Consider the following 115,343-nt stretch of genomic DNA (forward strand, 5'->3'; position numbering starts at 1 on the left):
GGCGGCCAGTGCCTGCTCGAACAGCTCGCGTAGCTGTCCGGCGTCCTCGGCGGTGAGCAGCGCCGGCGCCCAGAGCCAGCGGGTGACCAGGGCGGGCCCACCGACCCGCTCCACCACGAGGGCCTCCAGCTCCAGCACGTGGTGCAGGGGCATCGCCGGGTCCGTGTGCCCGGCTCCGCCCGCGCCGAGCGGCCGCAGCCCGCTGCCGGGACGCGCGGTGTCGGCCCGGCCCAGGTAGTTGAAGCCGATCTCCGGCTCGGGCAGCTCCGCCATCCGGGCCGCCGTCTCCGGGTCGGCGTAGCGCAGCATGCCGTACCCGATCCCGTGGTCCGCCGCGTGCCGCATCTGGTACGCGACCCGGGCGATCAGCTCGGCCGCCGTTTCCGGAGCGGAACCGGCGAGCAGGGCCGCCAGGTCCAGACCGGCCAGATCGAACCGTGCCGGCCACTCGGTGGTGAACCAACCGACGGTTCCGGACAGGTCGACGCCCGCCGCGATGTCCTCGCGGCCGTGGCCCTCGACGCGCAACAGCACGTCGGCGGTGGCGTCTCGGCGCTGCCGCCAGGCGGCGAGCGCGACGACGTACCCGGCGAGCAGGACGTGCGAGATCTCGGTGCCGTCCGCCGCGAGCAGGGCGCGGGTGATCTGCGGGGGGACGTCGTGCGCGGCGCGGCGCGCCGAGCCGAAGACGTCGCGGTCCTGGTCGAGCGGTGCACCGCCGAGCGGCCCGGGGGCCGCCCGCAACCGGGAGAGCCACGCGTCCAGCTCGCCCCGCCGCTCGGGTGAGGCGGCCTGGTCCTGGACGATGCCCGCCCAGCGCCGGTACGCCGTACCGCCCGGGACCGGGTCCGGTCCGAAGCCGCCGCGCAGTTCCTCGCCGAGACCGTCGAGCAGGATCCGCCACGACACCCCGTCCACGACGAGGTGGTGCACCTGAAGCCCGACGAGCGCGGTGCTGCCGGGCGCGTCCTCCCAGAGGACGGCCCGCACCATCCGGCCGGCCCACGGGTCGAGGCGAGCCACCGGCCAGGTCTCGACGTCCGCCATGCTCGCGTCGTCGCCGGTGGCCGGTGACGACGCCATGGCCGGGCCCGATCCGGTGCCGGGCGGCGGCACCCGCAGCCCGTCGTCGGTGAGCGACGCGGAGAGCATCGGGTGACGGGCGGCGAGGCGATGCAGGGCCGCTCGGACGGTCTCCGTCGCCGCCGGGGCGTCGAGCCGGACCAGCACCGACTGGCTGAACTCGCCGATCGCCGTGGTGCGGCCGAGCAGCCACCTGGCGACCGGCAACGGCGCGAACGTCCCCGCGTGCTCGGCAGGGGCGTCCGCCGGGACCGCGACGCTCGCCGTGGCGGCGAGCGCGGCGGGCGTCCGAAGTTCGAGGACCTGCCGCGCGGTGACGGTCAGCCCCCGCTCGCGGGCCCTGGCGACTGCCGTGACCGCCAGGATGCTGTCGCCGCCGAGCAGCAGGAAGTCACCGTCCGCGCCGACCGCGTCGAGCCCAAGCACGTCGGCGAGGACCTCGCCAAGCGCCTGGGCGACCGGGTCGCCACCGGCACGGGCGGGCGCCTCCGCGTCGTAGCGGGGGGCGGGGAGGCGGGACGTGTCGAGCTTGCCGTTGAGGGTGCGCGGGAACTCCCGCACCTCCACGACGGCCTGCGGCACCAGGTGGGCCGGAAGGTCCACGGCGAGCCGGGACCGCACCTCGGCCGTACTGATCCGCAGGCCCGCCTCCGGGATCACGTAACCGACCAGGCGGCGGTCGCCCGGACGGTCCTCGCGGACCACGACGACGGCGTCGGCGATGCCGGGCACCCCCAGGATCGCGGCGCGCACCTCACCGGGCTCGATCCGGAAGCCCCGGATCTTCACCTGGTCGTCCGTACGGCCGAGGTAGTCGAGCTGGCCGTCGGCGGTCCACCGGACCCGGTCGCCGGTCCGATACATCCGTCGACCGGGCTCGTACGGGTCGGCGACGAACCGGGTCGCGGTCAGGTCCGGACGGCCCACGTACTCGCGGGCCACCAGGGGACCGGAGACGTAGAGCTCACCCGGGACTCCCGGGCCGACCAGGCTCAGGTCGTCGTCGAGGACGCGGAGCCGGGCTCCGCTGATCGGCCGCCCGATCGTCGGCTCCGTCCCGGGCGTCAGCGCGCCGGTCATCGACGCGCAGACGGAGGTCTCCGTCGGGCCGTACGCGTTGATCATGTGATGGTCCGGCGCCCAGCGCTCGGTGAGCTCACGTGTGCAGCGCTCCCCCGCCGCCACCACGTACATGCCGGGGGTGAGCACCGTGCCGGCCGGGAACGCGGTCAGCACTGTCGGCGGCACGCAGAGCAGCGTCGCCCGGTGCCGCCGCACGAACTCGGCGAGCGGTTCGCCAGCCGTACGCTCCTCGGCGTCGGGCACCAGCAGCAGCCCGGCACACGCCAGCGCGGTGAGGGACTCCCAGGTCGCGGCGTCGAAGCCGATGGAAGCGAACTGCACCACGCGCAGCCCGGCGCCGACGCCGAAGACCTCGCGCTGGTTGTCGAGCAGTGTCCGCAGGCCGCGGTGCGGCACGAGCACGCCCTTGGGGCGACCCGTCGATCCCGAGGTGAAGATGACGTACGCCGGGTGCTCCGGGAGCAGCGGGCGGCGGCGCTCGTCGTCGCGGACGGGATCAGCGGGCTGCGCCGCGGCGAATCCGCGGAACGGCTCCTCGTCGAGGACCACGACGCCCGGCCGGTCGCCGGGCAGATCCGCGCTCGCCCGGGTTACCAGGCAGGCGGCGGCCCCCGCGTCCGCGCAGAGCACGCGCACCCGCTCCGCCGGGTTGTCCGTGTCGATCGGCAGGTACGCCGCGCCGGCCTTGAGTACCGCCAACAGCGCGACGATGGTCTCCGCCGAGCGGGGCACGACGACCGCCACCGTGTCGTCCGGCCCGAGACCGCGTCCGATCAGGACACGCGCCCAGCGGGAGGTGATGTCGTCCAACTCCCGATGGGTGAGCACGGTGTCGCCGAAGAGCAGGGCCGGCGCGTCCGGGTGGGCCGCCACGACCTCGGCGAGCAGATCCAGCACCGTGCCGTTCGGGCCCGTGGCCACGCCGCCCCGGCCCAGCGTCAGCAGGGCTTCCAGCTCGGTACCGACAGGGCCGGCCGCAGCGCGTCGGTCCGGGTCGGCGGTGAGCGCGGTCAGGGCGCGCCGGAGACCGGCGACGATCTGATCCACCCGTTCCGCCGAGAGCGCCGCGGTCGCGTACTCGACGCGGCAGCGCAGCTCCGGCTCGCCGTCGGCCCCCGCGGCGTCGTCGAACTCCAGCGCGAGGTCGAACCGGGCCTGCCCGGTCGGCAGCACCTCGACCGTCGCGCCGGGCCAGGTGCGCGGCACCCGGTCCTGGTACGCCAGCACCACCTTGATCAGGTCGGGGCCGGCGTCCGAGACCCGGCGGGAGATGGCGTTCACCACCTCGTACGGCAGGTCGCCGTGTTCCAGAGCGCGCAGGTCCGCCTGGCGCACCCGGGAGAGCAGCTCCCGCCAGCTCGGCCGCCCGGAGAGGTCCGTGCGCAGCACGACCGTGTTGGTGAAGAACCCGACGACCTGCTCCCAGACCGGGTCGGGCCGCCCGTGCACGGCGGTGCCGATCACCTGGTCGCGGTTGCCGGTCAGCTCGGCGAGCACCACGCCGAGGGCGGCGTGCAGCACCATGAACGGGGTGACGACCTGGTCCCGGCAGACCCGGTGCAGGGCGGTACGCAGCTCGGCGGGCAGCCGGAAGTCGACGGTCCCGGCGGCGCGCGGCCCGGCGGGGGCGGGTCCGCTCGCTGCTCGGTCCCAGCCCGGCGAGGGCGCCAGCCCCGCCAGCGTCCGCTCCCAGTAGGCGGTCCGGGCGCTCAGCCAGTCCCCCGGCTCCTGCGTCACCGTCTTCTGCCACATGGCGAAGTCGCGGTACGTGGGTTCGACGATGGCCCAGCTCGGTGCCCGCCCGTCCCGGCGGGCCTCCAACGCGGTGCGCAGGTCGTCGAAGAGCATCCGCAGGGACCAGCCGTCGCAGGCGGCGTGGTGCAGTGTGACGAGCAGCGCGTCGGCACCGGCCTGACGCAGCAGCACCGCGTCGATCGGCAGGTCCCGGTCGAGCCGGATGGGTCGCGCGACGCGCCGCCGCACCACCTCGTCCAGCCGGCCCTCCGGGACGGTCTCCTGCGTGAGCAGCGGCCCGTCGATCGGCACGACCCGCTGACGCAGGCCGTCGCCGTCCATCAGGAGCCGGGTGCGCAGCACGTCGTGCCGCTCGACCAGGTCACGCAGCGCGGCGTCGAGCGACACCGGGTCCACCGGCTCGGCGAACCGCAGGAGCACCGGGATCTGGTAGGCGACCTCGTCGGGGTCGAGCTGCTCGAGCGTCCACAGCCGGCGCTGGCCGGAGGACGCCACGGCATCGTCGCCGGCGGGCACCGCCGGCGGCGGAGGTGGTTCGATCGCGCCCGCCGGCCCGGCCGCGGCGAGCGCGGCGGGTGTCGGGTCGTCGAAGAGCTGCTCCAGCGTCACCGCCAGGCCGAGCCGGCCCTGTAGCCGGGTCACCAGCCGGGTGGCCAGCAGCGAGTTTCCGCCGAGCTCGAAGAAGCTCTGCCGCGGACTGACCCGATCGAGGCCGAGGATGTCCGCCATGACCGCGGCGACCAGGCCGACGGCCTCGGAGTCGGACCGCTCCTCGTCGTCTACGGCGTACTCCGGCTCGGGCAACGCCCGGCGGTCGACCTTGCCGTTGCGGGTGAGCGGCAGCGCGTCGAGCCGGACCCATGCCTCCGGGACCATGTACTCGGGCAACTGCCGGGCCACCTCGTCGCGGACCAGCGCCGGATCCGCGACACCCACCAGGTAACCGCAGAGCCGCCGGACGGCTCCGCTGCCGGTCACCGCGACCGCGCAGTCCGTGATCCCGGGTACGCGGCGCAGCGCCGACTCGATCTCGCCAAGCTCGATCCGGTGCCCCCGGACCTTGACCTGCGCGTCGAGCCGGTGGAGGAACTCCAGGGCGCCGTCGGCGCGGCGCAGCACCAGGTCACCGGTGCGGTACATGCGCTCCCCCGACCGCGCCGCGAACGGGTCGGGCAGGAAGGTCGCGGCGGTGCGGGCACCCAGGCCGAGGTAGCCGGGGCCGACGCCGACGCCACCGACGTACAGCTCGCCGCGTCCGCCGGGAGAGACTGGTCGCAGGAACTCGTCGAGGACGTAGAGGCGGGTGTTGCGCAGGGCGCGACCGATCGGCGCGCGGCAATCGTCAAGCGGGCCGTCGATGAACGCGTGGGTCACGTCGTCGGAGCACTCGGTCGGCCCGTACGCGTTGACGAGCGGGACCGACGGCACCGACGCGAGCCAACGCCCGCAGAGGTCGGCGGGAAGCTCCTCGCCGGTCGCGACCATCCAGCGCAGCCCGTGTGGCACCGGCAGGTCCGCGCCGTCGGCCCACTCGTCGAGGATGGCGCGCAGCAGCGACGGCACCACCTCCAGGACGGTGACCGCCTCCCGGGTGACGACGTCGAGCAGCGCGTCCGGACGGGTTGCCACCGCGCGCGGGACCATCCGGACGGTGCCTCCGGAGAGCAGTGGGGCCATCATCTGCCACACCGAGATGTCGAAGGTCATCGGCGCGTTCAGGACCGTGACGTCCACCGGGCCGAGGCCCAGGTCTTCGACCTTGGCCAGCAGGTGGTTGTGCATGCCCACCCAGTCGACCATCGCCGCCTTGGGCCGGCCGGTCGAGCCGGAGGTGTAGATGACGTAGGCGAGGCTCCGGCCGTGCCGGGGCTGCGCGATGTCGACGATCGGCGTCGTGCTGTCCAACTCCCCGAAGCCGTGCACGGGCACGGTCGCGGCGACAGTGGCGGCCAGCGCGCCGCCGATCAGCTCCGCGGGGACCAGGAGGCAAGCCGGTGCGGCGTCGAGGACCAGCCCCACGTTGCGCTCGGCCGGAGCGCTCTCGTCGATTGGCAGGTAGGCCGCGCCTCGGGCCCAGACCGCGAGAATCGCGACGAGGGTCTCCACGGACGGACGGGCGACCACGGCGACGAGGTCACCGGCGCCGATTCCGTGGTCGCGCAGGCCACCCGCCGCGGCGGCGACGGCGGCCGCGAGGGCCCCGTAGTCGTGGGCGGTCACCCCGTCGCTGACCGCCGGCCGGTCCGGGGCCCCGACGGCGGTGTCGCGCAGGGCGGTCAGCAGGTCCCTGCCGCCGGTCGGCCGCTCCGGCCCGACCAACGCGGCGGCGGTACCCGCGGCGAGGTCGCGGGGGCCGTCATCGGTACGCAGCGCGTCGAGCACGGCCAGCAGGGCGTGCACCTGGGCCTGCGCCTGCTGGCGGTCGTACATCCGGGGGTTGACGTTCCAGTGCACGTCGATCGAACCGTCGGCCCGGTCGTGAAAGGCGACCTGGACGTCGTCCACAGGTCCGGTGGAGACGTCGCGGATCTCGGCTGTCGCACCCTCCATGAGCAGGTCACCGCCGTAACCGAGCACGTTCACCACCGGGCCGAGCGGACGCCGGTCGGCGGACGACAGGTTCAACGCCCGCCGGACGCCGCCGACGGGGAAGCGCTGGTGACGCAGCAGCGCCTTGACATCCGCGGAGATCCGGCGGACCAGGGTCGCGGTGTCCTCCCACGGGTTCAGGCGGACGGCCAACGGCAGGAAGTTGGCATACATCGCCGGGGAGTTGCGGACCGCGTCGCCGGCCCGGCGGGCCACCGCCATGGTCAGCAGGAACTCCCGGCGTCCGGTCGCGCGGGCGGTGTGCAGGGCCATGGCCGCCACGGCGAGCGCCGGCCAGGTGATCTTCAGCTCTCGGGCCCGGAGCCGGAGCGCGGCCGCCGCCTCCGCGCCGATGCTGCGGGTGATCCGCAGCTCACCGTCGGGCGCCTCCCATTCGGCGTCGCCGAAGAGGGTCAGCGCCGGGGCGTCGGCGGCCATCTCCGCCCAGAACGCGGCGTCCCGGTCGTGCCGCTCCGAGTTCAGGTACTCCTCGTCGTAGGCGACCACCCCGGCGAGCGGGGTGTACGCCGGCTTCGGCTCCGCACCGCCGAGCTCGTTGTAGATCTCGACGATCCGGCGGCCGATGAGCCCACCGGAGTAACCGTCGAATGCGGCGTGGTGCGCCTCGAAGTAGAAGTGGTGGTGGTCCGGGCCGAGCCTCGCGATGCTCGCCCGGAACGTCTGCCGGTCCAGCTCCATCCCGGTACGCAGCCGCTCGTGGTGCCACGCGTCCGGTTCCTCGTCGGTACGCCCCGAGAGGTCGAACTCCTCGAGTACCCAGTCGTCCCGCGAGTGCGGCACCTGCACGGGAACGCCGTCGCGCAGCTCGAACCCGACGTGCAGCGCGTCGGCCTCGTGGATGGTGCGGTGCACAGCGGCGCGCAGCCGGTCGAGATCGATCGCGCCATGCATCTCGACGAGGCCGCCGACGATCATCGCGGGGTTGCCCGGCGCGGCTCGCTCGGCCAGCCACATGCCGTACTGGGTGCTGGTCAACGGTAGTGCGGTGGGTGTGGTCATCCGGCCATCTCCTCGACGACTTGCACGGGCTGGTCCAGGGCCGGGAACGTGGTGGCCACCCACGTCTGGTCGTACACAGTGGACAGATAATGCAGGCCCATGTCGGGGGCGAGCGCGACGCTCGTGAGCCGGCCCTCCGGGTCGTGCTCGGCGAGCCAGCGGTCGGCGCCGGCCACCACGGTTCCGGTGGAGCCGCCGAAGAGGAAGCCCCGCGCGGCGAGCCGGCGGCAGGCGCGGACGGCCTCCTCCTCGGCCACCATCACGGTGTCCGAGAGCAGTGACCGGTCCAGCATCTGCGGGTCCAGGCTGGAGCCGAGACCCGGGATGAACCGGGTGCCGGGAGGTCCGCCGAAGTTCACCGAGCCGTAGCTGTCGATGCCGACGACCCGGGTACGCGGATGGTGGTCCGCGGCATACCGGGCGACACCGGCGATGGTGCCGGTGGTGCCCGCCCCGATGAACAGGACGTCGACGTCGGGGAACTCGGTGAAGATCTCCGGGCCGGTGGTCTGGTGGTGGGCCTGCCAGTTCCGCGGGTTGGCGTACTGGTTGAGCCACAGGTAGCTGCTGTCGTCGGCGCACAGCTCACGGATGTGGTCGATCCGCGCGCCGAGGAAGCCGCCGTGCGGGGTGGGCTCGTCGATGATGTGCACCTCGGCGCCCATGGACCGCATGAACGCCAGGGTGGAGGGGTTGCACCGGGCGTCGGTCACGCAGGTGAACCGGTACCCGGAGCTCGCCGCGATGACGGAGAGGGCGACGCCGAGGTTGCCCGACGAGGACTCGATAAGGTGTCGGCCGGCGTGCAGCTCACCGCTGCGCTCCAGCTCCTCAACCATGTAGCGGGCGGTTTTCAGCTTGATCGACCCAGCGAAGTTGAGGCCCTCGCACTTGAGGAGAACGGTACGTCCAAGGACCGCGGTGAGGTCAACGAAGAGCGAGTCGACGTTGAACTCGACGGGATTGTCGATGATGGTCACAGTGGGGCCTTCCGAGAAGGATGGAGTTGGCCTACCAGCGCTGCTCTTCGCCGAAGAAACCGGCGATCCTGATGCTCGTGCCACTCGCGACCGCGGTTCCGTGCACCCAGTGGCCGACGGCCAGGTCCAGCACGCCCAGCCCGAACGGTGAGATCACGACGCCGCGTGCCGGGTCGAGGCGGAACTCGCCCGCGAGCAGACCCGGGATGGTCCCGGTGATGAACTCCCGATGCCCGAGCCGCTGTTCGGCCAGGTGCGGGGAGGTGTTCGCCTTGAGACAGTGGTCCACGTCGTCCACGACGTTCTGCGCCGCGATGATCACCTCGGGGGTGAAGTCCCGTAGTGAGACGTTGAGGTAGACCTGGCCGGGCTCCGGGGCGCGGTCCAGGTGCGGAGTCCCGGTGTTGGTCGCGGTCACGACAGTGCCCGCCGCCAGTGCCTCCGCCGCCGGCACGGCCCGACCGGCCATCCCCAGGCTTTCCGCGTACGCGACAAGCGACGCCGCCGAGCCCGGGTGCGGGTCACAGACGAGGACGTTCCGCACGTCGACTCCGGCTTCGGCCAGGTAGACGAGGATCGTCCGCGCGATCACGCCCGCCCCGAAGAAACCGACGGTGCCGTCGCCGGGGTGGGTGGCCTGCGCCGCGGCAGCCGCCAGCGCGATGCTCGCCGCGGTCCGAGCCGCGCTGATCCCGGCGGCTTCGAGCAGCGCGTACGGGTAGCCGTTGGCCATGTCGTTGAGCACCAGCACCGCCGACGCCCGCGGCAGCCCCTGCTCGACGTTCTCCGGAAAGCTGGCGATCCACTTGATGCCGGCGATGTCCGCGTCGGCGACGGCGGTTCGGGCAGGCAGCGCGATGATGCGGTCGGCGGGCTTGTCGTCGAAGCGCAGGAAGTAGGAATCCGGGTTGTTGGTCCGCCCGGCGCCGTGCGCGAGGTACGCCTCACGCACGATCTCCAGCACCGTCTTACGCTCGGCCAGGATGTCGCGCACCGCGCGGCCCGGCACCACGTCGAAGTTCAGCATGTCAGTCTGCTTCTTTCTGAGGTGGCGCCGGTTCAGGTGGAGACCGGCGCGGGTTCGTCGGCGGTGTCGGCGGCCGGCGCGAGCGGCGGCACGCCGGTGTCGTTCCGGCGGCGTGAGAGTGGTCCCGGCCACCACGCGGCCCGGCCGAGCACCAGCAGCGTCGACGGCAGCAGGAACGCGCGGATGACGAACGCGTCCAACAGGACGGCGACTCCGAGGCCGATCGCGAGCTGCTTGAACTCGTTGAAGCTCAGCGTGGCGAAGACGGAGAAGACCGCGGCCATGGCGAGCGCGGCGGCGGTGACGACGCCCGCCGAGTGCACGATGCCCGTGACGACCGCGTCGCGGAGCGGGACGCGGTTTCGCGCCTCCTCGTAGACGCGGTGCAGCACGAACACGTGGTAGTCCATCGAGAGCCCCACGAGGATCACGAAGAGGAACAGCGGAACCCAGGAGATGATCGTTCCGGTCGACCGGTAGTCGAGGAGCGAGTCGGCCCAGGAGTTCTGGAAGACCAGCACCAGCACACCGAACGCCGCGGCCGTCGACATCAGGTTCATCACGAGCGTCACCACGCCGATCACGAGTGAGCGGAACGTGATCGCCATGACGATCAGGCTGAAGAGCAGCACGAAACCGACGACCATCGGCAGCTTGTCCTGCATGTTGCGGTCGTAGTCGTGGTCCGCCGCGGTCTGGCCACCCACGACGGCCGTCACGCCGTCGTGCTGCGCGGTCAGCGCCGGCACGTACCTGCCCCGCAGCGCCGTCAGCGCGTCCCTGGCCGCCGTGCTGCCATCCGCGTGGTTGACGGTCAGCGCGATCACCGAGGTGCGCCCGTCGGCCGAGGTCCGCACCTCGGAGACCGCGTCGTCGCCGCTGACCAGGCCGGCCGTCCGGGCCTTCTCGGCCAGGCCGCGCAGCCCGTCGGCGACCCAGTCGGCCCGCCCGGCGGTCCGCACCACGACCTCGAACTGGGCGCCCACCGAGGGGAATCCGGCGGAGAGCTTCTCGTACGCCGCGACGGCCGGGATGCCGGCGGGAAGGTCCTCGACGCGCTGGGCGGCGAGCGACAGCTGCAGGCCGGGCAGGCCGAGCGCGATCAGGCCGAGCGTCACGACGATCAGCGTGCTGAGCGGTCGCCGGAGACTCGGCTTGAGCACGGCGGGCCAGAGCCTCGGCGCGGCCTCGGTCCGCTTGTTCGTGATCCGCCAGATGAACGGCACCCGGGGACGGTCCAGCACGCGGCGGAGAATCACCAGCAGCGCCGGGAGCACGGTCAGCGAGCCGCCGACGGCGACCGCGACGACGATGACCGCCGCCGAGGCAAGCGAGTTGAAGGACGGGTCGCCGACCAGGTAGAGCCCGCACATGGAGACGATGACGGCGATGCCGGAGAAGACCACGGCGTGTCCGGAGGTCGCGGCCGCGATCTCCACCGAGTCTCCGCCGTCCGGCCGGGCGTGCCGCTCCTCGCGCTCGCGCTTCACGTAGAACAGCGAGTAGTCGACGCCGACCGCCATACCGACAAGCAGGATGACGTTCGAGGTGGTGCCCGAGTCCGGGATCAGGTGCGAGACGAGCGCGCTGAGCCCGACCGAGCCGGCCACGAAGGTCAGCGCGAGCACAAGTGGGATGACCGCCGCCACGAACGCGCCGAAGACCAGCAGCAGCACCAGCAGCGTCACCGGGATGCTGAGGATCTCGGCGGACGCGAAGTCGTTGGCGAGCTGCTCGTTGAGGCCGGCGCTGATCGATGCCGAGCCGGTCTGCTCGACGGAGAGGGCGGGGAACTCCTTCGCCACCCGCTCGACGGCGGACCGGGTGGACTCCACCCGCTCGTACGCCGTCTGCGGGTCACCCCTGAGCACGACCGGCACCATCAGCAGGTCCGTACGCTGTTGCGACGGCACGGCACCGGCGACCGCTGCCACGTCCGCGATCCCGCCCAGTTCGGCGGTGACCCGGGTGGCGGCGCTCGTCCGGTCGGCCGCGGCGCCGCCGGCGATGAGAACGTACTCGGTCGCGGGCTCCTCCAGGCCGGCCTCCTGCATCAGCCGAGCCGCCTGGCCGGCGTCGCCGACGGCGAGTTCGGCCGAGGTGGCGCTCCGCATGCCGGTCGCCGCCGACGCGCCGACGCAGGCCCCGATGACGAGGACCCAGACGAGGATGGCGAGAACAGGATGCCGCGCGCTGACGCGAGCGATACGCGTGCTGATGTTGTCAGGTTTCATTGCCCGTTCCTGGGTCCGGTGGGGCGGGGAGTGGTCGTACTCATCGGGCGGCCCGGCGCAGGATCCGCGCGCCGAGGCCGAGACAGACGACGATGAGCCCGGTGCTGATGAGCAGCGACAGCGAGAGGGAGTGCTCCATCGGGAAGGACCCGTCGGAAGGGACGGCGGTACCCCAGAGCCGACGGCAGGTCGTCGCGACCATGCTCACCGGGTTCCACTCCGCGATCACGCGGATCGGTCCCGGCATGACGTCCGGGCTGAGGAACGCGTTCGAGACGAAGGAGAAGATGACAAGCGACACCGCCCCGATCGGCTCGATCGTCTCCGGGTCCGAGAAGACCAGCCCCAGCACGATGCCGACCGCGATGGTCGCCGCGTAGAAGAGGATCAACTGGAGGTACGCGAGCGCGATGTCACCGAGGCTGCCCGAGGGCCGCCAGCCGAGCAGAACGCCGATCAGACTGACCAGGATCAGCGCCGCGACAGCCGCCGCCAGATCCGCGATCTTCTGTGCGATCAGGGGCGACATGGCCGGCGGTGGCATCGTCCGCAGCCGCCGTACCATCCCGGAACGCTGGTCGAGCGCCACACTGATCGCGGTCGGTCCGATGCAGGAGAGCCCGACCTGGACGGCGACGCCCGCGACGATGTAGGCCCGGTAGTCGACACCCTCGGGCACCCTGATCGCCTTCACGAAGATCAGGCCGAGCGCCAGGATCATGACGACCGGGTTCATGGCGATACCGATGAACTTGCCGGGCGAGCGCATCGTGCGGAGCGCCTGCCGACCGGTCAACGCCCCGATGTCCGCGAGGACCACCCGGAGGCCGTCCCTGCGCTCAACCGGCGATGCGAGTGCCATTCCGCGCCCTTTCCTCGTTCCTGCCGGTGAGCGCCAGAAAGACCTCATCCATTGTGGGTTGCCGCAGTGCGAGACCACCGACCGTCACCTGCGCGCGGTGCAGCACCTCGGCGACCAGCAGCAGTCCGGCGGCGCCGCCGTCCACCCGTACCGAGATGAGGGCCTCGTGCTCGTCCAGCGCGACGTCGCGGCATCCGGCCGCACGCAGCGCCGCGGTCGCGGCGGGGACCGCCGGCCGCTCCACCTGGACCTCCACCCGCTCGTCGCCAACCTGCTGCTTGAGCTGGCGGGGGTTGCCGGACGCCACCACCACACCGCGATTGATGATCACGATCTGGTCGGCGAGCGCATCGGCCTCCTCCAGGTACTGGGTGGAGAGCACGATCGTGGTCCCGGCAGCGGCCAGCTCGTTGACCGCGGCCCAGAGCTTGGCCCGACTCGACGTGTCGAGCCCGGTCGTCGGCTCGTCCAAGAAGATCACCTTGGGTGACGCCGGCAGACACATCGCCAGATCCAACCGGCGCCGCATGCCGCCCGAATACTCCCCGGCCGGCCGGCGCGCCGCCTCGGCCAGACCGAACTGGGTGAGCAGCTCGTCGGCGCGCCGAAGCGCGTCGGCCTTGCCGAGACGCATCATCCGGCCACAGAGGACCAGGTTCTCCCGGCCGGTCAGGAACGTGTCGACCGCCGCCTCCTGCTGCGCCACCGCGATGTCCCGGACGACGGCGTCCCGCTCACGCACCACGTCCCGACCGAGCATGCGCACCGTGCCCGAATCCGGTAGCCGCCGTGTGGTGAGGATGTCGATTGTCGTTGTCTTGCCCGCCCCGTTCGGCCCGAGGATGCAGAGCACGGAGCCCGCATCCGCGGTGAAGCTCACGCCGCGCAGAACGCTATGGGTGCCATAACTCTTGTGTAGATCCCGGACCTCGATAGCCGTCACGTGGCCTGCTCCCCCTCGTGGTGCCGCACGGAACCGGCCATCGCGACTCGTAGCCTGGAGCCATGAACATGGAGACCCCCCTGCGGGTGTTGATCGCCGACGACCATTTCCTGCTGCGCGACGGACTCACCCGGCTGCTGCAGGCGTACGGCTGCGAAACTGTCGGCGCCGTCGGCGATTCCGACGAACTGCTGCGTGCGGTCGAGGCGACCAGACCAGACGTCGCGGTTGTGGACGTCCGCATGCCGCCGACCTTCACCGACGAGGGGCTCAAGGCGGCGATCGAGGCCCGGCGACGCGTCCCCGGCCTGCCGGTCGTCATCCTGTCCCAGTACGTCGAGCCCCTGTACGCCGTGGAGCTGCTCGCGGACGACCTTGGCGGCGTCGGCTACCTGCTGAAGGACCGGGTGATGGACGCCGACCAGTTCATGATGGCGCTCTACCAGGTCAGTTCCGGCGGCACGGTGATGGACCCGCAGGTCGTGTCCCGCGTTCTCAACGCCGCCCCGGCCAGTTCGCCGCTCGATTCCCTCACGCCTCGCGAGCACGACGTGCTCGCGCTCGTCGCCGAGGGGCGTACGAATTCTGCGGTCGCTGCCGTGCTTCACCTCGCCGAGAAGACCATCGACAAGAATGTCAGCAGCATCTTCACCAAGCTCGGCCTGCCCCCGTCCGATGATGATCACCGGCGTGTCCTCGCCGTGCTGGCGTATCTCAACAACCAGTAAAGGTTGTTCCACTTTTTCGCACGCCCCCGTCGTCCCTCAACCTGTCGACCGGTCGGCGTCGTGAATCGATGTGCTGAACGCCGGCCAACCACACCCCCGTGTCGGTCGAAAGAAGAATCACGGACCACCCATGCCGAATCCTTCCCGTATTCTTCCCAACGCCGGAACTCGTCAGATCGACAGCCGTGGGAATCGGGAAGGTCGTGGTGGAGCTTCGGGTCCTGGGCCCGGTCGAGGTGTGGAACCGTGGGGTTCCGCTCCAGTTCGCTCGGCGTCAGCAGCGAGTGCTCCTGGGGATCCTCGCGCTGGAGGCGAACCAACTGGTCACCGGCGACCGATTGATCGATCTACTGTGGGGTGAGGAGCCGCCCAAGCGGGCACGCGCGGTGTTGCAGACCCGACTGTCCGAGATTCGTGCGATCCTCGACCTGGCCGTGGACCCCGATCCAGCGGTTCTGCTGGACACCACGGGTGGTGGTTACCGCCTGCGGGTGTCACCCGAGCAGGTCGACGCCCAACTCTTCCGCAACCTGGTCAGCGATCAGCGGACGCGGGGCTCCGACGACGAGGCGCGGTCGATCCTCCGGTCGGCGTTGGCCCTCTGGCGCGGGCCGGTCCTCGGCGGATGGCTGCCGGCCGAGGGGCAGGCGGACCTGGCCCAGGGCTTGGAAGCGTTGCGTCTGACCGCTAACGAGGACCTCTTCGACGTCGAGCTCCGGCTCGGCAACCACCGCGACATCGTCGACGACGTCGTCGAGTTGGCCGGCAGGCATCCCACCCGGGAACGGCTGGTCGGTCAGATGATCCAGGCCCTGGCCCGGTCGGGACGAGGCCCCGAGGCGCTGACGTCGTTCGACAGGTGGCGGCGGTGGTTGCGAGACGAACTGGGCACCGACCCGTCGGCCGAGATACAGGCGATCCACCTCGCCGTACTGCGGGGCGCCGATGGCCCGGCGGACACCGACGGCAGCCGGGCGGCTGTCGCCTCCACCCAGCCGCCGCCCCCTCCGGACGGGCAGCGACGAAGCTCCCGGGCCGGGTTCCAACTCAGCACGCCGCGGCACCTTCCCGCTGACATCGCCGACTTCTCCGGGCGGCAGTCCGAGCTGGCCAGGATCGAGAAGATCCTGCTACGTCCGGGCGCCGGCGCCCGGATCGCGGTGGTGTCCGGGCCCGCCGGCGTCGGCAAGACCGCGTTCTCCATCCACGTCGCGCACCGACTGGTCGGCTCCTTTCCGGACGGACAGCTCTACGTCAACCTTCGTGGCGCGGACAGCGATCGGGGCCTGGCGCCGTTCGAGGTGCTGGGTCGGTTCCTTCGTGCGCTCGGCGTCGACGGGCTCCACCTGCCCGCGACCCTGGACGAGCGGACGGACCTCTATCGGGATCTGCTCGCGGATCGGCGACTGTTGCTCCTGTTGGACAACGCCGCCGCCGACGACCAGTTGTCAGCCCTCATCCCCGGCAGCACGTCGTGCGGCGTCCTGGTCACCAGCCGCGCCCGGCTGGGCGCCATCCTCGGCGCACAGACCGTGGCGCTCAAGGTGATGGACGCGGCGGATTCCGCGCTCCTGCTGACCCGGATCGCCGGCCCGGGCCGGATGCTCGACGGGGCATCCGCCACCGCCCTGCTCAGCCGTTGCGCGTACCTGCCGCTGGCGATCCGGATCGTCGGTGCGAAGCTGGCCGCCAAACCACACTGGACCGTCGACCGGCTCGTCCAGATGCTCGACGACGAGCGCAGCCGGTTGGACCGGCTCTCGCACGGTCACCTCGACGTCCGCGCCAGCCTGGCACTCAGCTACCAGGTGCTGAGCCCGGCGGCGCGGACGCTGCTGCGCCGTCTCGGCGACATCGAGGTCGCCGAGGTCAGCGACTGGCTCGCCGCCGCGCTGCTGGACACCACTGCCGACACCGCACAGGAGCTGCTGGAACAGCTCATCGATGCCCAACTGCTGGACTTCGCCGGCCACTACTCGTCCGGTCAGCCGCGCTACCGCCTGCACGACCTCGTGCGCCTCTTCGCCCGGGAGCGGGCGTTGCCGGAGGCCGCTCCCGGCGAGCTGAGCGCGGCACGTGGCCGGGCCTTCGGCGCCGCGCTGAGCATCATCGAGCGGCTCATCCACACGCTGTACGGCGGGCTCAGCCTCACCATCCAGGGCGGGACGCCACGGTGGGAGGTCGACGAGGTTCTCGTCGGCTCGTCGGCGACCGACCTGCTCGGCTGGTTCGACGTGGAACGCCCCACCATCGTGTCGATCATCAACCGAGCGGCCCGCGACGGGCTCGCCGAAACCGCCTGGGATCTCGCCTGCACGGTGTCCCCGCTGTTTCCGTTGCGCCGGCAGTACGACGACTGGCAACGCGTCCTCGATGTCGCCTGGGAGAGCGCGGTCGCGGGGAACGACATTCGGGGGCAGGCGGCTATTTCCTACCGGTTGGGGATGTTGAGCCTCGACCGCCAGAAAATCGACAAGGCCGACGATTACCTCACGCATGCCAGGCGACTATTCGACGACATCAGCGACGCCCACGGCGTGGCGGTGGTGGATGCGTACCTCGCCATGGTGATGCGTTTCCGGGGCCAGCCGGACGGGGCGTTGGATCGGTACTCGTTGGCGCTTGAGGGTCTGCGGGACACCGACGTGGGCGGTGCCGCCTTCGTCCTGCGGGGCATGGGGCAGGCCTACCTGGATCTCGGTGATCGGGACGGCGCCAAGGTGCACCTGGACAAGTCCCTGGCGCTGTACGACACGATCGGTCCCGCGCCGATGGCACGCGGGCAAGCGCTGTTCTGGCAGGGTATGTGCCTACTGGCGGCGGGCGCTCACGAGCAGGCGGCCCCACTGTTCGACCACGTCCTGCAGATCACCGCGGTCCTCGGCGACCGGCACGGGCAGGCCCAGGTGCTGCGCGGACTTGGCATCTGCCACCATCGGGCGGGTCGCATCCCGCAGGCGCGGGCGTCGCTCGACGAGGCGCTGCGGCTGATCCAGCAGCCGACGCCCTCGATCGTGGAATCGTTTGTGCTGCGGACTGTTCGTGATCTCTTTGGCGACGATGGATGACCTGTCGGGCATCAATGGGCCCCACGGTCGATGACACAGACGCTAGGATTCTGCCGTCCATTTGGTGATCGGCATTGGAGAGCAGTTTTGAGGAAGCACATCGCTGCCGTGGCAGCTGTTTTCGCCGTGGCCCTGTCCGTCTCCGCTCCGCAGATGGCCTCGACGTCGGCGACGGGGACGAATCCCCGAGTCGACGGTTCGGTGAGCTGCGACTGGTGCGCGCCGGAGCGCTGAACAGCTGCACCGAGGCACACGAGCCTCCGCGCGTCGGCCAGTCTGAGCACGTGGTCGGGGGCCAGGTCGGATGACCCGGTCGGCCGACGGTCGCGCCTCACCTGTGGGCGTGCCGTCGGCCGACCGAGCCGGCGTCAGTGACCGAGATGCTTGACCAGAAACTCGCCCGCGTCCGCGAAGGCCTTGGCCTGGTTGTCCCGGCGGAGCAGGCCGTGCCCCTCGTCCGCGAAGATCTCGTACCGCACCTCCACCCCACGCGACCGCAGCCGCTGCACGATCTGATCGCTCTCGTGCTGGGGCACCCGGGGATCGTTGGCCCCCTGGATGACCAGCAAGGGCGCCCGGATCTGGTCCGCGTGGGTGACCGGTGAGCGGGCCATCAGCCGGTCCGCATCCGCTTCCGGGTCACCGATCACCGCGGCCACCAGCGAACGCCACGTCGGAGGCGAGGCCTTCGCCAGGGTGACGAGATTGCTCGGCCCGTACAGGTCGACGCCGGCGGCCCAGTCCAGCTCCGGCAGCCGGCTGAGGCAGGACAGGACCGCGAAGCCACCGTACGACGCGCCCATGATCCCGATGCGGGCCGGATCGACCCACTCCTGGCTTCGCAGGAAGGCCACCGCGTCGGCGAGGTCCGTCAGATCTCCGCCTCCCCAGTCACGGTTCACCAGGTCCGAGTAGGCACGGCCATAGCCGAGAGAGCCGCGGATGTTCGGGGCGAAGACGCCGACACCGTGCGCGAGCAGGTACTGGTAGAAGCCGTCGTACATGTAGACCGGCAGTTCCTGCCAGGCCGGACCACCGTGCACCGAGATCAGGACACCGGCCGACTCCTGACCCTCGGGACGGTAGAGGAAGCCGGGGATCTGGCGGCCGTCGCCGGCTGGATAGCGGACCAGCGTCGGCGCGACGAAGGTGGCAGCGTCGGCCGCGACCGGCCGAGCGTCGCTGAGCCACCGGAGTTCGCCGGTGTCGAGTTCGATCAGGAGGATGTTCCACGGCTGGGTCGCCGTCGAGAATCGCAGCACGACGAAGCGCCCGTCGGCCGAGACGGTGAGGCCGGTCGCCGCCCCGGCGGGCAGTTCCGGCATCCGGATGTCGGCACCGGTGCCGAGGTCACGACCGCGCAGTTGGCAGAAGCCGTCGACATTGACGTTCCAGACCAGCACCCGCCCGTCAGCGGAGAGGGCGACCTCCTGCACCTCCCAGTCCGGCGTGTCCAGCCAGGTGAGGGCGCCGGTGTCCGCGTCCATCACGGCCAGACCGGTGAACTCCCGTTCGAAGTTCGACATGACCAGGAAGCCGCTGCCGTCCGGCAGCCACGGCCCCAACCAGTACGTCGCCACACCGTCGCGCGACGTCAGCGAACGGGGCTCGGCGCCGTCCAGGGAAGCCACGTACACGAGGTGGTCACTGTTCGTGGTCCGCCACTCGGCGACGGTGAGCCTGGTCCCGTCCGGAGACCAGTAGCCGGGAAACGTCCTGCCACCGCCCGCGTACACCCGGCGCACCTCGGCGGACGCCACGTCGAGGACCAGCACGTCCTGGTCGGCGGGGGTCCGATCGTTGCCGCAGTACGCGACGAACCTGCCGTCGGGGGAGAACGGATCGCCTTCGGCCGCGGAGAACTGCACGTCCGGCACGTCGGTGAGCCGCACCGGGTCCCCGCCGTCGACGGCAATCCGGTGCAGTTGCGTCTTCTCATCCCCGTGGTCATCGGCCAGGTACAACAGCCATTCGCCGCCGGGGTGCCAGGCAACCCTGCGGACCGTCGAGTCGGTGTTGGCGGTCAGCCGACGCGTGGCGCCGTCCGACAGTGACTGCGTGACCAGGTTGAACTGGCCGTTTCGGTCGTCGACGTAGGCGATCTGGCTACCGTCGGGGGCGATGACCAGCGTCGGCAGGAATCTCAGGCCTGACTGAAAGTCGCGGTATCCGGGCATGAAGGAGATCCTAGACACTCGATGTCCTCGGGCGTTCGGTCGATGGCCCGCGGTCGATCCCATCCTGGGCCCCACCTGGATAGGATGCCCATCGATGAAGATCCTCAATTGGATGTCGGCCACCCTGGACGACGCGGAGCCGCTGGCGGCTCTCTTTCGACGGGCCGAGGCGAGCGCGCCCGTCGGCCTCGATCAACGCCCCGAGGGCGTCCACCTGCGGCTGGCGACTCTCGGGCCCGACCTTGCTCGGCACACGCTTGTCGGCGTGGCCGACGACGGAACCGTCGCGGCGTACGCGGAGGTCGCCGACATGGGGGAGGCCGACGGCGTACGTCGGCTCCGGTTGACCGCCGTGGCCCATCCCGACCTGCCGGGCGACGTCCGCACGGAGCTGCACCGGTGGCTCGTCGAACGGGCCGAGCAGTTGCGGCGGACCGGCGGAACGGCGCGGGCGGCCGTGCTCGGTACCCGGTGCGCCGAGAACGACGAGGCCGGGCACCGGCTGCTTGTCGAGGAGGGCTTCACGCCGGCCCGGCACGAACGCGACCTCGTCCTGGCGGTGCCGGAGTCGCCGCCCACCGTGGCGTTGCCGCCCGGTCTGGTGCTGGAGCCCGTCGACGCGCGGTACGAGGAACTCACCCGGCTGGCCCACAACGAGGCCTACGCGGACAGCCCGGCGGCGGTCCGGCCGGACCAGCGCACGTGGCCGCAGCACGGCGTCGCGCACCCGCGGTTCCTGCCGGACCTCTCCTGCCTGCTGCTCGCCGAGGAGAGCCGGGCGGACAACCCCGTCGCGGCCTTCCTGTTCGCGCTCGCCGACGAGGGCACGGACGAGCCGACCGCGCTGCTGCACTGCCTCGGCACCCGACAGCCCTGGCGCCGCCACGGCCTGGCCACCGCGATGATCGTGCGGGCCCTGCACCAGGCTCGGTCATCGGGCTACCGCCGGTTGCGACTCCAGGTGAGCGACACCAACCACCCGGCGCTGGCGCTGTACCGCGGGCTCGGCTTCACCGAATCGGGACGCGGGCACGCGGTGCTGATGCGGCGGCTCGCCGCCGACTGACGGAGAGGGCCACCCCGGGCACCTCGGCTGGCTCCCGCCCGGTGGTCAGCTCGCGGCGCGGGCCGTCGCCAGGGCGAGCAGCCGCATCAACCCGGTCATCTGGAACTGGCCGCCGCCGAGTTCGTTGACGGCCACCTCCTCGACGAGCCGGGCCTCGACCAGCATGTCGAGAACCTGCTCGGCCTCGGCCTTCGGGATGCCCGGCAGGCGCAGGGAGGTCGCGGTGAACGGGTCCGGGCCGACATCCTCGAGCATCGACAGGCTGCGCCGGGCCGTGTCCGGCAGCGACCGGAAGGCCGACAACAGGTGCCGACGCAGCGACTCGTCACCGAGGGACAGCTCGTCGAGACGGCGTGCCGGGTCGGCGAGGCGATGCGCGAGCCGGCGTACCGGCCACAGTGGACGAGCGGCCAGCCGGGCGCCGCAGACCCGTAACACGGCCGGCAGCGCGTCGCAGAACTCGACGACGGCCCGGGCCGCGGCCAGGTCGGCGAGGATGCGCTCCTCTCCGCCCATCGCGGCGAGCAGCACCATGCCCTCGACCATCCCCATCGGCTTGAGGGAGATCGCGTCCCGCCACCCGGCGACCATGAGGTGCGAGCGGCTGATCAGCAACACCGTCGCGGACGAATGGTTCGGGGTGAACGCGCTGAGGTCGGTGTCCGTCCCGACGTCGTCAAGGATGATCAACACCGGGCGGCGCGCGGTCACGGCACGGAACCGCAGGGCGAGCTCCTCGGCGCTCCAGGCCGGTTCGACGCTCCACCCCAACCCGTACAGCAGGCGCTTGAGCACCGCGGGCGCGGGCAGCGGTGTGCCGTTCGCGTCGGTGAGCGAGGCGTACGCGGTGCCGCCGACGAACGCGTCGGCACATCGGTGGGCGGCCCGCACCGCGAGCGCGGTCTTGCCGGTGCCGACAGCACCGGTGAGCACGACCTGGCGGGGGCCGTTGATCGTGGTCCGGTCGGCGGTGAGCAGCTTCTCCAGCGCGGCCAGTTCGTTCGTCCGGCCAACGAAGTACGGCTCGTCCGGTGGCAGCGTCACCGGGGCAGGTCCGGCGACGACGCTCAGTGGTTCCGGATGCGCCGGGATCAGCGCTGCTGGCGCGTCGCTGATCAGGACCTCTCGGTGGGCTCGGGTGAGCGCCTCGCCCGGACTCACCCCCAACTGCTCGGAAAGCTCTCGGCGTGCCTGGTCGTAGGCGACCAGAGCCTCGGAGCGGCGGCCCGTACGGTGCAGCGCGAGCACCAGTTGGGCTCGGAACTGCTCGCGTAGCGGATAACGCGCCACCAGTTCGGTGAGTTCTGGGATGAGCCCGAGGCTGACGCCCAGGTCGAGCTCGACCGTGGCCTTGCGCTCACACGCAAGCGTGTACGCCTCGTCCAACCAGGGCCGATGCCGCTCCGCCAGTGCCTCGGTCACGTTCGCCAAAGCCGGCCCGCGCCACAGCGAAACAGCATTCTGTAAATCAATCACCGCGGCAGCGCGATTGCCCTCGGCCAACCTCTCGGCACCCCGCGCGGCCAGATTCTCGAAAGCGAACAGGTCAACGAATGAATCGCCAATGTCGAGCACGTAGCCCGCGTGCTCGCGCACAATCCTGACTTCGGAGCAGAGGCTCTTGCGTAAGCGTGACACGTAGGTGTAGATCTGCGCGTCGGCTGTCGCCGGCGGTTTCCAGCCCCACAGCAGAGAACTCAACTCCGCGTGCGGCACCACCTTTCCCCGCGCCAGCAGAAGGGCGGCGACAACGGTCGCGATCTTCGACCCGGACGACATGACGCGTTGTCCGTCACGCCACACCTCCACCGGTCCTAACACACGAAACTGCAGCTCACTCACAGCACCACCTCCACCTTCGGCATTACGCCGAGGCATAGCCCCCGTATGATTCTTGAGCAAATACAATTAGACTGCAGCGCCGATTTACGCTGGGACCCAGTTGAAAGTATTAATCGTGGCCATTTCCGCCCCTGACCGCTCGACATTGGCGTCGAGTCCGTCATCCGTCAACGCGAGCCGCGTCGAATGGGTGTCGGTTAATCGCAGTCGGGAGGTCGACTAAAGTCTCATCCACTAAGCGCATGCCAGCAGGCAAGGTCGCAATCGGAATGCCCAGCAAGCGCAACGTACCATACACCGCACCCGATGTACTACACCCGTCCGGAGGCTTCACTCGACACTGGATCCGCCACCGCGCGCCGGGCAATTCGGGCAACTCGGGTTGGGTTGGCGCACTCATTAGTAAATTGCTACCCGCCCTGCCCCGGCGCCGGGCGGCACGCGTCCGGCAGCGAGAAGATAGAAAAAATATGGATGCCTGCCGAATGCTTCCCTCGGTCTCGCCGACAGACACCCGCGCGACCCACGGACACTTCGGTAGGACCCCCTATGCCCAGCCTTGCTCGCGCTCCGATGCGGCTGCTCCTCGGCTACCTGCGACCACACCATCGCGGTCTCGCGGCCGGAGCTGGTCTGATGTTTGTCGGTGGCCTGGTCAACCTGGCCCAGCCACTGGCGGTCAAGCGTCTTCTCGACGGGGTGACCGGCGGCACGTCGTTCGCTGAGCCGATGCTCCTGCTCGCTGCCCTCCTGGTGGCCGGCGCGCTGATCGGCGCCGGTGGCATGTACCTGCTGGAGGCCACGGCCGAGAGCGTGGTGCTCGACGCCCGCCGCCGCCTGATCGACCGGCTGCTGCGCCTGCGCGTCGGCGTGATGGACCGCGCCGAACCCGGCGACCTGCTGTCCCGGGTCACCGGCGACACCACCCAACTACGCGCCGCCGCCACCACGAACATCGTCGATCTCGTCACCGGCGTGTTCCAGATCGGCGGCGCGATCGTGCTGATGGCCCGCCTGGACCTCGTTCTGCTCGGCGTGGTGGCCCTGGTCCTGGCGCTGCTACTCGGCGTCACGGCGCTGCTCGCCGGGCGGATACGCGACGTCAGCGAACGGACTCAGGCGGCGGTGGGCAGGCTCGGCGCGGTGCTGGAACGGGCACTCGGCGCGTTTCGCACGGTCAAGGCCAACGGCGCCGAACGGCAGCAGACCGCGACGGCGCACCGTGCGGCAACCCAGGCCTGGCAGCACGGCCGGCGGGCGGCGCGCTGGGTCTCCGCGGCCGGCGTCACCACCGGCCTCGCCGTGCAACTGGCGTTCGTCATCGTGCTCGGCGTCGGTGGCGCCCGGGTCGCCGCCGGTGACCTGACCGTGTCGTCCCTCGTCGCCTTTCTGCTCTATCTCTTCTACCTGGCCGGTCCGGTGTCCCAGTTGGCCGGCGGGGTGACCGGGTTGCAGACCGGGCTGGCCGCGGTCGGCCGGATCGACGCGGTCGTACGACTGCCGGCCGAGGATCCGGACGAGCAGGCCGAGCCGAACGCCGAAGCGACGCAACCGGTGTCGGTGGCGTTCCACGGTGTGTCGTTGCGCCACCGCCCGGAGGATCCGGACGTGCTCACCGACGTGACCCTGCGGATTCCCGCCACCGGCCTGACCGCACTTGTCGGCCCGTCCGGCGCCGGCAAGAGCACGCTCCTCGCGCTGGTCGAGCGTTTCCAGGACCCGACCTCCGGCCACGTCGAGGTCGGCGACCGCGACATCCGGCGGTGGCCGCTGCGTGAGCTGCGGGCCCGGATCGGATACGTCGAACAGGATGCCCCGGTGCTCTTCGGAACCCTGCGCGACAATCTGCTGCTCGGGACCCCGGACGCCTCGGACGACTGGATCGACGACGTCCTCGAGCAGACCATGCTGACGACGCTCGTCCGCAGGTTGCCGCAGGGCGTCGACACGCCGATCGGGCACCGCGGGGTGACGCTGTCCGGCGGCGAACGCCAGCGGGTCGCCATCGCACGGGCGCTCCTGCGCAGGCCAAGCCTGCTGCTGCTCGACGAGCCGACCTCGCAACTGGACGCGGTGAACGAACAGGTGCTGCGCGATCTGACCGCCCACGTGGCCCGGACCACGACCGTGCTGATGGCCGCGCACCGGCTGTCCACGGTGATCGAGGCCGACCGCATCGTGGTGCTCGAGGCCGGGCGGATACGCGCGGTCGGCACGCACCAGAGCCTGATCGACAGTGACGACCTGTACCGCCGTCTGGCCCAGACCCAGTTGCTCCTCGGGCTGGAGGCTCCGGCTGCCGCGGTATCGAACGGATATAGAGGGCGACCCGAGACTTGGGCCGCAGACGCAGGCTCGCTTGATGATCCGTGGTGAGAGCGGCCTGGGTCGGTCCGAGTCACACAACCGGAAAGGGAGCGCATCGAGATGGCCAAGAAGTCGTACCAGCGCCCGACGCTGACCAAGGGCGGCTCGTTCGCCCGCAAGACCGCGGGAAGCCTCTTCACCAACTGCCGCGAGTCCTTCGTCACCCAAAAGCCGAGGGCCGTTTGCAACTGATCCCACGGACTCACCAAGCCTAAGGGGCGATCATGGCGCAGGTGCCAGATCTGGCGTCGCGAGTGTCGTGGTTCGTGATGGTGCCGGACACCGATGCCGCACGGTCAGCCGTGCGGCTTCTGGAGCGGCTCGGCGGCGTACCGCAGACGATCACTCACGCGTCCGGTCGCCCTTGGCTGGTGGGTCGCTGGGAGGCCGGCGAGGCGGTGACGGCCGAACTCGGCCCGAACCGTCTCGCCGTGCTCGGCGAGCACCGGCTCTCCACCGAGGACCTGCTCCGGCTCGCGGGTGGTGCGACCGACTCCGAGGATCTCTGCGCGAGCCTGCGCGACCAGCCGGGCAGCTTCCACGTGCTCGCCTCGACGCCCGGCGGCGTCGCCGTGCACGGCAGTCTCTCCGGCTACCGACGCGTCTACTACCACTGTGCCGGTGGGCTGGCCCTGGCCTCGGATCGCGCCGACGTGCTGGCCGCGCTGACCGGGGCCGACCTGGACGACGAGGCTCTGGCGCTGCGGCTGCTGACCCCGTTCTCGCCGTGGCCGCTGATGTGGCAGCCGGTATGGCGGGGCATTCTCGCCGTACGGCCGGACGAACGGCTCGTCCTCGACCGCACGGCAGCACCGCGCACCAGGCAACGGTGGCAGCCGCCCGAGCCGTCGCTCGACCTCGAGACCGCTGCCGCCCGCCTGCGCCAGGCGCTCGCTGCTGCCGTCACGGTCCGGGGCGGCCTCCACGACGTCGTCGCCAGCGATCTGAGCGGCATGGACTCGACCTCGCTCTGTGCGCTCGCCGCCGGGCAGGGCCGGCACGTGATCGGCCTGACCTGCGTCAGCCCCGACCCACTCGACGACGACCTGCCCTGGGCCCAACTGGCCGCCCGCGAGATCGGCAAGGTGACCCACGAGGTGATCGCCGACGACGCGTACCCGCTGCCGTACACCGATCTGCACGAGCCCGCCGACCGTTTCGACGAGCCCACCGCGGCGGTGATATACCGCGCCGGGTTCCTGGCCGCCTCGCGCCGGGCCGCCGACCACGGCGCCCTCGTCCGCCTCACCGGCTTCGGCGGCGACGAACTGCTGACGGCCGACCCGGCCCTGCAGCTCACCCTCCTGCGTACGCAGCCCCGCCTCGCCCTGCGCCACCTGCGGACACTGCGCTCGGCCTATCGCTGGGGACGCGGCGCGACCCTGCGGGCGGTGCTCGACAGGCGCTCGTACGGCAGGTGGTTCGGCTCGCTCGTCCACACCCTCGCCGCCGAGGGCACCGGGTTCAACGGCCCGCTGCTGAGCTGGGGGCCACCGGTCCGCCTGGCTTCCTGGACCACGCCTGACGCCCACGCGACCGTGCGCCGGATCCTGCGGGACCACGCCGCCGCCGCGACACCTCTGCAGGACGACCGCGGGCTGCACGGCCGACTGGCCGGGTTGTACGCCGGGGCGTCCGCCGGGCGGCATCTGGCGCAGGCCTCCCGCCGTGTCGGCGTCACCACGGCGCTGCCCTACTTCGACGATCAGGTGGTCGAGGCAGGTCTGAGCGTACGTACCGCCGACGTGGCCTCGCCCCGGCAGTACAAGCCGCTGATCGTCCGGGCCATGCGCGACGTGCTACCGGAGTCGCTACGGCAGCGATCCACGAAGGCCGACACCTCGATCTCCGCGCTGCGGGGCGCCGAGCGGCACCGCTCCGCGCTGCTCGACCTGGCGCAACGATCGCGGTTGGCCGAGCGTGGCCTGATCGACGGCCCGGCCCTGCGCGCCGCGCTGGAGCACCCGGACGACCGCACTTTCTACGATCTCGACCAGACGCTGGCCGCCGAGACCTGGTTGCGCGCCCACGAGGAGACAACTCCCGGGAACGGAGAGCACAGCCGATGAGCTGGACCCTGCCCGCCCACGTCTGCTGGACACCCACCGAGTACGGCGGGGTGCTGCTGGACTCCGCATCCGGCGAGTACTGGACGTTGAACGCGAGCGCCACCACCGCACTCGCCTCGATCCTCGAGGACGCCGAGATGGCGAAGGTGGCCGACCGCCTCGCCGCCGAGTTCGAGGGGGATCGCGAGGCGATGGCCGCCGACGTGCCGGAGTTCCTCGCCGCCCTGCGGTCCGCTGGTCTGATTGCCACGACATGACCACCGAACAGGTCCTCGACTACCGGCCGAGCCGGCTGGGGCGACGGCTTGTCGTGCTGACCGTTGTGGTCCTCGCACGGGTGCTGGCTCGGCGTTCGCCAGCGCAGATCTGCCGGGTGCTGCGCCAGGCGAGCCGCGGCGCCCGGCCCGCGACCGTCGCCGAGGCCGCCGCCGCGCGCCGGGACACCGTGGCGAACAGCGCGTTCTGCGCGGGCCCGCTGGGCTGCCTGCCCCGGTCGATCACCACGGCGCTGCTCTGCCGTCTGCGCGGCACGTGGCCGACCTGGGTGGTCGGGGTCCGCAGGCACCCACCGTTCGGCGCGCACGCGTGGGTGGAGGCCGAGGGCGCCGCGGTCGACGAACCGTACCCGGCCGGCTTCCACATCCCCCTGCTGACCGTCTCGTACGACGGAGGCCCGGTGGGATGACCACCACGCTGCTGCACCTCTCCTGGGTCTGCCGCGGCACGCTGGCCATGGTGTTCGCCGTGTCGGTGCTCGCCAAGGTCTCCGGCGTCGCCGCCGTCACGCGGTTCCGGCACGCCACCCGCACGCTTACCGGCTCGCGGGATCGCCGCGCCGACGTGCTCGCGCTCCTGGTCGTCGCCGGCGAGACCGCGGTGGCCGCAGGCTCGATCCCCGCGAGCACCGCGCCGTGGGCGGCCGCGGCGGCGATCGTGCTGCTGGCGCTGTTCTCGTGGCGGCTGGCCCGGCTGCCCGGCGCTGATTCGACAGTCGCCTGCGGGTGTTTCGGCGCGGCGGTCACCACCCGCCGGACCGGGCTGATGCGCAACGCACTGCTGCTTGTCGTCGCCGCCCTGGGCGCGGGCAGCACGCTGGCGGTCGCCGGGACCGGCGACACGGGCTTCGCCGGCCCACTGGTCTGCGTGGTCGCCGCGTCGCTGCTCGCGGCGGTCGTCATCCGCTTGAACGACATCACCTCCGTGTTCACCGCACGCCTGTGAGGCCCGCATGAGTGTCCTCGTCACCGTCGTCGTCGTGCTCGCGCTGGTGTGTGCCTTCAACACCGCGTTGAACGTGGCACTCGTCCGCCGACTGCGCTACCACGCCGAGCTGCTCGCCGACGTGGAGGAGCGCGGGGTGCCCGCGCAGGCGCTACCGCGTGGCGAAACAGTGCACGACTTCGTCGGGCACGACGCGGACACGTTGGTCGCGTTCTTCTCGCCCACCTGCACCAGGTGCCGCAGGGAACGCAAGGCGTTCGGCCGCGTCGCCGCCCGCTGGCCCGGCGGCCCGGACCGAACCGTGGCCGTGGTCTCCGGGCCGACCGCCTCCGCCGACTTCCTGACCGGGCTGGCCCCCGCCGCGCGGATCGTCGTGGACACCGACGAGTCGCTACGGCACGCGTTCGGGATCCGCGGCTTTCCGGCGCTCTTCGTGGTGTCGCCGGACGGACGGCTGGCCTGGACCGGCGTGCACGCCGACGCGGTCCCCGGGCTCACCGGGCCGTGACCGCCGGAGCTCTCGGCCCTCGATCAGAGGGGGTCCCCCTCGCACCACCCGAGGCCGGTCAGAAGAGCCGGGCCTGTTCCTCGGCGGCCTCTCGCAGCGCCGCCGAGTATTTCACGGTGCCGCCGGAGGCGCCGTAGTCGAGGCGGCTGACCCCGCTCGTCCGGCGGAGCATCGTCACACTGTTCTGCGTCAGCTTGTGCGACTCCAGCAGATTGACCATCTCCAGTCCTCCTGGATTGGACTGCTGAAACCGACGCAGGTAGCGCAGAATTGCCTCACCCTCCGGATAGGTCATGAGGTAATGCATCAACAACACGCCGCCGTCCGGGTTGATGCGCTCCCAGAAGTGCTCGAAGAAATAGAGACACTCCCAGGCGTCGACCCAGGCGAGGTCGATGACGTCGTAGTCGGCCGGCAGTTTGTCGGCGCACTCCCGAACGTCAGAGTTGACCACGGTGACCAATTCGTCGACGGACATCTCCCGAAGCACCTCGAGCACCCGACTGGCGGAGGAGAACGGGTTGGACAGATCGTCGACGGCGACCAGGCGGGGATCGTACGGGCGGAGGTGGAAGGCCGGCGCGGCCAGCGCCGGTTCCTCGTTGAGCCACTCGTCGTGCAGGCCACCGGTGAGGTGCCGCCCGGTCTTCGCGGCGAGCCCGCGGGCCTCGGCGGCGACCTGCTCGCGCACGTCGGCGAGCGCCGCGACGAGGAACGGGGTGGTGTAACCCATGCCCACCTCGATCACCCGGGCCGGCCGCAGCAGGTGGACCAGGTTGACCAGCAGCGGGGCCACCACGTCGGTGCCCATCTCCGGAACCCGAATGCCGGCGACGGCGCGCTGGAACTCCGGGCTGACGGTGCGATCCACGCGCATTCGAAGCTCCACCGCTCAGTTGGCGCCGACGACGGCGGTGACCTCGATCTCGATCAGCGCCTCGTCGCGGAACAGCTTCGACACCTCGACGGTCGTGCTGGTCGGAAGATCACCGGTGAAGTACTTCCCGCGCACCGCCGCGTACTCGGCGCGGTGGGCCATGTCGGTGAGGTAGGTCCGGATGTTGATCACATCGGCGAAGGTCGCGCCGTGCGCGGCGAGCAACTGACCGATGATCTCCAGGGTCCGTTCGGCCTGCGCCGTCATGTCGCCCGGCCCGACGATCTCGCGGTTGTCGTCGTCGAGGGCGACCTGACCGGAGAGGACGAGCAACGTGGTGTCGCCGAGGCGCACCTCGGCGACCTGCGAGTAGGGCCCCGCCGGGGCGGGCGCTCCGCTCGGGTTCACCAGTCTCATCTGCATTGTCTGCTACCTCGCACCGGGATCCGGAGAAACACCTTCGTCAACCTACGGACGCCGGGGACGTTACCACAATCAGTGGTGCACGCCATTCCTCGGCTTGAATCGGTGAGTCACAAGTAGTTGTGGTAATTGCCGCGTTGTCCCAACGTCAGCTCGACGGTTACACTTCTTCAATGCAGCTCCGAATCGCATTCCTCGGGCTCGGCCGGATGGGCCTGCCCATGGCGATCCGGCTGGCCCGCGCGGGTCACGACGTCGCCGTCTGGAACCGGACCGCCGGCCGGGCGGAGGAGGCCCTCGCCGCCGGCGCCCACGGTGCCGCCAGCGCCCAGGAGGCGGTCGTCGGCCGGCAGCTCGTGATCACGATGCTCAGCGACCCCGGCGCGGTGCTCGGTCTTCTCGACGGGCTCACCCTCGACCCGGGCACCACCCTGGTCGAGATGTCCACCATCGGGCCGGACGCGGTGGCCGAGCTGCGCAAGCGGCTGCCCGCGGAGGTGTCGCTCGTCGACGCGCCGGTGCTGGGCAGCGTCCCCCAGGCGCAGAGCGGCGCGTTGCACATCTTCGCCGGCGGGTCGGCGGAGGACGTGGCCCGCTGCGCGCCGGTGCTGTCCGAGCTGGGCACCGTGGAACACGTTGGCGCCCTGGGCGACGGGGCCGCCGTCAAGCTCGTGGTCAACGTCGCCACCATCAACTCGGCCGTGCTCCTCGGCGAGGCGCTGGGCCTGGCCGCCCGGCTGGGCATCGCCCGGGAGACCGCCTTCGACGCGCTCAGCCGCACCACGCTGGCTCCGATCACCGGGGTGATGCGTCCCCGCCTGGCCGCCTCCCACCAGCCGACGCTCTTCGCACTGGGGCACGCCGAGAAGGACCTGCGCCTGGCACTGGAGGCCGGCGCCCGCCCCGATGGCGTGATCGCGGCGGCTCAACGGACCCTGGCCGAGGGCCGCGACGCCCGCCTCGGTGACGAGGACGTGAGCGCGATCATCAGGACCCTCGCCGAAGGGTCCACCCGTCCGGCGGGTTGAGCGGGAGGAGTGTGGCGTGGCGGCAATCGTCGACTTCGAGGTGCGGCTGCCCTCCGGGCACGCCGACGTACGGGACATGCAGCAGGCTTCCGGGTTGGCCCTGGCCGAGATCCTGGAGATCACCCACGCCGAGCGTTTCCCCGTCCTGGACGAGCACGAGACCGCCTGGGAGCTCGCCGCGGAGGCCGCCGCCGTGGTGCTCAAACGCAGCGGCGTCCCGCCGGCCGATGTCGACCTGGTGCTCTACGCCGGTTCCGGCGAGTGGGACCGGCCGTTCTGGTCACCGGGGGCGAGGGTCGCCGCCGAACTGGGCATCGAACGGGCACACTGCTTCGAGGTGTCCAACTTCTGCAACGGGGCGATGACGGCCGTGCAGCTCGCGGCCGACAAGGTCAGCCTCGGGCGGGCCGGGCACGCGCTGGTCCTCATCGGAGACCGGCTGAGCCAGCTTGTCGACTACCACGACCCCGAGTCGAAGGCGCTGTTCAACTTCGGCGACGCTCCCGCCGCCGTCCTCGTCGGCCGTGACGGGCCGCTCGAGTTGCTGCACTCGCAGATGCGCACGGATCCGGCGTGGGCCGACTACTACTCCGGCGACATCGAGGACGACCGCATCGTGATGCGTCGGCGGGGCCGCCGCAGAGGGCTTGGCGACGCGTACCTGCGCAACTTCGTGGAGCTGACCAACGAGACACTGTCGACACTCGACCTGGCCCCGGCCGACGTGCGCTACTTCCTCATCAACCAGGGCGACCGCACCATGCACGAACGGGTTCTCGAGGCGTTGGGCATCGCCGCGCAACGATCGGTGTTCAACTACCACCGCTACGGGCACATGGGCGGCTCGGACCCGTTCATCGCCCTCGGTCAACTCATGGACGAGGGATCGCTCTCGCCGGGTGACGTGGTGCTGGCGGCGAGCAGCGGGATGGGCTTCTCCTGGGGCGTGACCGCGCTGCGCCGCAACTGAGCCGGGTCCGCTGCGGCGCGGCTGCGCCGGCTCGGCTGCGGCGCGGCTGCGCCGGCTCGGCTGCGGCGCGGCTGCGCCGGCTCAGCACCCGCCCGGCACCGGCGGCCGGACGCCTCCTGCCCCCGGAGATGACGGGAACCATTCGATCGGCTCGCCGGACCAGGCGCCCATCACGGTCGCCAGCCGGTCCAGGTCACCGGGCCGATCGAGCCGCCCCACCCACCGCTGCAACAGCCGGTGCCAGCTCTCCGCCGCCGGCACCGGATGCAGCTGGAACCGGGGGCGGGCGCGCAGCCAGGTACGGACTTCCGGATGTTCGCGGGCGCTCTGCCCGGCCCAGGCGACGTGCACGTCCCATTCCCGCGGCACCCGCGCGTCGAGTGCGGAGAAGAAGTCGAGAACCCTCTCGGGGACCGCGCCCGGGGTCAGTGCGGCCGGAGTCAGGGGCATCGCGCGGATCACGTCGAGCAGGCGCTGGCACCGGGGATCGCCGCCGGCCCGGGTGGCGAGGGAGCGTCGGCCGGGGCCCGATTCAGGCTGGTCCCGGCCGGCGCCCGGCCCAGGCTGGTCCCGGCCGGCGCCCGGCCCAGGCTGGCCTCGGCCGGCGCCCGGCCCAGCCTGGTCCCGGCCGGCGCCCGGCCCAGCCTGGTTCCGGCCGGCGGCCGACCCAGGCCGGCCTCGTTCCGCCGCCAGCGCCAGAATCCGGTCACCGGCCGCGATCCGCAGCCCGGCCACCGAACGGACCGCCTCCGCGAAGCATGGATCCTGGAAGAGCCGCCAGGTGGCCACCTGGTGAGGCCGCAGTCCCGCCGCCCGCCAGAGCCGGGAGACAGCGGTCTGGTTGAGCCCCGCCACCGCCGCCATGGCTCGTGTCGACCAGAGCCCGGCCCCGGCCGGTGGTGCCGTCTGGAGCGTCCAGATCACTACCGCGTCGATCTGCGCCGCGGTGATCCGCCGGCCGGCTCCTGGACGCGGCTCGTCGCGCAGACCGGAGAGCCGCCTGTCGACGAAGCGGGCCCGCCACTTGCCCGCCGTGTGCGCCCCCACCTCCACCTTCGTGGCGACATCCTTGTTGGACAGCCCCTCGGCACTGGCCAGCACGATCCGTGCGCGCAGGGCGAGGCGATCCCCGCTCGTCCATGCCGCCCACTCCTCGAGCGTCCGGCGCTCGCGCTCGGAGAGGATCAGCTCGGCCTTCGGTCGCCCCCGTGCGGCCATGTCGGTCAGCGGGAGGCAGTGGCGAACCGCAACCGGAGCTCGTTGAGCTGGTCCAGCCCGGCCAACACCGTCTTGTCCGGCAGCCCGAAGTCGATCAGGCAGGCCACCTCGTCCACCCCGATCTCCCGCAGCCGGCTCGCCACCCCGTACGCCTTGTCCACGGTGCCCAGCAGACCCCCCTCGTCGAAGTATCGCTGGAACGACCGCTCGACCAGGAAGTCCAGCTCGTCCGGGGGCAGGCGGGCGGGGTCGATGCCGCGCTTGCCGTCCATCCGGGACCCGAGGATCAGGTGCAGCGAACTGCGGATGTAGTCACTCAACGCGGGGCGTACGAGGTCCCGCGTCTCGTCCTCGTCGTCGCCGAGGTGGGTGTGGACCATGAGGGCCACGTGACCGGGCCAGTCGCCGGGCCGGGCCGCGACGGCCTCCCGGTACACGGCGATCTTCCCGGCCAGCTCGTCGAGGTCCTGGCCGAGCAGGTGGGTCAGCAGGCCCGCGCCGAGCTGACCGGCGGTGCGGAAGGTCTCCACCGTGCCGCCGCTGGTCAGCCAGATCGGCAGCTCCGCCTGCACCGGCGGCGGAAACACGCGTACCTGCCGGGTCTCACCGACCCCGTCGGTGGCGGTGATCGACTCGCCCCGCCACAGCGCCCGGACCTGCTCGGCGTACTCCGCCAGGAGGGCGCGGCGGTCGGCGTAGGTCTCCGGCCGGAGCACGAAGTCGGCCGCGTGCCAGCCCGAGGCGAGGGAGACGCCGACCCGGCCGTTGGAGAGGTTGTCCACCATGGCCCACTCCTCGGCGATGCGCAGCGGGTGGTGCAGCGGCGCGACGACGCTGCCCGCGCGGATCGCCACCCGGCTGGTCACCGCGGCGACGGCGGCGCTTGTGACAGCGGGGTTCGGGTACAGGCCGCCGAACGGGTGGAAGTGCCGTTCCGGGGTCCAGACGGCGGCGAAGTCGTTGGCGTCGGCGAAGCGCGCGCCCTCCAGCAGTACGCGGTACCTGTCGCTCTGCCCGAGGCGGCTGTCGTTGGCGAAGTAGAAGAGGCTGAAGTCCATCCGGTCAGCTCCTGTCGGATGAGAGGGGATCGCCGGCCACCGTCGTCGGCTCGTCCGCCGCGGACCTGGTGTCGGGCACCGTCGCCGGCTCGTCCGCCGCCGCAACGCCGCTGCGGGTCGGGTCCTTCTGCGCCGCGCGCACCACGGCGGGCGCGAGCAGGCCGGCGGCGCACATGACCGCGCCGAAGATGAGCCAGCCGGGCCAGCCGAGACCGATGATGAGCACTGTCGCGGCGAACGGGGTGATGGTGGAGCCGAGTTGCGTGGACATGCCGAACAGGCCCTGGTACTGGCCGTGGCTGCCCTCGGGGGCCAGCCCGTACGCCAACGACCAGGCTCCGGAGCTGTGCAGCATCTCGCCGAGCACGTGCACGAGGGCGCCGGCGAGCAGTGCCGCCGCCGCGGCCCAGAGGGGCAGGCCACCGGCGAGGGCGAAGAGCACGCAGCAGGCGGCGAGCACCAGGCCGGCCCGCTGCCAGGCCCGGGCGCCACCGTCGAGGCGCTCCGCTCCCCGGCTGACCCGTACCTGTAGCAGCACCACGCAGATCGTGTTGATCACCAGGATGACGGGGTAGATCGCGGTGGGGGCCTCGGTGCGTTGCGCGATCCAGATGGGCAGCGCCACCGTCAGCAACGGCCCGTTCATCACCAGCAGCGCGTTGAGCACGACGAACGCCGCGTAGGGCCGGTCCCGCAGCACGACGAGGCTGGGCCGCGCCTCGGTGTCGCGGGTCGGCGGCACGGCCGGCACTCGCAGGTAGGCCAGGCCGGCGACCGCGAACAGCACACCCGCGAGGAGCAGCAGCGTCCGGTAGCCATCCTGGGAGTCGAGGTAGAGCCCGATCCCACCGATCACCGCGCCGAGGGTGACGCCCAGGTTGGCCACGGCCCGGAAGTACGACCAGGCCCGGACCCGTTCCTCCGGCGGCACCACGCCGGCGACAAGCGCTCCCCGGGACGCGTCGGTGGCGGACTCGCCGGCCAGCACCAGGCAGGCGACGGCGGTCAACCACCAGAAGCTGGTGACGAAGGCGTAGCCGCAGGTGACCAGCCCGAGGGCCAGCATGGCGAGCACTGTGGCGTTGCGGGGCCCGAAGAGGTCGGCCGCGTGACCAGCCGGCACCGCGACCAGCATGCCGACCGCCGCCCCGATGGTCAGCGCGAGGCCGACCCTGGTGGCCGAGATGCCGATCGACGTGGTGAAGTAGAGGACGCTTACCGACATGATGATGCCGTGCGCGGCGGTCTTGGAGAGGTTGCTCAGCGACACCACCCGCACCACACCGGCGGGTGGGACGAGTTCCGCCGTGGCGGCACGCAGCCGGGCGGCCGCCGTCACGCCGGGCCCGCCGTCGCCAGTTCTGCCACCGAGTCCCGCAGCGCCCCCCGGTCGATCTTGCCGTTGGCGTTCAGCGGCAGGGCGGGCAGGTGGGTGAGCACCCGGGGCACCATGTGCAGCGGCACCTGCTGGCGCAGCCAGCGACGCAGCTGCGGCACCTCATCGCCCGTGTAGAAGCCGACCAATTCCGTCTCTCCTGTTCGGTTGACCGCGACGACGACGGCCTGGGTCACGCCGTCGTGCCGGCGCAGCGCCGCCTCGACCTCGCCGAGCTCGATCCGGTAGCCGCGAACCTTCACCTGGTTGTCCAACCGGCCGAGGTGGACGAGGTTGCCGTCCTCGATCCGCACCCGGTCCCCGGTCCGGTAGTAGTGCTCGTCGCTGAGGCCACCGCCCTCGTACGGTTCGGCACCGTCGGCACCATACGTCAGGAATCGGCCGACATCGTCGCCGGAGTCCAGATATCCGACGAACCTCTGTACCCCCCGCACACACAGCTCGCCCTCGTCGGCGGCGCGGCCGTCCGCACCGACGATCACGTGGTCGAGAAAGTCGTAGACCGGTCCGATCGGCACGGTGTCGTTGGAGGTCACCGGCCATCGCAGCGGGTCGAGGTCCAGCCGGAACTCGGTGCAGGCCACGGTCAGCTCGGTCGGGCCGTACACGTTCGTGACCACGGCCCCGGGGGCGATCTCCTGCCACCGCTCGGCCTGCCGGTAGGTGAGCGGTTCGCCGATGAAGATGCTGTATCGCAGGTCGGTGACCTGCCCGGTGGGCAGGGTGCCCAGTTCGTCGCCGACCGAGACCACCGACGGCACGGAGAACCAGTGCGTGATCCGCCGGTCCCGTAGGTAGTCGACCGGGTTGAGCAGCTCCGCGCGGCGGGGCACGGCCAGGGTCGCGCCACCGGCCCAGGTCACGAAGAGGTCGAACACCGACGGGTCGAAGGTGAGATCGAAGGTGTGCGACACCCGCGCCCCCGGGCCGACGGCGAAGCGGGCGACGTTGTGGCGGACGTACGCCACCGCCGCGCGCTGCGGGATCGGCACCCCCTTGGGCCGCCCGGTCGACCCGGAGGTGAACAGGACGTAGGCCACATCGTCCGGGACCCCGTGGTGGTCGGCCAGACCGGCACCGGTGCCGGCGAGCGCGCGCACCCGGTCGTCGTCGAGCGCCAACACCGTCGGGGCGGCGTCGCCGAGACCGCCGTCGAGCTGCGGCGCGCCGGATTCGTCGGCGACCAGCACGTCCACGCGGGCGAGGTCGCACACCCGCCGGTTGCGCAGCACCGGGTAGCCCGGGTTCAGGGGGGTCACCGCCGCGCCGAGGCGCTGCGCGGCAAGGTAGCCGGCGAAGGCGGTGACGCTGCGCTGGGCGAGCAGCGCCACCCGGGCCGGCACGCCGCCGTGCCGGGCGACGATGCTCTCGGCCAGCCCGAGGGCGCAGCGGTGCAGGTCCGCGTAGGAGAGCGGGCCGCTCTCCAGCTCCACGGCGACCGCGTCCGGCGCACGGGTGGCGGAGGCGGCGAACAGCTCGTAGAGGGTCTCACCGGTCATGCCGGCACCACCTCCGACCAGTCCCGCAACCGGATGTCGGGCTCGCTCAGCGCCGGGGCGCGCAACCGCAGCGAGGTCGCTGCGCAGGTGCGCTCGGGACGCAGGTGCAGCAGTTGCACCCCGTCCTCCGTCGCCAGGCCCACCTCGGCGAGGCACGCGCACCCGTCGTCGGCGAAGCCGGCGAACCGGTAGGCGACCTCCATGATCCGGTTGCGGTTCGTCGGCCGGAAGTCCGCGGCCAGGTGTACGCCGGCCCGCGCGGCCTGGTCACCGATCCACCGCAGGATGATCGCGCCGGCCCCGAAGGACACCACCCGGCAGGAGGTGGCGAGCAACTTCAGGTGCCAGACCCCGGGGTGGCGTGCCAGCAGCACCACCCCGACCGCGCCGTGCGGGCCGAACCTGTCGGTCATGCTGACCACCAGCACCTCGTGGTGCGGATCGTCGAGCAGGCCCCGCAGGGTGGCGTCGGAGTAGTGCACGCCGGTGGCGTTCATCTGGCTGGTGCGCAGGGTGAGTTCCTCCAGGCGGGAGATGTCCTCGTCCCGTGCCCGGTCGATGACCATCTCCAGCTCCAGGCTGCGCAGGAATTCCTCGTCTGGGCCCTGGAAGCCCTCCCTCGCGGTGTCGCGGCGGAACTTCGCCTGGTACATCTGCCGGCGTCGGCGGGAGTCCACGGTGACCGCCGCCGGGCTGAATTCGGGCAGGCCGGTCAGCGCTCCGGCCTGGTCGGCCCGGTAGCACCGGACCTCGGGCAGCTGGTGGTTGATCTCGGCGAGCTCGGCCGGCTGGTCGTCGATGAAGGCGATCGTGTTCAGGGCGAACTGCAACTCGTCGGCGATCGCCCGGATGGAGTCGGGCTTGCGTCCCCACCCGATCTGCGGGACCACGAAGTAGTCGGCCAGGCCGAGTTCCTCAAGCCGGCCCCACGCGTGCTCGTGGTCGTTGCGGCTGGCGACCGACAGCAGGATCCCGCGGGCGTCCAGGGCGACGATGGTTTCCCGCACCTCGTCCGGCAGGGTCGCTTCTCCGTCCTCCAGCAGAGTGCCGCGCCACAGGGTGTTGTCCAGGTCCCACACGAGACACTTCACCGTCGGCGGTGTCTGGCTCACGGTCGTTCCCTTCGTCAGATCTGCCAGACCGTGGCCGCCCAGGCCGCCACGGGGCTGTTGTTGAGAACCAGGACGTGGTCGCCGGGCTTGACGTCGCCGTCGGCGAGCAGCCGGTCCAGGTTGAGCACGACATCCATCGCGCCGAGGTGGCCGTACTCGGTCAGCTGCCGCTGGCAGACCGGGTGGATGGGCAGCCCGAGCAGGGATTCGTAGAAGCCGTAGGCGCTCGCGGTCACGTTCTGCATCAGCGTCGCGGCGACCTCGGCCTTGGTGATCCCGGCGTCGGCGAGGACGGTTTCGACGATCCGGCCGAGCCGCTGCCGGCTGTGCAGCGCCAGCTCGAACCGGTACTGGTCGGGTGACCTGCACTCCTCGCGCCACTCGTACCAGGGGGATTTCTTGTAGTCCACCTGGAACAGGTCGTGGAACGTGCCGTCACTCTCCTGCTGGTGCGCCACCAGGGCCGGTCGGCCGTCCCGGACGATTGTCATCGCGTACGCGCCGTCGCCGATGACCGTCACCGGGAAGCGCACCCGGTCCACGCCCGTGGGGCGGCTGGCGTGCGCGATCAGCACGCTCTGCCGGGTCGGGTCAGCGACCAGGAGGTCCCGGGCCAGCGCCCAGGCGGCGCTGGAGCCGGTGCAGCCGAGGCTGTCGAGCGTGAAGGCGAAGGCGCGGTCGAAGCCGCCGTGCAGCTGCAACCGCCCCGCGTCGGAGCCGAGCAGCACGTCCGGCGCGCGCGACCCCACCATGATCAGCACATCCGGGTCCAGCGGCGTCGCCTTGCCCAGCTCCTGGCAGGCCTGGACGGCGAAGTCAGTGGTCGGGGCGTCCGTGAACACGCCGACGCGGTCGATCCCGCAGGTGGCGACGAACTCGCGCTCCTCGGTCCGCAGCGAGTCGACCTCGGGCAGCGCGGCGACGGCTGTGAAACCCTCCGGCAGGACGCAGCGGATCGCACCGATGCCCACCGTCATGACCAGACCGCCAGCGCGTGGTCGGCCAGCATCAGCTGGGACATCTCGTTGCTCCCCTCGATGAGCTCCATCAGCTTGGCGTCCCGGTACGCGCGGGCCACCGGGTGCCCGTCGCGACTGCCGGCGGACGCGAGGACCTGCACCGCCGTGCTCGCCCCCTCCGCGGCCCGGGTCGCGGCGAAGTGCTTGGCCAGCACGGCGGCCATGACCAGGTCGGGCGTGCGGGCGTCCCAACACCTGCTGACGTGCTCGCACAGCCTGGTCGCGGCCTGCTCGGCGACCGTCAACTCCGCCAGGTGACGCCGCACGAGCTGGTGGGACGAGAGCGTGGCCCCGCCCTGGGCCCGGGAGCCGGCGTGCCGGGCGGCTTCGGCCAGGCAACTGCGGAGGATCCCCACACAACCCCAGGCCACCGAGACCCGGCCGTACGTCAGTGCCGTGGTGGCGATCAGGCCCAGTGGCATGGCCGCCCCGCCCAGCACCGCGTCCCTCGGCAGGCGTACCCCGTCGAAGTGGACGTCGGCGTGGCCGGCGGCCCGGCAGCCGAGCGGGTCGGCCACCCGCTCGACGCGCACGCCCGGCGCGTCCGTCGGCACCAGTACCGCCGCCGCATCGTCGCCGAACCGGCCGAAGACCACCAGCAGGTCGGCGTACGCGCCAACGGTGATCCACACCTTCCGCCCGTCGATCCTGAGGCCGGAGCCGTCCTCGCTGATCCGGGTGCTCATCGCGGAGAGGTCGCTGCCCGCCTGCGGCTCGCTGAAGGCGACCCCGGCGAGGCTGCCACTTGTCAACGCGGCCAGGTGGGTACGCCGTTGGGCGGCCGAGCCGAGGCGCAGGACGGTCCACGCCGCCATGCCCTGGGAGGTGAGGACGCTCCGCAGCGAGCTGCACCGGGCCCCGGTGGCGGCGGTCAGCTCGCCGTTGTCCAGGCTGGACAGGCCGAGGCCGCCGTACTCCTGGGGGATCTGCGCGCAGAGCACACCCTTGGTGCCCAGCTCGCGCAGGGTCTCCAGCGGAATCCGGCCGGTGCGGTCCCAGGTCTCCGCGCGATCGCCGACGGCGGCGGCGACCAGCGCCGCCGCCTCGGACCACCGCTCAGTCATCGGACTCCCCACGCAGTCGTAGGACCAGCTCGGTCATCCGGTCGACAGTCCGGAAGTTGTCCAGCCGGAGGTCGGGGCCGCCGATGGTGACGTCGAACGTCGACTCGATGTGCACCACCAGCTCCAGCGCGAACAGCGACGAGACCAGGCCGGCGGCGAAGATGTCGAGGTCCGGCTCGATGTCCCGTTTGGTCTGCCGCTCCAGGAAGGCGGTGAGCTGGCCGCGGATCGATGCCGGGCTGAGGGTGTGCTGGTTGGCGGTGGATGAGCTCACTTGATCCCCCTGTGCTCGTAGAAGCCACGCCCGGTCTTGCGCCCGAGGTCACCGTCGGCGACCTTGGCCAGCAGCAGCGCGGATGGCTCGTAACCCTGGTCGCCCGTGCGATCGCGGAGCACCCGCAGCGAGTCGACGACGTTGTCCAGGCCGATCAGGTCTGCCGTGGCCAGCGGCCCGGTGCGGTGCCCGAGGCAGCCGGTGAAGAGCCTGTCGATCTCCTCCGGCGTGGCGAGCCCCTCGTCCGCGATGCGGGCCGCCTCGTTGATCATCCGCTGCAGCACCCGGTTGATCACGAATCCCGGCCCGTCCCCGACCACCACGACCTCCCGGCCCATGCTGGCCAGGAAGTCCCGGGCCACGGCCAGCGCGGCGGCGGAACTGCGCGGCCCGCGAATCACCTCCACCGTCTTGATCAGGTACGGCGGGTTCATGAAGTGGGCGCCGACGGTGCGCTCGGGGTGCTCGACCGCCCCGGCCAGCTCGTCCACCGGGATGGCCGAGGTGTTGGTGAGCACCAGCGTCTCCGGGCCGATGAGCGCGGAGACCTCGGCGAGCACCTTGGCCTTGACGTCGGCGAGCTCGGTGACGGCCTCGACGACCACGTCGGCGTCGGCGACCTGGCCGATTTCCACTGTGGTACGCAGCTCCGCCACGTCCGTCCCAGTCTGCGCCCCCATCAGCCGGGCCAGCCTCAGGTGGCTGGTGACCTCGCCCCGGGCCCGTTCCAGCACGGCCGGGTCGACGTCGACCAGGGTGACCGGCAGGCCGTGCCCGACCGCGAGGGCGGCGATGCCGCTGCCCATCACTCCCGCGCCCAGCACTGCGACATGTCGCTGCTTCATACCCGCTCCTCGATCGCGTTGACGTTCTCGCCCCGCCCCCGGGCAAGCTCGGGCAGGAGCGCGGCGAACTCCTCGTGGCGTTCGGCCAGGAAGACCAGGCCCTGGCGCAGCTGCTCGGGGGTGATGGCGGCGGAGAGGCCCTGCTTGCGCAGCCAGGGCTGCCAGCCCCGGACCTGCACGTCGTCCTCGGCCAACTCGTGCCCCTCCAGCTCGTAGAGGGCCACGGCCGACATGACCTCGCTGCCGCCGTCCAGCGCCCGTTCGGCCACCCGCCGTTGCCACTGCGGCAACGGCAACGGCTCGGTCGTCAGGCCGGCCCGGCCGAGCATGTCGAACAGCTCCCGGGTGCTGACGGAGCGCTCGTCGGCCAGGTGGTAGACCCTGCCGACCGAGGACGGCGACAGCGCCAGGGAGACGATCGCCCGGGCGATCACGTCGACCGGGGAGACCGGTTCGGCGCGCTCGTCGGTGGGGTGGGCGCCGACGGCGAGGCCACTGGCGAGCATCCGCCAGACCAGGTCCTTGTTGTTGCAGGCACCGGTGTCCCGGGCCGACATAATCAGACCGGGCCGGAACACCCGGCCGCGTACGCCGGCCTCCTCGGCCTTCTCCAACAGCCGCTCGCCGACCCACTTGCTGACCCCGTAGCCGCCGAGGTCGGAGTGCAGGGGCTGCTTGCGGGTCTCCAGCCGGGTGCCCGCCGTGCCCGACCCCGCGCCGGTCGCGGCCAGCGTCGACACGTAGCTGAAGTCGCGGATGCCGTGCCGGCACATCCAGTTCAGCAGGCCCGCCATCGGCAGGACGTTGTCCTCCCGCAGCGTCCGGTACGGCTCGGTGAAGACCACCCGGGCCGCGCAGTGCAGCACGTGCCCGACCTGGTCGGCAAGCTCGCCGTCGAGGTCCACGGCACCCGTGCCGGCGAAGGCCCGCAGGTCCGCCGGGACGACCCGGACCAGGTCGGGGTCCGGCTCCGGCAGGGCCAACCGGGCGGCGGTCTCGCGCAACCGCCGCATGCCCGCCCGCTCGTCCGACGCCCGCACCACGCAGTGGACGCGTCGGCCGGCGCGCTGCAACTCGTGCAGGAGGAAGGCACCGAGATAGCCTGCGGCCCCGGTGAGCAGCACGTCCCGGCCCGGTGCCCGGCGCTCCGCCATCGGTCCGATCGACAACGCCAGGTCCGCGTCGATCAGCTCGCCGTCCCGGTCGGCCGCGCTCTGCCGGTCGGGGGTGACGCCGGCCCGGACGATCTCGGCGAGCCGGCGCACCGTGGCCCGGCTGCCACCGGCGCGGTGCAGGTTTATCAGTACGCCGTACTGCTGCTGGATCCGCAGCACCATCTGCACCGACAGCAGCGACGTGCCGCCCAGTGCGCCGAACTCGTCGTCCAGCCCGACGTCCCCCCGGTCGAACAGCTCCCCCCAGACGCCGACGATGCTCTCCTCGATCGAGTCCCCCGCCGTCGCCCGCTGCGCACCGACGGGCACGGGTGCCGGCTGCCGGCGGAACACGTCGAGGTGGTCCAGTGGCCAGTACCGCTTGCGCTGGAACGGGTACGTCGGCAGACGAAGCCGCCGCCCCCGGTCGCCGCCGACCGCCTCCCAGTCGACCGGCACGCCGTGCAGCCAGGCGGTACTCAACGCCTCATCCCAGCCGTCGTCCCCGGCGGGCACCAGGACCCCCCGCGAGTCGGCCAGGCCTGGTTCGCCACCGGCACCCTCCAGCACCACCGCGTACCGGTCCCCGGCCAGGTCGAGCCGGTCGACCACGGCCGAGCCGGGCAGCGCGGCCCGCAACGCGGCAAGCCTCGCGGGCGTCGCCTGCTCCCCCGCCACGATGACGGCGGTGCGGCGGGCGGCCCGGACCGTGCGGACGGCAGGTGGGCGGGGCAACCGCAGCGCCGCCGCGAGCCGGTCGGCCGGCGCGGTCACCACCCGCCGCTCGTCGAAGACCGCCCGCCCGACCCGCAGGGTGTACGCGACGTCCGCCGCCTGCGCGGGGTCGCTGTCCAGCCGGTCGGCCAGCGCCCGGCACAGGTGGTCCAGCTCGACCCGGTTGCGGGCGGAGACGTTCAGCCGGACGACGGGGGCCGGCGGCGCGGCCGGCCGGATCACCGCGGGCGGGGCGGCCACCACAACCGTGGCGTTGGTGCCGCCCACGCCCATCGAGTTGACCAGCACCAGGCGCTCCGGGTCGGGACACTCGCGGCGGGTGGTGCTGACGAAGAACGGGCTCTTCTCCAGCTCCGCCGGGTCGCGGGCCACGTCGAACGTCGGGTGCGGGGGCAGCGAGCCGGTGCCGGCCACGTGGACCGCCTTGATCAAACCGGCGATGCCGGCGGCCGGACCGAGGTGCCCGATGTTGGACATCACCGAGCCGAGGCCGCAGTAGCCCACCTCGTCGGTGCTGCGCCGAAACGCCTCGGTCAGGGCCAGCAGCTCGATGTGGTCGCCCAGCGGCGTACCGGTGCCGTGGGCCTCGACGTACCGGACCGCGTCGGCGGAGACGCCCGCGACCGACAGCGCCGCCGCGATCACGTCGGCCACCCCGTCGAGGTTCGGGGCGGCGTAGCCGAGGCGCGCGCCGCCGTCGTTGCCGACCGCCGAGCCGCGCAGCACGGCCAGCACGGGGTTACCGTCGGCGAGCGCGTCGGCGAGCCGGCGCAGGACCACCACCCCGACCCCGGAGCCGTACGTGGTGCCGCTGCTGCTCGCGTCGAAGGACCGGATGTAGCCGTCCTCGGAGACCCAGGCCCCGGGGATCGGCTGGTAGCCGAGCAGCGGCTCCACGACTGTCGCGCCACCGGCGAGCACCACGTCGCACTCCCCGGCGAGCAGGCTCAGCATGCCGTAGTGCACCGCGTACAACGACGAGGAGCAGCCCGTCTGGACGCTGACGGACGGCCCGCGCAGGCCGAGCTTGTAGGCCGTCCGCGAGGTCATGAAGTCGGCCTGTCCCCCGACGGTGAGGTCGAGGTCGCCGATCGCTGCCGCCAGCCCGTGGTCGCGGACCTTGGCGGCGAAGACCGCGGCGGAGTAGTTGCCGGCGGCGCTGCTGGCGAAGACACCTGTCACCAGGCGGTCCGCGCCCGGTGCCAGCCCCGCCGACTCCAGCGCCTCCCAGCAGGACTCCAGGAAGATGCGCTGCTGCGGGTCGATGGCGTCGACCTCCCGGGGGGCGTACCCGAAGAAGTCGGCGGCGAAGTCGGCCACCCCCGGCAGGGTCGCGCCGACCCGGACGAAGCCCGGCTGGCGCGTTTCCTCCTCGCTGTGGCCGGCCGCGCGCAGTTGTTCGTCGGTCAGTTCCCGCATGGACACCACGCCGGTGTCGACGTTGCGCCAGTACTGCTCGGGGTTCCACGCGTCGGGGAAGCGGCAGGCCGTCCCCACGACGGCGATGTCCGTGTCGGATATCTCGGTCATGACGGGCGAGGCACCTCCGCCGTACGGGCCCGGCCGAGCAGGGCGCGGCGCTGGCTGGCGCCGGTCACCTGTGGCCGCGCCTCCTCGCCGACGCCGGCCAGCAGCCTGGCCTGCGCCCGGATCGTGGCGTGCTGGAACAGGTCGGACACCCGCAACGACCGCTCGGTGAGCTGGTGCAGGTCCTCCCAGAGCATGATGAGCAGCAGCGAACTGCCGCCGGCCTCCAGGAAGTTCTGGTCCGGGTCGAGGCGCTCCGGTTCGTCGACGTCGAGTACCTCGGCCCAGGCGGCCCTGACCCGATCGAACAGTTGCTCCTCCGTCAGGGTGGTCAATGTCCCTCCAGTGGTCGAGCGGTGGGCTGCCGGATGACGTCGTCCGCCGCGGTGATGACCGCGCGCAGAACGGCTTGTGCGGTGACGGGGTCGAACAGGGCTGTGGAGTACAGCAACTCCCACCGCAGGTCCTGCCGACGATCGAGGACCGAAAGTTCGATCTCGTACTTGAGGTGCAGTGGATCGAGCGGGCGGATCGTGGCGGCGACGTCCGGCCCGAGGTCCGGGGCCGACAGCTCCCCGTCCTCGGCGCTGAGGTAGACCGGCGTCACCGGCGGTCGACCGAGGTCGCGGTCGGGATGCAACGCGGCGGCGACCGCGTCGAACGGCGCCGCGGAGTGCCGGAAGCTGAGGTTGGCCGCCTCCCGCACCCGGGCCAGCAGCTCCTGCCAGGTCGGCTCGCCGCTGGCGTCGGCACGCAGCACGAGCGTGTCGATGAACAGACCCACCGCGTCGGCGCTGCGTGCCCCCGTCCGCTGCGACCAGGGGAAGGCGAACAGGAAGTCCCGCTGGCCGCCGACGCGGGCCAGCGCCACCGCCAGCAGTGCGGCCGAGACCATGAACATGGTGCAGCCGGCGTCCGCCGCGACCTTGCGCAACCGGTCGGCGCGGGTCGGGTCGAGGTCGTACGTCAGTCGGCCCGCCCGGGTCTCCTGGGTGTCGCTCCGGCCCCTGTCGTACGGCAGGACCACGTCCACCGGCGCACCGGCGAGCGCCTGCACCACCGCCCGGGTATCGGCCCGCGCGGTGTCGTCGGGGTCGGTGTGGCCGGTCTCGGCCACCGGCTCGGGCAGCCCCTCGCCCCGGTACGCCGCCGCGATCTGTCGCATCAGCAGATGCCGCGACCAGCCGTCGAAGACGATGTGGTGGACGACGACGACGAGGATGACGTCCCGCCCGCCCCGGTCCAGCAGATGCGCCCGGGCGGGGGCGGCACGCGCCAGGTCGAAGCCGGCCCAGCTCCACTCCGCCACCGCCTCGCGTACCTGCTCGTCGGTCCAACCCGCGGCGTCCACCACGGTGACCGCACCGGCGGGGCCGTCGGTGCGGTGGTAGACCCGCCGCTGCCGACGGTCGAGCTCGAAGCGGGCCCGCAGCGCCGGATGCCGGGCGAGCACGGTCTCGACGGCGACGCGCAGCCGCTCGACGTCGATCTCACCGGCGAAGTCCACCACTGTGGGGACCAGGTACGCCTGCCGCAGCCACGGCAGGCGGTCGATGGACCAGAAGCGTTGCTGCGCCGGGCTGGTGACCTGCCTGCCGTCGCTTCCCGCCGGCGTCGCGACGGCCACCCGGGGCGGAGCCACGAGCAGCCGGGCCAGCCCGGCCACCGTCGCGTCGGCCAGGAACTCCCGCGCCGACAGGACAGTGCCGTCCTGTCGTTCGATCCGGCGCAGCATGGTGACGACGAGCAGGGAGTGGCCGCCCATGGCGAAGAAGTCGGTCGCCGGGGTCAGCCCGGCCACGATCACCTCCGCAGGCTCCTCGACGAGGTCGGTCAGCGCCGCGGCGAAACACTCGGCGGCCCGGCGCACCGCCGATTCCGGCACCGGCACCACCGTGGCCGTCGCGGGCGCCGCTGTCGCGGGTGCCGGCGCCGCCGTCGCCCAGGCCGGGTCCGGACCGAACCGGACCAGCTCCGCCAGGGGTACGGAAAACCGCTCCGTCACGGCCCCGAGCAACCCGAGGTACGCCTCGGCCAGCGCCGCCACCACCGTCCGGGGATAGCGGGCCAGGTCGTACTCCCAGCGGGCGTACCACCCGTCGGCCCGCTCCTCGACGGTGAGCATCAGGTCGAACTTGGCGGTGCCGTTGGGCAGCACCTCGGGCAGCGCCCACCGCACCGGCACCTCCGGGCCGGGCACGGGGAAGTTCTGCAGGGCGAAGGCGACCTCGACCAGCTCGGTACGCGCCGCGGCGGTGAGCTGGTGAAACGGCAGGCGTTGGTAGAGCAGGGTGCGGAACGCCTCGCCCCGCGCCTGGGCACACAACTGCGCGAAGTCGTCCGCCTCGCCCAACCGGGCCCGCAGCGGCACGGTGTTGGCGAAGAAGCCGACCACGTCGTCGGCCTCGGGACCGGGCCGGTTGGCGGCGATCACCCCGTACCGGAAGCTGTCACGCCCGGACCAGAGGCCCAGCAACACCTGGAACCCGGTGCCGAACAGCACGAACGGTGTGAGGCGGTGTTCGGCGGCCAGTTCGGTGACGCGGTCCCACAGCCCTGCCGGGAGGGCGGTGACCACCTCGTCGCCCGCCCGCACCACCGCGCGCCCCGATGCGCCGGGCAGCGCACCGGCCAGGGTGAGTCCGGGCCCGGCGGCGAGGAGTTCCGCCGCCCGCTCCGCCACCGCGGCGCGCGCGTCGGGCCGGTGCCCGGCCTCCCGGTCGCGCCGCGCCAGCTCGACGAAGCGGGCCGGAACGGCGGGCAGGTCGGGCCGCCGGCCGTCGACGCCGGCCGCGTACGCCGTCGCGAGGTCGGCGCAGAGCCGCCCCATCGACCAGCCGTCGAAGGCGATGTGGTGCAGGACCAGCAGCACCGCGTCGCCGCCGGTGAGGCCCGTGAACGCGGCGCAGCGCAGCACCTGGCCGGTGGAGAGGTCGAGCGGCGCGGCGCAGAGTTGGCGTACCTCGTCCTCGACGTCGGCCCAGGACCTGCCGGGGGCCCGAACGACTCGGACCGCCACGTCGGCCGCCGGGCCGACGAACTGTTCCGGCTCGTCGCCGCGCAGCCGGTAGCCGGTCCGCAGGATTTCGTGCCGGGCCGTCACCGCGGTCAGCGCGGCACCGAGCACCGCCAGGTCGACAGGGCCCTGCCAGCGCAGCAGCACGGGAACGAGGTAGGTGGCCGCGTCGGGGGCGGCGGCGTCGATCAGCCACAACCGCTCCTGCGCGAAGGACAGCGGGCCGCACTCCGGACGGTCGGTCTGCGGGCCGCTGGCCGGTGGGATGCCGGTCTCGGGCACCGACCGGGGCGCTCGGGTGTCCATTCGTGTTCCTCCCGTTACCTGCGCTCGTCGAGGTCGCCACAGCGACCGGCTCCGCACGTCCGCGTGCTCCGGATGGCCGATCAGTGAGTGCGCTCGAGCGCGACCCTGATCTGGTCGGCGAGGTGGGCGAACGAGTCGGCCAGCAGCACGTCGTGCGGCTCGGATCGGACGCCGAGGCGGTCCTGGACCCGCCCGGCGAGCTGGACCGCCATGATGGAGTTGCCGCCCATCTCCAGGAAGTTGCGGGTCGCGGTGGGCTCGCTGCCGACCACGTCCCGCCAGATCACCCGCAGGGCGGCGGTCACCGGATCGGTCTCCGGCCCGACGGCGGCCTCCGGCCCGACGGCGACCTCCGGCCCGACGGCAGTCTCCGGCCCGACGGCGGCCTCCGGCCCGGCCGGACCGGGGGCGGCGGCGTCTGGACCGGACTCCGCCAACAGCCGGGCGATCGCGGCCCGGTCCACCTTGCCGGTCGGGCCGATCGGCGGTCGTCGGTCGAGCGGGACCCACCGGGAGGGCACCATGTAGTCGGGAACCTGCTCGGCCAACCGCCGGGCCAACTCGGTGAGATCCAGTTCCTCGGCCGCCGGCACGACAGCCACCGCGAGCAGCGCCTGCGGCCCGTCGCCGAGTTTCTCGGCGTACGCCGCGTCGGCCAGGCCGGTGGCGGTGACGGCCAGCTCGATCTCGTCCAGCTCGATGCGGAAGCCACGCACCTTCACCTGCCGATCACGCCGGCCCAGCACCTCGAAGACACCACCGGGAAGCTGGCGGGCCAGGTCGCCGGAGCGGTAGAGGCGCTCGTCGGTGCCCGGCCGGGTGACGAACCGCTCGGCGGTCAGGTCGGGACGGCCCAGGTAGCCCAGGGCGACGCCGGGACCACCGATGTACAGCTCGCCGACCTCGCCCGGCGGGACCTCGGTGAGGTCCGGGCCGAGCACCTGCAGGCTGGTGTGCTGGAGGGGACGGCCCACCGGGACGCGGTCCCGGCCGGCCAGGCTCTCCGGGGTGCAGTCATGGAATGCGGCGAAGGTGGTGGTCTCGGTCGGGCCGTACCCGTTGACCAGCCGCGCGGGCGGCGAGCCGGCGAGCAACCGCCGTACGACGGACAGGTCGAGCTGCTCACCGCCGACGAGGACGGTGCCGACGCTGCGCAGCGCGGCCGGACGTTCCCGGGCGATCAGGTGGAACAACGAGGTGGTCAGGAACAGCACATCGACCGACAGGTCGCCCAGATGCGTCGTCCACTCCTCGAGGGGCAGGTCCGTCACCGCGGGCAGGGGCACCACGCAGCCGCCGGCGGCGAGCGCGCCCCAGACCTCGAAGGTGCTGGCGTCGAATGCCGGATTCGAGGTGTGGGCCACGCGATCACCGGGCGCGACGGTGCAGAACAGCGGCTCGACCACCAGCCGACCCACCGCCCGGTGCGGAACCACGACCCCCTTCGGCTCGCCGGTCGAACCGGACGTGAACATGACGTAGATCGGGTCGTCCGCGTCGATCAGGTCCGGAACCGGGCCGGGCGCAGTCGGATCGTCGGCTGCCCCCGGGTCGACACGCCGGGCGGCACCGAGCCACGGCTCGTCCTGATCGGCGATCACGACGGAGACGCCCGCCGTGTCAAGCGTCCGGCGCACCCGGTCCACAGGTGCCGCGGAGTCGACCGGCAGGTATGCCGCTCCGGCACGCGCCACCGCGAGCATCGCCACGATCAACGACCGACCGCGCGGCAGGGAGAGGGCGACCACCTCGCCCCGGCCTACGCCCAGCCGGCGAAGGTGGGCGGCCAGCGCGCCGGAGGACCGCCACAATTGCGCGTAGCTCGTCGCTTCTGCACAGGTCGGGTCAAGAATGGCCGGGCTATCCGGTCGGCTCTGGACCCAGCGCTCGACGAGTGACGGCACCGCTCGCGAACATTCTGCTGGCAACACATTCCCCCTGAATGCGCTAGCGACAATGAGCAAGGGCATCACGGATGACAATGTCTCCGCGCGGTAGTCCCGCGCCACATTACCAAGACAGCACCGAGCGCAATAGTGATCCAGGTCACATCAATCGGGTGGAGCGGTCGACTTCGCCTGGATAGAAAAATGGCGAAATAGTACCACCTAAGATTACCTAGAGTGAAACAACGGTGCCGTTGCGCATCGCGGAGACCTTCGGCGCCGGCACGCCACAAAGCGGCCCCAGCACGGCCATGACCTGCAATTTTCCGACTACGCGACGCCCTCGTTCGAACACCTGGGAACAATCCGCGGACCCGCATCACGGAAAGTAGCCATCTCCCACACCGAGGCCGAAGTCCGTTATCATCGCGGACGCTTCAAACATGAACCGACCTCGACGCCGACAATTCCGGACCACCTTCGAACTCTTCGCCGCGTTACCGGCATTCATGCTGGCCAAACCCAATGTCGCCGACGTTGATTGCATTCATTTCGGTCAACCGGTCGATCACTCCGCGCCCGCCCCCGGTCGATCGCGGGCCGGCTGCGACCGGAACGGAGGACAGACTCGTGAACCCACCCGCGCCAACGGTTGAACCCGACCAGTTCCGGCACGTTCTGGGCCACTTCGGCACAGGCGTCACGACGGTGACGGCCCTCGATCCCGCATCCAACCGGCCGGTCGGCCTGACCGTGAACTCGTTCGCGTCCGTCTCGTTACGCCCGCCGCTGGTCTCCTTCTGCGTCAGCCGGGACAGCGGGAGTTGGCCGATCATGCGCGCCGCCGACCGACTCTGCGTGAACATCCTCTGCGTCGAACAGCAGGCCGTCTGCGAACGCATGGCCGCCTCCCGGGTGGACCGCTTCCGGGACCTCGACTGGGAGCTGTCCCCCGGTGGCGCGCCGATACTGGCCGGCGTGGTGGCCTGGGTGGAGGGCACGGTGGAAGCCGAACATGACGCCGGCGACCACGTCATAGTCGTGCTGCGGGTGCACCACCTGCACGGTCGGACGGACGGGCAGCCCCTGCTGTTCCTCCGCGGTCGCTACGGCCGCTTCACCTACTGAGCGCGACGAGCTGCCACCGCCGAGCGGTGCTCCTCGACGACGCGAGCCCGGACAGTACGGACCGTGCAGACGGCCCTCGATCAGTCCTTCAGGAGCTGCCGCGCCATGACGATGCGCTGCACCTGGTTGGTGCCCTCGTAGATCTGGGTGATCTTGGCGTCGCGCATCATCCGCTCGACGGGGTAGTCCCGTGTGTAGCCGTAGCCACCGAGCAACTGCACCGCGTCCGTGGTGATCTCCATGGCGGCGTCCGAGGCGAAGCACTTGGCCGCCGCGCCGAAGTAGGTGAGATCGGCGTCGCCGCGCTCCGACTTGCCGGCGGCCGCGTACGTGAGCTGCCGGGCCGCCTCCAGCTTCATGCCCATGTCGGCGAGCATGAACTGGATGCCCTGGAACTCGGCGACCGCCTTGCCGAACTGGCGACGCTCGGCCACGTACCCCTTGGCGTAGTCGAGCGCGCCCTGCGCGATCCCGACGGCCTGCGCGGCGATGGTGACCCGGGTGTGGTCCAGGGTCTTCATCGCGGTGGCGAAGCCGGTGCCCTCCGCACCGATCATCCGGTCGGCGGGGATCCGCACGTTGTCGAGGTAGACCTCGCGCGTGGGCGAGCCCTTGATGCCGAGCTTCTTCTCCGGTGCGCCGAAGCTCACACCCGCATCGGACTTCTCCACCACGAAGGCCGAGATGCCCCGGGAGCGGGCAGTCGGGTCGGTGACGGCGAAAACGGTGTAGAAGTCGGAGACGCCCGCGTTGGTGATCCACCGCTTCACGCCGTTGAGCACCCAGTGATCCCCGTCACGCACGGCCCGGGTCGTCATCGACGCGGCGTCGCTGCCCGCCTCCGGCTCGGAGAGGCAGTACGAGAACATGGCGTCCCCGGCCGCGACGGGCGTCAGGTAGCGGCGCTTGAGCTCCTCGGAACCGGACAACAACAGCGGCATCGTGCCGAGTTTGTTCACCGCCGGGATCAGCGAGGAGGACGCGCAGGCGCGGGCCACCTCCTCGATCACGATGGCGGTGGCCAGCGCGTCGGCGCCCGCGCCGCCGTACTCCTCGGGGATGTGCGGGGCGTGGAAGTCGGCGGCCCGCAGCGCGTCGTAGGACGCCTTGGGAAACTCCCCGGTCTCGTCGGCCTCGGCGGCGTGCGGGGCGACCTTCGCCGCGCAGACGGCACGCACCGCCTCCCGGATCGCCTCGTGCTCCTCGGGCAACCGGTAGACGTCGAACAACTCGCCTGCGGCCATGTTGGGCCCCTTCCCTTCACCGCTATCATGCGCAGTCTGTGACGACTCCTGACCGCCGACCGCGCAGACTGAAGACTAGCGACTGCAGTTCAGGTGATGTTACCGGCGCGTAGGTATGGGCATGAGGGTGCACCCACGCCGCTGGGCAATGATGGAGGACAACAGTGAGCCACCCCTCCGGTGCCCCGCCAGGCGCCGCAGCGGATTGCGGCGCGACGACGCGCCGCCAGTGCGAGCGGAGAAGACAGGCGTGACGATCCCCTACCCCACCATCCAGCCGACCCCCGCCATCGCGGCGGTGACGCCGCCCTCGGGCGCGCCTCGCCCGCGGGTGACGTTCCTGGGGACCGGCTACCTCGGTGCGACGTACGCCATCTGCTACGCCGAACTGGGCTACGACGTGCTCGGATTCGATGTCGACGCCGACAAGATCGCGATGTTGAACTCCGGTCAGGTGCCGATCCACGAGCCCGGCCTCGACGAGCTGCTGCGGCGCAACCTCGCCGCCGGCCGCCTCCGGTTCAGCACCGACATCGCCGAGACCGCCGACTTCGGTGACGTGCACTTCATCTGCGTCGGCACCCCCCAGCGGGCCGACGGGATGGGCGCCGACCTGTCGTACGTCGAGGCGTCGGTCACCGGCCTCGCGCAGCACCTCACCCGCAAGGCGCTGATCGTCGGCAAGTCCACCGTCCCGGTCGGCACCGCCGAGTGGGTGGAGCAGCTCGTCGGCAAGCACACCCCGCACGACCTGGGCGTCGAGGTGGCGTGGAGCCCCGAGTTCCTCCAGGAGGGCTTCGCCGTCGACGACGTCCTGCGCCCCAACCGGATCGTGGTCGGCGTGAAGAGCGAGTGGGCCAACGGCATGCTCTACGCCGCGCACAAGGGCGTGTTCGACCTGGCCGCCACCGAGGACCGCGAGGTGCCCCTGGTGGTCACCGACTTCGCCACCGCCGAGCTGGTCAAGGTCGCCGCGAACGCCTTCCTGGCCACCAAGATCTCCTTCATCAACGCGATGGCCGAGGTCTGCGAGGCCTCCGGTGGCGACGTCACCCAACTCGCCCGCGCGATCGGCTACGACCCACGGATCGGCAACCGGTTCCTCCAGGCCGGCCTCGGCTTCGGCGGCGCCTGCCTGCCCAAGGACATCCGGGCCTTCCAGGCCCGCGCCCAGGAGTTGGGCGCCGGCGAGGCGCTGCGGTTCCTGCACGAGGTCGACCTGATCAACCTGCGCCGTCGTACCCGGGTGCTGCACCTGGCCTCGGAGCTGCTCGGCCGCCGCTCCGGTCCGGCCGGCCCGGACTTCTCCGGCACCCGGATCGCCGTGCTCGGCGCGACCTTCAAGCCCAACACCGACGACGTCCGCGACGCCCCGGCGCTCGCCGTCGCCGCACTGCTGCACAAGGCCGGCGCCGAGGTGCACGTGTACGACCCGCAGGGCACCGAGAACGCCCGCCGCGCGGTACCGGAGCTGATCTACGAGGCCGGCATCAACGAGGCGGTCACCGGCGCGGACCTGGTCTGCGTCCTCACCGAGTGGGCCGACTTCCGCAACGCCGACCCGGTCGCCCTCGGCGAGTTGGTGAACGGTCGCAAGGTGGTCGACGGCCGAAACTGTCTGGACTCGACGCTCTGGACCCAGGCCGGCTGGGAGTACCGGGGCATGGGCCGCCCCTGATCGGACCACCCCACCGGCCGGCCATCGAACGCCTCGATGGCCGGCCGGTGTCGTTGTTTGCCCCGGACCCGCCGACAAGAGTCGAAATCCGGGCCAGCTTTGGGCATGCTGCGACAGTAGAAGTCCACAGTGCGGGTGGAGGGGTGTCGTGGCGAACTTTCAATGCTCCTCGTGCGGCCGGGAGATCAAGCCGGCCGTCCACTGCCCACACTGCGGGGCCGACCAGCCGCAGTGGGTCGAGCACCTCGCGGACATCGAGCGTTCGATCGCGGAGATGAAGGCGCGCGACGCCGCCATCGCCCGCGAGCAGCGGCAGATCGCCGCGAAGATGCAGGCCGCGCTCTTCCAGCGGGACATCCTCGCCCACGCCGGCGAGGAGCGACTCAAGCAGGCCACCCGGCCCCGCCGGGTGCTACGCCGCCGCCCCGGCCGGCGGCCGTCGGCCGCCGGCACGTCCGCGCCGCCCCGGGTCCCCCGCCAGGGTGCCCCGACCGCGCCCGAGGACCCGCCGCCGCCTCCGCCGCGGCCAAGCTGGCTGGACGCGGACGATCCAGCCCACCCCCCGGAAGCCTCGTCGCGCGAGGTCCAGAACATCCCCCTCGGGCTGGGCGCGTTACTGCTCGCGGTGGCCGCGGTGGTCTTCGCCGCGGTCGCCACCAGCTCGATGGACGCGCTGGCCCGGCTCGGCATCCTGCTCCTGGCCACGGTGCTGATGCTGCTCGCCCCACCGGTGCTGGCCCGGCGTGGGCTCACCTCCACCGCCGAGACCATCGCCGCGGTCGGCCTGCTGCTGGTGCCGCTCGCCGGCAACGCCCTCTGGGCCGTCGACCGGATCGGCGCCGGCGGCGCCTCCGGCACGGTCTTCGCCGGTGCGCTCTTCGCGGTCACCGCCGCGGTCGCCCTCGGGTACGCCGGCTGGACCGGTCTACGCGCACCCCGCTTCGCCACCGTGCTCGCCGCGCAGCCGGTGCTGCCGCTGTTGGCGTACGACCAGATCACCGGACCGGGCGGCTGGGCGCTGGTGCTGGCCCTGGTCGCCCTCGTCGACCTCTGGCTGGCCCGCTCCGGGGTGGCCCTGGAACGCCCCGCCCGGCAGGACCCGCCACCGTCGGGCGCCACGTCGACACCACGCCAGCGCAGCGCCGAGACCCGACCGGAGGGCGACCCGGAGGAGGCCGCCGAGCTGATCGACGCCGGCGCGGATTCGGCCGACAACCGGCCGACCCGCCCGGTTCCCGGGCTCGGCGAATTGACCTGGGTGCTGCACGCGGTGGCGGTCGCGGTCGCCCTGGCGTACGCGGTCACCGCCCTGCTCCGGGCGCAGACCGTGCCGACCGCGACCGGCGCCGGGGTGGTGCTGCTGCTGGCCGCCGCGATCGGGCTGGCCGGCGCGCTGGTGCTGCGTCGCCCGCCGCTGCCCGACGTCGCGGCCGGCATCGTGACGCTGGCCGTGATCGGCGCGCTGAGTCGCATCGCCTCGGTGGCCTTCCCGGGTCGGGCACTGCTGCTGATCGCGGCGGTCATCACGGTGACCGGGCTGGCCGTGCGCGCGGTCCCCGAGGCGGCCCGACGCGGCCCGCAGCTCGCCTCGGCGGTGGCGCTGACCGTCAGTGGGCTGGTGGTCGCCGGTGGCGCGCTCCGGGCCGGGTTGGCGCCGGTCCGGGCGGCACTGCCCGCCTGGGGTGCCGACCTCGACAGGTTCCCGGCCGAGCTGGCCGCCGCGGTGGGGCCGACCACCTGGCAGCTCGCGGGTGCCGCTCTCCTGCTCACCATCGCGGCGGTGCTGGCCCTGCCCACGGAGATCCGCCGGGAGTTCGCGGTCGCCGGCGCGGCGCTGACCGCGCTCGCCGTACCGGCCTCGCTCGGCCTCGGTTGGGCCGCGGCACCCTGGCCGATGGTGATCACCGCGGTCGGCATCGGGGTCATCGGGCTCTCCGCCCGCACCCAGCGAGCGGCAGCGGCGCACGCCATCGGGGCGGCCGTGGTGGGCCTGCTCGGCGCCGGTGCCAGCTTGTCGCGTCCCACGCTCACCGCCGCGGTCCTGCTCACCCTGTTCGCGGCCGGCACGCTTGTCGCGCTGGCACCCCGGATCCGGATCGCGTCGGCCGCCTCCGACACGGTCACCGCCTGGGCCGCCGGAGGCGCGGCGTTCGCGCTGCCCGGGGCGGTGGCCGCGTTCGTGGCCGCCACCGTGCCCACCGACCCGACGCCGACCCCGGCCAGCCTCCGGGAGGTGACCGTCCCGGTCCTGGCGGCCAGCTTCCTGGCGGTCTGCGTGACCCTCGGCTACGCCGCCGTGGTGCAGGTCTCCCAGCGCCGCATCCCCGCACCGCTGTCGGTCGGCACCGGGCTGGGCGCGTTGCTCGTCACCGCCGCCGCGTTCGGGGCGCCCGGCGCGACCGTCGCCGACGCCTGGGTGGGCGCGTTACTGCTGGTCGCCGCGGTGCTGCTGTTCCTGGCCCCCTCCATCGACGCCGGCCGTCGCGCCGAACTCACCCTCGACGGCTCGGATTTGGCCGCCGCGGCGGTCACCACAGCCCTGATCGCCACGCTGGTGCGGATCGGAGCGGTGCTCGCCCCGGGCGGGCAGTTGGCGATGGCCGCAGCCCTGGTCCTGCTGGTCGCCGTGGGAGCACGCACCATGCCGGAGGAGTGGCGGCGCGGACCAATCCTCGGCCTCGCCGCCGGCGGTCTCCTCATCGGCGTCCTCGCCGGTTGGTCGGCGCTGCGCGGTGGCGTCGGCGTGCTGGCCACCCCCGGCCCGATCTGGCAGGGCGACCTGAGCGGCTGGCCGGCGTCGCCCGTCGGCGGGGCCACCTGGCAGGCCCCTGTGGCGTTGGCGCTGTTGGCCCTCGCCGCCGGCATCCTGCTCCCGCCGCCCTGGCGGTGGGACGTGTCCGGCGGGGCCGTGGTGCTCGCCACGATCGGCGCGCCTGCCGCTTTCGACCTGGCCTGGTGGTCGCCGGTCCTGGTCGGCGGAATGGTCGCCACCATCTACGGGATGGCCGCGGTGGCCACCGAGGAGGCGCGCGCCGGGTTGTCCCGGGCGACGGTGGCCGGGGTGGTCGCGCTGCACGCCGCCGGAGCCGGCCTGGTCCGGCCCTGGACGACGGCACTGGCCCTGGTCAGCATCGCGCTGATCGGCGTGGTGGTGGCGACGCTGGCACGCGTCCTGGCCGGCCCCCAGGTGACCGACATCGACACCGAGGGGATGCCACCGCACCTGGCGCAGATCGGTGGTGCGGCGATCGGTGCCGCGCTGCTGGCCCTTCCCGGTGCGGTGGCGGCGCTGGCCGCCGAATTCGAGAACTCGGCGCAGGTGGTGCTGACCGCCGCGCTGGCCGCGTCCAGCCTCGGCCTGGCCGCCGTGGCAGCGGTCCGCCGGCAGGTGCCGCAATATTTGCCCTGGGTCAGCGTCGCGGTGGTCGGCGGGGCCAGCATCAGCGCCCTCGCCGCCATCCCCACCGGCCTCCCCGCGGGCGTCTACGCTGCCGCCGCCGCCCTGCTCGGCGTGCTGGCCGAGCTGATCCGAGCGGCCACCGTGCCGCCCACCGGCTCGGCCCAGCCGGTCCGGCGCTGGGCGGTACGGCTCGACGGCGCGCTACGGCGGCTGCCGGACGACCCGGAACGGCGCCGGTGGCGGGTCAACCCGGCTGCCGGCGCACTGGCCGCGGCGGCCCTGCCGACCGCCCTGGCCCTCGCCTCGATCGCGCCGGCGCTCGTCACCGCGCTTGTCGAGCCACACCGCACCCTGACCCGGATCTGGCAGGGCCCGCCGCCGGAGCTGCTCACCCCGCCGCCGGATGTGGTCAATCCGACGCACGTGCTGACGGCGTTGCTGCTCACCGCGACCGCCGCGTTGGCCGCCACCGGGTTCAGCGGCGGGCGGCGGTCCCGGGCCGTGCCGGTGGTGCTGCCCGGGGCAGCCGTCACCCTGCTGATCGCGCCCATCGCGTTGGGCCGGGGCTGGCCCGCCAGCACCGTCGCCGCGCTCGCCGTCTTCACCATCGCGATGCTCGGGCTCGCGCTGACCCCACCGCCGCCGCTGGCCGAGCGGGCCCGCTCGCTGCGGCTGGCCCGGGTGCTGGTGTTCGTCATGGGTCTGGCCGGAGGCAGCGCCGGGCTCGCCGGCAGCCTGGCCGACCGGCAGATGACCCTGTTCACCCTCGGCAGCGGTGTCGGAGTGGGCGCGGTGGGGGCGCTGTTCGGCACCACCCAGCGGGCACGCATCCTCGGCTGGCTCTTCGCCTCGCTCATGGCGCAGCTCTTCGTCCTCACCGTGGGCCTGGTCGCCGGGCTGGCCGCGGTCTGGTCCGCGTTCGGGGTGCTCGCGGTCGGGGCGGTCCTGCAGGTGCTCGCCGCGACCCTGCCCCGGCTGCGCCGTCCGGAGGCGCAGCGGGAAGCGTCCACCGTGGAATGGACCGGTTACGCCGCCGCGCTTATCGCGTTGGCCCTCGCCTTCGACTCGCCCCGACACATCGCCGCCCTGCTGGCCGCCTGGGGTGCGGTCCTCGGCGTGGCGGCGACCCGGCCCGGCCGTCGGCCGGTGGAACGCCGGATCCTGTTCTGGGCCGTGGTGGTCTGCGAGATCACCGCGTGGTGGATCCTGATGCGGGTCGCCGACGTGGCGCTGCCCGAGGCGTACACGCTGCCGTTCGCCGCGCTGGCCCTGCTCGTCGGGGTCCTGGAGCTGCGCCACCGACCGGACCTGAGCAGTTGGATGGCGTACGGGCCGGCACTGTTCGCCGCCTTCGTGCCGACGCTGGCCATCGTGCTCGCCACCGAGTCCAGCACGGTCCGGCAGATGCTGCTGCTCCTCGGCGCGGTGGCGGTGTTGATCTTCGGATCGTCCAGCCGGCAGCAGGCGCCGGTGATCGTCGGCGCGTCGGTCACGGCGATCGCCGCGATCCACGCGCTCGTCAGCCTCGGCCCGTGGCTGGCGCTCATCCCGGTGGGCATCCTGCTGCTCGTGCTGGGCGCGAGCAACGAGCGCCGACGCCGCACCCAGGAACGCCTCCAGACAGCCCTGCGAGGCATGAGATAGGTCCAAGGCCCCGGGCGACCCCTCACGCGATCTTGCACTTTCTGTCGCGGCACAAGGCGTAAATGCCACGAAGTAACAACCGAAAGTGCAAGATCGCCGGGGGTACGGTTAGGACAGGGTTGCCCGGAGGGCGGCTTCCTTGTCGGCCACCAGCTTTTCCAGGTTCTGCTGGTAGGTCGTCATGCTGGCGCGTAGCGTCTCGTCGGCCGCGCCGAGGATGCGGACGGCCAGCAGGCCGGCGTTGCGGGCGTTGCCGATCGACACGGTGGCGACCGGGATCCCGGCCGGCATCTGCACGATGGACAGCAACGAGTCCATGCCGTCGAGGTGCTTCAGCGGCACCGGCACACCGATCACCGGCAGCGGCGTCACCGAGGCGACCATGCCGGGCAGCGCGGCGGCACCACCGGCCCCGGCGATGATCACCTTCAGCCCCCGGTCGGCGGCGTCGCGGCCGTACTCGATCATCGCGACCGGAGTGCGGTGCGCCGAGATGACCCGCACCTCGTACGCCACACCGAAGTCGTCCAACACCTCGGCGGCGGCCTTCATGGTCGGCCAGTCCGAGTCGCTGCCCATGATCAGACCGACAGTGCTCACCGGGGTCTCCTTCTCGGCTGAGGGACTCACTCGTGCCCCTCACGCAGCCAGCGCGCGGCCCGTGCGGCCCGCGCCCGTACGTCGTCCAGGTCGTCGCCGAGCACCGTGACGTGCCCGACCTTCCGGCCGGGCCGCACCTGCTTGCCGTAGAGGTGCACCTTGGCGCCCGGTTCGGCGGCGAAGAGGTGGTGCAGCCGCTCGTCGATCGACATGCCGCCCGGCTCTCCGCCGAGCACGTTCGCCATCACCACCACCGGCGCGGTGAGCGAGGTGTCGCCCATCGGGTAGTCCAGCACCGCCCGCAGGTGCTGCTCGAACTGCGAGGTCCGGGCACCCTCGATGGTCCAGTGCCCGGAGTTGTGCGGGCGCATCGCCAACTCGTTGACCACGATCGCGGGCCGGCCGGCGTCGTCGCGCACCTCGAACAGCTCGACGGCCAGCAGGCCGATCACCCCGAGCGCGGTGGCCAGGTCGATGGCGAGTTGCTGGGCGGCGACCGCCAACTCCTCGTCCAGGCCGGGCGCCGGGGCCAGCACCTCCACGTTGATGCCGTCCCGCTGCACGGTCTCCACCACCGGGTACGCGGCCACCTGACCGAACGGCGACCGGGCGACCTGCACGGCCAACTCCCGGCGCAACGGCACCCGCTCCTCGACGATCAGCCGGGTGCCACCGGCGAGCAGCGTGGCCGCCAGCTCCGCGGCCTGGATGGCGTCGTCGACCATCCAGACGCCCCGGCCGTCGTAGCCACCGCGCGCCGCCTTGAGCACCACCGGCCAGCCGACCTGCTCGCCGAAGCCGACCAGGTCGGCGGGCTCGCCGACCGGCCGCCACGCCGGGTTGGGCGCGCCCAGCTCGGTCAGGCGTTCCCGCATGACCTGCTTGTCCTGGGCGTGCAGCAGCGCGTCCGCCGGCGGATAGAGGGTCACCCCTTCCGCCGCCAGCGTGCGGATATGCTCCGAGGGCACGTGCTCGTGGTCGAAGGTGACGACGTCGCAGCCCTTGGCGAAGGTGCGCAGGGCGGCCAGGTCGGTGTGATCGCCGTACTGGACGTCGGCGGCGACGAGCGCCGCGCCGTCGTCGGGGGCGGTCGCGAGCACACGCAGTGACTGGCCGAGGGCGATCGCGGCCTGGTGGGTCATTCGGGCCAACTGGCCGCCACCCACCATGCCGACAACAGGCAGACCGGTACGGGAATCCATAGCGCGGCCAGCCTATCCGGGCCCTCGGCACGCCCACCCGGTGGGCCGGCGGCCCGCCCTGGAAGCGCCGCCGGGGCCACCCGGCGTGCGGCGTAGGCGACTACTGTGCGCTCAGCCCAGCTCGGCGACCAGATCCTCCACCGAGGTGACCGGCCGCTGGCAGACGAACCCCCGGCAGACGTACGCGGCGGACCGTCCGTCGACAAGCGGACGGTCCGCGAGCAGCGGCACCCCGGGCTGGTCCGGTTGTCCCGCGACGACGACAGCCCCGGGCGGGGCGTGCCGTCGGGCCGCGGCCACCAGCGGATCGCCAGCCGGGTCGTCGGTCACCACGGCGATCTCGTACGGTCCGGAGAGCAACGCCTCACCGACCATTGCCGCGTACCCGGTGAACCGCGGGTGCTGCCCGACGATCGGCGCGACAGTGGCGAGCGCCGCCTCGGCGGCCTCCCGGTAGCGCGTCTCCCCGGTCAACGCCGAGTACGCCACCAGCCCGGCGATCAACGCCGACCGGCCGGACGGGGTGGCGTTGTCGGTCGGGTCGGCCGGTCGGGCGACGAGCCGTTCCGCGTCGTCGGCGGTGTCGTAGAAGGCCCCACCGGGCGCGGCGAAGTGCGCCAACGCCGTGTCCAGCAACTCGCCGGCCAGCGTGAGCCAGCGTCCCTCGCCGGTGAGCTGGTGCAGCGCGCAGAAGGCCTCGGCCACACAGCCGTAGTCCTCCAGGACGCCCGCCGGCTCACCGACCCTCCCGTCCCGGGAGACCCGGCGCAGCCGGCCGTCCACCAGGTGCACGGTGGCCAGGTGCTCGGCGGCGTCGCGCATCGCGCCGTCGGCGACGATCGTCACGCCGTCCATCAGGTTGGCGTCCTCATCCTGCGGGGACGCGTACAACGCGGCCACCTGGAGGAACTCGACGATGGCGGTGATCGCCAGGCCGTTCCAGGCGGCCACCACCTTGTCGTCGCGGGCCGGCTGCGGCCGGGTGTCCCGGGCACCGAGCAGTCGCCCGACCACCTGCTGCCAGCGGGCCCGGACCTCGGGGGCGGCGTCGTCGACGTCCCGGGCGAGCCTGAGCACGCTCATGCCCTCTTCAAAGGTGCCCTCGTCGGTCACCGTGAACAGGTCGGCGGCGAACCGGCCGTCCTCCTCGCCCAGCGCCTCGACGAGCTGGGCGGGCGTCCAGGCGTAGGTGAGCCCCTCGACGCCCTGGGTGTCGGCGTCCAGCGCCGACGCGAAGCCCTCCCCCGGGCGGTGCAGCTCGTCGGCGAGGAAGCGGGCGGCGTCCCGGGCCACCCGGCGGGCCAGCGAATCACCGGTGAGCCGCCACAGCTGGGTGTAGAGCCGCAGCAGCAACGCGTTGTCGTAGAGCATCTTCTCGAAGTGCGGCACCGTCCAGTGCGCGTCCACCGAGTAGCGGGCGAAGCCGCTGGCGAGCTGGTCGTAGATGCCACCACGGGCCATCGCCTCGGCGGTGTGCCTGGTGATCTCCAGGCTGCGCGGGTCGCCGGTGCGCTGGTGGTGGCGCAGCAGGAAGAGCAGGTTCATGTGTGGTGGGAACTTCGGGGCGCCGCCGAAGCCGCCGTTCGTCGCGTCGTACTCGGTGGCCAGCCTGCCGGCCGCGGCGTCGAGCAGCGGCGCGTCCAGCGGGGCGGTGGGGCCGCCGACGGCCGGTGCGCCGCCGATCGCCTCGACCACCGCGGCCCCCTGGCCCAGCACCGCCTCGCGCTGCTCCCGCCAGGCGGTGGTGACCGACTGGAGCAACTGCGTGAAGTTCGGGCGCGGGAAGTAGGTGCCGCAGAAGAACGGTGTGCCGTCCGGGGTGGCGAAGACGGTCATCGGCCAGCCGCCCTGGCCGGTCATCGCCTGGGTCGCGGTCATGTAGACCGCGTCCACGTCCGGGCGCTCCTCACGATCCACCTTGATCGACACGAAGTTGTCGTTCAACAGGGCCGCGACCTGCTCGTTCTCGAACGACTCGTGGGCCATCACGTGACACCAGTGGCAGGCCGCGTAGCCCACCGAGATGAGCACCGGGACGTCCCGCCGTCTCGCCTCGGCGAACGCCTCGTCCGACCAGGGCCACCAGTCGACCGGGTTGTCGGCATGCTGGAGCAGGTACGGGGAGGTGGCGTCGACGAGTCGATTCACGATTCCAGCCTGCCACACCGACGGGGCGCCCAGTCCGTCGTGGTGCCGCTAGGGTGCTCGGATGGGCGAGACTGTGGATTGGGCGCAGCCCGAGGTCATCCGGACCGGCTGCTGTGAGGGGGCGCGCTGGCGGCTCGAACTATCCGGCCCTGCCAACACCCGCGCCCAGAACCGGCTCGCCGGGCTCGCGGTGAACCCGGCCGCGCCGACCGACATCCTGCTCGCCCTGGTTCGGGACGGTGGTCGGCTGCCACGGCTCGTGCTCGCCGAGCGCCTCTACGGGTCGATCTCGGACCTGCCCAAGGAGATGCCGGAGGTCGCCGCGGCGCTGGTGGCGGTGACAGCCGAGACCGGCGATCCGCACCTGCTGCAACGGCTCGCACTGGAAGGCGACTTCCCGCTCGACGCGGTCGTGGCCCTGGCCGCCTCACCCGACCACCTGGTGCGGTGCGAGGTCCCCTGGATGAAGGGCTGCCCACCCGAGATCGTGGCCGCCCTCGCCGACGATCCCCACCCCGAGGTACGGCGGTCCGTGGCGTGCCTCGTCGACCTCAGCCCGGAACTCCAGGCGAAACTGGCCCGCGACCCCGACCCGGCGGTACGCGACGGGATTGGCCAACGCGAGCCGTCAGCCGAGATCGCCGAGATCCTCGTGCACGACAGGGTCCCCGCCATCCGGGCATACGCCGTCGCACAGACCGGAGACTGGCTGGGTGAGGAGCTGGCTGGCAGCCCCGACCAGGAGGCCCGCGCGGAGGTCGCACGGGTGGGACGCCTGTCCCCGGCCGCGATGCTGGCACTGGCCGACGATCCGGTCGTCGCCGTACGTCGTGCGCTGGCCTGGTCGGAGCGCCTGACCAGCCCGGTGCTGACGGTTCTCGCCCGCGACGCCGACCCCGAGGTCCGCCGCGCGGTCGCGCTGAACTCCGCCACGTCGACGGAGAGCCTGACGGCACTGACCCGCGATGTGGACGACACGGTGGCCCGTACGGCCGTCCAGCGCTTCACGACCGATGCCTCCCGACCGCTGCCCAGCCTGGCGCGGTTGGAGGCCGACGCCGACCGGCTCCCCGTCGAACAGATCGAGGACCTGATCGGCAAGTTCAAGTCCGGCTGCGAACCAGGCCCGCCCGAGTGGCCGGTCGAGAAGGCGGAAGAGGCACTCCAGACCCTGCTGGCGCAGTGCGCGGGTTCCCGCTCGGCGCGCGTACGCGCCGCCCTCCACCGCCAACTGGCAGCTGTCGGAGGAGACCGCCGCTCTCCTGGCCGACGATCGGGACCCCCTGGTCCGCCGCCGGCTCGCCCGGCACTGCAAGTATCCCGACATACTGCGCCGACTCGCCGCGGTGCCCGTCAAGGGCGTCGGCGAAGCGCTGGCGGCCAACGGGCAGACCCCGCCCGACGTTCTGGACCGGTTGCCCGCCAAGCCCCACCGGCTGGCGCGGAACTGGAACGCGTCGGCAGAGCTGCTGGACCGACTGCTCGACGGGGCCAACCACGTCACCCGGCTCGCCGTCGCCGAGCACGAGAACACCCGGCCGGGGACGCTGGCGGCGCTGGCCCGGGGCGACGTCGAGCGGGACGTGCTCCGCGCGGCCCGCGCCCATCCGGCCCTGCCGGTGACGGTCATGTGGGAGCTGCTGCACGTGTGATCGGCTGCCGCACTGGACCGCCGGGCCGGAGACGGTCAGGAGGCGCCGTCGGCGCGCAGCCGGAACACGTTCGACTCCGCCGAGTCGCGCAGCGACCCGAGCACCGCGCCGATCTTGTCGGCCGGCATCGGCTTGAAGAAGTGGTAGCCCTGCGCGGAGGTGCAGCCCAGCTCGGCCAGGGCCAGCCGCTGCTCGGCGGTCTCCACCCCCTCGGCGACCACGCGCAGCCCCAGCTCGTGGGCGAGCCCCACGGTCGTCCGTACGATCGCGGCGGCCTCCGGCGAGTCCGTCATCCGGATCACGAACGAGCGGTCCACCTTCAGCTCGTCCACCGCGATCCGGGTGAGGAAGGTCAGCGACGAGAAGCCGGTGCCGAAGTCGTCGACCGCGAGCTGCACGCCCATCGACCGGAGCGTGGCCAGCACCTCGTCGATGATCTCCAGCTCACTCATCACCACCGTCTCGGTGATCTCCAGGACCAGTCGGTGCGGCGGCACCTGGTGACGGCGCAGCGCCTCGGCGATCTCCGCCGGCAGCCGGGGGTCGAGCAGGCTGCGCGCCGACAGGTTGACCGAGATGGGGACGTCGAGCCCTTCCCGGGCCCAACCGGCGGCCACGCCGAGGGCCTTGTCCAGGACGTAGCGGGTGAAGGTGCCGAGCTGCTCGCTGTTTTCCACCGGACGGATGAAGTCGGCCGGGGTCAGCCACCCGCGCCGGGGATGCCGCCAGCGGATCAGCGCCTCCACCCCGGTGGGCGCGCCGGTGGCCAGGTCGACAGCGGGTTGCAGCGCCAGCACCAACTGGTCGTCGACCTTCAGCGCCTCGCGTAGCTCGGCCAGCAGGGCAAGCTGATCGGTGCTGGCCGCGTCGCGGGTGCCGTCGTACGAGGCGACGTTGCCGCCGCCCTCCTTGGCCTGGTACATGGCGATGTCGGCCCGGCGCAGCAGCTCGGTCAGGTCGGCGGTGCCGGCGTCGGCCACCACCACCCCGACGGAAACCTCGATCGACATCCGGACGCCGGCCACCTCGGTCGGCGCGGCCAGTCGCTCGGCGATCTCGCGGGCCTGACGCAGTGCGTGGGCCATCGGGGCGGCCCGGTCACCGAGCACCGGGACCGCGGTGAGCAGCAGGGCGAACTCGTCGCCGCCGAGGCGGCCGAGCAGGTCGCCGGGGCGGGCCAGCGCGCTGAGCCGGTTCGCGGTCAGTCGCAGCAGTTGGTCGCCCGCGGCGTGACCGAGGGTGTCGTTGACTTCCTTGAACTGGTTGATGTCCAGCAGCAGCAGCGCCACCGGGTGATCGTGCGCGAGTTGTCGCAGCGACTGATCGCCCTTGCCGAGCATCGCCGCCCGGTTCGCCAGCCCGGTGAGCGGGTCGTGCACCGCCTCGTACGACGAACGGGCGGTGACCAGCCGCAGCTCCCGGTGGGTCGCGGCGTCGTGCAGCGCGGCGGCGAGGGCGTCACCGAACGCGGCCACCGCGTCGCGTTCCCGGGCGTTGGGTGGGGCGGAGCGGGGAAACCGGACCCGCAGCCGACCGACCGGAGCGGCGCCGACCGACAGTGCCCGGCTCAGCTCGTGCTCGTCCGGCTCGGAGTGGTCCGGTGGGTCGGTCTCCCGGTCGACGAGCTGGCCGGTGGCGTCTCCCCGGTAGCGGTGCCACCGGCCGTCGGGCCGAGCGACGTCGACGTCCACCAGTTCGGCGTTGAACAGCGTCAGCGCCCCGGTGACCGCCGCGCTTGCCACACCTCGTTCGTCGAGCTGGTTGAGGGCCGCGGTGGCTTCGGCGAACGCTCGCCAACTGCGGCGCTCCTGATCGGAGCGCAGCCGGTAGCGGTAGGTCTGTTGCAGCAGCCACAGCAGTGGTGGGAGCAGCAGCAACCACCGTGGGTCGAGCTCCAGCAGGGCGACGACGACGAGCCCGACCGCGACGTTGCCGACGAACATCAGCAACTTGCCGCGCAGCGCGGCGAGCAGCGGCGGCCCGATCGGCAGCCCGTGCCGCAGGCCCAGCGTCACCCCACCCAGCCAGGCCGTCACCAGGAGGTAGGTCACCGACCCGGCGATCACGGCCAACGCCAGCGTCGGGGTGGGCGGGGCGAGCAACGGCTGCCCGAGCGCGGTGGCCACGGAGACGGCGAGTGCCGTGGCGGCGGCCAGCGACGCGGCGATCCGAACGATCTCCAGGGCCGGGCGGCGGTCGGTGTGCAGTGAGAGCATCGTCCAGGCCAGGCCGGTGCCGAGCAGTGTGGCGGACGGCAGCCAGCCGGCCGGCGTCAGGTGCAGGCAGACGATCAACGCCGCCTCGCCCCAGGTGATGCTGACCATGCCCGCGGCCGACCGGAACCGCAGCCGGGCGAGCTGGGCGAGAGCGAGCACGCCGACCGCGATGCCGAATCGGGCCGGCCCGCCGAGGGGGTCGTCGGCCGGCAGCCTGGCGGGAAGGGTCAACCCGACCGCGGAGGCGACCAGTGCGGTCAGGGTGACGGCGGCGGTGAGCACGAGCAGGCGGCCCGGTGTGCCGCGCGCCCCGAGCCGGTCGAACGAGTCGCCGGCCGGACCGGAGGTCATCGACCTCCCCCGTCAGCCGACCGACCGATGTTGCGGCGGGCGGCCGGTGCTGTGTTGGTCATCGGCGCCCCCTCCCGCACACGGCTCGGGGACTTTTGGTCCCCCGGCGGAAGGCTAAGCCAAACCGGGTGGCCGCAACAGGGGGCGACCACCCGGTTCGGCGTGATTCACGCGCTGGCTACCCGTTCCGGTGCTGCTGGTGCCCATTGGGGCCGGCAGTGGATGAATCGCGCCCCGCGGTCCCGTCTGTCGGATCGACGACTGAAGCGTCGGCCCTGGTCGGGTCGGCCGGCCCCGCCTGCTGCGGGAACCGGTCCGGCAGGCGGCGCAGCCGAGCGTTCATGTTGCGGATCAGCAGGATGGTCGCGGCGGCCAGCAGCAGGATGAGGAAGAGGCCCATCGGCCCGGCCAGACCACCCGTGCGGGTGTCACCGAAGTTGTTCTCCGCGAGCACCTGGGCAGCGGTCAGCATGGCGTTCCTCCGATGTGCGGTTGGTAACCAGGGTAGCCCTGCCCGGAATCAGCGCGCGTGCGCCGTCTCGCGCACTCCCGCGAAGAGATCGGACTCGGGCAGCGGGCTGTCGACCATGGATCGGGCCAGCTCGAAGTCCTCCGTCGGCCAGGCGTGGCGCTGCAACTCCATCGGCACGTGGAACCAGAAGCCGTCCGGGTCGACCTGGGTGGCGTGGGCGCGCAGCGCGTCGTCGCGGACCGGGAAGAACTCGGAGCACTCCACCCGCGTGGTGATCCGTGGGCCCTTGTCGGGCCGGTCCTCCCAGCGCTTGAGCCACTCCTCGTAGGGCGACTCCTTGCCCGCGGCCAGCATGCCCTCGTGCAGCGCCACGATCTTGGCCTTGGAGAAGCCGATGTCGTAGTAGAGCTTCAGCGGCTGCCAGGGCGCGCCCAGCTCCGGGTAGCGCTCCGGGTCACCGGCGGCCTCGAACGCGGCCATGCTCACCTTGTGGCACATGATGTGGTCCGGGTGCGGGTAGCCGCCCTCCTCGTCGTACGTGGTCACGACGTGCGGACGGAACTCGCGCATCAGCCGCACCAGCGGGCCAGCGGCCACCTCGACGTCCTGCAGGGCGAAACAGCCCTCGGGCAGCGGCGGCAGCGGGTCGCCCTCGGGCAGCCCGGAGTCGACGAAGCCGAGCCAGGCCTGATCGACGCCGAGGATCGCCCGCGCGGCGTCCATCTCGGCGCGGCGGATCTCGCCGATGTTGGCCCAGACGTCGGGGCGGTCGAGCTTGGGGTTGAGCACGCTGCCGCGCTCCCCGCCGGTGCACGTCACCACCAGGACGTCCACGCCCTCGGCGACGTACTTGGCCATGGTCGCCGCACCCTTGCTCGACTCGTCGTCGGGGTGCGCGTGCACGGCCATGAGTCGCAGCTGCTCTGCCAACTTCGGCACTCCTCGTCTGTGCCGGCCGGTGGACCCGACCGGGCTCGACCGGCTGACCTGCCGGGGATCGTTGCTCACCGCACCCTGTCGCCGGCCAGCACCGCAGGGCATGACCTGCCATTCCTGCCGCTGGACCGGGTGGGAGGATGGACTCTGTCATTCTTGCCGATGCCGCCGACAACAACGCCAGGAGATACCCGCCGGTGACCGAGACGCACGCCACAATTTCGCCAGGCGCTCCGGTTTTCCCCGCCGGACGTTACGGCCGTCGCCGGGCGCCTGGGGGCGAACGCCGTCGCAGCCTGCTCGCCGCGCTGGTGCTGCTGGCGCTCGTGGCGACGCTTACCGTGATCTCGGTGCGGCTCTACCGACAGTACGGCGATCCGGTCTACGACGCCCAGGTGATCACCTACACCGACATCACGGACACTCAGGTGCTTGTCGACTTTCGGGTGACCGTGCCGGCGGGCGGCTCGGCGGTCTGCGTGCTGCGCGCCCGGGACCGCGCGGGCGCCGAGGTGGCCCGTGACCAGATCACCGTCACCGCCCAGCCCGGCGACCGGCACGTCACGACCCGGCACCGCCTGACCACCACCGCGCGGCCGTTCATCGGCGAGGTTCTGCGCTGCCGACCCCCGGCCTGAGCTGCCACAACAGCCTCAGCGACAGGCCTCGGAGGGCGCCTACCCGGGGTGTCGGATCCGGACACCCGCGGTGATGGCCGACACGCTGTGTCGTACCGCACTGGTAACTTGGTAGTTCACCTGTCAGCCAGCCACGCACAACTGAGGAGAACGCCTGTGTCCACTGGCAACGAGGCGCCCGCCACCTGGCTGTCCCAGGACGCGCACGACCGCCTCCAGGCCGAGCTCGACGAGCACATCGCCAACCGTCCGGCGATCGCCGCCGAGATCAACGCTCGGCGCGAGGAGGGCGACCTGCGGGAAAACGGCGGTTACCACGCCGCCCGCGAGGAGCAGGGCAAGGCCGAGGGACGCATCCGCTACCTGCAGGAGCTGCTGCGCACCGCGAAGGTCGGCGAGGCGCCGACCGCGGACGCGGTGTCGCCCGGCATGGTCGTGACGATCTACTTCGACGACGACGCCGACGACACCGAGACCTTCCTGCTCGGCTCTCGGGAGATCGCGGCCACCACCGACCTGACCGTCTACAGCCCCGAGTCCGCGCTCGGCAAGGCGATCCTGGGCGGTCGGCCCGGGCAGACCTGCACCTACACGGCACCCAGCGGCGCCGACATCAAGGTGACAGTGGTCAGTTTCGAGCCCTTCTCCGGCTGACGCCGCCGGCTCCACCGCAGCTCAGACGCACCGCCCCGAGGCGTGGCACCCACAGGTGTCACGCCTCGGCGGCGAAGACCACCTGGTAGCCGCTGGCCCGCAGGGCGCTGATCAGCGTGTCCGAGTGCTCCACGCCCCGGGTCTCCACCGACAGCGCCACCTCCACCTCGCCGAGACTGAGGTGCGGGTTGGCGCGCTGGTGCTCCACGTCCACCACGTTGGCCCGGTGCTCGGCGATCTGGGTGAGCAGCGACGCCAGTTGTCCCGGCCGGTCCGAGCAGCGCACCGTCACCCGCAGGTAGCGCCCTGCGGCGGCCAGACCGTGCTCGATCACCCGGAGCATCAGCAGCGGGTCGATGTTGCCGCCGGAGAGCACCGCGACCACAGGCGTCTCCACCTCGACCACGCCGGCCAGCAGTGCGGCGACGCCGACCGCCCCGGCCGGCTCGACCACCTGCTTACCGCGCTCCAGCAGCATCAACAGCGCCCGGGAGATGTCCTCCTCGGAGACCGTGACGATCTCGTCGACGAGCTTGCGCACGTGGTTGAAGGTGATCTCCCCGGGCCGACCGACAGCGATGCCGTCGGCGATGGTGAAGAACGCCGGAAGCCGGACCGGCTCCCCGGCCACCAGCGAGGGAGGAAACGCCGCCGCACCGGCCGCCTGGACGCCGATGATCCGGACGTCCGGTCGCAGCGCCTTCGCGGCGACCGCCATGCCCGAGATGAGGCCGCCGCCACCGACCCCGGTGATGATCGTCTTCACGTCCGGGCACTGTTCGAGGATCTCCAGCGCCACCGTGCCCTGGCCGGCGATGACGTCCGGGTGGTCGAACGGGTGGATCAGCACCGCTCCGGTGCGCTCGGCGTAGGTCTGCGCGGCGACAAGTGACTCGTCGACGGTGTTGCCCGCGAACTCGACCTGCGCGCCGTACCCCTTGGTGGCGGCCACCTTCGGCAGCGGCGCGTTGACCGGCATGAAGACTGTGGCGTGCGTGCCGACCAGGCCCGCGGCGAGGGCCACGCCCTGCGCGTGGTTGCCCGCGCTCGCCGCGACCACGCCGCGCTCCCGCTCCGCCGCCGACAACCGGGAGATCCGCACGTACGCGCCGCGCACCTTGTACGAGCCGGCGCGCTGCACGTTCTCGCACTTGAGCCAGGTCGGCCCGCCCAGCGCAGCGGTGAGCGGGCGGGAGGGCTCCAGCGGGGTGGTCCGGATGACACCGGCGAGCAGTTCCCGTGCAGCCCGCACGTCGTCGAGACCGACCAGTTCCGTCATGCCCCGATCGTGCCACCCGGCTGGGGAGCCCTCTGCGGCGACACCGGCGTGGGTGACGGTGATCCACTCGACATCCCCTGATACCGGGGTATCAACAGTGCCTCGACAGGGCGATTCCACGGGACTCGAGTGGATCAGCCCCGGGACTGGACCTCCGGGGCCCCGAGACCGACCCGGGGGTAACCGGGAGCGTGCCGCGCCCACGGTGCGGCCAGCTCGAACTGGCCGGCCACACCGAGCAGCAGCAGCTCCGAGCCCGGCGGACCGACGATCTGCACGGCGACCGGCAGACCGTCCGGGCGGCGGCCGACCGGCACCACGATCGCCGGCAGGCCGGCGATGTTCCACGGCGCGGCGAACGGGGCGTACCGGATGTTGGCTGTCATGTTCGCCCGCCAGGACCTGTCGGACCAGCGCGCCGCCTCCGGTGGTGCGCTGGCCAGCGCCGGGGTGAGCAGCAGGTCGACCGAGTGGTCGGTGAAGAAGTCGACAGAGCGTTGCCGCCACGCGGCCCGGTCCGCCTCCCGCACGTAACCGCGACGCTGCGCCCACTCGCCCAGGGCGACGTGCCGACGGGTACGCCGTTGCAGACCCCGGCGGTCCAACCCGGCGGCCCGCACGTCGGTGGCGGCGGCGGCGAGCCAGGTGGCGATGCCCTGCAGGCCCAGCGCGGTGGGGTAGACCGGATCGGCCGGCACGGTGTCGTGCCCGGCGGCGGCGAGGAGCCGACCGGCGGCGGCGACCGCGTCCCGGTTGGGGGCGTCCGCTGCGACACCCCGCACCGGGGAGCGCAGCGAGACACCCACCCGCAGCCGTTGCGGCGGAACCAGCTTCTCGGCCCGCCGGCCGGCGAGCACCGAGAAGCCCACCGCCGCGTCGGCGACCGTGCTGGTCAGCATGCCGTGCTCGGTGAGGCCGAACCAGTCGTCCGCGCCGAGCTGGCACGGGACCACACCCCGACCCGGCTTGAGCCCGACCAGCCCGCAACAGGCCGCCGGGATCCGGATCGAGCCGAGACCGTCGTTCGCGTGCGCGATCGGCACCAGCCCGGCGGCCACCGCGGCGGCCGCGCCACCGGAGGACCCACCGGGGGTACGCGTGCTGTCCCACGGATTGCGGGTCACCGCGTGGTCGTCGTCGGTGACCGCCCACAGCCCCAGCTCCGGCATCCGGGTCACACCGAGGATCACCGCGCCGGCGCCGCGCAACCGGCGCACCACCTCGTGGTCGGCCTCCGCGACGTCGCTGCGTGCCGCCGCCGACCCGTTCCAGGTGGGCAGGCCGGCGACCGGAGTGTTCTCCTTGACCGCCACCGGCACCCCGGCCAGTGGCAGGTTGGCCAGGTCCTCCTGCTCGTCGACCTTCTCCGCCTCGGTGATCGCCTCACCGCCGCGGACGACGCGGAACGCGGCCAGCTCGCGGTCGGCACGGGCGATGTACTCAAGGTGGTCGGCGACGACCTGGGTGGCCGACACGTCACCTCGGCGTACGCCCCGGGCGATCTGCTTGGCGGTCGCCCCGACCCAGGTCGCCATGATGTCCTGCACGGCCATCCTCCCCAGCGGTCAGCCCAGCGCCTGCTCCAGATCGGCGAGTAGGTCGTCGACCGTCTCGATGCCGACAGACAGTCGCACGAGATCGCCGGGAACTTCAAGCGGCGAGCCGGCAGCACTTGCGTGTGTCATCCGACCCGGGTGCTCGATCAGGGACTCCACGCCTCCCAGCGACTCGGCGAGCACGAAGAGCTTGGCGCGGTTGCAGATGTCCACGGCGTGCTCCTCACCACCCGCGGCACGGAACGAGATCATGCCGCCGAACCGGCGCATCTGCTTGGCGGCGATCTCGTGACCGGGGTGCGACGGCAGCCCGGGGTAGAGCACCTGGGCCACCTTGGCGTGCCCGTCGAGGTACGCGGCCAGCCGCTCGGCGTTGTCACAGTGCCGGTCCATGCGTACGCCGAGGGTCTTGATGCCGCGCAGGGTGAGCCAGGCGTCGAAGGGGCCGTTGATCGCGCCCATCGCGTTCTGGTGGTAGCGCAACTCCTCGCCGAGCGCGGCGTCCGCGACGACCAGGGCGCCACCGACCACGTCGGAGTGCCCGCCGACGTACTTGGTGGTGGAGTGCACCACCACGTCCGCGCCGAACGCGATCGGCTGTTGCAGGTACGGCGAGGCGAAGGTGTTGTCGACCACCAACAGAGCGTCCGCGTCGTGTGCCACGGCGGCCAGGGCGGCGATGTCGGCGATGCCCAGCAGCGGGTTGGTCGGCGTCTCCAGCCAGACGATCTTCGTGCGGCCGGGCCGCATCGCCGCCCGGATCGCCGCCGGGTCGGAGACCTTCGCCGGGGTGAACTCCAGGCCCCAGCGCTGGGCGACCCGGGCGAACAGCCGGTACGTGCCGCCGTAGGCGTCGTCCGGGATCACCACGTGGTCGCCCGGCTGGCAGACGGTCCGCAGCAGGGCGTCCTCCGCCGCCAGACCGCTGGCGAAGGCGAGCCCCACCGGCCCACCCTCCAGCGCTGCCAGGCACTCCTGGAGCGCGTCCCGGGTCGGGTTACCGGAGCGGCTGTACTCGTAGCCGAGCCGGGGCGCGCCGACGGCGTCCTGGGCGTACGTGCTGGTCTGGTAGATCGGTGGAATCACCGCGCCGGTCCGCGCCTCGGGGTCCTGACCGGCGTGGATCGCGAGCGTGTCGAAGCCGTGGGTCATTCTGGTGAGGCTAGTGCCCCGACGCAGAGGGCTGGCACGGAACCCGCGCTCCTGGGCGGGGCCGGACCGTCTGGCCCGGCCCCGCACACACCGACGATCCGCCGGCGGGCCGGTCAGCCGGCCGGAACGGGCAGGACGTGCAGGGTGACCGGGTGGGCCCCGGTCCAGTCGTAGGACACCGCGTAGACCCGGGCTCCGTTGGGCGCCCAGGCCAGCGCACCCGGACTGAGCGCGTCGCCCAGCTCGAAGTGGGCCAGCTCGGTGCCGTCGACCCGGAAGACGAACACGTCCGGGTCATACAGGGCGTCCGCTCCGCCGGCGATCCTGGTGCCGTCGCGGGACACCTCGACCGCATTCGGGTACGAACCGGTGGGATAGGTCGCCGACGGGGTGCTGATGTCGGCGAACGGGAACGCCTGCACCACGTACGGGGCGCCGGAGGCGGTGAAGACGGTGGTGCCGGTGGGGTCGAGCGCGACGTCTCGCAGGTAGCTGCCGACCGCCATGAAGTCGTTCTCCCGGGGTGCGCTCAGTGCGCCCCCGGCGCCGATCGTGTACGCGTACACCGACGCGGGACTCAACCCGGGCTGCCCGGCCAGCAACACCGAACGGTTCTGGCTGGCGGCGGTCAGCAGCGGGGCGTCGTAGAAGTCCTGGCCGGTGGCCACCCCGGTGGTCACCAGGGCCGGCTGGCGTCCCAGGTCGATCCGGCCGATGTTGCCGCCCCACTGGTCACAGCCGTAGCCGAACCACAGGTAGCGCCCGGTCAACGCGAGTGACGACGGGCACTCCCCCTCGCCGGTGTCGTACCGGGCCGACTCGACAAGCGTCCCGGTGTTGAAGGCGGCGATGGCGTTGGCGCTGGGCAGCGCCACGTAGAGCGTCTGCCGGTCGGCACTGAGCAGCAGGTCGCTGGGGCCGGGCAGCCCCGACAGGGTGCCGACCACGGTGCCCGTCGCGCTGGTCACCACGACCTCGGTCGAGGAGTAGCCACCACTGACGAAGACCCGGTCACCGGCCGACACCACGTCGGCCACCCCCGGCAGTGACAGCGGGGTGGCCGTCTGCGCGGGAGCCGCCTGGGCGGGGGTCGAGATCGCGGCGGTCAGCAGCCCGACGGTCAGGGCGGCCAGGGCCAGAGTCGGGCGTCTTCTGATGAGCAAGGTGCGTCCTTTCGAGGTTCGACGAACGGGACCCGGACAGCCGGGGTCGTCAGGTCGACACGAGGAATCTGCGGACGCCGTCCACGCGGCAGCCCGCCTCGGCCGACCGGCCGGGCGTCGCTGTCGCGACAGCACGTCTTCCCCCCGTGTGCTTATCCAGACTTGTCTATGACTATCACAGTCGATGCGTGCGTGGGGGGCGCCGTGGTCCGTCCGCCCCGGCATAGCCTGAGCCGATGAGCGGTTGCGTGTTCTGCGGGATCGTGGCGGGTGAGGTGCCGGCGTTCCGGGTGGCCGACACCCCGGACGGGGTGGCGTTCCTGGACACCCGACCGGTGTTCAAGGGGCATGTGCTCGTGGTGCCCCGAGTCCACCTGGTGACCCTTGCCGAGTTGCCGGCGGACCTGCTGCCCGGCTACTTCGCGCTGGTCCAGCGCCTGGCGGTGGCCGTGGAGACCGGTCTGGGGGCCGGTGGGACGTTCGTGGCCATGAACAACAAGGTGTCCCAGTCCGTCCCGCACCTGCACACCCACGTGGTCCCACGGACCAAGGGGGACGGGCTGCGGGGCTTCTTCTGGCCGCGTACCCGCTACGAGGACGACGCCGAGGCCGGGACCTACGCGGAACGGGTTGCCGCCGCACTCCCGGGCGGGGCCTGAGTCACACCGGCGCGGGTAAGGAAGGTGGACCCACGGGTGTTACACGCTGGGAGAGGTACGAGAGGAGATCCCCACGTGTTTTTGCGCCGTATGAACGCTGAGATGGTTTCGCCCGACCAGGCCCTGCCGGGCCGTCCGATCGCCATGCCGGTCGCCGACCGCCACGAGGTGCTGGGCACCCCGTTGAAGGGCCCGTTCCCGGAGGGCCTGCAGGTCGCGGTCTTCGGCATGGGCTGTTTCTGGGGAGCCGAGCGGCTGTTCTGGACGCTGCCGGGCGTCTACACCACCTCCGCCGGGTACGCGGGTGGCATCACCAAGAACCCGACGTACGAGGAGACGTGTTCCGGCCGGACCGGGCACGCCGAGGTCGTCCAGGTGGTGTACGACCCCAGCAAGATCAACTATGAGGACCTGCTGAAGGTCTTCTGGGAGAACCACGACCCGACCCAGGGCATGCGCCAGGGCAACGACGTGGGCACCCAGTACCGCTCGGCGATCTACACGACCACCGACGAGCAGCGGACCATCGCCGAGTCGTCCCGGGACGCGTTCCAGCCGATCGTGAGCCGGGCCGGCAAGGGTGAGATCACCACCGAGATCGCTCCGCTGGGCAACTATTTCTTCGCCGAGGACTACCACCAGCAGTACCTCGCACCGACGAAGAACCCGAACGGCTACTGCAACCACGGCCCGAACGGCATGACCTGCCCGGTGGGCGTGGCCAAGGTCGACAGCGCGCTCTGAGCGCAAGTGCGACGATGACGGAATGGTCAATGGCGGATCAGGCGACGACGCGCGGCGGGTGTGGATCTTTCACGGCGATGCGGCGCGCTTCGCCTCCGGCGTCTTCGACGACAAGGTCGCAGCGCTTGAATGGATCGCCCGCCACGGGATCACAGGCATCCTCGCCGAATACCAGGTCGGCGATGGCTGTTACGACTTCGCGGTGCGCGAGGGCAGGTTTCATGACACCAAGAAGAGTCACGGCTCACCCGACCACGTCGCCTCCTTTTCTTCGGGCCTCGCGCACGTTCACGTGCGCGAGGGCCAGCCGGATCTCTAGAGGTAGCCGGCAGGCGGAGTCGAACGGGCTGAGTTGCCCGGTCGGCGTGGCCCGCGTCGGCGGCTGACCGCCATTGCGTTGACGGGCAAGGCCACCGGGTCGGGACCCGGTGGCCTTGTTCGGCGTTGGGCTCAATGGTCGCCAACAACAGCGCTGCCCCACCCGCCGACTGTCCCTGCTCGCCCCGGCATGCCCGTCCGCGCCGTGCGCCTGGACCGGTCTCGTACGCACACGGAGACGAGGATCTGACACCGGCCGCATCTTCCACAATGAGCGCGGAATCGTCCGCGTCGAGCCAGTAGCGCTGCCCCGGCTGGACAAGCACGGGCCACCGCAGAACCAGCGGCGCGCCGCCGCCCAGGCTCACCTCGGAAATGAGCGTCAACCGCTCTGCGCGCGTTTCGCCTGCCATCGGCCAACGATAGTCCGGGCCCCACCGGCCGGCCGACGTGCGTTTGCTACGTCTCCGCGACGTACACGCCCGACCCTCGGACGCCAACCACGATCCCCCGCGCCTTCAGCCCTTCAACGGCGCGCGCCACTGTGCGCCGGGCCGAGCCATACTCATCGGCCAGCGCGTCGTACGTCGGGAGGCGCTGGCCGCGCGGAAACTCGCCAGCGCCGATGCGCCGTAGCAAATCGGCTTCGATCTCGTGCGCGGTGTGGGGTATCGGCACGCGCACAGGCTGCGCCTACCCGTGGCAGGGACTACTTACACCCATTGCCCTACTGGCACTACTGGCACTACTGTCATTCCTGCGCGGTGGGTAGTGGATCTGGGATCGGTGCCCGTCGCTGCACCCAAGGGGCGTCCGCAGGTCCCGTCGATCATGCGGGCGCCCCTCACTCGGCAGGGGGTAGCGATGTTCAGTGCGCGGGCAGAGGGCGATCAGCCGGTGCGGGTGCCAGTCGAGTCAGAGGTGTCGACGTGGAACATCGTCGTCACAGGCCGAGTTACGTGCGGCAAATGCTGGCGGGCGCTACGGATAGACGCAGCCACGACACCCGGCGAGATTGCCGAAGTCGTCGGTGATCATCGGGAACGCTGCACGCGGACGCACCTACGGCCGGCACCCTAGCTCCGAACAACTCTGCGGTCCCACCGCCGGAGTAGTGGATCTTTCCCGGACGGTCCTGAACGAAACCGCTGGCCTGGACGACCTCCACCGCTACATCAACCGCGACGTGCTGATTCAGCTCTGGCCGTCGATCTGGCTGCCTCGTGCCGTGCGTCGTGCGTGGGGAGAGCGATTTCCTGAACTTCGCCTCGCTCCCCGCCGCGCCATACAACCTGGTGCCGCCTCATCAGTTCAAGATCAGCAGTATCGCCTTCGCTGCGGCTGACCGCTTCAGCTTCGCGCTGGCCGCCGGCTGCGCGGTGAGCCTCGCGGCACGTGCAGCCGACTCCGCGACGTGACTCGTCCTGACGACCACCCCTGAGCCGGATGACAGGCGGCCGGCCATTCCCATCTGACCCTGTGATCGAAATCCGTTGCCGACCCCGCCGGAGACTCGATAACGTGGCCGTACACGTGAAAGGAGGTGGTCCAGACTTGTATAGCAATCGGACTCGTGAGGTGGCTGTCAGCTAGCCGCTGTCCTCGACAGTGATCGGTCCGCCGCGAGGCGGGCACCAGCACCATCGTCGAGACCGTGTGGCAGCGGTGCGGCGAATCCACGACAGCCACCCGACCCCCGGGGTGCCGGCCAAGTCCAGCCGGCCCGCGCACCAGCGCGGAGCGCCCCGGGGGTCGCTCCATCTCCGGGAGCGGCGATGTCCATGCGCGAGCTGGTGATTCTCGGAACGGCCAGCCAGGCGCCGACCCGTCAGCGCAACCACAACGGGTACGTGCTGCGCTGGGACGATGAGGTGATCCTCTTCGACCCGGGCGAGGGCACCCAGCGCCAGTTCCTCCACACCACGGTCACGGCCACCGACCTGACCCGCATCTGCGTCACCCACTTCCACGGTGACCACTGCCTCGGCCTGCCCGGCACCATCCAGCGACTCTCCCTGGACCGGGTGCCGCACCCGGTCGCCGTGCACTTCCCGGCGGGCGGCGCCGAATACTTCGCCCGGCTGCGGCACGCCACCTCCTTCCACGAGACCGCCGAACTTCAGGTCACCCCGATCGAGGAGGACGGGCAGCGGATCACCCTGGGCTGCGGCACCCTGGAGGCACGCCGGCTGCGGCACCCCATCGAGACGTACGGCTATCGCCTGGTCGAGCCGGACGGCCACCGGATGCTGCCGGAGCGGCTGTCCGCGTACGGCATCAGTGGGCCGGCGGTCGGCGAGCTGATCCGCGTCGGGCACCTGGACCTCGACGGGCGTCGCGTCACCCGTGACGAGGTGAGCGTTCCGCGGCCGGGTCAGCGGTTCGCGTTCGTGATGGACACCGGCCTCTGCGACGGGGTGTACGCCCTCGCCGAGCACGCCGACCTGCTGGTCATCGAGTCGACCTTCCTGGAGTCGGAGGCCGCGCTCGCCGCCGAGGTCGGCCACCTGACCGCGGCGCAGGCCGCTCGGGTGGCGACCGAGTCCGGGGTACGCCGGCTCGTGCTCACCCACTTCTCCCAGCGCTACCCGGACCCGCGCCGGTTCCACGACGAGGCCCGCGCGCACTTCGACGGCGACCTGATCATCGCCGAGGACCTGACCACGGTGCAGCTCCCACCCCGCCGGGTAGCCTCGGCCGGATGACCGTCTCGCTCCGCCCCGCGACCGCTCGCGACATGATGGCGGTGGGAGCCCTGCACCAGCGCTCCCGGATCGCCGCGTACTCCGCCTTCCTGCCGGCCGAGGCGTTGGCCGACCCGACGCCGGAGGCGATGGGGCGGTACTGGGCGGAGCGGTGGCAGTGGGAGCGGGACAACCACCGGATGACAGTGGCCGAACGGGGCGGGGCGCTTGTCGGGTTCAGCTACCTGGGTCCGGACGACGAGGACGACCCCGCCACCGGACTGCTCAACGCGATCCATCTCGACCCTGCCGAGCAGGGCCGGGGCACCGGTCGCATGCTCATGGTCGACACGTTGGAGGCCATGCGGGCACGTGGTTGGCGGCGCGCGGTGCTCTGGGTGTTGCGGGAGAACGCGCACGCCCGCGCCTTCTACGAGCGCGGCGGTTGGACCCCGACGGGCACCGAACGGGACGAGGCGATCGGATCAGCCCCGACCCGCCAACTCCGCTACACCCGCCCCCTCTAGCCCTGTCCCACCCCACCCCGCCCCACCCCGCCCTGCCCCACCCCGCCCCGCCCCGCCCCGCGTCGATCTTGCACTTTCTGTCGTGCGTATGTCGTTGATGCGGCATATGCGGGGACAGAAAGTGCAAGATCGACGGGGCAACGGGGGCGGGGAGGGCGGGGCGGGGTTGGGGTTGGGGTTGGGGTTGGGGTTGGGGTTGGGGTTGGGGTTGGGGTTGGGGCTGGGCTAGTGGGCGCCCAGGTGGGACAGGAGGTCCTGGCGGGTGAGGACGCCCTTGGGCTTGCCGTCGACCAGGACCAGGGCGGCGTCGGACTTCTCCAGCAGGCCGACCGCCTCGCTGACCGGCTGGCCGCCACCGATCATCGGCAGCGGGTCGCCCATGTGCCGCTCGATCGTGTCGTGCAGGTGGGCCTGGCCGGTGAAGAGCGCGTCGAGCAGGTCCCGCTCGGCGATCGAGCCGGCCACCTCACCTGTCACCACCGGCGGCTCGGCCTTGAGCACCGGCAGTTGGGAGACGCCGTACTCGCGCATGTAGTCGATGGCGTCGCGAACCGTCTCGGTGGGGTGCACGTGCACCAACTCGGGCAGCCCGCCCGGCTTGCTGGCCAGCGCGTCGGCCACGGTCGGCTCGGCGCCCGAGTTGTCGAGGAAGCCGTACCGGGCCATCCACGAGTCGTTGAAGATCTTGGAAAGGTAGCCCCGGCCGCCGTCCGGTAGCAGCACCACCACCACGTCGTCCGGGCCGGCCCTGCGGGCGACCTCCAGCGCGGCGACCACCGCCATCCCGCAGGAGCCGCCGACCAGCAGCCCCTCCTCGCGGGCCAGCCGCCGGGTCATCTCGAAGGACGCCTTGTCGGAAACCTCGACGATCTCGTCGGCGACGCTCCTGTCGTACGTCTCCGGCCAGAAGTCCTCGCCGACGCCCTCCACCAGGTACGGACGGCCGGTGCCGCCGGAGTAGACGGAACCCTCCGGGTCGGCCCCGATGATCCGGACCCGGCCCTCGGAGGCCTCCTTGAGGTACTGGCCGATGCCGGAGATGGTGCCGCCGGTGCCGACGCCAGTCACGAAGTGGGTGAGCCCGCCCTCGGTCTGCTTCCACAGCTCCGGGCCGGTGGTCTCGTAGTGCGAGCGCGGGTTGGCCGGGTTGCTGTACTGGTCGGGCTTCCAGGCGCCGGGGATCTCGCGGGTCAGCCGGTCGGAGACGTTGTAGTACGAGCGGGGGTCCTCCGGGGCGACAGCGGTCGGGCAGACCACCACCTCGGCGCCGTACGCCCGGAGCACGTCCTGCTTGTCCTGGCTGACCTTGTCGGGGCAGACGAAGACACACTTGTAGCCCTTGAGCTGGGCCACCAGGGCCAGCCCGACACCTGTGTTGCCGCTTGTCGGCTCGACGATGGTGCCGCCGGGCTTGAGCAGGCCGGCGGCCTCGGCGTCCTCCACCATCCGCAGCGCGATCCGGTCCTTGACCGAGCCGCCCGGGTTGACGTACTCCACCTTGGCCAGCACGGTGGCCTGGATGCCCGCGGTGACGTTACGCAGACGGACCAGCGGGGTGTTGCCGATCATGTCGACGACGTTGTCGTAGAACTGCACGGTGTGCCCTTCGTTGCGGCGCCGGCAACGGCGGCCGGGCAGACGTTTCCTCGCCGTCCAGCGTACGTGTCGTCAGGGCACCAGGCCCCCGGGGATGACCGAGCTGCGCCCCGCCTCCCACTGGAGGAAGCGGTCGGTCTCGGCGAGCACGCTGCCCGCCAACCACGTGATCATGACCGCGTCGTCGGCCAGCCCGAAGATCGCCAGCGGGATCTCCGGGAGCAGGTCGATGGGCGAGACGATGTACGCCGTCGCCGCCGTCATCAGGGCCAGCCGAAGGCCGCCGTCGTACTCCCCCTTGGTGGTGGCCCGGATCATCCGGGGCAGGGCGGCCAGCCGGGTGCCCAGCGACGGCCCCCCGCGTGCCCCTGCCGTCAGTGCCCGCGCCAGGGCCGCGAAGGCCGCGCTGCGCTTCAGTGTCTTCCCCATCGTCGCGCTCCTCTCCGCCGGATCAGCGTGGCGGGTCGGCGCAAGTCCGCCGGCCTCCGCCCTACGGATACCCCGTCGCGTCGGTTTCCAGGCACTCGGGTGCCGTCACGACGACAGCGGCATGTCGGGGCGGCGCGATAATGTCGCGGTATGGGGGTGGCTGATTCCGTCGTACCCGGTGAGCGCTGGCGGCAGACCTTGCGGTTCGCCCGCCTGGCGGCGATCGGGACAGGCGCCACCGCGGCGGCCGCGGTGGCGACCGGCGGGGTGCTGCTCGGCCAGGCCCGGCAGGCCCGGCGCACCATCCCGATGGCCGAGGCGCCGCCCCCGCGCATCGACGGGATCTACGGCGCGAAGTTCCCCGGTCCGGCCCTCACCATGGTCGTGCTCGGTGACTCGTCGGCCGCCGGCTACGGGGTGCACCGCCGTCGGGAGACGCCCGGGGCGCTGCTCGCCACCGGCCTGTCCCGTCGACTGCACCGGCCTGTGCAACTGCACCGCTTCGCGGTGGTCGGTGCCATCTCCGCGGCGCTGCGCCACCAGGTGGAGGCGGCGCTGGAGTGCCGACCCGACATCGCGGTGATCCTCATCGGCGGCAATGACATCACCAACCGGACCCCGCGTGGGCTGGCGGTGCGCTACCTGGTCGAGGCGGTGCACACGCTGCGTGACGCCGGGTGCGAAGCGGTCGTCGGCACCTGCCCCGACCTGGGTGCGATCCGCCCGATCCAGCCCCCGCTGCGGTGGCTGGCGCACCGGTGGAGCCGTCAACTCGCCGCGGCCCAGACGGTCGCCGTGGTGGAGGCGGGCGGTTGGACGGTCTCCCTCGGTGATCTCCTCGGCCCCCGGTTCGCGGCGGAGCCGACCCGGATGTTCGCGTGGGACCGGTTCCATCCCTCCGCCGAGGGGTACGCGATGGCCGCCGCCGCGCTCCTGCCGACCATGCTGTCCGCGCTCGGCGCAGGGCAGGAACGACGGGCCACACCGACGTGGGGAGAGGGCGTACGGTCGCTGCCGGAGGCCGCTGCGGAGGCGGCCCGGCACGCCGGCACCGAGGTCAGCGGCACCCAGGTCCGGGGCCGCGACCGGGGGCCGGCCGGCCGGTGGGCGCAGTTGCGCCGCCGGGCGTTCTTCGGTGTCGGCGCGGTGCCGCAGCACGGATCCGCCCCGGACGCCTCGACAGTGGAGGGACTGGCATGAACGAGCGCAGCGAGCGGGGCATCACCGCCGGCCTCGCCGGCCGACTGGGCCGGGCGGCGGCGTTCTCGCTGCTCGCCGGCACCGTGGGCGGCGCGGCCGTCCTGGCCGGTGAGGCGTTCGTCGCCCGGCACCGGCGCTACGCCCAACCGGAGCTGGGGCTGGCCCTGCGGGCCACGATCGGCCGGGCGGGCGCTCCGCCGCTGCGGCTCGTGCTGCTCGGCGACTCGTCGGCGCTCGGTGTGGGCGTCGACCGTCTCGACGACACCATCGGCGGACAGTTGGCCAACCTGCTCGCCGAGGGCCCGACCGGTCGGCGCGTGCACCTGTCCAGCGTCGGCGTCTCCGGTTCCCGCTCGACGGACCTCGCCACCCAGGTGGCCCGAGCCCTGCTCGGTGAACGGCCCGACGTGGCGCTGATCCTGATCGGCGCGAACGACGCCACCGGGCTGCGCCGCCCCTCCGACGCGGCGGCCTATCTCGCCGCCGCGGTGCACCGGCTGCGGGAGGCGCGGGTCGAGGTGGTGGTGGGCACCTGCCCCGACCTCGGCGCGGTGCGTGCCATCGCACCGCCATTGCGCCAGGTGATCGGCTGGTCCGGGCGTCGGATGGCTCGCGCGCAGACCGCCGCCGTGCTGGACGCGGGTGGCTCGGTGGTCGACCTCGCCACCGAGACCGGGCCGGTGTTCCGGGCCGACGCGGGGACGCTCTGCCACGACGGTTTCCACCCCTCCGCCGACGGCTACCGGGTGTGGGCGCACGCGCTGCTGCCCGCCGTCGTCGCCGCGGCGACTGTCGCGACCCGGCGCTAGATCGTCCCCGGCCAGGGTGACATTTCCCGCCGCGCCGGCTCCTTCCGCGCCATGTTACTGACGGGTTAACGTTGGCTCATGCCGATTGAGTCGTCCCGCGACGCCGTCATCGTCGCCACCGCCCGCTCCCCCATCGGCCGGGCGCACAAGGGGTCCCTGCGCGACGTCCGCAGCGACGACCTCGCCGCGACAATCGTCCAGGCCGCACTGGACAAGGTCCCCGCGCTCGACCCGACCACCATCGACGACCTCTACCTCGGGTGCGGCCTGCCCGGGGGCGAGCAGGGCTTCAACATGGCCCGGGTGGTGTCCACCCTGCTCGGTCTGGACACTGTGCCCGGTGCCACCCTGACCCGCTACTGCGCCTCGTCGTTGCAGACCACCCGGATGGCGATGCACGCGATCCGGGCCGGCGAGGGTGACGTGTTCGTCTCCGCGGGTGTGGAGATGGTCTCCCGCTATGCCCGGGGCAGCTCCGACGGGCTGCCGCCCGAGGCGCAGGCGCTTGTCGGCGGCGGTTGGGAGAACCCGCGCTTCGGGGCGGCCAGCGAGCGCTCGAAGCGCCGCGCGCAGGGCGGCGCCGAGGCGTGGACCGACCCGCGCGAGGCCGGTGAGCTGCCCGACATCTACCTGACCATGGGGCAGACCGCGGAAAACCTGGCCCAGGTGTACGACGTGACCCGCGCCGACATGGACGAGTTCGGCGTACGCAGCCAGAACCTCGCCGAGAAGGCCATCGCCGACGGCTTCTGGGCCCGGGAGATCACCCCGGTCACCACGCCGAACGGCACCGTGGTGAGCACCGACGACGGCCCCCGGGCCGGTGTCACCCTGGACGCGGTCGCCGGCCTGAAGCCGGTGTTCCGTCCGGATGGTCGGATCACCGCGGGCAACTGCTGCCCGCTCAACGACGGCGCGGCAGCCGTCGTGGTGATGAGCGCCCAGCGGGCCGAGGAGTTGGGGCTGACCCCGTTGGCCCGGATCGTCTCCACAGGTGTGACAGCCCTGTCGCCGGAGATCATGGGCCTCGGGCCGGTCGAGGCGTCCCGGCAGGCGCTGCGCCGGGCCGGCATGACAATCGACGACGTCGACCTCGTCGAGATCAACGAGGCCTTCGCGGCGCAGGTCATTCCGTCCTACCGCGAGCTGGGCATCCCGGAGGAGAAGCTGAACGTGATGGGCGGCGCGATCGCGGTCGGCCACCCGTTCGGTATGACCGGCGCCCGGATCACCGGCACCCTGCTCAACGCCCTGGAGTGGCACGACAAGACCATCGGCCTGGAGACCATGTGCGTGGGCGGCGGCCAGGGCATGGCCATGGTGCTCGAACGGCTCAACTGAGCTGACGCCCGGCCGGCCCGCGGGGTCGCGGGGCGGGCCTCAAAGCTCGTAGGTGGGCCTCAGAGCGCGCTGCGGGTCGCCGTCACCTCGGCGGCGGCCCGTGTCAGCACCTCGTCGTCGACCCCGGTGGCCCGCAGGTCGGCCGTCACCACCCGCAACTGATCGGGCAGCGCCAGGTCGTTGTCCAGGCGGGGCACGACCCGGCGCGGTTCACCCTCGGTGTCGGCGGCCAGGTTGGCCACCTCCTGCACCAACCTGTGCACCAGGTCGGCGCGGGGTACGTTGCCGGTGGTCGCGACCGCCGCCCAGCGCGGCTGCTGCCAGTGCTCGACCTGACGGACCAGCAACCGCACGGCCTGGTCCAACTCTGCTGCGCTCATCGCCACCGAGTCTACGGCCGGCCGACGCGTCGCCCGAGATCGACTCGATTTCCTGAAAGCCGTGGCATCACCGCGACCCGGACACCCCGACTTCATGAAAGCCGAGTCGATCATGCTGCCGGCCGGGCGGGCAGGGTGGGGCCCGCTGGCAGCGCCGGTCAGCGGCGCAGGTAGCTGAGCAGCCGTAGCAGCTGCCAGTAGAGGAACACCAGGCCGGTGAGCAGGCCGAACGCGCTCAGCCACGCGTACCGGCGGGGTCGACCGTCGCGCACCGAGCGCTCGACGAGGTCGAAGTCCAGGATGAAACTGAACGCACCGGCGATGATGGCCACCACCGAGAAGGCGTACGGCAGCCAGCCCACCTGCCCACTGACGCTGTAGACCGCCAGACCCGGCCGGCCGGAGATCAGGTACGACACCAGGTTGACCACGCTGAGCACGGCGATCCCGAGCAGCGTCCCGATCACCAGGCGGGCCAGCCGGGGCGTCGCCCGGATCACCCGGGCCCGGTAGAGCGCCGCCATGCCGAGGAAGACGCCGAACGTGCCGGCCACCGCCTGCACCACGATGCCCGGGTAGACCTGCTCGAAGGTGCGACTCGCCACCCCGAGCAGCAGGCCCTGGAGCACCGCGTAGCCGACGATCGGCACCGGATTGGTGATGCCCCGCAACGAGATGACCAGGACCAGCGCGATCGAGGCGAGCGCGCTGCCGGCCAGCGCGGCGCCGAGCCAGGCCGCGTCCGGGACCACCGCCCAGGACACCGCCGCCGCCACACCGGTGACCAGCAACAACCCGACGGTACGGGTCACCACGTCGTCGACGGTCATCGGCTCGACGTCGCGGGCGCCGAGCACCCGGGACTCCACCCGGCCGGTCTCGTCCAGCCGGTTGAGCACCGGGTTGTTGCTGCGCACCGCCGCCTCCTTGGCCCGCGTACCCCCAGGGCTTGTGTCACGCCCTCGCAGTCACTCTGCCCCGGACGGACCGGCGGCGGCGGGGAAACGGCGCCGACGACGGCGCCCGCCCCCGCCGAAGCGGGAGCGGGCGCCGGTCGGCGGTGCGGACGAGGTCAGTCGTCGCCCTGGAAGTAGCTCAGCAGGCGCAGGATCTCGATGTAGAGCCAGACCAGGCTGACCAGGATGCCGAACGCGGCCACCCAGGAGTAGCGCTGCGGCAGGCCCATCCGGACGCCGTCCTCGATCTCCTTGAAGCTGAGCACGAAGCTCAGCGAGGCGACCACGATGCAGACCAGGCTGAAGCCGATGGCCAACGGGCTGCCGTCACGCAGGCCGGTGTTGACGCCGAACAGCGCCAGCACCAGGTTGATCATCATGACGGCGAAGAGGCCGACCATCGCCGCGATCATGCCCTTGACGAACGCCGGGGTGGCCCGGATGACCTTCGCCCGGTAGAGCATCGCCATCAGGAAGAAGATGCCGAAGCTGGCCACCGCCGCCTGGAGCACGATGCCGTCGTAGAGCGACTCGAACGCCTTGCTGACCATGCCGACGAACACACCCTCGACGACCGCGTACGCGATGACGAGGGCCGGGTTGGCCATCCGGGAGAACGAGATGATCAAACCGAGGACCAGCCCGACCACTGCCGCGCCGATCCAGGCGGTGCCGACGAGCGCGTCGGGCACGAGCACCCAGGCTGCCGCGGCGGTGATGCCGAGGATGCCGAGGAGAGCGACGGTCTTGACGACGACGTCGTCGACGGTCATCGGCGCCACGGTGGGCGGCGCGGCCGGGTAACCGGCCTGGGACGGGTACTGCTGGGGAATGCCGGGCTGTCCGTACGGCCCGGCCGGGGCGTACCCGGCGGAACGCTCCCGCTCGGCCGCCTGGCCGAGCCGGGCGAGCACCGGGTTCGAGGTCTTCACTGTCTGGCCTCCCTCAGGGGGTCGTTGCACGTGAACGTGCCCTCCAAGAGTAAACGGCGCAGCCAAGTCCTGGTGATCACGAATGAGAATGTGTCGAGCTGAGGGGGGTGCCCGGGGCGGGGGTCGAACCCGCACGCCTTGCGGCAGCCGCTTTTAAGGCGGCCGTGTCTGCCTTTCCACCACCCGGGCGGGTGGCACCGGCGCGTCGACACGCGCTGTGCAGTGTCACCGTAACCGGTTAGCGGCGTCTCGACGTACCCAGCAGGGCTGGCCACATTAGGGTCGATCCCGTGAGCAGCGCAGCCCCCACGGCCCCCGACGCCGCCCCTGAGCAGGTCTTCCGCCTCGCCCAACGGGTCGACCGCCGGCCTCGGGTCACCCGCCTGCTGGAAGCCGTCCGCCGACACCGGGCGGATCTGCTTGTCGCTCTGGTCTGGGTCGCGCTCGCCGGCTGGCTCACCCACGGCATGTGGCCCGATCCGGCCGGCCGCACCCTGGCGCTCAACCCGGAGGACCAGACCCTCTACGAATGGTTCCTGGCGGTCGACGCCCGCGCGCTGCTCGGGGATTTCGACCTGCGTACCGACCGGCTCAACGCGCCCGACGGCGTCAACCTGATGGCCAACACCACGGTGATCGCGCTCGGCGTCGTCTTCGCGCCGGTCACCCTGCTGCTGGGCGCACCGGTCAGCTTCGCGCTGCTCGCCGCCGCCAACCTCGCCGGCACCGCTGTCGCCTGGTATCTGCTGTTCCACCGGATGCTGCGCGCCCGCCGGCTCGCCGCCGCGCTCGGCGGTGGCCTGTGCGGGTTCGGCCCCGGCATGGTCTCGCAGACCAACAGCCACCTGCACATGACCGCCCAGTGGCTGGTGCCGGTGATCGTCTGGCTGGTGGTCCGGCTGCTGCGGGCGGCCGACCCGGGCCCGGTGACCCCCGACGAGACCGGACGGGTCCGACCCGGCGGGCCGGACCGCCGACGGATGATCACCTCGGCGGCCGGGCTGGCCGGCGCGGTCAGCGCGCAGGTCTTCATCGGCGAGGAGGTGCTCTTCCTCGCCGCCGCCACGCTGCTGGTGATGGCGGTCAGCTACGCCGTGGCGGATCGGGACCTGGCCCGGCGGGCGCTGCCCGGCTTCGCCCGTGGGCTGGCCATCGCCGCCGGGCTCTCCCTGCTGGTGCTCGGCTATCCGCTGTGGTTCCAGTTCGCCGGCCCGCAGGGGGTTGCCGACGGCATGTTCACCCCGGCGTACTTCTCGGCCGATCTGGGCAGTTGGTGGGCGCTCTCCCCGCTGTCGGTGGCCGGCAGCGTCGAGGCGGCCCGGCTGACCACAGGTCCCGCCGAGTACAACACCTTCCTCGGCTGGCCCCTCCTGCTGGTCACCGTGGCCTGCGCGATCTGGGTCGGGCGACGGCGACTGGTCCTCGCCTGCGTCGTGGCGGGCCTCGTGATGGGTACGCTCTCGCTCGGCCCCGAGGTGGTGCTCGGTGGCACCAGGACCGCGCTACCCGGCCCGTACGCCCTGATCGGCGGACTCCCGGTGGTGGACGGGGCGTTGCCGATGCGGTTCGCGCTGGCGTTGCTGCCGATCGTCGCGACACTGCTCGTGCTCGCTGTCGACAGGGCTCTGCGCGGCACCGGTCGGGCCCGACGGCTGGTGCCACTTGCCGTCGGCGCGGCGCTGCTGCCGATCTTCCCGACTCCCCTGCCGACCATCGCTCGGCCCGCCGTGCCGGAGTTCATCACCGGCGGCCACTGGCGGGAGTGCGTACGCCCGGGTGGGGTGTTGGTTCCGGTGCCGCTGCCAACGCCCAAGGAACCCGGGCCGATGCGCTGGGCCACCGCCGCCGACGCCGCCTTCAGCCTGCCCGAGGGGTTCTTCATCGGCCCGTACGGGAGGCGCGGCACCGCGGCGATGGGCACCTTCAAGCAGCCCACCTCCGCTCTGCTGGCGGACGTCGCCCGGCGGGGTGGCCAGCCGACCATCGGCGACGAGCAGCGCCAGCAGGCCGCCTGGGACGCGGACTTCTGGGGTGCCTCCTGCGTGGTGCTGGCCGACGACGCCCCCCACGTGGAGAGCCTGCGCATCACCCTGGAGCAGCTCTACGGCCCCGCGACCCGGCTGGCCGACGCCTGGATCTGGCGGGTCTGACCACCGTCGTCGCACCCGAGCCCACGCAGAGAAGGGCCCCTGCTCGCCGGAACCGGTGAGCAGGGGCCCTCTTGGGTATCTCTGCGTCAGACGCGGGGGGCACCGACCGGCTGGGACGCCTCGGCGAACTCCTCGCGCGGGTCGTGCAGCTGCCCCAGGGCGACCACCTCACGCTTGAGGAAGAACGCCAGGGACCAGTCCACCACCACCCGGACCTTGCGGTTGAACGACGGGATCCGGCTCATGTGGTACGTCCGGTGCATGACCCACGCCGGCCAGCCGGTCATCTTGATCCCGTACACCTGGGCGACGCCCTTGTGCAGACCGAGGCTCGCGACGCTGCCGACGTGCTTGTGCTTGTAGTTGACCGGCTCGCGGCCCCGGATGACGGCCGTGATGTTGTCGGCCATCCGGGCGGCCTGGCGCACCGCGTGCTGCGCGCTCGGCGAGCAGAAGTTGCCCGGCTCCTTGGTGAGGTCCGGCACAGCGGCGCAGTCGCCGGCGCTCCACGCGCCCTCGACCACCTGGTCACCGTCGACCACCTGAAGCGTGGGCAGGCAGGTGATCCGGCGACGGTCGTCGCGCGGGAAGTCGGTCGCGTCCAGCATCGGCGACGGCTTCACACCCGCCGTCCAGACGATGGTGTCGGACCGGAAGCTGTCCCCGTCGGAGAGCTTGACCACCCCGTCGACGCAGGACTCGAGCCGGGTGTCCAGCCGGATGTCCATGTTGCGCTTCATCAGCTGCTGGACGGTGTAGGCGCCCATGTCCCGGTCGACCTCGGGCAGCACCCGCTGGGTCGCCTCGACAAGCACCCAGCGCACCTCGTCCTGGTTCAGCTCCGGGTAGTAGCGCAGGGCGTCGCGAGCCATGTCCTCCATCTCGGCGAGCGCCTCGATGCCGGCGTACCCACCGCCGACGAAGGTGAAGGTCAGCGCCGAACGGCGGACGTCGGCATCCGCCGTGGCGGCCGCCACGTCGAGCCGGTCCAGGACGTGGTTGCGCAGGTAGATCGCCTCGCCGATGGTCTTGAACCCGATGCCCTGCTCGTGCAGGCCGGGAATCGGCAGGGTGCGGGAGACCGAGCCCGGGGCCACGACCACGTGGTCGTACGGGATCTCCCGGGCCGGGCCGCTGATCGGCTGAACGGTGGCCACCTTGCGGTCGTGCTCGATCCGCGTGACCGTGCCGGCCACCATCTTGCACCGCTTCAACTCCCGGCGCAGCGGCACCACGGAGTGCCGTGGGGAGATGTTGCCCGCCGCGGCCTCGGGCAGGAACGGCTGATAGGTCATGTGCGGTTGGGGGTCCACCACCATGACCTCAGCCTCACGGGAGCTGAGCTTCTTCGACAGGCGCAGCGCCGCGTACAGACCGACGTGCCCGGCACCCACCACAAGGATCCGCTTCGGATTCACGTTGTCTATCTTTCCCCGGCCGGCTCAGGTAATGCCGCTCGCGGCCCCCATCTGTGACGGAGCACAACCCGTGTGACCTGCGTAACCCTCCGGTCGCAGCGGTCACCGCCGTCGCAGCAGCCAGCCCAGCAACGCCGCCGTCCCCACGGCCAGCAGCAACCCCAGCAGGGTCACCCACTGGTATCCGGCCTCGCCGCCCATGCCCGCGGCCTGCAACAACAGCACCCCGAGCACCGCGGTGCCCAGCAGAACGCCGCCCGCCCGCAGCAACCACCGGCTGATCAGCGCGGGGTCCACCACCGCGTCGTAGGGCAACAGCGCGGCAAGCGCGCAGAGGGTGTGCGCCAGGTAGAGCAGGGCGGCGACGGCGAGCAGCCGCCAGAGGGCGACCGGGCGGCCGTACCCGTCGGTGGCGAGCAGCCAACCGCCGACCGTGACCAACGCCGTGAAGACCGCCCAGACCCGACGCGGGCCGAACGCGGGAAACAGGGCGGCGACCGCCAGGAAGAGGAGGGGGCGGCCGGAAAACACCTCGGCGGGGAAGGCCAGGGCGAACCCGGCAAACACGACGGCGAAGATCCCGGCCCGAACCAGCAGCGGGGCGACGCTGATGCGGGCCACCGCCCTCTGTGCGGTCCGCACCCGCCCGGTCACCGCGTCGATCATCTGCCACCCACCCTCGGAGCCGTCGCCAACCGGGCCACGTCCCGCAACACCTGGTCCAGACTGCCGGCGCCGGCCCAGCGCACCACGGGGACGCCGTGCTCCCGGAGCTGCCCGATCATGACGTCCCGATCCAGACGCCACAGCCGGTACGCCACCTCGGCCCAGCCCAGGTTCTTCGGCGCGGAAAGGTCGGTCGGCAGTGTGTCGACGGCCACCACGAACCGCCCGGCGCGGGCCAGCCGGGCGAGCATCTGTGCCGACCGTTCGTCCAGCAACGGGGTCAACACCACCACCAGCGCGTCCGAGGAGAGCAGTTGCGGGCCGAAAACCTGGTCGTACGGCTCGTGCGAGGACGGGTGGACGTGCACGTCGAGCAGCCACTCCAGAACGGTCAGGTACTGCCGCCGCCCGGCGGCCGGACGCAGCCGGCGAGCTCCCGGCCCGTACTCCAGCAGGGAGACCCGGTCGCCGCGGTGCAGGTAGTGCTCGGCGATCGCGGCCGTGGCCCGGACCGTGGTGTCCAGCACCGAGGCCGCGCCGCTCACCCCGCCGGAGCGGCCTGCCTCGGCGAGCACGTCGAGCAGCACCACCACCTCCGCGTCGCGGTCGGAGAGCGTCGCCGCCACGTGCAACTGCCGGGCGCGCAACGACACCCGCCAGTCGATGCGGCGCAACCGGTCCCCCGGGGCGAAGATCCGTACCCCGGCCAACTCGCCGCCCTCGCCGGGCCGGCGGGAGTGGTGCGCCCCGACGAGCCCGGCGGCGCGGGGCATGGCCTCGACGGCCTCGAACGGCTCGGTACGCGGGTACACCCGCACCCGGACCGGCTCGGTGAGCACCGCACGGGAGACCAGCAGGCCGCCCGCAGTGGCGACCCGGGCACCGGCCGGTCCCACCGGATGCCGGCCCCAGCGCATGGCGTGGCCGGCCAGTTCCAGGTCCGCCACCGTCCCGGTCGGCACTGCGGTCACGAACGGCCGGTCGGCGAGGGAACGGCCCCTGCCGTTGGCCGGAGCCCCGCCGCTGGCCGGCGTCGCGGCGGCTGGCGGCACCTCGGGCACGTCCCCGTCCTGGGCGAAGCCGACCCGGTCGATGCGCAGCCACGGCGACACGCGGGAACGCACCACCACCAGGTCGTAGTCGACCGTGTCCGGATTGCCGACGCTCACCGCAGCCGTCAGGTCGCCGCCCTCGACAAGCGGCCCGTCCGCACCCTGGGTGATCCACACCTGCGGCAGCGCCGTGGGCCGGCGGCGAAGCGCGTACGCGGTGCCCAGCGCGAACGGGGCGGCCAGCACGATCAGGTCGACACGCCCCAGCAGCACACCCGCCACCAGCAGCAGGCCGGCGAGCAGCACCGCCCGGCCGAGCGCCCGGGTGGGTGCCCAGCCGGCGGCCGGTTCCGGCTCGGTGGCCATCGGCTCGGTCGGTCCGGTCATCAGTGCCGAGGCCCGCCCGCGGCGTAGCTGGGCAGCGCGCCGCTCGCCGGGGCGGGGGTGGCCTCCAGCACCTCGCCGACCACGAACGCCGGGTCGACCCGGCGCAGCCACATCTCCGGGCGCAGGGTGATCCGGTGGGCCAGGGCGGGAGCCGCGACCTCCTTGACGTCCTCCGGCACCACGTAGTCGCGTCCGCCGAACACCGCGCGGACCCGGGCCAGCAGCAGCAGCGCCAGCGATCCCCGCGGGGAGGCGCCGACCAGCACCGACGGGTGCTCCCGGGTGGCCGCGGTGAGGGAGACGATGTAGCGGCCGATGGAGTCCTCCACCACCACGTCCTCCAGGGCGGCCTGCATGGCCCGCAGCGTGGCGGCGTCGACCACCGCCTTGATGTCCGCCTCCTCACGGCGGCGGCTCATCCGGCGGCGGAGCACCTCCCACTCCTCCTCGTGCTGCGGGTAACCGAAGGAGACCCGCAGCAGGAACCGGTCCAGTTGCGCCTCGGGCAGCGGGTACGTGCCCTCGTACTCGATGGGGTTGGCGGTGGCCAGCACGTGGAACGGCTCGTCCAGCTTGTAGGTCACCCCCTCCACCGACACCTGCTTTTCCTGCATGGCCTCCAGCAGCGCGGACTGCGTCTTCGGCGGCGTCCGGTTGATCTCGTCGGCGAGCAGCAGGTTCGTGAAGACCGGCCCGGCCCGGAAGGTGAAGTCGCCGTTGCGCTGGTCGTAGAGGAACGAGCCGGTGACGTCGGCGGGGAGCAGGTCGGGGGTGAACTGCAACCGGCGGAAGTCCAGGCCCAGCGCCTGGGCGAACGAGCGAGCGGTGAGCGTCTTGCCCAGCCCCGGCAGATCTTCGAGCAGCACGTGACCGCCCGCCAGGATGCCGGCGAGGACCAGCTCCAACGCGTCCCGCTTGCCGACCACGACGGTGCCGACGGCGTCCAGGACCGCCCGAGCCAGGTGGCCGACCTCGGCGGGGGCAATGCTCCGGTCCACGTCGTTCATCAGATCTTCTCCAGTTCGGCGACGATCACCGCGAGGTCGCGTGGCGACGGGGTGCGGCGAGGCGGGGTCTCCAGGAACGTCCACAGCCGGTCACCCAGCAGGACACGGGCGCGGGCCGGGTCCGACTCGCGGGTGACGCCGTGCTTGAGGCGCATCCGCTCGTCGGCCAGTTCGGCGATCCGGGGCAGGACCACCCCGGTGAAACGTTCGGGTCGGGTCGTGGACCAGTCGAGCGGCCACTCCCAGCGATTGATCGCGGTGCGCAACGCGTCCCGGGCACCCCAGTTGTAGCTGCCGTCCTCCTCGCCCGTCCCGGCCCGGCCACCCGCCGGCGACGGAGGTGGCGGCGCGAGCAGGGCGGTGACCCGCCGGACCGCCGCCACGGCGAGCACCCCGGCGACGAGGACGGGCAGCGAGACCTGCAGGCCGACCGCGCGGAGGCCGACGAGCAGCACCGCGACGACCGCGGCGGCCCACGCGAGGGCGCGTACCACCGGACCGACCCGGGACCGGGACTCCTGCGGGCCTCTCGGCGCCGCCTCCTCCTCGGACCCGAGCAGGTCGTCGATGCTGGTGCTGCTCATGGGGTCACCGCCGTGAGCTCTCCGCGCAGCCGACGAAGTGCGGCGCGAGCCTGGTCGCGGGTGCGTTCGTCGACCGGGCGGGTGGCGTAGCGGGCCTCCCGGTAGACGTGCGCGAACTCGGCCAGCACGTCGGTGCTGACGATCGCCGGGACGCCGGCCTCCGGGTCACCCCGCAGCAGCCGGCTGACCAGGTCGGTGGGGGTGTCCCCGGCGAGCCGTGGCACACCGGCCGCGGCGGCGGCCTCCTCCAGGCGTACCCAGCAGGCGATCACCGCCACCCGCGGGTCGGTGTCCCGGTCGTCCAGCTCCACCAGGCCGGCGTCGAGGGCGGCGACCACCTCGCGGGCGGTGCCCTCGGCGGTACGGCGGGACCGCTGCGCCGGCAGGGCCCGGGTGGTGCGGCGCAGTACGCCCCGGATCAGAATCCAGGACAGGTAACCGAGGGCGGCGAGAATGGTCAGCCCGAGCAGCGCCATCGCCACGGTGGTGATCCACTGCGGTATGTGCGCCTGGGTGGCCTCACCGGCAGTACGCGGCTCGATCGGAATGGACGGCGACGGCTCGGCGGTCGGGTATTCGGGCACCCACGGGACGTTGTCCGCGGCCGGCGGGATCCGGCTGGCCCCGATCGACGAGTGCGCGGACGCCAGCGCGGCACCGGCGAGCAGAGCGGCGACCGCGGCGACCGGCCACCACCGGCGGAGCAGACCGAGCGCCGGGCGCAACACCCCCGGCTCGGCGGCCTGCGACGGGGCGGGGGCGCGTGTTCCGTCCGTCATCGCCACCACCCCACCGCGTGTCTCAGTCCACCCCGGCCAGGTGCTTAGCCTGGTCGAAGACGTCGTCCAGCATCTTTGGTGTCAGCCGCCCGGTGAAGGTGTTCTGCTGGCTGACGTGGTAGCAGCCCAGCAAGTCCGGAGCGGCTGTGCCGGACCAGTGTGCCCCATGACCGAACGCCGGTCGCGGGCTGGGCGGGCGCTGCCCGTACACCTGGCGAAGCACCGGCCACCACGAGGCCCAGGCGAACGCGCCGAGCGCGACGACGACACGCAGCGTGGGCTGGATCAGCGTGACCTCGCGGTGCAGCCAGGGGGCGCAGTTGTCCCGCTCCGGCGGGGTCGGCTTGTTGTCCGGAGGCGCACATCGGACGGCCGAGAAGATCCGCAGGTCCCGCAGGGTGAGCCCGTCGTCGGCGGCGACGCTTGTCGGTTGGTTGGCCAGCCCGGCCCGGTGCAGCGCGGCGAACAACACGTCACCGGACCGGTCACCTGTGAAGATCCGGCCGGTGCGGTTGCCGCCGTGCGCGGCGGGGGCCAGCCCGAGAATGGCGATCCGGGCGTCCCCGGTGCCGAAGCCCGGCACCGGGCGACCCCAGTACTCCTGGTCGCGGAAGGCAGCCCGGCGGGTGCGGGCCACCTCCTCCCGCCACCGCACCAACCGCGGGCAGGCAAAACAGTCGCTCACCGCCGCGTCCAGGTCGGCCAGGTCGGTCGCCCGCGCTGCGCGGGCGACCACCTGATCGGGGGTACGCGACTCAGCCAAGCTTGGCCCGGAAGAGTTCCAGGGTGCGGGCCCAGGCGCTGGCGGCGGCGCGCTGGTCGAACGCCTCCGGCCGGTCGTCGTTGAAGAAGGCGTGCGAGGTGCCCGGATAGTCGTAGAGGTGGCAGTCGCCGCCGGCCTCCTCGATGGCCCGGCGGGCGGTCTGTACGCCCTCGGCGGCCGAGGTGCCGTCCTCTTCGGAGCAGTGCACGACCGCGGCCTTGCCGGCGTAGTCGGCCCAGTCGGGGCGCATCGACTCCCACGGCAGCACCGGATAGAAACCGGCTGTCGCGACGATCCGCTCGGAGACGGTGGCGGACCACAGAGCAAGGCTGCCACCGGCGCAGAAGCCCACGGCACCGACCTTACCGGTCACCTCCGGCCGACCGGCGAGATAGTCGGCCGCGCCGGCGATGTCCTTCGCCGCCTCGTCCATCCGCATCGCCATCAGCAGCCGCTGCGCCTCGTCCGGCTCGCTTGTCGTCTCACCGTGGTAGAAATCCGGGGCCAGAGCGACGAAGCCGGCCTCGGCGAACCGCTCCGCAACCGACCGGATGTGCGGGACCAGGCCCCACCACTCCTGGATGACGATGACGGCGGGGCTGGCCATGCCACTCGCGGGTATCGCGAGATACCCCTCGCTCGTACCCCCGTTGCTGCGGTAGGTCACCATTTCGCCCATGGGCCGTCCTCCTAGCGGTCAGTCATCGTTGGCTGGTCGCCCAGTGGTCCTAGTGCCGGTAGCCTGCCATGCCGCGCCGTCGCCGGGAAGACGCCGGAACAGTGGCATTCACCTCCCGTTTGCCCGCCGGCGACCCGGGGTACGCCGACGGCGGCGGGATGGACTCCCGCCGCCGTCGATGCCGATCTACCGCTGTAATCAGGCCTTCCTGGTCAGGCCTCCGTGGTCAGGCCTTCCTGGTCAGGCCTTCTTGGTCAGGCAGAGCACGTAGCCCGTCTTGCCGGGCAGGATGCTGGAGTAGATGTACCCCTCTTCGTCCGGCTTGAAGTACTGCACGCACGCGGTGTTGGCCCTGGCCTGGGCCTGGGTCTGGTTGTCGACCCGACCGACCACGTTGTACACCGCCTCGGTGGAGGTGCACTCGACGATCCGGGCGTCCGTGACCTTCTCCTGCTTGGTGCCGGTGACCTCGGGCAGCTTGGCGATGCAGTCGCCGGCCTTCGCGGCAGCCGTCTCGTCCTTGTTGATGAGGTTGCCGATCGCCGAGACGACACCGAACTTCAGACCCGCGACGACGAGCACCGCGAGGATCGCGCCGACGATGCCGAGGGCCTTCTTCGCACCAGACTTCTTCACCGCCGGCTCAGCCGAGTCCGACTCGGCGGACTTCAGCTCGGCCGACTCCGGCTCGCCCGAGTCCGACCCGGTCGGACGCGGCTCGGTCGACTTCGGCTCGGCCGGAACCGACTCGCCCGGCTCCGGCTCGGTCGACTTCGGCTCGGCCAGACCCGACTCGCCCGACTCCGACTCGGTCGACTTCGGCTCGGCCAGACCCGACTCGCCCGACTCCGACTCGGTCGACTTGGGCTCAGCCGGACGCGACTCGGCCGACTTGGGCTCGGCCGGCTCGGAGCCGGTCGGACCCGACTCGGCCGCCTTCGACTCGGTCGGACCCGACTCGGTCGACTCGGACCCGGTCGGACGCGGCTTGGTCAGCTCCGACTCGGTCGACTTCGGCTCGGCGGGACGCGACACCCCCGCCTTCGGCTCGGCCGACCGGGGCGTCTCGACGGCCGGCTCCGGCGCCTCGACGGCCGGCTCAGCTGGTGCACCATCGGAGGCGTGGGGCGTTGCGACCTGCTCTGGCACGGGGGTTCCTTCCGAGGGGTTGATGAGCAGACGACACCGTAACGATCATTGATTTCCGGTGTCGTCCCGCCCGCCTCGTCCGTTCAGTTATTTCCCACCCTGGCCCGCATGATCCAGTTCACACCGTGGCTCAGCTCGTCGGGGTGGGGCTCGGCGTGCCGGCCGGTGTCGCGGGCGGGCCTGCCGAGGGCGCGTCGGACGCCGTTCCGCTCGGCGTCGGCGTGCTGGTCGGCCCGGCCGGTGGTGTGCTGGTCGGCCCGGCCGGTGGCGTGCCGGTCGGCCCGGCCGGCGGTGTACTGGTCGGCCCGGCCGGTGGCGTGCCGGTCGGCTCCGCCGGCGACGAGTTGGGCGCGACCGGCGTCAGGATCGGGTTGGGCCCGGCTGGAGCGCGAGGGCCGAAGGGCGCCCGGCCCAGGCAGTACGGGTACGGGCGCAGCAACGGGGCGCCGTACTCGTTGACCGGACCGTCACAGTCCGGGTAGCCGAGGCGGATCGGATTGCCGTCCTGGTCGAAAAGCCGGGCGTTCTCCACCAACCGGCCCTCACTGTCGTAGACGTAGACGTCCCGGACCTGGCTGTACTGGCTGTCGACCGAGGTCTGGTCGTAGTAGTAGCCACGGTCGATCCGGTTCTCGAGATTGACCAGGGCGCCGAGCGCGAAGATCACCAGCACCGCGCTGCCGACCTGCAGCGCCGAACGCGGCCAGCGGGTCAACTGCGCGGAGCGGCGACCGAGCCAGATCGAGGCGAGCACGAGGCCGACGAGCATGACCATGCCCGCGAGCAACTCGCCACCAAACCGAGGCAGCAGCCCGTAAGCGTCACCGCCGGTGCTGATCGTGCTCAGCAGCATCGCGGCCAGATAGCCGCGCAACACCCACCAGGCCGGGCGCAGCAGGCGGAGGAAATCGCTGGCGTGCGCGTACCCCAGGGGTGGTCCGAGGCGGGTGTCGATCGCGCTCAGCCGGCCGCGGAGCCGGGCCATCGCGGCCGCGACGCGCTGGTCGAGATTGCGCCCACTGCCGCCCGGGGCGGCGCCGGCCGCGGCGCGCAGCTCGGCCGCGTACGTCTCGGGCTCGCCCAGCCGCTCGACGAGGGTGCCCTCGGCCTCCGCGGCCACCTCGCTGAGGTGGTCGGCGAGATCCTCGATCAGTTCGTCGCGTTGCGTGGGAGGCAGGTCGGCCAGAGCTGCCCGGACCCGCGCCACATAGTCGGTGATCTCCTGCTCCGCGACGGTCATGCCGCCATCCCCCGATCGTCGAGCAGACTGTCCATTGTGGTGGCGAACGAGCGCCAGAGCTTGCCGGAGCGGGTCAGCTGGTCACGCCCCGCGGCGTTGAGTGAGTAGTACTTGCGGTGCGGCCCGGATTCGCTCGGCACGACGTAGGTGGTGAGCAGGCCGGCGGCGAAGAGGCGGCGCAGAGTCCCGTAGACCGAGGCGTCGCCGACCTCTTCCAGGCCGGCCTCCCGCAACCGGCGCAGGATGTCGTAACCGTAGCCGTCCTCCTCTCGGAGCACGGCCAGGACGGCCATGTCGAGCACGCCCTTCAGCAACTGTGTGGTGTCCACGCAATGCACACTACTGTGTAATGCGAAGTAGCGTCAACGCTTTCCCCCCGACACGCCCACCCTGCACGTCCGAGAGGCGCGGGCGCCCGAGGGGCACTCGCGCCCGTGATCGACTCGGTTTTCAGGAAGGCGGGGCATCAACACGACCCGGACACCGCGCCTTCAGGAAAGGCGAGTCGATCAACGGCCCGGACGCCGCGCCTTTACGGAAGGCGAGTCGATCAACCGCCCGGCGCGGATCCTTCCAGACCTTCCGAGCCGATCGAATCGGAAGCAGACCTCCTGGCGGTCCAGCCCACGAACCTGGTGAACAGGTCGGCCGGGGACGGGACGGGGTTCGGATTGAGCTTGATCAGATCTGCGGTCGCCTCGCAAAGCAAGCCAGCCATGTAGATGCTCAGACCAACACGGTCCCGTCGATACTCCATCAGCAGCAGCAGTCGCGCGGGCTGGCACGGCCAAGGGGCAGCGCACACCCGGCACAGCCACAGGGGCCGCATGGGTAGGTGCGGGCGTACGGCCCGACGTTGGCGGTCACGAACTGGAGGGCCACCTGTCGCTGACATCCCTCGATCGTGCTACCGCTGTTGGCGATCGTCAACCACGATCGCTGTTAGCGATCGCTAAACAATCGGCGATACCTACCGTCAACCCATGGGCGAGTTTGTTGGGATCGCTGAGATACGAGACATGCTCGGCGGGGTATCGCGCGCTCGGGCTTCCGTGATTGCGTCCCGGCGCGATTTTCCGGCCCCACATCAGGTGTTGCGGATGGGTCAGATCTGGCGGCGCAGCGACGTCGAGAAGTGGATCCGGCAGCACCGGCCTGACCTGACGACGGACTGAAGCGAAACCCGGTCGGGCCGGGACGGACGTGATCGACTCGGTTTTCAAGAAGGCGGGGCATCAACACGACCCGGACACCGCGCCTTCAGGAAAGGCGAGTCGATCAACGGCCCGGACGCCGCGCCTTACGCGGAAGGCGCGTCGATCAACGCCTAGCGCGCGGAGGTTGGCTGGAGGCTCCAGGCGATGCCGTCGAGGATGTCGTGCTCCGAGGCGACCACCGACGGCATCCCGGCCCGCTCCATGATCACGCGGAGCACCAGCGCACCGGCGCCGATCACGTCGGCCCGGCCCGGGTGCATCACCGGGATCGCCAACCGCTGCGCACGGGTCTGACCCAGCAGGTCGGCTGTCACCTGGGCCACCGCCTCGTACGACACCCGGGCGTGGTGGATGCGCTCCGGGTCGTACTCCCGCAGGTCCTGCGCGATGGCGACAACTGTGGTGACCGACCCGGCAAGGCCGACCAGGGTGGCCGCCTCGCGGCCGGGCACCACGGCGAGCGCCCGGTCCACGGCGGCGGCGATGTCGGCCTCCGCCGCCGCGACCTGCTCGGACGTCGGCGGGTCGCCGGGCAGGTGCCGCTCGGTCATCCGGACACAGCCGATGTCCACCGAGATCGCCGCGCGCACCCCCGTGGCGCGGTCACCGACCACGAACTCGGTGGAACCGCCGCCGATGTCGACGACCAGGAACGGCTCCTTCGCGTCGGCCGGCAGGCCGCGTACCGCGCCGGTGAACGACAGCCGGGCCTCCTCGTCGCCGGTGACGACCTCCGGTGCGACACCGAGGGTGCCCCGCACCATCTCGGTGAAGTCGTCGGCGTTTGCGGCGTCCCGGGAGGCCGAGGTGGCGCACATGCGCACCCGCTCCGCGCCCAGCTTCTCGATGTCCGCCGCGTACGACGCCAGCGCCACCCGGGTCCGTTCGATCGCCTCCGGCGCCAACCGGCCGGTGCGGTCGACACCCTGGCCGAGCCGGACGATCTCCATCCGCCGGGTCAGGTCGACAAGTGGTGCCGGCGACCCGGTGGACTCCTCGGGCAGGTCGGCGACAAGCAGTCGGATCGAGTTGGTCCCGCAGTCGATGGCCGCCACACGCGTCGTCACGGCAGCAACCTTACGGCAGGACGGGCCGGCGCCCCGCAGCTTGCCGGGCGGTCGAGCCGCCGGACGAGCCGCTCGACAACTCCGCGCCGAGCGCGGTCAGGTGATGCCGAACCGCCCCACCCTCCCGCTCGCTGGCCACCAGGCCGGCCGACCGCAGCGCGGTGGCGTGCTCCGAGGCCGAGGAGAGACTGATCCCGACGGCCTGGGACAGCACTGTGGTGGTCATCCCGCCGTCGACCGCCAGTCGACGCAGCACCAGCGCCCGGGTGGCGCCGAGCAGCCGACCGAGGGAATCACCCCCGGTGGTGGCCCCGAGTGTGGGCAGCACCGTCGGGTAGACGAGCAGGATCGGGCGATCTGGCTGTACCAGCACCCGCGGACGGGGTCCGGCCAACGGGGAGGGCAGCAGGATCAGCCCGTGGCCGGTGCCGGACAGGTTCCCGCTCCACCACGTCCGCACCTCCAGCACCGGCTGCCGCCACCGGATCTCCGGGTGCAACCCCGCGAAGAGGCCATCCAGACCGTGCTGCGCCAGCCGTTGGCTGGCACAGGTCACCTGCTGGCCGTACGCGGCGGTCAGATCGGACCAGAGCGGGGCCAGGACCGCGTCGAACCAGGTGCGGACGGCCCCGCCGAACAGGTCCAACACCTCCGGGTCGGCAGCCGCGAACCGCCGCCGCAGCGGGGTGACGGCCGTCTGCGCGTACGAGGCGGTGGCCTCGGCACGGATCCGCTGTGCCGGAGTGGCCCGGATCGCCTCCAGGCCGGCCTCGACCGACTGATTGCCGGACCACGGGGTGACGAAATCCGGCAGCCGCCCTCGGGCGGGAAGCAGGTGCCGCAGCGTCGCGGTGGCGGCCCGCGCGGCGCCCGTACGCTCGACCGCCGCCGCGCGCTCGGCGAGTGCCGGCGCCAACGCCGCGACCGTCGGGTCCCGCAGCCACTGACCGGCCAGCAGTGCGATGCCCACCGGATGCAGCCGATCGGCGAACCGCACCCGGCACAGGTCGGCCGGCCCGAGCTGGAGACGAAGCATGAGGGACAGCCTGCCTCCCTTCGCCCAGGGCCGAAAGGGTTGATCCACCAGCGAGCCACATCCAGAGTGGGCGGCGGGTCTACGGGGGGTGGCCGACGTGCGGCGAATGATGGCGGTGTTAACGGGGCTCTGCCTCATTGTCGTGGCTCCGGCCTGCGGTGAGCGGGGGCGGCCTTCGCCGGCCCCGCCCTCCGCGTCCACCGAAACTCCGACCGCGGGTGACCACGACCTCACCCTGAACCACAACGGCCAGGAGCGCACCTACCTGCTGCACGCACCACCCGGGTACGACCCGGGCCGGTCACCCGCGCTCGTCATCGCGCTGCACTTCTATCCCGGTAGCGCCACCGGCGTGCAGGAGCTGGCCGGCCTGGACGCGAAGGCCGACAAGGACAACGTGCTGGTGGCGTACCCCGACGGGGAGGGCGGCGGCTTCAACGGGCTGGTCTGCTGCGGCAGCGCGGACGACGTCGGTTTCCTCACCGCCCTCACCGACCACCTGGTGCAGACCTGGCACGCGGACCCGAATCGGGTCTTCCTCACCGGCATCTCGAACGGCGGCGACATGAGCTTCCGGGCGGCGGTGGAGAGCACCGGCAAGTTCGCCGCGATCGGGGTGGTGAGCGGTGGGTACAGCGGAAAACTGACCACGGCCGAGAGTTACGTGCCGAAGAGCCCGGTCTCCGTGATCACCTTCATCGGCGGCCAGGACCGGCAGGCCTCGACGTTCCAGACCGGCATGGAGACCTGGCAGCAGCGGCTGTCCTGCCGGCCGAGCCCGAAGCCGTCCGGGGTGCCGGGCGTGACGCACACGGTGGCGAGCTGCGCGGACGGCAGCGAGGTGAGCGTCTACACCCTGCCCGAGATGGGTCACAGTTGGCCGGGGGCGACGACCGGGTCGCTCGCCGCCTCCTCCGCGGGGCTGTCGGCCACCGACCTGATGTGGGAGTTCTTCGCGGCGCACCCCCGCAAGGGCGCCTGACCTACAGGCGCAGCAGCATCCGGGTGTTGCCAAGCGTGTTCGGCTTGACCCGCTCCAGGTCCAGGAACTCCGCGACACCCTCGTCGTACGAGCGCAGCAACTGCTCGTACACCTGTTGGGGCACCGGAGCGCCGTCGATCTCCTGGAAACCGAACGCGCCGAAGAACCGCGTCTCGAAGGTGAGCACGAAGATCCGTGCCACCCCCAACTCCCGGGCGGCGTCGATCAGCTCGCCCACCAGCCGGTGCCCGATCCGCCGGCCCCGACAGACCGGATCCACCGCGACCGTACGGATCTCGGCCAGGTCCTCCCACATGACGTGCAGCGCGCCGCAACCGACCACGGCGCCGTCGGCGGGGCGGACCGCCACCCGGAACTCCTGCACCTGCTCGTAGAGGGTGACTGTCGCCTTGCTCAGCAGCCGCCGGTCGTTCGTGTAGGTGTCGACCAGCCGCCGGATGCCGCGCACGTCCCCGGTGCGCGCCCGCCGCACCAGGATCTGACTCTCGGGCGCCGAGGACCCGGCCGGCGCGCTCATTCGCCCGCCGCGACGTCCACGCACGGGCCCGCCGTCCACCAGGGCTCGACCAGCTCCAACGTCTCGTCACCGAACGGGTTCACCCCGGGGCCGGCGCCCAGCGCGTGCCCCAGGTGCACGTGCAGGCACTTCACCCGGCCCGGCATCCCACCCGCCGAGATACCGGCGATCTCCGACACCTCGCCGATGGCCTCACGGCGGGCGAGGTAGTCCTCGTGCGCGGCACGGTAGTGGGCGGCCAACTCGGGATCCGTCGCCAGCCGGTCCGCCATCTCCTTCATCAGCCCCGCCGACTCCAGCCGGCTGCACGCCGCGGTAGCCCGGGGGCAGGTCAGGTAGTAGAGCGTGGGGAACGGCGTGCCGTCGGCGAGACGGGGAGTCGTCTCCACCACGTCCGGGAGTCCGCACGGGCAGCGGTGTGCCACCGCCCGGGTGCCCCGGGGCGTGCGGCCGAGCTGCGCGCCGACCGCCGCCAGGTCCGCCTCGGTGGCCGGCTCACGCTGCGGCAGGGGTACGGAGTCCGCCGCCGGCTCCGACGGTGGTACGACAGTCACGGTGCCATCTCTCCTGGTGTGCTGGTCGGTGGATCATTTGCCCGGCTGTTGGCTGTCCGCCGCCTGCACGCTCGACCAGAGCGTGTCGTACCAGGTCGATGGTCCGGCCGGGGCGGCCGCGCCGGCCGACTTCCCGGCGTCCCGGGCGGCGCCCTCCGCGTCGTGCAGCACCACCATCATCTTCTCGCCCGGCGGACCCATGAAGAACCGCTCCCGAGCCTGCGTCTTGATGTACTCGTCGTCCTGCCAGTTGGCGGCCTCGGCGGCGAGTTTGGCGATCTCCGCCTCCTGCACGGCCTGGGCCGCCTCCATCCGCTCGATGTCGGCCTGCTGGTCCAGGTAGACCCGGACCGGGTAGGTGTAGGCCAGCGCGAGCGCGATCAGGACCGCGAACAGCACGGTGGCCCGACCGGTGAAGCGACGGGGGTGGGGTGCGGTGAGCCGCTTGACGGCGCCACCGGCGGCGGTACGCCGAGCGGCGGCCGGACGATTCGCGGAGCGGACGCCCTCGGCGCCCCGGGCCGCGCCCGGAGCCCGACCAGCGGTGCCGCGCGGCTCGGCGCGTACGCCGGTCTCGCGGACCGATCCCCGGTTGGTCCGGCCACCACCCGACCGACCGGACTGACCCGGCCGGCGGGCGGGACGTTGACCACCCGGTGTGCGGCGCTGCTGCATCGTCACACCCCTCCCCCGAGGCTTCGTGCGCTCAGGCCGAACGGTAGCGCGGGAACGCGCCGGCGCCGGCGTAGCGCGCCGCGTCGGCCAACTCCTCCTCGATCCGGAGCAACTGGTTGTACTTCGCGACGCGGTCCGAGCGGGCCGGCGCGCCGGTCTTGATCTGACCGCAGCCGGTGGCCACCGCCAGGTCGGCGATCGTGGTGTCCTCGGTCTCGCCGGAACGGTGGCTCATCATGCACTTGAAGCCGGCCCGGTGAGCCAGGTCCACCGCGTCCAGGGTCTCGGTCAGCGAACCGATCTGGTTGACCTTGACCAGGACCGCGTTCGCCGACTTCTCCGCGATGCCCCGGGCGATGCGCTGCGGGTTGGTCACGAACAGGTCGTCACCGACGATCTGCACCCGGTCGCCGATCGAGGCGGTAAGCGTCTGCCAGCCACTCCAGTCGTCCTCCGCCAGCGGGTCCTCGATCGACACGATCGGGTAGTCGCCGGCCAGCTTCGTGTAGTAGTTGCTCATCTCCTCGGCGGACTTCGCGGCACCCTCGAAGGTGTAGGTGCCGTTGTCGAAGAACTCGGTGGCCGCCACGTCGAGCGCGAACACGATGTCGGTGCCGAGCCGGTAACCGGCCTTCTCGACCGCCTCGGCGATCAGGTCCAGGGCCGCCGCGTTCGTCGGCAGGTTCGGCGCGAAGCCACCCTCGTCGCCGAGCCCGGTCGACAGGCCCTTCTTCTTCAGCACCGACTTGAGCGCGTGGTAGACCTCCGCGCCCGAGCGCAGCGCCTCACGGAAGGTCGGCGCGCCGATCGGCGCGACCATGAACTCCTGGATGTCGACGTTCGAGTCGGCGTGCGCGCCACCGTTGAGGATGTTCATCATCGGCACCGGCAGGAGGTGGGCGTTGGGGCCGCCCAGGTAACGGAAGAGGCTCAGCTCGGCGCTGCCGGCAGCGGCCTTCGCCACCGCCAGGGAGACCCCGAGGATGGCGTTCGCGCCCAGCTCCGACTTGCTGTCGGTGCCGTCGATGTCGAGCATCTTCTGGTCGATCAGCCGCTGCTCGCTGGCCTCGTACCCGATGATCTGGTCGACGATCTTGTCCTCGACGTTGGAGACCGCCTTCTCCACGCCCTTGCCCTGGTAGCGGTCGGCGTCACCGTCGCGCAGCTCGATCGCCTCGAAGGCGCCGGTGGAGGCGCCGGAGGGCACGGCGGCGCGGGCGACCGTGCCGTCGTCCAGGCCGACCTCGACCTCGACCGTGGGGTTGCCCCGCGAGTCGAGAATCTCCCGGGCGACGATTCCCTCGATGGTTGCCACTAAGTCGCTCCTCGTTGTTGTGATCCGGTCCGTGGGTGGGCCGCGACGGTGCGGCTGAGGCAGGTGTTGAACGCAGCGTATCGGGCCGCGCGAACGGGCACGGCGTCGCCCGCGCACCCGAGTCGCCCCACACTGACGGACATTCCCGGATTTCCGGGCGTCAACCGGCAACGGGTTTGCGCTGCGCGGACCAGATCCACCAGGCTGGTCGTCATGCCCGCCGCCTCGACCACCCTCCGCATGCTCGCCGTGTCGGTCATCGCGTCGCTCACGGTCACCGGCTGTCAGACATTCGAGGACGCCGGAGTCGCCATGGGTCGCTCGGAACTCGTCAACGACCTCGCCGCCCGCCTCGACCGTGCGCTGGAGTTGACCTACTCCGCCGACTACCAACTCCCGGGCGGCCAGAGCGCCGCGATCGTGCAGGCGCAGGATCCGGCCCGGTCCGCGTACACCTACCCGGGCGGGCGACTCACCGTCACCCCGGACGCCATCACCAGGTGTACGACGACAGGCGCCCGCCCCGAGTGCACGGTGCTCGCCCCGCCCACCCCGGGCAGCAAGCCCACGGTGACGCTCTTCGGCGAGGCCAACAAGCAGGGCCTCGCCACCCCACCCGTCGTGGTCGGGCTGCTGACCGCCGCCGCGCTCGACCCGCAGGCGGTCATCAAGCAGAGCGACACCACAGTCGCCGGGCACCACGCCGCCTGCGTCGAGGTGCAGGGCTCGTCGGCAGGCGACTTCACCGCCTGCGTGACCACCGAGGGCGTACTCGGCAGCTTCACCGGGCCGGTCGACGGTAAGCCGATGGACCTGGCGCTGAGCGGTTACTCCGCGACCGTCGACGCGGGCGCGTTCGACCCGCCCGCCGGCGCCGGTGTCGTGGACCGCCGCCCCGGCGGATAGGGCGTGTGTCACAGTCCTCGGTCGAGCCCGCCGCAGGCCGGCCAAGGGCTTCGACACACGCCCTGGTGACCGACCCCCTGAGGCCTGGCTCAGATCTCCAGCAGGGTGCGGAGGTGGCGCGGGGGCGGGCAGTCGTGCGCGAGCATCGCGTCGTGCCAGTCGCGGACCGACACCCCGTCCGGGCGGGCCGCGGCGATCTCGGCCACCTCGCTGTACCCGACGAAGTAGGTGGAGAGCTGGGTGGAGGTGAGCAGCGCCCGGCGCCACTTGCCGGCCGCCTCGCCCTCCTCCTGGAAGCCGCGTTCGGTCATCAACGCCATCGCCTCGGCCTCGGGCAGATCCTCGGCGTGCACCAACTGGTCGAGCAGCGCGTTGATGGTCATCCGGAGCTGCATCTTGAGCTGCTGCAACCGCACCGGGAGGCCACCGAAGCCAAGCCCCGTCATCACCTCCTCCGCGTACACCGCCCAGCCCTCGATGAACGGGCCGGACTCGGCCAGGGCCCGGACCCGGGTCGCGCCGACGTAGCGGCGGGCGTGGGCGAGCTGCAGGAAGTGCCCCGGCATCGCCTCGTGCACGGTCAGGTTGCGGATCATGTGGTCGTTGTATTCGCGGTAGAACGACTCGACCCGCTGCGCCGACCAGTCCGACGGGGTGGGCGCGATGCAGTAGAACGTGGGCACGGACGCGGTCTCCAGCGGACCGGGCGAGTCGCAGTAGGCCACCGCGACGCCCCGGGCGAACTCCGGCATCTCCTGGATCACGCACCTGTCGTCGACGAGGGTGACCAGGTCGTGCGCGCGGACGAAGTCGGTGGCCTCGTCCAGGGTGACGCCGGCCAGGTCGACGATGGTCCCGTCGTTCGGGTGCTCGGCGGCGAGCAGGTCGAGCGCCCGGCGTACGGCCGCGTCGTCGGCGGGACCACCGACCAGCTCGACGGCCGCCTCGCGGATCTCGGCGGTGACCCGGTCCAGGTTGGCCCAGGCGCGGCGCTGGATCTCGGCGGCGCTCAGCTCGGTGTCGAGGGTGTGCCAGAGGCGGGCCTCCCAGCGGCGTCGGCCCAGTCGCGGGTCACGGCCCGGGGCGGCGTCGGCGGCCAGGCCGGCGCGCAGCCAGGCGACGAACTCCTCGATCGCGGCGGTGGCCGCCGGCTCGACCCGGTCGAGGGTGCTCGGCGCCTGGGCGAGCAGTGCCGGCAGCTCGTCGCGGATCAGCGCGGCCGTGCCGGTGAACTGCCCGACCGCCGTCTCGGCGTGGATCCGCGGCATGTCCCGCAGCGTCGCGCGGGCGGTGGCGAGGGCGTCCGGTACGGCGGCGAGCCGGCCGGCGAGGCTGGTCAGCCGCACGTCCGCGGGGGCGTACGGGCGGGCCAGTAGCGCATGCAGCAGCGGGCCGGGATTGTGCACCAGCGGGTCCCACTCGTGCGACCGGATCTCGGTCAGCTCGAACAGCTCCCGATCCACGAACGAGCTGAGCAGCGCATGGTCGACCTGCGCGTCGACGTCGAGCGAGTCTGGGTCCAGCTCGGACAGTGCGTTGGCCGCGTCGGAGAGCATCAACCGGTCGGCGGCCACGGCATCGGCGGACAGGTCCGGTAGCCGATCGTCAAACCGGTGATCCCCGGCCGAGGTGGCAACCCCCGGCCGCGACTCCAGCAACGCTTCGACAACCCGCTCAGCCAGCACCCCAAAGGCTTCCACCCGCCCCACCCTACCGACCGCCACCTGCACCGCCACCCGTCCCGCCGATCATGAGGTTATTGCCATCCGCATCGGCGTGTCGCGGCAATAACCTCATGATCAACGAGGATCTGCGGGTGGGGGTGGGGGTGGGGGTTCGGCGGCGCGGATGGACTGGGCGTGGGCGAGGGTGGCGCGGCGGAGGGCTGCTTCCGGATCGATATTCGCCTCGCGGGCAGCCGCGACAGTTGCCAGGAGGCTGGCGCCGAGGCGCGCCTCGGGGTCCACCAGGGTGTCGGCGAGTGGTGGCGGGACCGCTCGGCCGGCACGGGCGGCGCGGTCCAGGATCTGCGCGGCCAGGGCCAGTGCGGGCTGGCTCAGGGCCACCCCGTCCAGCACCGAATTCCGTGCCTTCTCCGCCCGCTTGATCCGCTCCCAGTTCTCGGTGATCTCCTCGAGCGTGCCCGCCTCCGCCCCGGCGAAGACGTGCGGATTGCGCCGGATCATCTTGTCGACCAGGCCACCCGCCACGTCGTCGATGGTCCACCGCTCGTCCTCGGGCAACTCCTCGGCGAGCCGGGCGTGCAGGACCACCTGCAACAGGACGTCACCCAGCTCCTCGCGCAGCGCGTCGGTGTCGTCGGCGCTTATCGCGTCGTACGCCTCGTAGCTCTCCTCCAGCAGATAACCCGCGAGGCTGCGGTGCGTCTGCGCCCTCTTCCACGGGTCGCCACCCGGCGAGGCGAGTCGGTCCAGCACGGCCACCGCGTCGAGCAGCCGGGCGCCCGGCGGGTCCCACGAGCCGTACATCAGCTCCATCTCGGCCAACCCGGGCTGCCGGGCCAACCGCAGACCCAACTCCCGAGCCAACGCCTCGTCGCCCGCGGGGCCGGCCAACCACACCACAGTGCCGTGCTCGGCCACCGTGTCCAGCAACGGCTGCGTCGCCGGACCGTCCACCACGGTCACCTCGGCGCCCGCCTGGCGCACGGCCGTCGCCAACTCGCTCTCCGCGCCGGTCAACACCCGGTGCTGGCGTACGACGTCCCAGGCCGCGGAGGTCAACAGGCCGGCCGGCAGCCGGGGTGAGGTGACCAGGAGGACGATCCGTGCCGTCATGCTCAGCTGGCCGTGCCCTGGTCCGGTGCTGGGCCCTCGGCGCTCGGGGAACCGGTCGACGGCACCGCCTCCGGGGTGGAGATGTCGGTGACCGGGCCGTCCTCGTCGATGAACGGCAGCGAGTAGACGAACACCTGCTGGCCCTTGTTCACCATCGACGGCACCCCGACCGCCCGGAAGCGCGGGTTGATCGAGACGTCGACCCGGTCCGCCTCCTCACCCAGCGCGACGCCGAGGGCGGTGGCGCTGCGGACGAACCCGCCGTCGCCGAACGCCTGACGGACGTTCGCCGTCGACATCCCGGCCGGGATCGCCTCGACCTCCACCAGGGCGTCGTAGACGGCCATCATCGAGTCGTCGCTCAGATCGGCCGGCGGAAGCTGCTGGCTGAGGACACCTGACAGGTCGACCCACTCGGCGAAGAGCTGGGCGTACTCGGTGGTGGCCGGCACCCGCAGGCCCTCTTCGAGCTGCTGCGGGGTGATCTCGTCGGGCACCTGCACGTTCTTGGCCTTCACCACCCGCTTGGCCAGATCCAGGCTGACCAGCAGGTCGACCACGTCCTGACGGGTGACCGTGGAGCGCAACTGCTCCGGCGACGGCGACGCACCCGCCTGGGCCGCCTGCTGCCGGACCGCATCGCCGTACTTCGCCTGCACATCGGCGTAGATCGCGTCGACCCGCTCCAGCGAATAGGTGGTGTCACCGACGTACGCGGCGACGTCCGGCGCGGACCTGCCGCAGGCGGTGAGGGAAAGGACACCCAGGGCCGCGACGCTGGCGGCGGCGATCACACGGCGAGCACGCATGCCCGTCACTCTCTCATGCCCTCGTCCGTGCTGGAACGGCCCCCACCTCACCCCGGCCCCACGCGTCCCGGCCGCCCCCACCTCACCCCGCCGCGACGGCGAGCGGGGCGGGGGCACCCAGCACATCGGAGAGCAACTGCGCGCACCACTGCAACAGCGCCTGGTCCCGCAGCGGCTCCCCGCCGACCCGACGGGTGCTCGGCCGGGGCACGCTCACCTGGTCGGTGGCCAGCTTGTAGACGGCGTCCGGGTGGTAGCGCTTGAGCCGCATCTGCTTCGAATCCGGCAACGGCAGCGGACCGAACCGCACGTGCTTGCCCTGCATGGACACGTCGGTGAGGCCGTAGCGGCGGGCCAGCAGGCGGAACCGGGCCACCTCCACCAGGTTCTGCACCGGTGCCGGCGGCTCGCCGTACCTGTCGGTCATCTCGGCGACCACCTCGGTCAGCCGGTCGGAGTCGCGTGCCTCGGCGAGCTTACGGTACATCTCCAGGCGCAGCCGTTCCACGCTCACGTAGTCGTGCGGCAGGTGCGCGTCGATCGGCAGGTCGATCTTGACGTCGGGCTCGTCCTCCGACCGCTCACCCTTGAACGCGGAGACCGCCTCGCCGACCATCCGCACGTACAGGTCGAAGCCGACACCCTCGATGTGCCCGGACTGCTCGCCGCCGAGCAGGTTGCCGGCGCCCCGGATCTCCAGGTCCTTCATCGCCACGTACATGCCGGCGCCCAACTCGGTGTGCTGGGCGATGGTCGCCAGCCGCTCGTGGGCGTGCTCGGTCAGCGGCTTCTCCGGCGGGTAGAGGAAGTACGCGTACGCCCGCTCGCGGCCCCGGCCGACCCGGCCCCGGATCTGGTGCAGCTGGGCCAGGCCGAGCAGGTCGGCCCGCTCCACGATCAGCGTGTTGGCGTTCGGGATGTCGATGCCCGACTCGACGATCGTGGTGCAGACCAGGACGTCGAACTCCTTCTCCCAGAAGCCGACCATGACCTTCTCCAGGGCGTCCTCGCCCATCTGGCCGTGCGCCACCGCGACCCGCGCCTCGGGCACCAGCTCCCGCAGCCGGCGCGCCGCCCGGTCGATCGACTCGACCCGGTTGTGCAGGTAGAAGACCTGCCCGTCGCGGAGCAACTCGCGGTGGATGGACGCCGCCACCTGCCGGTCGTCCTGCGCGCCCACGAAGGTGAGCACCGGGTGCCGCTCCTCCGGCGGGGTGGCGATCGTGGACATCTCCCGGATGCCGGTGATCGCCATCTCCAGGGTCCGTGGGATCGGGGTGGCCGACATGCTCAGCACGTCGACGGAGGCGCGCAGCGTCTTCAGGTGTTCCTTGTGCTCGACGCCGAAGCGCTGCTCCTCGTCGACGATCACCAGCCCGAGCTGCTTGAACCGGGTCGCCGTCTGCAGCAGCCGGTGGGTGCCGATGACGATGTCGACGGTGCCGTCGGCGACCATCTCCAGCGTCCGCTCGGTCTCCTTCGGGGTCTGGAACCGCGACAACTGCCGAATCTGCACCGGGAACTGGCTCATCCGCTCGGCGAACGTGTTGTAGTGCTGCTGCACCAGCAGCGTCGTCGGTACCAGCACCGCCACCTGCTTGCCGTCCTGCACGGCCTTGAACGCCGCCCGTACCGCGATCTCGGTCTTGCCGTAGCCGACGTCGCCGCAGATCAGCCGGTCCATCGGGACGGTCTGCTCCATGTCCCGCTTGACCTCGTCGATCGCGGCGAGCTGGTCCGGCGTCTCCTGCCAGGGGAAGGCGTCCTCCAGCTCGCGCTGCCACGGGGTGTCCGGGCCGAACGAGTGGCCCTTGGACGCCTTGCGGGCGGCGTACAGCTGGATGAGCTGCGCGGCGATCTCCCGGACCGCCTTGCGGGCCCGGGCCTTGGACTTCTGCCAGTCCGAGCCGCCCATCTTGTGCAGGGTCGGCTGCTCGCCACCCACGTAGCGGGAGAGCTGGTCGAGTTGGTCGGTCGGCACGAACAGGCGGTCGCCGGGCTGACCCCGCTTGCTGGCCGCGTACTCGATCACCAGGTATTCCCGGCTGGCGCCGTTGACTGTGCGCTGCACCAGCTCGACGTAGCGGCCGATGCCGTGCTGCTCGTGCACCACGTGGTCGCCGGCCTTCAGCTCCAGCGGGTCGATGGTGTTGCGCCGCCGACTCGGCATCTTGCGCATGTCCCGCGTCGAGGTGCCCCGACCACCAGTCACGTCGTTGCCGGTGAGCAGCACGAAGCGGGACGCCTCGTCGACGAACCCGCTGCTCAGCGCGCCACAGGTCACCACCAGCTCGCCGGGGACGGGCGCGGTCGGCACCTCCTCGGTGAACCGGGCGCCCAGGCCGGCGTCGCGCAACACCTCCACCGCCCGCTGGGCGGGGCCGTGCCCCTCGAAGACCAGCGCGATCGACCAACCCTCGCCGGCCCAGCGCTTGAGGTCCTCGACCACCCGCGAGGTCTCCCCGTGATAGAGCGGCGCCGGCTGGGCGGACAGGGTCACCGCGATGGCGTCGTCCGGGGTGACGGCGGCCTGCTCCGGCGCGTCCTCCCAGGGCTGCCGCGCCTCGGCGGTCTCCCCTTCCGTGAGACCGAACGGGGACAGCGTCCACCACGGCTGGCCGAGCTGGCCGGCGGTGGCGCGCACCTCACCGAGGGTCCGGAAGGCGGCGGCGCCGACGTCCACCGGGGCCTGGCCGCCGACCGCGGCGGCGGCCCAACTGGCCTGCAAGAACTCCTCCGAGGTACGCACCAGATCGTGCGCCCTCGTGCGGATCCGCTCCGGATCGCAGAGCAGCACGTGGGTGCCGGGCGGCATGGCGTCCAGCAGCAACTCCAGCGAGTCGGGGCCGACCAGCACCGGGGCGAGGGACTCCATCCCCTCCACGGGGATGCCCTCGGCCAGCTTGTCCAGGATCTCGGCCAACTCGGGGTGCTGCTCGGCGAGCGCGGCGGCCCGGTCGCGGACCTCGGGGGTGAGCAGCAACTCACGGCACGGCGGCGCCCAGAGCAGCGGAACCTGCTCGATGGTCCGCTGGTCGGCAACGGCGAAGGTGCGGATCTCCTCCACCTCGTCGCCCCAGAACTCGACCCGGGACGGGTGCTCGTCGGTCGGCGGGAAAACGTCCAGGATGCCGCCGCGTACGGCGAACTCGCCGCGCTTGGTGACCAGGTCGACCCGGGCGTACGCCATGTCGACAAGGCGGTGGGCGACCTCCTCCAGGTCGGCCTCCTCGCCCGCGGCGAGCTGCACCGGCTCCAGGTCACCGAGCCCCTTGAGCTGCGGCTGGAGCAGCGAACGGACCGGGGCCACGACCACCCGCAGCGGCCCGGTGCCGCCGTGCGCGTCGGTCGACTCCGGGTGCGCCAGCCGGCGCAACACGGCCAGCCGCCGACCCACGGTGTCCGAGCGCGGGGAAAGCCGCTCGTGCGGCAGCGTCTCCCAGGAGGGGAAGACCACCACCTGATCCGCCGGCAGCAGCCCGCCCAGCGCGGCGGCCAGGTCGTCGGCCTCGCGGGTGGTGGCGGTCACCGCCAGCACGGGTCGCCCGGCCCCGTCGTTGTCGGCCGCGACCGCCGCGACCGCGAACGGGCGCAGCGCGGCGGGGGCGGTGATGTCGAGGCCGTCGACCTGGGCGGCACCGGAGCGCGCCAGGTCACGCGCCCGGGCCAGAGCCGGGTCGGCCAGGGCGGCGGAGAACAGACCGGTGAGCAAGGGAAACCTTCCTGGGGAGTCGACGCACACGACGGCGGCCCCTCGTCCAGCCGGACGGGGGGTGCCTGACACAAGCCTATCCCCGTCCACCGACACACACCCCCTTCCGCGAAGGTCCACGCCGCGTCGCGCCTCCCGCGCCC

At 72.0% G+C, this 115,343-nt stretch carries 93 protein-coding genes and 1 tRNA gene (1 of these 94 only partly in view); 31 read left to right on the forward strand and 63 right to left on the reverse strand.

What is annotated here, in order from left to right:
- The 6 genes in view from ACPXBU_RS12630 to ACPXBU_RS12655 are tightly spaced (at most 40 nt apart) and all read right to left on the reverse strand, a layout consistent with a single transcriptional unit that may run on beyond the window.
- Window positions 1-7,530, reverse strand: partial view of an amino acid adenylation domain-containing protein gene (locus tag ACPXBU_RS12630; protein ID WP_425758173.1) — the 5' portion only. Its footprint begins 120 nt before the window's first position; only the first 7,530 of its 7,650 coding nucleotides appear in the window; it begins with the start codon at window positions 7,528-7,530; its stop codon lies off the left edge, out of view.
- Window positions 7,527-8,510, reverse strand: a complete 984-nt coding sequence (gene sbnA / locus ACPXBU_RS12635) for a 2,3-diaminopropionate biosynthesis protein SbnA (RefSeq protein ID WP_405427150.1) — start codon at window positions 8,508-8,510, stop codon at window positions 7,527-7,529. Before sbnA ends, ACPXBU_RS12630 begins: the two co-directional genes overlap by 4 nt.
- 31 nt (window positions 8,511-8,541) lie before the next feature.
- Window positions 8,542-9,537, reverse strand: a complete 996-nt coding sequence (gene sbnB, locus ACPXBU_RS12640; protein ID WP_425758174.1) for a 2,3-diaminopropionate biosynthesis protein SbnB — start codon at window positions 9,535-9,537, stop codon at window positions 8,542-8,544.
- 32 nt (window positions 9,538-9,569) lie between these two features.
- Window positions 9,570-11,771, reverse strand: a complete 2,202-nt coding sequence (locus ACPXBU_RS12645; RefSeq protein ID WP_425758175.1) for an MMPL family transporter — start codon at window positions 11,769-11,771, stop codon at window positions 9,570-9,572.
- 40 nt (window positions 11,772-11,811) lie between these two features.
- A complete protein-coding gene (locus ACPXBU_RS12650) occupies window positions 11,812-12,633 on the reverse strand; it encodes an ABC transporter permease (RefSeq protein WP_393366582.1) in 822 nt (273 codons plus the stop codon).
- A complete protein-coding gene (locus ACPXBU_RS12655; protein WP_425758176.1) occupies window positions 12,611-13,513 on the reverse strand; it encodes an ATP-binding cassette domain-containing protein in 903 nt (300 codons plus the stop codon). Before ACPXBU_RS12655 ends, ACPXBU_RS12650 begins: the two co-directional genes overlap by 23 nt.
- A gap of 143 nt (window positions 13,514-13,656) precedes the next feature.
- Here ACPXBU_RS12655 and ACPXBU_RS12660 point away from each other — a divergent pair, with 143 nt between their 5' ends.
- Both ACPXBU_RS12660 and ACPXBU_RS12665 read left to right on the forward strand, forming a co-directional pair.
- Window positions 13,657-14,304, forward strand: coding sequence for a response regulator transcription factor (locus tag ACPXBU_RS12660; protein ID WP_393367099.1), 648 nt, complete (start codon window positions 13,657-13,659; stop codon window positions 14,302-14,304).
- A gap of 206 nt (window positions 14,305-14,510) precedes the next feature.
- Window positions 14,511-17,372: an AfsR/SARP family transcriptional regulator gene (locus tag ACPXBU_RS12665; RefSeq protein WP_405427160.1), complete on the forward strand. Its 2,862-nt coding sequence runs from the start codon at window positions 14,511-14,513 to the stop codon at window positions 17,370-17,372.
- Between the two features lie 368 nt (window positions 17,373-17,740).
- On the opposite strand, the gene ACPXBU_RS12670 is transcribed toward ACPXBU_RS12665, so the two are convergent.
- Window positions 17,741-19,549: a S9 family peptidase gene (locus ACPXBU_RS12670; protein ID WP_425758177.1), complete on the reverse strand. Its 1,809-nt coding sequence runs from the start codon at window positions 19,547-19,549 to the stop codon at window positions 17,741-17,743.
- 94 nt (window positions 19,550-19,643) lie between these two features.
- On the opposite strand from ACPXBU_RS12670, the gene ACPXBU_RS12675 reads away from it, so the two are divergent.
- Entirely contained in the window at window positions 19,644-20,615 is a 972-nt protein-coding gene (locus tag ACPXBU_RS12675) for a GNAT family N-acetyltransferase (protein ID WP_425758178.1), read from the forward strand.
- 45 nt (window positions 20,616-20,660) lie between these two features.
- Here ACPXBU_RS12675 and ACPXBU_RS12680 read toward each other — a convergent pair whose 3' ends face one another.
- Window positions 20,661-22,457, reverse strand: coding sequence for a BTAD domain-containing putative transcriptional regulator (locus ACPXBU_RS12680; RefSeq protein ID WP_425758179.1), 1,797 nt, complete (start codon window positions 22,455-22,457; stop codon window positions 20,661-20,663).
- Window positions 22,458-23,006: 549 nt separating this feature from the next.
- Between ACPXBU_RS12680 and ACPXBU_RS12685 the strand changes: the two genes are divergently transcribed.
- From ACPXBU_RS12685 to ACPXBU_RS12715, 7 genes are read left to right on the forward strand one after another with little or no spacing between them, the layout of a single operon-like run.
- Window positions 23,007-24,833 (forward strand): ABC transporter ATP-binding protein, encoded by a 1,827-nt coding sequence (locus tag ACPXBU_RS12685; RefSeq protein ID WP_425758180.1) that lies wholly within the window; start codon window positions 23,007-23,009, stop codon window positions 24,831-24,833.
- Window positions 24,834-24,884: 51 nt separating this feature from the next.
- Complete coding sequence (locus ACPXBU_RS12690) at window positions 24,885-25,016, forward strand: keywimysin-related RiPP (protein ID WP_393366569.1); 132 nt, start codon at window positions 24,885-24,887, stop codon at window positions 25,014-25,016.
- 32 nt (window positions 25,017-25,048) lie between these two features.
- A complete protein-coding gene (locus tag ACPXBU_RS12695; RefSeq protein ID WP_425758181.1) occupies window positions 25,049-26,893 on the forward strand; it encodes an asparagine synthase-related protein in 1,845 nt (614 codons plus the stop codon).
- Window positions 26,890-27,150, forward strand: coding sequence for a lasso peptide biosynthesis PqqD family chaperone (locus ACPXBU_RS12700; RefSeq protein WP_393366565.1), 261 nt, complete (start codon window positions 26,890-26,892; stop codon window positions 27,148-27,150). Before ACPXBU_RS12695 ends, ACPXBU_RS12700 begins: the two co-directional genes overlap by 4 nt.
- Window positions 27,147-27,578, forward strand: coding sequence for a lasso peptide biosynthesis B2 protein (locus tag ACPXBU_RS12705; protein WP_425758182.1), 432 nt, complete (start codon window positions 27,147-27,149; stop codon window positions 27,576-27,578). The genes ACPXBU_RS12700 and ACPXBU_RS12705 overlap by 4 nt, the downstream gene beginning before the upstream one ends.
- Window positions 27,575-28,114: a MauE/DoxX family redox-associated membrane protein gene (locus ACPXBU_RS12710; protein WP_425758183.1), complete on the forward strand. Its 540-nt coding sequence runs from the start codon at window positions 27,575-27,577 to the stop codon at window positions 28,112-28,114. Before ACPXBU_RS12705 ends, ACPXBU_RS12710 begins: the two co-directional genes overlap by 4 nt.
- A 7-nt stretch (window positions 28,115-28,121) precedes the next feature.
- Window positions 28,122-28,622 (forward strand): TlpA family protein disulfide reductase, encoded by a 501-nt coding sequence (locus tag ACPXBU_RS12715; RefSeq protein WP_425758184.1) that lies wholly within the window; start codon window positions 28,122-28,124, stop codon window positions 28,620-28,622.
- 58 nt (window positions 28,623-28,680) lie between these two features.
- Here the strand turns inward: ACPXBU_RS12715 and ACPXBU_RS12720 are convergent, their stop codons facing one another.
- Together ACPXBU_RS12720 and ACPXBU_RS12725 are read right to left on the reverse strand one after the other, a co-directional pair.
- A complete protein-coding gene (locus ACPXBU_RS12720) occupies window positions 28,681-29,499 on the reverse strand; it encodes a class I SAM-dependent methyltransferase (protein ID WP_425758185.1) in 819 nt (272 codons plus the stop codon).
- A gap of 15 nt (window positions 29,500-29,514) precedes the next feature.
- Window positions 29,515-29,922 (reverse strand): RidA family protein, encoded by a 408-nt coding sequence (locus tag ACPXBU_RS12725; protein WP_393366555.1) that lies wholly within the window; start codon window positions 29,920-29,922, stop codon window positions 29,515-29,517.
- Between the two features lie 173 nt (window positions 29,923-30,095).
- On the opposite strand from ACPXBU_RS12725, the gene ACPXBU_RS12730 reads away from it, so the two are divergent.
- Window positions 30,096-30,950, forward strand: coding sequence for an NAD(P)-dependent oxidoreductase (locus ACPXBU_RS12730; protein WP_425758186.1), 855 nt, complete (start codon window positions 30,096-30,098; stop codon window positions 30,948-30,950).
- Window positions 30,951-30,966: 16 nt separating this feature from the next.
- On the forward strand, window positions 30,967-31,920 hold the full coding sequence (locus ACPXBU_RS12735; RefSeq protein ID WP_425758187.1) for a 3-oxoacyl-ACP synthase III family protein: 954 nt from the start codon (window positions 30,967-30,969) through the stop codon (window positions 31,918-31,920).
- A gap of 81 nt (window positions 31,921-32,001) precedes the next feature.
- On the opposite strand, the gene ACPXBU_RS12740 is transcribed toward ACPXBU_RS12735, so the two are convergent.
- The 13 genes from ACPXBU_RS12740 to ACPXBU_RS12800 form a co-directional block, all read right to left on the reverse strand.
- Window positions 32,002-33,138 (reverse strand): helix-turn-helix domain-containing protein, encoded by a 1,137-nt coding sequence (locus ACPXBU_RS12740; protein ID WP_425758188.1) that lies wholly within the window; start codon window positions 33,136-33,138, stop codon window positions 32,002-32,004.
- Between the two features lie 5 nt (window positions 33,139-33,143).
- The gene (locus ACPXBU_RS12745) at window positions 33,144-34,196 is read right to left on the reverse strand and encodes a MupA/Atu3671 family FMN-dependent luciferase-like monooxygenase (protein ID WP_425758189.1); all 1,053 of its coding nucleotides are present in this window, start codon (window positions 34,194-34,196) and stop codon (window positions 33,144-33,146) included.
- 4 nt (window positions 34,197-34,200) lie between these two features.
- Window positions 34,201-35,535: an MFS transporter gene (locus tag ACPXBU_RS12750; protein ID WP_425758190.1), complete on the reverse strand. Its 1,335-nt coding sequence runs from the start codon at window positions 35,533-35,535 to the stop codon at window positions 34,201-34,203.
- On the reverse strand, window positions 35,532-37,091 hold the full coding sequence (locus tag ACPXBU_RS12755; protein ID WP_393366543.1) for an AMP-binding protein: 1,560 nt from the start codon (window positions 37,089-37,091) through the stop codon (window positions 35,532-35,534). The genes ACPXBU_RS12750 and ACPXBU_RS12755 overlap by 4 nt, the downstream gene beginning before the upstream one ends.
- Window positions 37,088-38,203, reverse strand: a complete 1,116-nt coding sequence (locus ACPXBU_RS12760; RefSeq protein WP_425758191.1) for an HAD-IIIC family phosphatase — start codon at window positions 38,201-38,203, stop codon at window positions 37,088-37,090. Before ACPXBU_RS12760 ends, ACPXBU_RS12755 begins: the two co-directional genes overlap by 4 nt.
- 14 nt (window positions 38,204-38,217) lie before the next feature.
- On the reverse strand, window positions 38,218-39,180 hold the full coding sequence (locus ACPXBU_RS12765; RefSeq protein ID WP_425758192.1) for a 3-oxoacyl-[acyl-carrier-protein] synthase III C-terminal domain-containing protein: 963 nt from the start codon (window positions 39,178-39,180) through the stop codon (window positions 38,218-38,220).
- Window positions 39,177-40,286 carry an acyl-CoA dehydrogenase family protein gene (locus ACPXBU_RS12770; protein ID WP_393366537.1) on the reverse strand — a complete coding sequence of 370 codons (1,110 nt, stop codon included), beginning with the start codon at window positions 40,284-40,286 and terminating at the stop codon, window positions 39,177-39,179. The genes ACPXBU_RS12765 and ACPXBU_RS12770 overlap by 4 nt, the downstream gene beginning before the upstream one ends.
- Complete coding sequence (locus ACPXBU_RS12775) at window positions 40,279-40,560, reverse strand: acyl carrier protein (RefSeq protein WP_393366535.1); 282 nt, start codon at window positions 40,558-40,560, stop codon at window positions 40,279-40,281. Before ACPXBU_RS12775 ends, ACPXBU_RS12770 begins: the two co-directional genes overlap by 8 nt.
- Window positions 40,557-41,405: a 3-hydroxyacyl-CoA dehydrogenase family protein gene (locus ACPXBU_RS12780; RefSeq protein ID WP_425758193.1), complete on the reverse strand. Its 849-nt coding sequence runs from the start codon at window positions 41,403-41,405 to the stop codon at window positions 40,557-40,559. The genes ACPXBU_RS12775 and ACPXBU_RS12780 overlap by 4 nt, the downstream gene beginning before the upstream one ends.
- Window positions 41,402-44,824 carry a thioester reductase domain-containing protein gene (locus ACPXBU_RS12785; RefSeq protein ID WP_425758194.1) on the reverse strand — a complete coding sequence of 1,141 codons (3,423 nt, stop codon included), beginning with the start codon at window positions 44,822-44,824 and terminating at the stop codon, window positions 41,402-41,404. The genes ACPXBU_RS12780 and ACPXBU_RS12785 overlap by 4 nt, the downstream gene beginning before the upstream one ends.
- Window positions 44,821-45,156, reverse strand: a complete 336-nt coding sequence (locus tag ACPXBU_RS12790; protein ID WP_393366530.1) for an acyl carrier protein — start codon at window positions 45,154-45,156, stop codon at window positions 44,821-44,823. The genes ACPXBU_RS12785 and ACPXBU_RS12790 overlap by 4 nt, the downstream gene beginning before the upstream one ends.
- The gene (locus ACPXBU_RS12795; protein WP_425758195.1) at window positions 45,153-48,143 is read right to left on the reverse strand and encodes a condensation domain-containing protein; all 2,991 of its coding nucleotides are present in this window, start codon (window positions 48,141-48,143) and stop codon (window positions 45,153-45,155) included. Before ACPXBU_RS12795 ends, ACPXBU_RS12790 begins: the two co-directional genes overlap by 4 nt.
- Window positions 48,144-48,223: 80 nt before the next feature.
- Window positions 48,224-50,113, reverse strand: coding sequence for a non-ribosomal peptide synthetase (locus tag ACPXBU_RS12800; RefSeq protein ID WP_425758196.1), 1,890 nt, complete (start codon window positions 50,111-50,113; stop codon window positions 48,224-48,226).
- A gap of 546 nt (window positions 50,114-50,659) precedes the next feature.
- Between ACPXBU_RS12800 and ACPXBU_RS12805 the strand changes: the two genes are divergently transcribed.
- Window positions 50,660-51,157, forward strand: a complete 498-nt coding sequence (locus ACPXBU_RS12805) for a flavin reductase family protein (protein ID WP_405427166.1) — start codon at window positions 50,660-50,662, stop codon at window positions 51,155-51,157.
- Window positions 51,158-51,237: 80 nt separating this feature from the next.
- Here the strand turns inward: ACPXBU_RS12805 and ACPXBU_RS12810 are convergent, their stop codons facing one another.
- The gene (locus ACPXBU_RS12810) at window positions 51,238-52,401 is read right to left on the reverse strand and encodes an acyl-CoA dehydrogenase family protein (RefSeq protein ID WP_393366517.1); all 1,164 of its coding nucleotides are present in this window, start codon (window positions 52,399-52,401) and stop codon (window positions 51,238-51,240) included.
- Between the two features lie 250 nt (window positions 52,402-52,651).
- Here ACPXBU_RS12810 and ACPXBU_RS12815 point away from each other — a divergent pair, with 250 nt between their 5' ends.
- Both ACPXBU_RS12815 and ACPXBU_RS12820 read left to right on the forward strand, forming a co-directional pair.
- Window positions 52,652-54,079: a UDP-glucose dehydrogenase family protein gene (locus ACPXBU_RS12815; RefSeq protein ID WP_393366515.1), complete on the forward strand. Its 1,428-nt coding sequence runs from the start codon at window positions 52,652-52,654 to the stop codon at window positions 54,077-54,079.
- A gap of 148 nt (window positions 54,080-54,227) precedes the next feature.
- Window positions 54,228-59,123, forward strand: a complete 4,896-nt coding sequence (locus ACPXBU_RS12820) for an SCO7613 C-terminal domain-containing membrane protein (RefSeq protein WP_425758197.1) — start codon at window positions 54,228-54,230, stop codon at window positions 59,121-59,123.
- 108 nt (window positions 59,124-59,231) lie between these two features.
- Here the strand turns inward: ACPXBU_RS12820 and purE are convergent, their stop codons facing one another.
- The 4 genes from purE to ACPXBU_RS12840 all read right to left on the reverse strand — a co-directional run bounded on the left by purE (window position 59,232) and on the right by ACPXBU_RS12840 (window position 64,304).
- On the reverse strand, window positions 59,232-59,723 hold the full coding sequence (purE, locus tag ACPXBU_RS12825) for a 5-(carboxyamino)imidazole ribonucleotide mutase (RefSeq protein WP_393366511.1): 492 nt from the start codon (window positions 59,721-59,723) through the stop codon (window positions 59,232-59,234).
- A 26-nt stretch (window positions 59,724-59,749) separates the two neighbouring features.
- Window positions 59,750-60,925, reverse strand: a complete 1,176-nt coding sequence (locus ACPXBU_RS12830) for a 5-(carboxyamino)imidazole ribonucleotide synthase (protein ID WP_425758198.1) — start codon at window positions 60,923-60,925, stop codon at window positions 59,750-59,752.
- Window positions 60,926-61,036: 111 nt separating this feature from the next.
- Window positions 61,037-63,073: a thioredoxin domain-containing protein gene (locus tag ACPXBU_RS12835; RefSeq protein WP_425758199.1), complete on the reverse strand. Its 2,037-nt coding sequence runs from the start codon at window positions 63,071-63,073 to the stop codon at window positions 61,037-61,039.
- Window positions 63,074-63,701: 628 nt separating this feature from the next.
- A complete protein-coding gene (locus ACPXBU_RS12840) occupies window positions 63,702-64,304 on the reverse strand; it encodes a hypothetical protein (protein ID WP_425758200.1) in 603 nt (200 codons plus the stop codon).
- Window positions 64,305-64,419: 115 nt separating this feature from the next.
- On the opposite strand from ACPXBU_RS12840, the gene ACPXBU_RS12845 reads away from it, so the two are divergent.
- Window positions 64,420-64,725, forward strand: coding sequence for a hypothetical protein (locus ACPXBU_RS12845; protein ID WP_425758201.1), 306 nt, complete (start codon window positions 64,420-64,422; stop codon window positions 64,723-64,725).
- A gap of 35 nt (window positions 64,726-64,760) precedes the next feature.
- Here the strand turns inward: ACPXBU_RS12845 and ACPXBU_RS12850 are convergent, their stop codons facing one another.
- The 3 genes from ACPXBU_RS12850 to mca form a co-directional block, all read right to left on the reverse strand.
- Complete coding sequence (locus tag ACPXBU_RS12850; protein WP_425758202.1) at window positions 64,761-67,292, reverse strand: putative bifunctional diguanylate cyclase/phosphodiesterase; 2,532 nt, start codon at window positions 67,290-67,292, stop codon at window positions 64,761-64,763.
- A gap of 178 nt (window positions 67,293-67,470) precedes the next feature.
- Window positions 67,471-67,764, reverse strand: coding sequence for a hypothetical protein (locus ACPXBU_RS12855; RefSeq protein ID WP_425758203.1), 294 nt, complete (start codon window positions 67,762-67,764; stop codon window positions 67,471-67,473).
- Window positions 67,765-67,812: 48 nt separating this feature from the next.
- On the reverse strand, window positions 67,813-68,694 hold the full coding sequence (gene mca / locus ACPXBU_RS12860; protein ID WP_425758204.1) for a mycothiol conjugate amidase Mca: 882 nt from the start codon (window positions 68,692-68,694) through the stop codon (window positions 67,813-67,815).
- A gap of 203 nt (window positions 68,695-68,897) precedes the next feature.
- Here mca and ACPXBU_RS12865 point away from each other — a divergent pair, with 203 nt between their 5' ends.
- Entirely contained in the window at window positions 68,898-69,338 is a 441-nt protein-coding gene (locus tag ACPXBU_RS12865; RefSeq protein ID WP_393367095.1) for a DUF4307 domain-containing protein, read from the forward strand.
- A gap of 156 nt (window positions 69,339-69,494) precedes the next feature.
- Window positions 69,495-69,992 (forward strand): transcription elongation factor GreA, encoded by a 498-nt coding sequence (gene greA, locus ACPXBU_RS12870; protein WP_099850624.1) that lies wholly within the window; start codon window positions 69,495-69,497, stop codon window positions 69,990-69,992.
- Between the two features lie 58 nt (window positions 69,993-70,050).
- Here greA and ilvA read toward each other — a convergent pair whose 3' ends face one another.
- The 4 genes from ilvA to ACPXBU_RS12890 all read right to left on the reverse strand — a co-directional run bounded on the left by ilvA (window position 70,051) and on the right by ACPXBU_RS12890 (window position 75,142).
- Window positions 70,051-71,271 (reverse strand): threonine ammonia-lyase, encoded by a 1,221-nt coding sequence (gene ilvA, locus ACPXBU_RS12875; RefSeq protein WP_393366500.1) that lies wholly within the window; start codon window positions 71,269-71,271, stop codon window positions 70,051-70,053.
- 134 nt (window positions 71,272-71,405) lie between these two features.
- A complete protein-coding gene (locus ACPXBU_RS12880) occupies window positions 71,406-72,824 on the reverse strand; it encodes an amidase (protein WP_425758205.1) in 1,419 nt (472 codons plus the stop codon).
- Window positions 72,825-72,836: 12 nt separating this feature from the next.
- A complete protein-coding gene (locus ACPXBU_RS12885) occupies window positions 72,837-73,979 on the reverse strand; it encodes a cystathionine gamma-synthase (RefSeq protein ID WP_425758206.1) in 1,143 nt (380 codons plus the stop codon).
- 113 nt (window positions 73,980-74,092) lie between these two features.
- Complete coding sequence (locus tag ACPXBU_RS12890) at window positions 74,093-75,142, reverse strand: YncE family protein (protein ID WP_425758207.1); 1,050 nt, start codon at window positions 75,140-75,142, stop codon at window positions 74,093-74,095.
- Window positions 75,143-75,378: 236 nt separating this feature from the next.
- On the opposite strand from ACPXBU_RS12890, the gene ACPXBU_RS12895 reads away from it, so the two are divergent.
- The 3 genes from ACPXBU_RS12895 (at window position 75,379) to ACPXBU_RS12905 (ending at window position 76,864) form a co-directional block, all read left to right on the forward strand.
- On the forward strand, window positions 75,379-75,801 hold the full coding sequence (locus ACPXBU_RS12895) for an HIT family protein (protein ID WP_393366495.1): 423 nt from the start codon (window positions 75,379-75,381) through the stop codon (window positions 75,799-75,801).
- 75 nt (window positions 75,802-75,876) lie between these two features.
- The gene (msrA, locus tag ACPXBU_RS12900) at window positions 75,877-76,545 is read left to right on the forward strand and encodes a peptide-methionine (S)-S-oxide reductase MsrA (protein WP_393366493.1); all 669 of its coding nucleotides are present in this window, start codon (window positions 75,877-75,879) and stop codon (window positions 76,543-76,545) included.
- A 22-nt stretch (window positions 76,546-76,567) separates the two neighbouring features.
- On the forward strand, window positions 76,568-76,864 hold the full coding sequence (locus ACPXBU_RS12905; RefSeq protein WP_425758208.1) for a DUF7710 domain-containing protein: 297 nt from the start codon (window positions 76,568-76,570) through the stop codon (window positions 76,862-76,864).
- Window positions 76,865-77,322: 458 nt separating this feature from the next.
- On the opposite strand, the gene ACPXBU_RS12910 is transcribed toward ACPXBU_RS12905, so the two are convergent.
- Window positions 77,323-77,541, reverse strand: a complete 219-nt coding sequence (locus ACPXBU_RS12910) for a GntR family transcriptional regulator (RefSeq protein WP_244236286.1) — start codon at window positions 77,539-77,541, stop codon at window positions 77,323-77,325.
- A 557-nt stretch (window positions 77,542-78,098) separates the two neighbouring features.
- Here ACPXBU_RS12910 and ACPXBU_RS12915 point away from each other — a divergent pair.
- From ACPXBU_RS12915 to ACPXBU_RS12925, 3 genes are all read left to right on the forward strand, one after another.
- The gene (locus ACPXBU_RS12915) at window positions 78,099-78,281 is read left to right on the forward strand and encodes a hypothetical protein (protein WP_425758209.1); all 183 of its coding nucleotides are present in this window, start codon (window positions 78,099-78,101) and stop codon (window positions 78,279-78,281) included.
- A gap of 357 nt (window positions 78,282-78,638) precedes the next feature.
- Window positions 78,639-79,568 (forward strand): ribonuclease Z, encoded by a 930-nt coding sequence (locus ACPXBU_RS12920; protein WP_425758210.1) that lies wholly within the window; start codon window positions 78,639-78,641, stop codon window positions 79,566-79,568.
- The gene (locus tag ACPXBU_RS12925) at window positions 79,565-80,074 is read left to right on the forward strand and encodes a GNAT family N-acetyltransferase (protein WP_425758211.1); all 510 of its coding nucleotides are present in this window, start codon (window positions 79,565-79,567) and stop codon (window positions 80,072-80,074) included. Before ACPXBU_RS12920 ends, ACPXBU_RS12925 begins: the two co-directional genes overlap by 4 nt.
- A 225-nt stretch (window positions 80,075-80,299) precedes the next feature.
- Here the strand turns inward: ACPXBU_RS12925 and ACPXBU_RS12930 are convergent, their stop codons facing one another.
- Together ACPXBU_RS12930 and ACPXBU_RS12935 are read right to left on the reverse strand one after the other, a co-directional pair.
- Window positions 80,300-81,670, reverse strand: a complete 1,371-nt coding sequence (locus ACPXBU_RS12930; RefSeq protein ID WP_425758212.1) for a cystathionine beta-synthase — start codon at window positions 81,668-81,670, stop codon at window positions 80,300-80,302.
- Between the two features lie 72 nt (window positions 81,671-81,742).
- Window positions 81,743-82,099, reverse strand: a complete 357-nt coding sequence (locus ACPXBU_RS12935) for a YkvA family protein (RefSeq protein WP_393366484.1) — start codon at window positions 82,097-82,099, stop codon at window positions 81,743-81,745.
- A gap of 150 nt (window positions 82,100-82,249) precedes the next feature.
- Between ACPXBU_RS12935 and ACPXBU_RS12940 the strand changes: the two genes are divergently transcribed.
- The 3 genes from ACPXBU_RS12940 (at window position 82,250) to ACPXBU_RS12950 (ending at window position 85,449) form a co-directional block, all read left to right on the forward strand.
- Complete coding sequence (locus ACPXBU_RS12940) at window positions 82,250-83,299, forward strand: SGNH/GDSL hydrolase family protein (protein ID WP_393366483.1); 1,050 nt, start codon at window positions 82,250-82,252, stop codon at window positions 83,297-83,299.
- Entirely contained in the window at window positions 83,296-84,108 is an 813-nt protein-coding gene (locus ACPXBU_RS12945; protein WP_393366481.1) for an SGNH/GDSL hydrolase family protein, read from the forward strand. The genes ACPXBU_RS12940 and ACPXBU_RS12945 overlap by 4 nt, the downstream gene beginning before the upstream one ends.
- A 78-nt stretch (window positions 84,109-84,186) precedes the next feature.
- Window positions 84,187-85,449 carry an acetyl-CoA C-acetyltransferase gene (locus tag ACPXBU_RS12950; protein WP_393366479.1) on the forward strand — a complete coding sequence of 421 codons (1,263 nt, stop codon included), beginning with the start codon at window positions 84,187-84,189 and terminating at the stop codon, window positions 85,447-85,449.
- Window positions 85,450-85,508: 59 nt separating this feature from the next.
- Here ACPXBU_RS12950 and ACPXBU_RS12955 read toward each other — a convergent pair whose 3' ends face one another.
- The 4 genes from ACPXBU_RS12955 to ACPXBU_RS12970 form a co-directional block, all read right to left on the reverse strand.
- A complete protein-coding gene (locus ACPXBU_RS12955) occupies window positions 85,509-85,829 on the reverse strand; it encodes a hypothetical protein (RefSeq protein ID WP_425758213.1) in 321 nt (106 codons plus the stop codon).
- A gap of 158 nt (window positions 85,830-85,987) precedes the next feature.
- Window positions 85,988-86,746 carry a Bax inhibitor-1/YccA family protein gene (locus ACPXBU_RS12960; RefSeq protein WP_393366475.1) on the reverse strand — a complete coding sequence of 253 codons (759 nt, stop codon included), beginning with the start codon at window positions 86,744-86,746 and terminating at the stop codon, window positions 85,988-85,990.
- A gap of 155 nt (window positions 86,747-86,901) precedes the next feature.
- Window positions 86,902-87,717, reverse strand: coding sequence for a Bax inhibitor-1/YccA family protein (locus ACPXBU_RS12965; protein WP_393366473.1), 816 nt, complete (start codon window positions 87,715-87,717; stop codon window positions 86,902-86,904).
- 108 nt (window positions 87,718-87,825) lie between these two features.
- Window positions 87,826-87,906 (reverse strand) — tRNA-Leu (locus tag ACPXBU_RS12970).
- A gap of 101 nt (window positions 87,907-88,007) precedes the next feature.
- Here ACPXBU_RS12970 and ACPXBU_RS12975 point away from each other — a divergent pair.
- The gene (locus ACPXBU_RS12975; protein ID WP_425758214.1) at window positions 88,008-89,867 is read left to right on the forward strand and encodes a hypothetical protein; all 1,860 of its coding nucleotides are present in this window, start codon (window positions 88,008-88,010) and stop codon (window positions 89,865-89,867) included.
- 86 nt (window positions 89,868-89,953) lie between these two features.
- Here ACPXBU_RS12975 and ACPXBU_RS12980 read toward each other — a convergent pair whose 3' ends face one another.
- From ACPXBU_RS12980 to ACPXBU_RS13030, 11 genes are all read right to left on the reverse strand, one after another.
- Entirely contained in the window at window positions 89,954-91,285 is a 1,332-nt protein-coding gene (locus ACPXBU_RS12980; RefSeq protein WP_425758215.1) for an NAD(P)/FAD-dependent oxidoreductase, read from the reverse strand.
- Between the two features lie 102 nt (window positions 91,286-91,387).
- Entirely contained in the window at window positions 91,388-91,948 is a 561-nt protein-coding gene (locus ACPXBU_RS12985; protein ID WP_393367093.1) for a hypothetical protein, read from the reverse strand.
- The gene (locus ACPXBU_RS12990; protein ID WP_393366468.1) at window positions 91,948-93,390 is read right to left on the reverse strand and encodes a DUF58 domain-containing protein; all 1,443 of its coding nucleotides are present in this window, start codon (window positions 93,388-93,390) and stop codon (window positions 91,948-91,950) included. Before ACPXBU_RS12990 ends, ACPXBU_RS12985 begins: the two co-directional genes overlap by 1 nt.
- Window positions 93,390-94,397, reverse strand: a complete 1,008-nt coding sequence (locus ACPXBU_RS12995; protein WP_238644181.1) for an AAA family ATPase — start codon at window positions 94,395-94,397, stop codon at window positions 93,390-93,392. Before ACPXBU_RS12995 ends, ACPXBU_RS12990 begins: the two co-directional genes overlap by 1 nt.
- A complete protein-coding gene (locus ACPXBU_RS13000) occupies window positions 94,397-94,981 on the reverse strand; it encodes a hypothetical protein (protein ID WP_393366465.1) in 585 nt (194 codons plus the stop codon). The genes ACPXBU_RS12995 and ACPXBU_RS13000 overlap by 1 nt, the downstream gene beginning before the upstream one ends.
- A complete protein-coding gene (locus ACPXBU_RS13005) occupies window positions 94,978-95,760 on the reverse strand; it encodes a DUF4129 domain-containing protein (protein WP_393366463.1) in 783 nt (260 codons plus the stop codon). Before ACPXBU_RS13005 ends, ACPXBU_RS13000 begins: the two co-directional genes overlap by 4 nt.
- A 22-nt stretch (window positions 95,761-95,782) precedes the next feature.
- On the reverse strand, window positions 95,783-96,496 hold the full coding sequence (locus ACPXBU_RS13010) for a uracil-DNA glycosylase (RefSeq protein ID WP_425758216.1): 714 nt from the start codon (window positions 96,494-96,496) through the stop codon (window positions 95,783-95,785).
- Between the two features lie 19 nt (window positions 96,497-96,515).
- Entirely contained in the window at window positions 96,516-97,202 is a 687-nt protein-coding gene (locus ACPXBU_RS13015; RefSeq protein WP_393366460.1) for a dienelactone hydrolase family protein, read from the reverse strand.
- Window positions 97,203-97,442: 240 nt separating this feature from the next.
- Window positions 97,443-98,351, reverse strand: a complete 909-nt coding sequence (locus ACPXBU_RS13020) for an LppU/SCO3897 family protein (protein ID WP_425758217.1) — start codon at window positions 98,349-98,351, stop codon at window positions 97,443-97,445.
- Between the two features lie 130 nt (window positions 98,352-98,481).
- Window positions 98,482-99,591 (reverse strand): HAAS signaling domain-containing protein, encoded by a 1,110-nt coding sequence (locus ACPXBU_RS13025; protein WP_425758218.1) that lies wholly within the window; start codon window positions 99,589-99,591, stop codon window positions 98,482-98,484.
- Entirely contained in the window at window positions 99,588-99,920 is a 333-nt protein-coding gene (locus ACPXBU_RS13030) for a PadR family transcriptional regulator (RefSeq protein WP_030328782.1), read from the reverse strand. Before ACPXBU_RS13030 ends, ACPXBU_RS13025 begins: the two co-directional genes overlap by 4 nt.
- Window positions 99,921-100,574: 654 nt before the next feature.
- Here ACPXBU_RS13030 and ACPXBU_RS13035 point away from each other — a divergent pair.
- Window positions 100,575-100,766: a hypothetical protein gene (locus ACPXBU_RS13035; RefSeq protein WP_425758219.1), complete on the forward strand. Its 192-nt coding sequence runs from the start codon at window positions 100,575-100,577 to the stop codon at window positions 100,764-100,766.
- Between the two features lie 152 nt (window positions 100,767-100,918).
- Here the strand turns inward: ACPXBU_RS13035 and ACPXBU_RS13040 are convergent, their stop codons facing one another.
- Window positions 100,919-101,863, reverse strand: coding sequence for an exopolyphosphatase (locus ACPXBU_RS13040; RefSeq protein ID WP_425758368.1), 945 nt, complete (start codon window positions 101,861-101,863; stop codon window positions 100,919-100,921).
- A gap of 22 nt (window positions 101,864-101,885) precedes the next feature.
- Window positions 101,886-102,911 (reverse strand): ArsR/SmtB family transcription factor, encoded by a 1,026-nt coding sequence (locus ACPXBU_RS13045; RefSeq protein WP_393366456.1) that lies wholly within the window; start codon window positions 102,909-102,911, stop codon window positions 101,886-101,888.
- A gap of 106 nt (window positions 102,912-103,017) precedes the next feature.
- Here ACPXBU_RS13045 and ACPXBU_RS13050 point away from each other — a divergent pair, with 106 nt between their 5' ends.
- Window positions 103,018-103,893: an alpha/beta hydrolase family esterase gene (locus ACPXBU_RS13050; protein WP_425758369.1), complete on the forward strand. Its 876-nt coding sequence runs from the start codon at window positions 103,018-103,020 to the stop codon at window positions 103,891-103,893.
- 1 nt (window position 103,894) lies between these two features.
- Here ACPXBU_RS13050 and ACPXBU_RS13055 read toward each other — a convergent pair whose 3' ends face one another.
- From ACPXBU_RS13055 to eno, 4 genes are read right to left on the reverse strand one after another with little or no spacing between them, the layout of a single operon-like run.
- Window positions 103,895-104,431 (reverse strand): amino-acid N-acetyltransferase, encoded by a 537-nt coding sequence (locus tag ACPXBU_RS13055; protein WP_393366454.1) that lies wholly within the window; start codon window positions 104,429-104,431, stop codon window positions 103,895-103,897.
- Complete coding sequence (locus ACPXBU_RS13060; protein ID WP_393366453.1) at window positions 104,428-104,985, reverse strand: DUF501 domain-containing protein; 558 nt, start codon at window positions 104,983-104,985, stop codon at window positions 104,428-104,430. Before ACPXBU_RS13060 ends, ACPXBU_RS13055 begins: the two co-directional genes overlap by 4 nt.
- Window positions 104,986-105,018: 33 nt before the next feature.
- Window positions 105,019-105,660 (reverse strand): FtsB family cell division protein, encoded by a 642-nt coding sequence (locus tag ACPXBU_RS13065; RefSeq protein WP_393366451.1) that lies wholly within the window; start codon window positions 105,658-105,660, stop codon window positions 105,019-105,021.
- A 31-nt stretch (window positions 105,661-105,691) separates the two neighbouring features.
- Window positions 105,692-106,975 (reverse strand): phosphopyruvate hydratase, encoded by a 1,284-nt coding sequence (eno, locus tag ACPXBU_RS13070; protein WP_184181511.1) that lies wholly within the window; start codon window positions 106,973-106,975, stop codon window positions 105,692-105,694.
- 213 nt (window positions 106,976-107,188) lie between these two features.
- Between eno and ACPXBU_RS13075 the strand changes: the two genes are divergently transcribed.
- A complete protein-coding gene (locus ACPXBU_RS13075; protein WP_425758220.1) occupies window positions 107,189-107,881 on the forward strand; it encodes a hypothetical protein in 693 nt (230 codons plus the stop codon).
- 89 nt (window positions 107,882-107,970) lie between these two features.
- Here the strand turns inward: ACPXBU_RS13075 and ACPXBU_RS13080 are convergent, their stop codons facing one another.
- The 4 genes from ACPXBU_RS13080 to mfd form a co-directional block, all read right to left on the reverse strand.
- Window positions 107,971-109,581 carry a DUF885 domain-containing protein gene (locus ACPXBU_RS13080; RefSeq protein WP_425758221.1) on the reverse strand — a complete coding sequence of 537 codons (1,611 nt, stop codon included), beginning with the start codon at window positions 109,579-109,581 and terminating at the stop codon, window positions 107,971-107,973.
- A gap of 99 nt (window positions 109,582-109,680) precedes the next feature.
- Complete coding sequence (locus ACPXBU_RS13085) at window positions 109,681-110,679, reverse strand: nucleoside triphosphate pyrophosphohydrolase (RefSeq protein ID WP_425758222.1); 999 nt, start codon at window positions 110,677-110,679, stop codon at window positions 109,681-109,683.
- Between the two features lie 2 nt (window positions 110,680-110,681).
- Entirely contained in the window at window positions 110,682-111,488 is an 807-nt protein-coding gene (locus ACPXBU_RS13090) for a hypothetical protein (RefSeq protein ID WP_393366445.1), read from the reverse strand.
- An 82-nt stretch (window positions 111,489-111,570) separates the two neighbouring features.
- Window positions 111,571-115,200 (reverse strand): transcription-repair coupling factor, encoded by a 3,630-nt coding sequence (gene mfd / locus ACPXBU_RS13095; protein ID WP_425758223.1) that lies wholly within the window; start codon window positions 115,198-115,200, stop codon window positions 111,571-111,573.
- Window positions 115,201-115,343: the final 143 nt, after the last annotated feature.

It is taken from the genome of Micromonospora sp. DT231, from assembly GCF_049847025.1.
Classification (GTDB): Bacteria; Actinomycetota; Actinomycetes; order Mycobacteriales; family Micromonosporaceae; genus Micromonospora.

Excerpts from the sequence above, each read along its gene's own strand:
- ACPXBU_RS12940 (WP_393366483.1), top strand. The coding sequence starts at position 82,250 with ATGGGGGTGGCTGATTCCGTCGTACCCGGTGAGCGCTGGCGGCAGACC.
- ACPXBU_RS13065 (WP_393366451.1), bottom strand. The coding sequence starts at position 105,660 with ATGCAGCAGCGCCGCACACCGGGTGGTCAACGTCCCGCCCGCCGGCCG.
- ACPXBU_RS12995 (WP_238644181.1), bottom strand. The coding sequence starts at position 94,397 with ATGAACGACGTGGACCGGAGCATTGCCCCCGCCGAGGTCGGCCACCTG.
- ACPXBU_RS13090 (WP_393366445.1), bottom strand. The coding sequence starts at position 111,488 with ATGCGTGCTCGCCGTGTGATCGCCGCCGCCAGCGTCGCGGCCCTGGGT.
- ACPXBU_RS12955 (WP_425758213.1), bottom strand. The coding sequence starts at position 85,829 with ATGAGCGCAGCAGAGTTGGACCAGGCCGTGCGGTTGCTGGTCCGTCAG.
- ACPXBU_RS13045 (WP_393366456.1), bottom strand. The coding sequence starts at position 102,911 with ATGCTTCGTCTCCAGCTCGGGCCGGCCGACCTGTGCCGGGTGCGGTTC.
- ACPXBU_RS12905 (WP_425758208.1), top strand. The coding sequence starts at position 76,568 with ATGGTCAATGGCGGATCAGGCGACGACGCGCGGCGGGTGTGGATCTTT.
- ACPXBU_RS13050 (WP_425758369.1), top strand. The coding sequence starts at position 103,018 with ATGATGGCGGTGTTAACGGGGCTCTGCCTCATTGTCGTGGCTCCGGCC.
- ACPXBU_RS12720 (WP_425758185.1), bottom strand. The coding sequence starts at position 29,499 with ATGCGCGTGGATCGCACCGTCAGCCCGGAGTTCCAGCGCGCCGTCGCC.
- ACPXBU_RS12880 (WP_425758205.1), bottom strand. The coding sequence starts at position 72,824 with ATGGCCGTGCAGGACATCATGGCGACCTGGGTCGGGGCGACCGCCAAG.
- ACPXBU_RS12740 (WP_425758188.1), bottom strand. The coding sequence starts at position 33,138 with ATGGCCGCACGGGGGCGACCGAAGGCCGAGCTGATCCTCTCCGAGCGC.
- ACPXBU_RS12645 (WP_425758175.1), bottom strand. The coding sequence starts at position 11,771 with ATGAAACCTGACAACATCAGCACGCGTATCGCTCGCGTCAGCGCGCGG.
- ACPXBU_RS12935 (WP_393366484.1), bottom strand. The coding sequence starts at position 82,099 with ATGGGGAAGACACTGAAGCGCAGCGCGGCCTTCGCGGCCCTGGCGCGG.
- ACPXBU_RS13075 (WP_425758220.1), top strand. The coding sequence starts at position 107,189 with ATGCCCGCCGCCTCGACCACCCTCCGCATGCTCGCCGTGTCGGTCATC.
- ACPXBU_RS13000 (WP_393366465.1), bottom strand. The coding sequence starts at position 94,981 with ATGAGCAGCACCAGCATCGACGACCTGCTCGGGTCCGAGGAGGAGGCG.
- ACPXBU_RS12745 (WP_425758189.1), bottom strand. The coding sequence starts at position 34,196 with ATGGACTTCAGCCTCTTCTACTTCGCCAACGACAGCCGCCTCGGGCAG.
- ACPXBU_RS12895 (WP_393366495.1), top strand. The coding sequence starts at position 75,379 with ATGAGCGGTTGCGTGTTCTGCGGGATCGTGGCGGGTGAGGTGCCGGCG.
- ACPXBU_RS12670 (WP_425758177.1), bottom strand. The coding sequence starts at position 19,549 with ATGCCCGGATACCGCGACTTTCAGTCAGGCCTGAGATTCCTGCCGACG.
- ACPXBU_RS12765 (WP_425758192.1), bottom strand. The coding sequence starts at position 39,180 with ATGACGGTGGGCATCGGTGCGATCCGCTGCGTCCTGCCGGAGGGTTTC.
- ACPXBU_RS12830 (WP_425758198.1), bottom strand. The coding sequence starts at position 60,925 with ATGGATTCCCGTACCGGTCTGCCTGTTGTCGGCATGGTGGGTGGCGGC.
- ACPXBU_RS13015 (WP_393366460.1), bottom strand. The coding sequence starts at position 97,202 with ATGGGCGAAATGGTGACCTACCGCAGCAACGGGGGTACGAGCGAGGGG.
- ACPXBU_RS12700 (WP_393366565.1), top strand. The coding sequence starts at position 26,890 with ATGAGCTGGACCCTGCCCGCCCACGTCTGCTGGACACCCACCGAGTAC.
- ACPXBU_RS12755 (WP_393366543.1), bottom strand. The coding sequence starts at position 37,091 with ATGACCGGTGAGACCCTCTACGAGCTGTTCGCCGCCTCCGCCACCCGT.
- ilvA (WP_393366500.1), bottom strand. The coding sequence starts at position 71,271 with ATGACGGAACTGGTCGGTCTCGACGACGTGCGGGCTGCACGGGAACTG.
- ACPXBU_RS12780 (WP_425758193.1), bottom strand. The coding sequence starts at position 41,405 with ATGAAGCAGCGACATGTCGCAGTGCTGGGCGCGGGAGTGATGGGCAGC.
- ACPXBU_RS13085 (WP_425758222.1), bottom strand. The coding sequence starts at position 110,679 with ATGACGGCACGGATCGTCCTCCTGGTCACCTCACCCCGGCTGCCGGCC.
- ACPXBU_RS12800 (WP_425758196.1), bottom strand. The coding sequence starts at position 50,113 with ATGCCCTTGCTCATTGTCGCTAGCGCATTCAGGGGGAATGTGTTGCCA.
- ACPXBU_RS12810 (WP_393366517.1), bottom strand. The coding sequence starts at position 52,401 with ATGGCCGCAGGCGAGTTGTTCGACGTCTACCGGTTGCCCGAGGAGCAC.
- ACPXBU_RS12685 (WP_425758180.1), top strand. The coding sequence starts at position 23,007 with ATGCCCAGCCTTGCTCGCGCTCCGATGCGGCTGCTCCTCGGCTACCTG.
- ACPXBU_RS12990 (WP_393366468.1), bottom strand. The coding sequence starts at position 93,390 with ATGACCGGACCGACCGAGCCGATGGCCACCGAGCCGGAACCGGCCGCC.
- ACPXBU_RS12725 (WP_393366555.1), bottom strand. The coding sequence starts at position 29,922 with ATGCAGATGAGACTGGTGAACCCGAGCGGAGCGCCCGCCCCGGCGGGG.
- ACPXBU_RS12785 (WP_425758194.1), bottom strand. The coding sequence starts at position 44,824 with ATGACCGAGATATCCGACACGGACATCGCCGTCGTGGGGACGGCCTGC.
- ACPXBU_RS13035 (WP_425758219.1), top strand. The coding sequence starts at position 100,575 with ATGGGCGAGTTTGTTGGGATCGCTGAGATACGAGACATGCTCGGCGGG.
- ACPXBU_RS12850 (WP_425758202.1), bottom strand. The coding sequence starts at position 67,292 with ATGACCTCCGGTCCGGCCGGCGACTCGTTCGACCGGCTCGGGGCGCGC.
- ACPXBU_RS13055 (WP_393366454.1), bottom strand. The coding sequence starts at position 104,431 with ATGAGCGCGCCGGCCGGGTCCTCGGCGCCCGAGAGTCAGATCCTGGTG.
- ACPXBU_RS12675 (WP_425758178.1), top strand. The coding sequence starts at position 19,644 with ATGAAGATCCTCAATTGGATGTCGGCCACCCTGGACGACGCGGAGCCG.
- ACPXBU_RS12950 (WP_393366479.1), top strand. The coding sequence starts at position 84,187 with ATGCCGATTGAGTCGTCCCGCGACGCCGTCATCGTCGCCACCGCCCGC.
- ACPXBU_RS12795 (WP_425758195.1), bottom strand. The coding sequence starts at position 48,143 with ATGGACACCCGAGCGCCCCGGTCGGTGCCCGAGACCGGCATCCCACCG.
- ACPXBU_RS12855 (WP_425758203.1), bottom strand. The coding sequence starts at position 67,764 with ATGCTGACCGCTGCCCAGGTGCTCGCGGAGAACAACTTCGGTGACACC.
- ACPXBU_RS12650 (WP_393366582.1), bottom strand. The coding sequence starts at position 12,633 with ATGGCACTCGCATCGCCGGTTGAGCGCAGGGACGGCCTCCGGGTGGTC.
- ACPXBU_RS12690 (WP_393366569.1), top strand. The coding sequence starts at position 24,885 with ATGGCCAAGAAGTCGTACCAGCGCCCGACGCTGACCAAGGGCGGCTCG.
- ACPXBU_RS12945 (WP_393366481.1), top strand. The coding sequence starts at position 83,296 with ATGAACGAGCGCAGCGAGCGGGGCATCACCGCCGGCCTCGCCGGCCGA.
- ACPXBU_RS12925 (WP_425758211.1), top strand. The coding sequence starts at position 79,565 with ATGACCGTCTCGCTCCGCCCCGCGACCGCTCGCGACATGATGGCGGTG.
- ACPXBU_RS12730 (WP_425758186.1), top strand. The coding sequence starts at position 30,096 with ATGCAGCTCCGAATCGCATTCCTCGGGCTCGGCCGGATGGGCCTGCCC.
- ACPXBU_RS12920 (WP_425758210.1), top strand. The coding sequence starts at position 78,639 with ATGTCCATGCGCGAGCTGGTGATTCTCGGAACGGCCAGCCAGGCGCCG.
- ACPXBU_RS12705 (WP_425758182.1), top strand. The coding sequence starts at position 27,147 with ATGACCACCGAACAGGTCCTCGACTACCGGCCGAGCCGGCTGGGGCGA.
- ACPXBU_RS12710 (WP_425758183.1), top strand. The coding sequence starts at position 27,575 with ATGACCACCACGCTGCTGCACCTCTCCTGGGTCTGCCGCGGCACGCTG.
- sbnB (WP_425758174.1), bottom strand. The coding sequence starts at position 9,537 with ATGCTGAACTTCGACGTGGTGCCGGGCCGCGCGGTGCGCGACATCCTG.
- ACPXBU_RS12885 (WP_425758206.1), bottom strand. The coding sequence starts at position 73,979 with ATGACCCACGGCTTCGACACGCTCGCGATCCACGCCGGTCAGGACCCC.
- ACPXBU_RS12715 (WP_425758184.1), top strand. The coding sequence starts at position 28,122 with ATGAGTGTCCTCGTCACCGTCGTCGTCGTGCTCGCGCTGGTGTGTGCC.
- ACPXBU_RS12770 (WP_393366537.1), bottom strand. The coding sequence starts at position 40,286 with ATGACTGAGCGGTGGTCCGAGGCGGCGGCGCTGGTCGCCGCCGCCGTC.
- ACPXBU_RS13005 (WP_393366463.1), bottom strand. The coding sequence starts at position 95,760 with ATGACGGACGGAACACGCGCCCCCGCCCCGTCGCAGGCCGCCGAGCCG.
- ACPXBU_RS12695 (WP_425758181.1), top strand. The coding sequence starts at position 25,049 with ATGGCGCAGGTGCCAGATCTGGCGTCGCGAGTGTCGTGGTTCGTGATG.
- ACPXBU_RS13025 (WP_425758218.1), bottom strand. The coding sequence starts at position 99,591 with ATGACCGTCGCGGAGCAGGAGATCACCGACTATGTGGCGCGGGTCCGG.